Genomic DNA, 115,343 nt, shown 5'->3' with positions numbered 1-115,343 from the left:
TGTTTGAGCAAGTGGGCGCTCCGGTTGGCATTATGCAGAATATGCCTATGGATAATGCCGCCATAGAGTCGGTGATTCGTGATCCGCGTGTACAGGCAGTGTCGCTTACCGGGTCTGAAAAAGCCGGTGGTGCCGTGGCGGCGATTGCCGGTTCGGAAATTAAGCCGGTGGTACTGGAATTGGGTGGATCTGATCCTTGTATCGTACTGGCTGATGCTGATCTGGAAAAAGCCGCCGATACCATTACCCTGTCGCGGATCATCAATGCGGGCCAGTCCTGTATCGCCGCAAAACGGATCATTGTCGAAGCCTCTATCTATGATCAGTTGCTGGAGATGTTGAAAGAGCGTCTTGCACGCCTGAAGCTGGGTGATCCTGCGGAGGACGCTACCGATGTCGGCCCTATGGCACGTGATGATCTGCGCCAGAATCTGCATCGTCAGGTGACTGAAACGGTGGCGGCGGGAGCCCGTTGTTTGTTGGGTGGAGAGGTGCCCGAGGGGGCCGGATTCTTCTATCCAGTCACCTTGTTGGCTGATGTTAAGCCGGGTATGACCGCCGCTGTAGAAGAAACCTTCGGACCGGTTGCCGTGGTGATGAAAGCGGCTGATGCCGATGAAGCCATTGCTCTGGCCAACGATAGCCGTTACGGCCTGGCTGCGGGGGTGTGGACAGAGCGCAGTCGTGGTGAGCAGTTGGCTCGCCGTCTGGAAGTGGGGCAGGTGGCGGTGAATGGCATAGTCAAAACCGATCCACGCTTACCCAGTGGCGGGATTAAACGCTCCGGGCTGGGACGGGAGCTGGGTCCTCAGGGCATCCATGAGTTCGTTAATGCGCAGCAGATCTGGCTGGGTTAATATTATTCTTTGGGCGCATGGATGCGCCGTCAGGGTAGTGTTAAACTGGCACAAGTTTAAGAATGATATCGGGAGAGATCGCTGGCCTTATTAAAAGGTTGAGCGGCGCCGAAGGAGCAACCGCCCCGGAAACTCTCAGGCAAATGGACCGGTATTGATCAAAAAACTCCGAAGAGTTGTCGCTTGCAGCGGCACACCGAAGGAGCAAGCGCTGTTGTTGGCGTGAATCTCTCAGGTACAGCGACGGAGGGGGTGGCAGGTACACATTAGAACCTGTCTAACCCTATGTTGCTTCGGAGTTTTCACGATGAAATCAATTGCAGTTATCGGCGGCGGTATTACCGGCGTCACCTCAGCTTATGCCCTGGCCAAACGTGGCTACCAGGTTACCCTGTTCGAAAAGCAGCGCTATGCCGCGATGGAAACTTCCTTTGCCAATGGTGGGCAGTTGTCTGCTTCCAATGCCGAAGTCTGGACCTACTGGGCGACCATTTTCAAAGGCATGAAATGGATGTTGAAAAAAGATGCCCCGCTGCTGGTTAACCCCAAGCCTTCCTGGCATAAACTCTCCTGGTTTGCCGAGTTTATCGCCGCTATTCCCCAGTATGAGCAAAACACCACTGAAACTGCACGGCTGGCAATCGCCGCGCGTGAGTTATTACTGGGTTGGGCCGCCGATGAGCAGATTGATTTTGATCTCAAGCAGAAGGGCATACTGCATATCTATCGTGATAAAGCTGGCTTTGAACATGCGCAAGGAGTTTCCAGACTCCTGGCAAAGGGTGGTCTGCAACGTGAAACCCTGACGGGCTGCGAAATCCACCAGGTCGAGCCCACACTTAAGGGGCAGTTCTATGGTGGCTTTCTAACTCCAAGTGACTCTACGGGTGATATCCATAAGTATACCCAGGGGCTTGCAAACGCTTGTGAGCGCATGGGCGTTAATTGTCTCTATGAACAGGACGTTGTGGATGTCATGGCGGATGGGCAGAGTGCTACTGTGGTGGTTAGTCATCAGGGTGAAAAAGTGTCACATAAATTTGATGCGTTGGTGGTTTCCGCAGGTGTCGGTAGCCGAAAACTGGCGTCGGCTTTGGGTGACAGGGTGAACATTTACCCGGTGAAAGGCTATTCGATTACCGTTAATCTACTGGATGCTGAAAGTCAGGCGGCTGCGCCTCAGGTCAGCTTGCTGGATGACGAAACCAAATTGGTGAGCAGCCGTTTGGGGCAGGACCGCTTTCGAGTGGCCGGTACCGCTGAGTTTAATGGTTACAACAAGGATATTCGTGCAGACCGTATCAAACCCCTGGTCGACTGGGTCAACCAATGCTTTCCGGGTGTCAGTACCCGCAGTGTCGTGCCCTGGGCCGGGTTAAGACCGATGATGCCGAATATGATGCCCAAAGTGGGCCGCGGGCGCCTGCCGACAGTGTTTTACAATACGGGTCATGGGCATTTGGGGTGGACGTTGAGTGCGGTTACGGCCGATATGCTGGCAACTGTTGTTGATGGCCGTGTAGCTTCAGATAAGCTGGTAACTGTCTAGCCTAGCTGGCTGAGTTCAAGAGAGTCGATCTCAGCCTGGCTTCAGTGGCTGGATCGGCTGGCTGACTACTTTGAATGCTCCAATCTCTATGGTTATGGTGAATCCATACCTGGTCCCCACGGAGCTCAATGCTAGTGACCGGCTTCAGATCCCGACGGTCCTCAGCGGTATAAATATTGAGTAATTCATAATCCATAACCCAAATTCGGTTGTCTGCCTCGACAGTCACGACTGTGTGGGGTTCAATCTCGTAGCCGCTGGGAGTGACATGCTGGGCATGGGTAATCATCATTCTTGCATCAGGAAAACGTTGGCGAACAAGATGGTATTTGGCCAGCGCTGAATGACTGTATCGTTGTCCAGTTTGCTGTTGACGCTGGTAATCCAGATTGACCTGATGGTTGATCATACGCAGTTCGCGCAAGTCAATCGCTTCGGCTACCGGACTGACTGACGTCAGTAACAACAGCATAAAGCCAAATATGGCTGTTCGCATTGTACAATCCTTACTGAGCAAACTGATGCGTGAAGCCAGGATTGTGCAGATAAACAATTGTGACCGCAAGCGCAAGCACATCAATCAATGATGTAGATCAACTCATTGCGCTTATGGTGGCCCAATGATGTCCAGTGCTCTATAGTAAAGCACTACAAAAAGGTAATTCGTCCAGATGCTAGAGCCCCAGATAACCTCGTCTACAGATAACCCGCTTTCTACCCGGCTGGTACATATACTGGTGCTGTCGCTGGGTTATGCTCTGGTAGGTGTTTTGACTATATTGTCTGCTTTTGCCGAAGGTTATGCGGCGCCCTTCTGGCCAGCGGCCGGACTGGGGTTGGCGGCCTTGCTGATTTTAGGGCGTGGGTGTTGGCCTGGTATCTGGCTGGGCAGTCTGCTGATCGATCTATGGATGGAGCAGAGTAGCGGAATTCTTTTGTCTGGTGTATTCAATGCTTCGGCATCCTCCTTGCAGGCGGTGATTGCTGCAACCCTAGTTAGATCCCTGATTCGACGACCTGATCCACTGGCAAAAGATGCGGACCTGCTGCGCTTTTTAGTATTGGCCGGACCTCTGACCTGCATGATAGCTCCGACAGTCGGGGTGCTCAATCAGTACCAATTGGGTATGTTGGTGGCCGAAAATCTGCGCACGGAATGGTTGATCTGGTGGGCTGGTGATACCTTGGGGGTTTTACTGTTTACGCCAATCCTGCTGTTACTCTGGCAAGATCGCAAGCGTTCGGGGCTGCAGGTGGGTAGCTATCGCATCATTCTGCCGCTGGTCATCACGATACTATTGCTGCTGCTTGGAAATTACGCTCTGGCCCGGCTGGAAAAAGGTCGCAGTCAATTGGCGCTGGATCGACAGTTTGAAGAGATTAGTGATCTGCGTTTTGAAACCCTGCCTAACCTGATTCAGCCGCTGGTTGGTGTGGAGCGATTCTTTGTCTCCAGTGTCAGGGTGCACCGCTCAGAGTTTGCCAGTTACACGCGCTTCATTACTGATGAGCCCGCGGTGTTGGCTATCGACTGGGCGCCGCGGGTCTTGCGTTCAGAGCTTGAAGACTTTGAACGAAACCTGTTGCAGACACAGGGGCAGGTATTTGAGCTGGTTTCGGATCAGCAAGTATCACCGCTTGCCCAGCGAGAAGAACTCTTTCCCGTTCTGTTTAGCGAACCCGCAGCAGACAATGCCATCGCTCTGGGTCTTGATCACGGTTTTGAACGACCACGGGTTGAGGCGATGCAGCAGGCACGCTCAAGCGGTCGGCCGGTTATGGCGCCGATGGTCCCTTTGCTGCGCAACGGTCGACCGGGAGTGCTGGTTTATCAAGCCGTTTATCAGAATGCCCCCCATCCTTTGCATCAGGGGATCTCTGGTGATGAGGTGCCGTTGCAGGGTTTTGTGGTTGGGCTCTATGACGTAAAAACCTGGTTGGCACCGCTGGTTCAGGTGGCTGAGGCACACGGTGTCAATCTCAGGGTCAGTGATGTCACCGAACCGCAGTCTCGTACTGTCCTGTGGAATACTCTACCCGAAGAGCAAACGCCAGGATGGGTTAGGGATATCGATATCGCATCCCGCACCTGGCGGTTGGAGATGGAGTCTGCCATGCCAGCCTGGAAGCCGGGTTCAACGCTGGAAGAACAGTTGTATATTGGTTTCTCAGTTATTGCTGCGTTCATGGCCGTGTTTGCGACATTGGGTAGTGCCGGTCGTTATGCTGCTACCCGTGCAGAAGTAGCTCGGCGCACCCATGAGCTGCGTGAAGAATTACACCATCGACGTTCCACCGAACTGGCGTTGCAAGAGAGTGAAAGCCGTTATCGAAGCCTGATTGAAACAGCTCCCTTTACTATTCTGCTGCAGTATGAGGGGGAGGTGGTCTATCTGAATCCTCAAGGCATCAACACCTTTGCCGCAGAGTCTCTGGGACAGGTGGTGGGTCATTCATTATTGGCACTGGTGCAGCCGGAACATCGTGCCACCATTGCCGAACGGATACGGCGAATTTCTGCCGGTGAAACCCTATCGGAAAGTCTGACCATGACCTGTGTGCGTCTGGATGGCACGCCGTTTTTGGCTGAGTGGTCATCGGTGCCTTATGAAATGGAGGAAGGGGTTGGCTCACTAGTGGTGTTGCAGGATGTAACTGCCCGCAAGGAAGCCGAGGAGCAGCTGGATCGTTTCTTTTCTTTGTCGCTGGATCTGCTGTGCATTGCCGATCATCAGGGCAATTTCAAACGTATCAATCCAGCCTTTACCCAGATGCTCGGCTGGACTGAAAAAGAACTGCTGAGTCAGCCATTTTTCAATCTGGTGCATCCGGATGACCGGGAAATCACTGAACAGGAAGTGGTAAAAATTAACATCGGTGAGCGTGCCAGTGAGTTCAAAAACCGTTATCTGTGTAAAAATGGCAGTTGGCGCTGGCTGGAATGGAAAGCTCTGCCGCAACCCAATGGGCTGATCTATGCCTCGGCACACGATGTCACCTTGCAGCATGAGGCCACAGAGCAACTACAACTGCTGAACGAAAAACTGCGCATCCGTGTTGAAGAGCGTGGTGAAGCGCTACGGGCATTGAATGCTAAGGAGCAGGAAATCGAAGCAGTGCTCAATAACCTGCTTGAATGCGTCATTACCATCGACGAAGGGGGGATTATTCGTCGACTGAATCCGGCAGCGACAAAAATTTTCGGCTATTCCAGCAATGAAATGCTCGGACAAAATGTATCGATGCTGATGCCTGATCCCCACCGTCATGAGCATGACGACTACTTAAATAATTACCTGCAAACAGGTATTGCCCGTGTGGTGGGTTCGAGTCGTGAAGTGGAGGGGCGCTGCAAGGATGGCACATTGGTTCCACTCGAGCTGGCTGTCAGTCGCTATGAAATACATGAGCAGATCTACTTTACCGGTACTCTCAGAGATATCAGTGAACGGCGCTCACTAATTTATCAACTGATCAATGCACGGGTTGAAGCGGAAGAAGCCAGTCATGCCAAATCGGCATTTTTGGCTACCATGAGTCACGAGATTCGTACGCCTATGAACGGCGTGCTCGGACTCATTGATGTGCTGGGTCAGGATGATATGAGTGATTATCAGCGCGGGCTGGTGCAAACCATTCAACGTTCTGCCCGCACTTTGCTGGGGATTATTGATGATATCCTCGATTTCTCCAAAATCGAGGCTGGACGTTTGGAGATCAATCCAGAAACGACTGATCTGGGTGAGCTGGTAGAGGAATTGTGCAGCTCATTGGTAGTGCTTGCTCTGGATAAGCAAGTGGACCTGTCGGTGTTTGTCAGTCCGGAATTACCATGCCATGTGCAGCTTGATCCTGTACGGGTGCGTCAGGTGCTGTATAACCTGATAGGTAATGCGATCAAATTTTCCGGTGGTCGTGAACGACGTGGTAAGGTGGCTGTGCGGGTGCTGGCCGGTATGGATCAAACCTTGCGCCTTATCATTCAAGATAATGGCATTGGCATCCAGCGTGAACGACTGAAAGAGCTGTTTGATCCCTTTACGCAGGCTGAATCAGATACCACCCGGCGCTTTGGAGGTACCGGGCTTGGCCTGGCGATCAGTAAGCGCCTGGTGGACATGATGGAAGGCGAAATCTGCGTAGAGAGTCAGCCTGATCTGGGGTCAGAGTTTACCCTGTTGCTACCTATGCAGGTGTCAGATACCAATGTCGCTCCCAGTTGGCCAGACCTGAAAGGCTTGAATTGCGTCATTTTGCCAGCAACGACTTACGTTGCCGAGGATCTGGCCGCCTATGTCATGGCAGCGGGAGCTCAAGCGGTAGTGTTGGCACAAGAGGAATCTTTGGCAGCTGTGCTGTCCTGCCAGACACCACCGGTGGTGTTAATTACCGATGGACAATCTCAAGTGCCGCGATTATCTGGTTTGCTGGCCAGTTTGCCGCATTTGCGTCACTTGCAGATTCAGCAAGGTCGCAGGCGGCGTGCGCGTATTGATGATCCGGAGCAGGTGTTACTGGATGGTGATGCGTTAAGTCGTGAGGCATTTTTGCAGGCGCTAAGCATTTGTGCCGGTTTCGCATCACCACCGACCGCATACGTTCGGCAACAAGCGGTGTCGGCTGAGGCGTTGTCAGTCAAACTCAAGCATCAAAGCCAGTCCAGTGATCAACTGATTCTTGTGGCTGAAGATGATGAGATTAATCAGATAGTGATTCTGCAGCAGCTACGCTTACTCGGTTATAGCGCTGAAATAGCCGATAATGGACAGCAGGCCTTGGAAATGTGGCGTACAGGGCGCTTTGCATTGTTACTGACCGACCTGCACATGCCAGAGATGGATGGCTATGAGTTAACCGGCCAGATACGTCATGAAGAAGCAGACGGGCAGCATTTCCCTATCCTGGCCCTAACGGCCAATGCTTTACGCGGCGAATCGGATCGGGCCGCACTGGTTGGAATGGATACCTACCTGGTTAAGCCGGTGCAATTACCCAAATTACAAGCTGCACTGGAAACCTGGTTGCCCGTTTCGCAACAGCAAGAGGAAAGCAGCATGATACAGGATGTGGAGCACGCGGCAGATAGTACTGATGTTTTGCTGAATCCGATGGTACTGAGTGAGCTGGTAGGCGGTGATGAGCAGGTTATAAACGAGCTCTTGGGTGATTATCTGGAATCGGTGCGAGGACATGCACACGCGGTTGTCCAGGCCTGGCAAGCGCATGATCTGAATCAGATCGCAAGTGTTGCACATAAGCTCAAATCATCGTCTCGCTCGGTGGGAGCGCTACGTCTGGGTGAGCTCTGTGCCAAACTAGAACAAGCAGTCAAGTCAAACCGACATGATGATGTTGAAGCCTGTCTACAAGTCTTTGAAGAACAAGTAGACGCAACGCTGCAAGCGATAGAGAAGCATATTGGCTCAACGGAGAGCGACTAATGCGAATGCTGGTCGTTGATGATGAGCCGTTTATGTGTCATTTGCTGGTCAAGCAGTTGGCAAAGCTGGGCTATGATGATGTGTTGGCGCAGCATTCGGCCAAGGATGCGCTGCAAGTGCTCAGTAAGCAACTGCATGGCATAGATCTGGTATTCTGTGATTTGCAGATGCCGGGTATGGACGGTATAGAATTTGTCCGTCAGTTGGTGCACCTTGGCTATCGTGGTGGTTTGGTCCTGGTCAGCGGTGAGGATTGGCGTATTATCGCCACGGCCGAAAATCTGGCACTGCATCATCGTCTCAAAGTGCTGGGTGGCATGCAGAAACCTGTTTCCCAGGCTGCATTGAAAGCTATTATGGTTCGGGCTCTTGCCCACCAATCAGCCCTGCAGCAATCTGGCCCGTTGCTGTCCGCAAGTCCTCGGCGGCCAAGTTATGATGTGGCTGCCTTACGGCAGGCCCTGGATTCTGGCGAGTTGGTTAATTATTATCAGCCCAAGGTCAGTCTGCGCGATGGTCAGTTGCTGGGTGTTGAGACCCTGGTGCGCTGGCAGCATCCGGATGATGGTCTGGTGCTACCGGATCAGTTTATTCAGGTCGCCGAAGAAGCCGGGCTGATCGATCAACTGACACAACAGGTGCTCAGGGCTGCATTGCAGCAAGTCCGGAGTTGGAATGATGAAGGTATGGCGCTGCAGGTGGCTGTAAATATATCCATGGATAATCTGGCCAGCCTGGACTTCCCGGATCGTATTGAAAGTTTGTTGCACGAGTTAGGTGTGCCGGCATCGGCGCTGATGCTTGAAGTGACTGAGAGCCGTGTGATGAGTGATCCTCTGGCATCCCTGGATATATTGACTCGCCTGAGAATCAAAAAAATCAGCCTGTCGATAGATGATTTTGGTACCGGGCATTCATCCTTGCGTCAGTTGCACGATATTCCCTTCAATGAGCTGAAGATAGATGGCAGCTTTGTACGTGGCGTTAGTCATGATAGTTATGCTAGAACTATTGTTGAAGCCAGTCTGAATCTGGCACAGCAATTGGGTCTGAAAACTGTAGCCGAAGGGGTGGAGCAGCCTGAAGACTGGTGCTTCTTGCGAGAGGCTGGGTGCGATGTCGCTCAGGGGTGGCTGATTGCTCGTGCGATGCCAGCCGAACACTTGTCAGGCTGGGTTGAGACGTGGCAGGGTCGTCGAGCTGAACTCAATGCTATCGGCCAGCAATCAGAGGAGGGTTGACGTCATGTTGACAGGTAGTCTGTTAATGAATAAACACTCGGTGGTGTTTATTGCCGGTAGTAATAAAAGCATCGTAGAAGTTGTTTATGCGCAATTACGCGATGAATTTGAAAAACTGATCATGCAAGTGTCTAGCTCCGTCACGGACCTGCAACACGAGTTCAGTCTCTCTTATGCCGACGTGCTGATATTGGCATTTGAAGACCTCGGTGTTGCCGCACACCTGTCAGAGTCACTGTTTAACGCTTCCCTTAAAACCCCCTTAAAGCCCTATCGGGTGTTGGCTCTGTGCAGCAAGTCCGATGTAAAGCGTGCTTATACGCTCTATGGTGAGCGCCTGATCAATGATTATGTGGTCTATTGGCCATTAACCTATGATCCCTACCGCTTGGTCCTGTCTGTGCGTCAGGCCATAGATGATTTGAAATATAATGATGATGCCAAGCAGTTGTTGCGGGAAGTGGCTGCGTTGAAAAAAACTGTGGCAGAGCAAACCAGCTGGATTGAGCGTGTTCGAAGCACACCAGGTTTCGAAGAACCCGATATGGCTCAATTGCTGTCGGCTTACGAAGAAGAGGTACTGATTGATGGTAAGTCGATTGCATCGCAAATCCCTAAGGGACCACAAAAGCAAGTGTTGGTGGTCGATGATGATCAGTTTCAACGTAGCGTACTACGCAAACTGCTGATGGCAGAGCATTATGAGATACGCTTTGCAGAAAATGGCAGTGATGGGCTGGATATGATGCGTCGACGGCAGTTTGATTTGGTTTTGCTTGACCTGATGATGCCGGGGATGTCTGGCCTGGATGTGATGAAATACCTGCGCCGCCATCCGGATACAGTTACAGCACCTGTGATTATCATCAGCGGTGAACATGAAAAGGAAGTGGTCGTGGAGTGTCTGAAGCTTGGTGCATCAGGCTATGTAGTTAAGCCTTACACCCGTAAAACGCTGCTGGAAAAGATCGATAAGGCGCTTTCCGGAGACTCATGACTAGGACTGTATCGGTTTAACTGTTTATTTTTGCTGGTAGCGGTGGGCGGACTCGAACCGCCACGCCCGTTAAGGCAACGGATTTTGAATCCGTCGTGTCTACCAATTTCACCACACCGCCAACATGATCGTGTTACACAGGCATTACATACCTTTGCAACAGAGCGGCTATTATAAGCACTTTATTGCATGGGTCAATCCGCACTGAAAAAATCTTTTGCTTGGGGTAAAATACCGCACCTTGATTTTTGATGATGATTGACGATGCGTGTAAGTGATTTCACCTTTGAACTACCTGATGAATTAATTGCCCGGTTTCCACTGGAAACACGCAGTGCCAGCCGATTATTGTGTGTGGATGGCAACACTGGGGAGCGGCAGCACCGCCAGTTCAGTGAACTGACCGAACTGCTTAGACCGGGTGATCTACTGGTATTTAATGATACCCGGGTTATACCCGCGCGCCTGTTTGGCCAAAAAGCCTCGGGGGGTAAAATCGAAGTGCTGATTGAGCGTCTCCAGGGCGAGCAGCGGGCATTGGCGCATATACGCTCAAGCAGGGCGCCCAAACCGGGTAGTCGGTTGCTGCTTGAAGGTGGGGTTGAAGCCGAGGTGTTGGGACGGCAGGAAAATCTGTTTGTTTTGCAGTTTGATCTGGGCGGTGATCTGCTGACGGCTTTGGAGGCACATGGCCATATGCCTTTACCCCCCTATATGCAACGAGATGATCAACAGTCAGATCGCGAACGCTATCAGACGGTATATAACCGTAAACCGGGAGCCGTCGCGGCGCCGACAGCCGGATTACATTTCGATCAGCCGCTGCTGGATAAGTTGCAGGCATTGGGCGTGGAAACGGCTTATGTCACCTTGCATGTTGGCGCGGGTACCTTTCAGCCGGTGAAAGTGGATCGGGTTGAAGATCATCACATGCATTCAGAGTATATTGATGTACCTGAAGCTGTGTGTGACGCTGTGCGGGCTGCCCGTGCCAGAGGGGGGCGTGTGGTCGCCGTCGGAACCACCAGTGTGCGTTCATTGGAAAGTGCCAGCCAGAGTGGAGAAATTCAGGCCTTTTGCGGTGATAGTAATATTTTTATCTATCCTGGTTATCAGTTTCGCAGTGTCGATGCGCTGATCACTAATTTTCATTTGCCGGAGTCGACCTTGCTGATGTTGGTGTCAGCCTTTGCCGGATCTGACCATATTAAAGCGGCCTATGCTGAAGCGATTCAGCAGACATACCGATTTTTCAGTTATGGTGATGCCATGTTTATGACCCGCCAGGATTTAAATGCCGAGGAGCAAGCGTGAGTAGAGAATGTTTTATGCAGTTTGAGTGCCTGACGACTGAGGGCAAAGCCCGTCGGGGGCGCTTGACCTTCCCGCGGGGTGAGGTTGAAACACCCGCGTTTATGCCGGTGGGCACCTATGGCACGGTTAAAGGCATGTTGCCACGCGACGTAAAAGCGCTGGGTGCACAGATCGTTCTGGGCAATACCTTTCACCTGATGTTGCGTCCGGGCACCGAGATCATCAATCTGCACGGTGATCTGCATGATTTTATGCAGTGGCAGGGTCCCATTCTGACCGACTCAGGTGGTTTCCAGGTGTTCAGTTTGGGCAAAATGCGCAAAATTACCGAAGAAGGCGTTTCTTTTCGCTCTCCCGTGGATGGCAGTAAGGTGTTTTTAAGCCCTGAGGTATCCATGCAGGTGCAGCAGGCGCTGGGCTCGGATATTGTGATGATTTTCGATGAGTGCACCCCCTATCCAGCCACGGAAACCGAAGCCGCTGAGTCCATGCGCATGTCGTTGCGCTGGGCCAAGCGCTCAAAAGAGGCGCATGGTGATAGCCCCTCAGCGCTGTTCGGCATAGTTCAGGGTGGCATGTACCCACACTTGCGTGACGAGTCGCTGGCTGGGCTGGTAGAGACAGGTTTTGATGGTTATGCCATTGGCGGGCTTTCTGTAGGTGAGCCTAAGGATGAAATGATCAGTGTATTGGATCATCTGGCGCACCGGATGCCTGAAGATAAACCGCGGTATCTAATGGGAGTTGGCAAGCCTGAAGATATTGTTGAAGCGGTGCGTCGCGGGGTGGATATGTTTGACTGCGTTATCCCGACCCGCAACGCACGCAATGGCTTTTTATTTACCTCCAACGGTGTGGTGAAAATCCGTAACTCGGTAAATAAAACCGATACCCGTCCATTAGATGAAAATTGTGACTGCTACACTTGTAAAAACTTCAGTCGGGCTTATCTACATCACTTAGATAAGTGTGGTGAGATGCTTGGGGCGCAGTTAAGTACTCTGCATAACCTGCATTACTATCAAACACTGATGACTGGTTTGCGCAATGCGCTTGAACAGGGTAAATTGTCCGCCTTTGTGGACGATTTCTATCGTGCTCGGGGGATGGAAACGCCACCACTGATAGATACGAATACGTTTTAATACAATTGAGTTTTAAATAACCTGGGGAATGTCTTAATGAGCTTCTTTATCTCTCCTGCATATGCAGAAGTTGGTGCTGGCGGTATGGAATCCGGCATGTTTAATATGTTGTTTTTGGTTGGTTTTGCACTGATTTTCTATTTTTTCTTATGGCGTCCTCAAGCAAAACGTGCCAAAGAACATAAAGCACTGATCGGTGGTCTGAGCAAGGGTGATGAAGTCATCACTGCAGGCGGTATTATTGGTAAAGTGGTCCGTCTTACTGATGACTATCTGGTACTTGAAGTCAGCAATGGTGTGGAACTCAAGTTTCAGAAAGCACATGTGGCGGCCGAGCTGCCCAAAGGTACTATCAAGGATATCTGAAGGCTGAATCCAGCGTGAGCGCCACTTGTTGAAGTGGCGCTTTTGTTTACCGAGGATGGAGCAATATGCTCAACCGCTACCCTTTGTGGAAAAATCTGCTGATTGTCATAGTGCTGGTGTTTGCCGGTATTTATGCAGCGCCCAATCTCTACCCTGAAGACTATGCCGTACAGATTTCCGGATCGCGCGCCATACATCAGGTGGATGACCGTGTAATCGAGCAGGCTGTTAGCTTGCTGGAACAGGAAGGCATTGAATTTAAAAGTGCAGAACTGGAAAATGAAACCGGTATGCTGCGCTTTAAAGATGGTGATGCCCAGTTGCTAGCCAGAGCAGCGCTGGCGCGTTCACTCGGGGATGATTATGTGGTGGCTATGAACCTTGCCGCTACAACCCCTGACTGGTTAACATCATTAGGCGCCGGTCCCATGACGTTGGGGCTCGATCTGCGCGGCGGTGTACACTTTCTGATGGAAGTGGATACAGTTCAAGCCGTGACACAGCGTCTTGAAGTCTATGCCAGTGATATCAGAACCACTCTACGTGAACAGCGTATACGTTATCGTTCAGTCGAGTTGAATGATGATGGTTTACTGGCAGCGCGCTTTGCTGATGCGGAAGCACTGGATCTGGCGCAAAGCAAACTACGCCGTGATTTTCCGGAATTCACTTTTGAAACGGCTCAGGAAGACGATGCCTGGTTTTTGTTGATCACATTAAATGAGCAAACTGTAGGTGAAATAGAAGATTATGCTATCCATCAGAACCTGACGACCTTGCGTAACCGGGTTAATGAGTTGGGTGTAGCTGAGCCTTTGGTTCAGCGTCAGGGTAGCAATCGTATCGTTGTGCAGTTGCCTGGTATTCAGGATGCGGCGGCAGCCAAACGCGTGATCGGGCAAACGGCTAACCTGGAATTCCGACTGGAAGCCATGGGGGATGCCAGTCGTGCAGCGACTGAAGTATTTCAGTTCCGCAATAACCCGGATCGTCGGGCGACCCTGGAGCGGGATATCATTATCACCGGTTCCAGCGTTGCCAATGCCAACTCCACCTTTGATGAAAACGGTATGCCGCAGGTATCTATCACACTGGATGCACGTGGTGGCCAGATGATGAGCCGGATTACCCGTAATGCTCTGCAGCGAAGTATGGCGGTGGTATTTGTTGAACATAAGACCCGCTTTGTTACTGAACAGGTTGATGGCGAAGCAGTAGAGCGCCGTGTGCCCTATACGGAAAAACGCTTGATTTCACTGGCCACTATTCAGAGTGTGCTGGGCAATCAGTTCCGTATTACTGGTCTGGATAGTCCTCAAGAGTCGTCTGAGCTGGCCCTGCTGTTACGCGCCGGTGCTCTGGCTGCACCCATTTACTTTGTTGAAGAGCGCACCATTGGGCCAAGTCTTGGAGCCGCTAATATTGAAATGGGGGTGACCTCAGTCAAGATAGGCTTTGCCTTGGTGCTGCTGTTTATGGCGGTGTTTTACCGGGTATTTGGTCTTTTGGCCAATATTGCCTTGACGCTCAACCTGATGATGTTGGTTGCGGTGATGTCCATGTTGGGCGCTACGCTGACGCTACCGGGTATTGCCGGTATTGTGCTGACCGTCGGTATGGCAGTAGATGCCAATGTATTGATTTTTGAACGTATTAAAGAAGAGCTGCGAGCGGGGTCACCGGTGCAGTCAGCTATACATGCGGGATTTGAGCGGGCTTTCAGTACTATTCTGGACGCCAATGTGACCACATTGATTGCGGCCATCATCCTCTTTGCCATGGGCACGGGGCCGGTTAAAGGCTTTGCTGTCACGCTGTCGGTGGGGATCATAACTTCGATGTTTGCTGCTCTGGTAATCACACGTGCGCTGGTCAATTTGACTTATGGTGGCCGTAAACTGCAAAAGCTGGGTCTCTGAGGTGCATTGATGATACAACTAAAGCGTGATTTTAACTTTATGGGAGCTCGCCGCATTGCGGCGATCTTCTCTATCCTTTTGCTGTTGCTTTCCATAGGCTCTCTGGCAATCAATGGATTGAAGCTGGGGTTGGATTTTACCGGAGGCAGTCTGGTTGAGGTCACCTATGAGCAACCCGTTGAACTGGAAACTATTCGCAACGCCTTGCGTGCCAATGATTATGGTGATGCGGTAGTACAAACCTTTGGTTCAGCCAACGATATACTCATTCGTCTGGGCCAGGCGCATGATCCGCAACTGGGTCAGAAAATACTGGAGATATTACAGCAAGATGCCGACTCTACCGTCACCCTGCGCCGTAACGAATTTGTTGGTTCACAGGTAGGTGAAGAGTTACGTGAGCAAGGGGGGCTGGGGTTGCTGGTCGCACTGATCATGGTAATGATTTACCTGGCATTCCGCTTTCAATACAAGTTTTCAGTGGGCGCTGTGTTGGCGCTGGCCCATGATGTGATTATCGTGCTGGGCTTTTTCTCGCTGCTACAAATTGAGTTTGATTTGACCGTATTGGCAGCACTGTTGGCCGTCATAGGCTATTCTTTGAACGATACCATCGTGGTATATGACCGCATTCGTGAAAACTTCCGCATACTTCGCGTCAGTGAGTCGCTGGGGGTGCTGAATGCATCTTTGAATGAAACGTTGAGCCGAACCCTCGTCACCTCCCTGACGACCATGCTGGTGCTGGTGGTGTTGGCGTTTTTTGGTGGTGAAATGATCTACGGTTTCTCGATTGCGCTGCTGACGGGTGTGGTAATCGGTACCTATTCATCGGTTTATGTGGCGGGGAATATTCTTCTGTTACTCAATGTCAGTCGTGAAGATCTGATTCCGCCACCGCCCAAAGAAGATGAAGAAGAGGAACTCGTTCCCTGATCAGAAACAATCTAAAGCAGACCTTTATGTCGGCAACGCAGGAGCGGCGCATGTGTCTGATAAAGGACACGCTTGTTAATTAATGGATACACTATGAATAAAAAATGGGTTGAAAAAGATCCGAACGCCGTACAGGAAGCACAGAAATATGAAAATCCTGTACCGAGCCGTGATTTTATACTCGATTTTCTACAAAAATGGGGTGCACCTATATCGCACCTGGATCTTTGTGATGAACTGCACCTGCAGCATGAAGACGATATTGAAGCGATTCGTCGCCGTTTGATTGCTATGTGCCGTGATGGCCAGCTGATTTCCAATCGGCGCAACGAATTTGGTCTGATTGAAAAAATGAATCTGATCAGTGGGCGAGTTATCGGTCACCGTGATGGTTTTGGCTTTCTCAAGCCGGATGATGGTAAGGATGACCTGTTTCTGAGCCCGAGAAATATGCGTGAAGTGTTTGATGGTGACAGGGTATTGGTTCAGGAAGTGGGTCTTGACGCCAGAGGCCGTCGTGAAGCCAAAATCGTTGAAGTGCTGGAGCGCGGTGTTCGTAAGGTAGTTGGTCGTTTTGATGGTCATAATGGTTTTGGCTCGCTGATTCCGGAAAATCAGCGTATCACCAACCAGGTGATGATTATTCCGGATGAGCAGTCTGATCTGCATTACGATGAAGGCCAGTTGGTGGTGGCAGAAATCCTGCAATACCCAAATCGCCGTCAGCCTGCGCGTGCGCGGGTTATCGAGGTGTTGGGCGAGCATCTGTCTGCTGGAATGGAAATTAAGGTGGCTATTCACAGTCATGATATTCCCAATGAATGGCCAGTAGAAGTTGAACAGCAGACCGCTGAGCTGACACCGGAAGTTGCAGAAAAGGATAAAAAGAATCGGGTTGATCTGCGTAATCTGCCGTTGGTCACTATCGATGGTGAAGATGCAAGAGATTTTGATGATGCCGTGTATGCCGAAAAGAAACGTTTCGGTGGCTGGCGTCTGTGGGTTGCTATTGCCGATGTTTCTTATTACGTTCAACCAGGTACAGCGCTGGATAATGAAGCGATCAAACGCGGTAATTCGGTGTACTTTCCCGAATATGTTGTGCCGATGTTACCCGAGCTGCTGTCTAATGGTCTTTGCTCGTTGAATCCTAAAGTTGATCGCCTGGCCATGGTTTGTGAAATGAATATTACCCGGGCCGGTAAATTATCTGATTACAGTTTTTATGAAGCGGTGATCAATTCCAAGGCACGTCTGACCTATAACAAAGTAGCCACGATCCTGGGGCTGTTGGGTGAAGCCGAAGATCAACAAGCGTTGCGTTCCGAGTTCGGCCCGGTTGTGCCTCATTTGGAAGTGTTGCACGGACTATATAAAAAGCTGCGTATGGCGCGGGAAGAACGTGGTGCGATAGACTTTGATACCGTTGAGACGCGTATCGAATTTGGGCCTGAACGTAAAATTGAACGCATCGTGCCGGTACATCGCAATGACGCGCACAAGATGATCGAAGAGTGCATGCTTTGTGCTAATGTTGCCACTGCACGTTTTCTGGAAAAATATAAACAGCCTGCACTTTATCGTATCCATGAAGGGCCTAAAGATCAGAAATTGCAAAATCTGCGCGGCTTTCTTGGTGAGCTTGGCTTGAATCTGCCCGGTGGTGATAAACCGGAACCCAAAGATTATCTGCGTCTGGCTGAGACAATAGAAGCGCGTCCGGATCAGCATATTATTCAAACTATGATGCTGCGTTCTATGCAACAGGCAGTGTACAGCCCGGAAAATAAAGGCCATTTCGGTCTGGCATATGAAGCCTATGCACATTTTACTTCACCGATTCGTCGTTACCCGGATTTGCTGGTGCATCGTAATATTCGTGCTGCAATTCATTCCGGAAAGCGTGTAAAAGGTATTCATCGACCGTCAGGTTTTGTGGCGAATCCGGCTTTTATAAAAAGCTATGTGATGGAAGAGATGTTGGCGTTGGGTGAGCAATGCTCAATGACCGAACGCCGCGCGGATGATGCGACCCGTGATGTGGTGTCCTGGTTGAAGTGTGAATACATGCTCAGCCAGATAGGCAATAGCTTCGAGGGTGTTGTGGCCGCTGTAACCGGCTTTGGCCTGTTTGTCGAAATCCGTGATCTGTATGTCGAAGGGCTGGTGCATATTACTGGTTTGCCAAGTGATTACTACCATTTTGATGCTGGTAAACAGCGTTTAGTGGGTGATAGAACCAAGCGTGTGTTTAAGCTGGGTGATCCGCTGAAAGTCCGCGTTGTTCGTGTTGATCTGGATGAGCGTAAAATCGACTTTGATATGGCTGATTCAACCGGCCAGAAGGCTGGTGCTGCGCCTAAAAAACCGACTAAGCGGGATCAGGTGCGTGCCGGAAAAATTGATGAAGCCAGTGGTAAAGGGCGTGGTCAGCAGCGCCGTTCTGCCAAACCCTCCGCGCGAAAAAAACGAGACAGATGAACGAAATTATACTCATGACTATCTCCGGCAAGGACAGGCCGGGGGTTACGGCGGCAATGACTGCTATTCTGGCTAACTTCAGTGTCAATATTCTCGATATTGGTCAGGCGGTCATTCATAACACTCTGTCCTTGGGTATCCTGATCCAAGTTCCGACTGAGGCTGGCGCATCTAATTTACTCCGCGATCTGTTGTTTCGGGCACATGAGCTGGATATGCACGTGCGGTTCGAACCGGTCAATCCGGAAGATTACGAACAGTGGGTAACGGGCCAGGGGAAGTCGCGTCATATCATTACCCTGTTAGGTCGCCGTATCAGCGCTTTGCACATTTCCAGAGTGGCAGACATTGCTGCACGTCACGGTTTGAATATCGATAATATCAATCGTTTATCCGGACGGGTCTCGCTGCAGGAATCCCAGGCCGAATCAGTGCGTACCAAGGCATGCGTAGAGTTTTCAGTGCGTGGTATTCCACCTGATGCGTCAGCGTTGCGACAGGCGTTTTTGCAGGCCGCGTCAGATTACGATGTCGATATTGCCTTTCAACAGGACGATATCTACCGGCGTAATCGACGTCTGGTGGTATTTGATATGGATTCGACCCTGATTGAAGCTGAAGTCATTGATGAATTGGCTAAGGAAGCGGGCGTCGGTGAACAGGTCGCTGAAATAACCGAAGCGGCGATGCGTGGTGAGCTGGATTTCAATGCCAGCTTCCGTAAGCGTGTGGCGTTGCTTAAAGGGCTGGACGTCGCGGTTCTGGATACTGTTGCAGCCCGTTTGAAGCTGACTGAGGGCGCTGAAACCTTGGTGTCTCAGTTGAAGCAACTGGGCTTTAAAACGGCGATACTGTCGGGTGGTTTTAGTTATTTTGCCAAGGGGTTGCAGCAGCGTCTCGGATTTGATTATGTCTATGCCAATGATTTAGACATTATCGATGGTAAGGTTACTGGTGAGGTTACCGGAGAAATCGTCAATGGTGAACGCAAAGCGCAGTTGCTTAGAGAAATCGCAGAGCGTGAAGGGTTGAAGCTAGAGCAAACCATTGCGGTAGGTGATGGTGCGAATGACCTGCCGATGCTATCAATCGCTGGCCTGGGGATTGCTTTCAGAGCCAAACCCTTGGTCAGAGAAAGTGCCAAACAGGCGATTTCAACACTGGGGCTGGACGGCATCCTCTACCTGATAGGCTTTAGGGATAGAGACGGTATCATTTCCTGAGAAGCTGTTTCACTCGTCAAAAAAAGCATAATCCATTTTATGACGTGGGGGCTGTAAATAGTGCCCCTGAACCATCTGTATACCTAGCCGGAAGAGGGTGCCCATTTGGCTGGTGTCCTCTACCATTGGAGCAATCAACGTGATGTTTTTTTTCTTGAGGGGTCTTATGACACTCTCAAGTTGCCGGGTAGACAGGCTGTTTCGGTTCAGGTCTCTGAGATAGCTACCGTCGAGTTTAATATAGTCGACGGGTATATCAGCTAAAATGTAGTCTGACTCCGATGTGCTGCCGTAGTGCTTCAAACAAATTTTACAGTGTAGTTTATGCAGGGCCTTGCAGAAGGCTTTGTAATAGGCTGGAGATGCCAGAGCATCAGCTTCGCTGATCTGGAAAACTAAATGATCAGCTGGTAAGCGCATACTGCGCAACTGTTCAGCGAACCAGGGGAGCAGTGATTTGTTGCGTAACGTTCGTCCGGTTATATTGATGAAAAGCCGGTTGCGTTTTCCTTGATCCATCGATTGACGCATCAGCATTACACACTCTTCGAGCACCCACATATCCATACGTGCAAGCACATTATCATCGCAAATGCTGTTCATGAAGATGTTAGGAGAAATCTCTTTATCATCTTCAGTAATGAGTCGCAGCAGCACTTCGTAGTTTGAAACGCAAATATCTGAATCCAATGGAACAATAGGTTGAAACAGTAAACGGAAGCGATTATGGGTAATGGCATCGACCACCCGTTGGACTGCCTTGGCATCAGTGGTAACAACAGGAGTACTTTGATCTAATTGAAAAAAGCTGTAACCGTTACCGTGACGTTCATTTTGAGTCAGGCTTTTAGCCGCTGCTTCGGCACGGCTGAGTAGTTCTGTCGCACGAGGTGCACTTTCGCTGATCATGGTGATACCGATAGAGCTGCTGGTCTGTATCTGGTACTCCCCCAGAACCAGGTTGAGACCTGAAACGCCTAGACAGATCTCACGAGCCAGTCCCTTCGCTGTTTCTACGTGTGGATCTGATAACAGCAGGGTGTAGATATTGTCGTCAATTCTGGCGAGCGTATGGGCTTCATTCACCAGGCTTTTGAGGAGTTTTCCAATAGCACCAGCTAATAGATCTGTACCTTCCTGGCCGATATTCTGATGTAAAGTCTGGTAGCCGTCCATGGTGATATAAAATAGAAAGCCATCGTTGCCACCCTGCCGCGCTAGCGCAATCTTCTGTTCCAGTTGGCGGGCAAAGCCCTGCTGATTCAGTAAACCACTGATGGGGTCCATCTCATTGAAAATCTCGGTATCAGCCAGGTGTTGCGTTATATCAATCTGTATGGCATCGGTTTCGGAATAGACTGCAGCGTAGAGTGATAATGTGGCATTAAAACGGGTTGAGTCGGCGCGTAAAATTTCTGCACTAATGGCTGCCATCTGTTTTTCACCCGACATTACACTGTTTATGCTGTCAGACAACGTCTCCCGATGAGTGGGAGAAACGAGCTTGTCGAGGCTGAGTTCGGGCAGATCGTTTTGCTGACTGTAACCTAATAGTTCACAGAAACGCTCATTAGCATAACAGAGCTTATTGTCTATGCTGAAGCAGATGGCTGTGCGTGAGTCGTCTATCAGGGCTTGAATGCGACGTTCAGCTTTTTCCAACAAGGATTCGCAGTGCCGGTAGCTCTGGCGTTGTTGCAGCGCCATGTAAGCTTGATAGATATACGTTAGGGTCAGTTTGGCGTTGTCCTCACTACAGGCGAAATTGATGCCTTGCTCGAGTAGTTCCAGATGCGAATCAGCGTCGGGTAACTCTCGGCATAGAAGTAGCAGTGGAATATCTTTATCGAGGTTTTTAATCACTGCAGCGCTGCGAGCAAAGCTAAGATCCTGGGGTTGGTCGTTGCTGAGCAAAATCAGATCCCAGCTACGTTCAGATAGAGAGCCGGTGAGTTCTTTTTCGTTTGCAATGAGGCGGCAACGGGGAGCCATGCGCGCGTTTTGAAGAGCGGCTTGTATAGTTGCAGCTTTTTCACGCATGAAGCCTATAAACAAGATGGATATATTCTTGCGCTGCTCACATTCAGAATTGTTATTGTTGTTTAACTGGCTGCTAGGTATGTCAGCATTCATAGGACTGTCGCTGCCTGGAAGGGCCAAATATCAGTTTAATACATAATAGTATAGCGGTCAGTTTCAGGTTCGTGAACTGATTGATTAAAAAATACACAAAAAGGATGAGTTAGATCAAAATGGCTGGGGTAGTAGGACTCGAACCTACGCATGCTGGAATCAGAATCCAGTGCCTTACCAACTTGGCGATACCCCAGTAAACTGGTGGCAATGGCGGGATTTGAACCTGCGACCCACGCATTATGAATGCGTTGCTCTAACCAACTGAGCTACATTGCCGGTAAATCTGAAAATGGCAGGGGTAGGAGGATTCGAACCTCCGCATGACGGGATCAAAACCCGTTGCCTTACCGCTTGGCGATACCCCTAAAACTGAATGCTGAAAACTGGTGGCAATAGCGGGATTCGAACCTGCGACCCACGCATTATGAATGCGTTGCTCTAACCAACTGAGCTATATTGCCACGTGCTTTCAAGGCCGCAAATTATTCGCTTTTTGGCCCTTGTTGTCAACAGTCTGAAGCTAAAAAACCCTGATTCTTGGGGCTTTTTAGCAGAGATCAGACATTAAAGCGAAAGTGGACGACATCGCCGTCTTTGACGATATATTCCTTGCCTTCCAAGCGCCACTTGCCCGCTTCTTTAGCGCCCTGTTCGCCCTTGCCTTTAACGAAGTCCTCGTAGCCGATTACTTCAGCGCGAATAAAGCCTTTTTCAAAATCGGTATGGATGACGCCAGCGGCTTTAGGCGCTGTGTCGCCAATACGGATGGTCCAGGCGCGGACTTCTTTAACACCGGCGGTGAAGTAGGTTTGCAGGCCTAGCAGGCTGTAGCCAGCGCGGATAACGCGATCAAGACCTGCTTCTTCCATGCCCATCTCTTGCAGGAACTCCAGCTTTTCTTCATCTTCCAGTTCGGCAATCTCGGATTCCAGCTTGTTGCAGATAGCCACCAGTTCGGCACCTTCTGTGGCGGCGAGCTCACGTACCTTGTCCAGGTGTGGGTTATTTTCAAAGCCATCTTCTGCCACGTTGGCAATATACATAGTCGGCTTGGTGGTCAGCAGGTGAAAGGTCTGGATCAAACGCTGTTCATCATCGTTCAGTGACAGGCCGCGTGCTGGATAGCCTTCGCTCAGGTGTGGCAGTAGCTTCTCCAGCAGTGCCTTGGCAGCAATAGCGTCCTTGTCGCCCCCTTTGGCATTGCGCGTGACGCGCTGTAGCTGTTTTTCTACTGAATCCAGATCCGCCAGTGCCAGTTCCAGATTGATTGTTTCTATATCGACCAAGGGGTCGATCTGATTGGCAACGTGAATCACATTGTCATCTTCGAAGCAGCGCACCACATGGGCAATCGCATCTGTCTCGCGAATGTTGGCGAGAAATTTATTGCCCAGCCCTTCACCTTTGGATGCGCCCGCAACCAGGCCAGCAATATCAACGAATTCCATCGTAGTTGGAAGTACCCGTTCAGGCTTGACGATATCAGCCAGAACTTTCAGGCGGGCATCAGGCATGGGGACAACGCCGGCATTGGGTTCTATGGTGCAGAAAGGAAAGTTCTGCGCCTCGATGCCTGCTTTGGTAAGTGCGTTGAAAAGAGTCGATTTGCCGACATTAGGCAGTCCGACGATGCCACATTTAAAGCCCATGATCTGTTCCTGTTAATTGTCAGCCTGAAAAGCTGTGCAGTTGATTCATTGCGCGTTGCCATTCACCTGCCACCGTCAGCGGTAGCTGCCGTAGGGCTTCCTCAATGGCTGCTTGTGTTTGTGTGCGTTCAGTTTCTGGTGCGCGGGTTAGTACAAATCCGGAAACCTGACTGGCATGGCCTGGGTGGCCAATACCGATGCGCAAACGATAGAAATCCTTGTTATTACCCAGTCGGGTGATAATGTCTCTGAGCCCATTGTGTCCGCCGTGACCGCCGCCTTTTTTCAGGCGAGCCGTGCCAGGTTGCAGATCCAGTTCATCATGCACCACTAGGATATTTTCCGGGGGAATTTTGTAAAAATTCGCCAGCGACGCAACTGCTTTGCCGCTAAGGTTCATGAAGGTAGCAGGGATTAGCAAGTGTACCGGATGGCCATTAAGCAGCACTTTGGCATAGTGGCCATGAAAGCGTGCTTCGGGTCTCAGAGGGGTGTTCTGGTGGGCAGCAAGCTGCTCCACCAGAATGGCACCGGCATTGTGACGCGTTCCTGAATATTCCGCACCGGGGTTACCCAGGCCTACAATCAGTTGAATGGTGTCAGTCATGCCAGTATTGATCAGCCATCAGGCTGATTATTTTTTAGCGCCGCGAGGTGCGTAGCAGTAACCGATGCCCTGGTCGTGATCTTCACCACGGCGCAGTGCAACGATTTCAACACCTTCTGGCAGAATAACATCGGACAGGTGGGCAATCTGACCCATCTCAATATTAGTCAGGTCAACATCCAGTGCTTCCGGCAGGTCTTTTGGCAGACACAGTACTTCAGCGGTAGAAGCTTCGGGTGCAAACTTGGCAGCGGCTTTGGAGGCAGCTGATTTTTCGAAGTTTACAAAGTTCAGTGGTACCTGGATTTTGATTTTCTGTTTGTCATCAATACGCTGGAAATCCGCATGCAGAACCAGCGGTTTAGCTGGGTGACGTTGCAGATCTTTGATAATAACAGGCGTGTCATTACCATCCAGACGAATAGTCAGGATAGATGAGTAGAAACCATCTTCCAGCAGCATGCGGTAGAGATCTTTACCCACTACAGAAACGGCTACCGGAGTGTCGGTACCATAAACAATACCCGGTACCATGCCCTGATGACGCAGGCGGCGGCTCGCACCCTTCCCCTGATCTTCACGGCTTACGGCGTTAATTACGAATTTTGACATGTGTATTACCTATAAAATTAAAAAACTGCAATTCCCGCGACCAGAAATTTGCAGCATTCAGTTACCCTGTCATTCAGGGAAAAGTCGGTGCTCGGTGAGTACCGGTTGTTCCAGACCCATATGGATCTGGATCAGCGCGTTATGCCTTAGCGGAACATCGCGCTGATGGATTCTTCATTACATACACGTCTGACGGCTTCAGCCAGCATTGGCCCCAGTGTCAGTTGACGTATTTTTGAACACTTCTCTGCCGCTGGTGACAGCGGGATGGTGTCGGTGACGACCAGTTCATCCAATTGAGAGGCGTTGATATTGGCAATGGCCGCGCCGGAGAGGACTGGGTGAGTGACATAAGCGACTACACGCTCAGCGCCCTTGTCTTTCAGTGCCTGAGCAGCTTTGCAAAGGGTCCCGGCTGTATCGCACATGTCATCAACCAGGATGCAGGTGCGGTCAGCTACATCACCAATGATGTTCATTACCTGGGATTCGTTAGCTTTTTCACGACGCTTATCAATAATGGCTAGATCACAGTTGAGCTGTTTTGCGACAGCGCGGGCGCGGACTACGCCGCCTACATCAGGTGAAACCACCATTAAGCTATTGTAATGCTGATCAACAATGTCATCCAGCAGCACGGGTGAACCATAAACGTTATCAACAGGGATATCGAAGAACCCCTGGATCTGGTCGGCATGCAAATCAACTGTCAGTACGCGATCAACACCGGCGCTGGTCATCATGCTGGCTACAACTTTAGCGCTGATGGGTACGCGGGTGGAGCGTGGGCGGCGATCTTGGCGGGCATAGCCGAAATAGGGCACGACAGCGGTGATGCGCATGGCTGAAGCACGTCGCATGGCATCCGCAAACACGATCAACTCCATGAGATTGTCGTTGGTCGGTGCACAGGTTGACTGGATAATGAAAACATCCTTGCCGCGGACATTTTCCTGAATTTCAACACTGACTTCACCGTCACTGAATCGACCTACGTCAGCTTTTCCCAGTGGGATGTCTAAGCGTTCTACCACCTTTTTTGCCAGTTCAGGATTGGCATTACCGGTGAAGATCATCAGGCTGGACATGCGCTTTACCTTCTCGATAGCGTCAGTGTGGAATTTGGGTGCTGAAAATTTATCAGTCATCATAATATATGGCTGGGGTAGTAGGACTCGAACCTACGCATGCTGGAATCAGAATCCAGTGCCTTACCAACTTGGCGATACCCCATTAACTCCTCCGGCAGAAAAAGCAGCCTTGAAAGGAAGGCGCGTATTCTGTGCAAAATCAGATCAAAAATCAACCCTCTTCTTCGATAAGACTGAGGAACCTGTTGGACTTTGCTATTAATCAGTCGTCGTTTAGCTGCCAGCGACTGATGACCAGATTAACTGTCAGGTCATTATGCATCATTCGCAGACGGGAAGGTAGGCGGGTGCCAGGCTCGATTTCCTGGTAACGTAGGATTTTAATGTCCCAGCCCGCTTGTAGAAAGTGTTGCTGAGTATCTGCTGTCAGCGACTCGTGAGGCTGGCCAGGATCAGGCAAGCCGCGCACCCACCAGACGGCATGACTTACTGGCAGATTCCAGCCCAGTATCGCCTGCATGAGGGCTTCGGGGGTGCGGGCAACATAGCGGTCATCCTCACCGGCTACCTGGATTTCTACCTGACCAGGACGCCCTTGCATCAGGGCAACCGACTGATTGAATGGGCCCGCTGTCAGGCTGATGCGATAATCGTCTTGCTTCTGTTTCCAATTGAGTCTGGCATTATCGCTGCGTTCTTCGCGGTTAATGCTGATACGTGCATCCATGGACCAGTTATTCATCTGGTAGATGAACGCCTGTTCCTGCGTATCTGGTGCCGGTAGTCGTGGCGAAACGCTGCAGGCAGAAAGTAGTAGCAGGCTAATACCGAGCAGTAGTCGCCTCATCACCCTAGAAGGCTCCGATCTGTTCAGCTGCATTGAGCAAGTGCTGATTATCTGGTGCGGTTTGCAGATGTTTTTCGAGTAGTTGCAGGGCTTCTTCTCTGTGTTCAAGTTTATGCAATACGCGTATCAGGTGAGCAGCGACTTCGGAGTCCGGGTAAGCTGAATAAGCGCGCCGCAGAAAAGACAGGGCTTCCTCAGTGCGCTCCAGTTTGAACAGTACCCAGCCCATAGAGTCCAGTGTGGCCGGATCATTGGGTTGTTGCTCCAGTGCTTGCGCAATAAGGCTGTGAGCTTCTTCATAGCGTTGAGTGTACTGTGTCAGCGTATAGCCTAGCGCGTTCTGGTACATGGGGTTGGTTGGCTCTAGTTCCAGTGCTCTACGCAGATCCAGGAGTGCCTGCTGGGGCTGGTCTGACTCATGAAAGAGGGCGCGGGTATAAAGCAGGCGCGTGTCATTAGGTGTTTTTTGCAGTTCGCTGTTCAGGCGTTGCAGAGCCACCTGAGTAAAATTGTGGGCCTTGTACCATTCTGCCAGCATGATGACCAGCCCGGTTCTCAGACCGGGCTGACGACTGATGGCTTGGCTGATAGTGTTCTCCGCCAGCTCGCGGTCATTTGCGCTGTTAAGTAACTCAAGCGAGTTTGCTTGAGCCTGCAGAAATGTGCTGCCTTCGTTAACGGCGCTATAGTGGAATAGAGCGGTGTCACGTTCACCTAGTTGTTGTGCCAAATGCCCAAGGTAGAAATCAACTTCACTATTCTGTGGGTCTTTTTCTTTAAGTGCTTCCAGTAGTTCGCGGCTGCTTTCATAGTGTTCATGATCAAGCAGCAGTAAGGCAAAATAGAGGTGCAACTGGGTATCTTGCGGTCTAAGCTCAAGCAGTTCAGCCATCATTCGCTCGGCCCGGCGAAAATTGCCCGACAGTATCAGTAACTGTGCCTGTTGTATCTGTAGTTGGTTGTTGTTTTGATGACGCAGAGCCGCCCGGCTGACGAGTTGTAATGCGGGGGCGATCTGGTCTTGCTGTCGCAGCAATTCTACTTTTTGCATGACCAACTGGGGTTGGTAAGGTTCTATCGCAAGCCCTCGGTCAAACGAGCGCATGGCTGAGCTAGGATCGTCCAGGCGCAGGTATAGTAGCCCTGAGGCCAGGTGAAGGTCAGTTCGGTCGGGTTGGTCCTGGAGAATTTTATTGAGTAGCTCCAGGTAATGACTGGCAATATCCGGATCAATGGACTCGGTTTGTGAACTGATTAGTAAGGCGGCATCCGAGTCGGAATCGCTTAATACAGATTCAAGCCAGGGAAGCGCTTCATCAAAGCGACCTTCATGAAGCAGAATGCCTGCGAGCAGCTCTCTGGGTTCACTATTATCCGGTGCGGCTTCAGCCCAGATGCTGGCGCTGCTGACAACCGCTTCGCTGTCACGCATGAATTGGGCAATGCGTGTGGCGCGTTCGGCTATGCCTGCATCGCCGGTCAAGCGTGCCTGTTTGAGATAGCTGGCTAAAGCTTGGTCGTAGCGGCCATGATGACCACCCATTTCGGCGCTTAGCAAATCAAACAGTATTTCACGGTTGAGTTCACCCGGCTGATAGCTGACCTCGGGTAGTGGCAAGTCAACCACTTCATGGGTGGTTGTTGTCGAGTTTTCATTCGGCAAACCTGTACATCCGGTAAGCAATGTACCGGCTAGAAGCCCTAGCAGCGTTTTGTTCATATCAACTATCCTTCAGCGATCGAGACGCCACTGCACTATAGAGGAATTTTAGTCTGTTTGTCGATTGCACATCATTGTGTTTGCTTACGTGCCAGAGGCTTCGGTGGTTTTATCGCCACAGTCTTTGAAGGGTGGCTTAATCAGCGCAGCGTAAAGGTGTATGATAGGCGGCTTATTTTAAGGTAGTTGGTTGCGTATCCATTTCTATGACACTGCTGGCATTAGGTATTAATCACAAGACGGCACCGGTTGAGGTGCGTGAGCGGGTGGCGTTTGCGCCGGAAAACCTTGCTCAGGCCATGCAAGATGCCTGTAAACTGGCGGGTTTGAAGGAAGTCGCTATTTTGTCGACCTGTAACCGAACTGAGGTTTACAGTAGTGCAGAAGGTGATGCTTGCGCTCAGAAGCTACTGCAATGGCTGGCGCATTATCATGATCTTGATGTGGTCAGGCTGAGTGAGTGCAGCTATTGTTTTGAAGGTGATGACGCGGCACGGCACATGATGCGAGTGGCTTCCGGGCTGGATTCGCTGGTGTTGGGTGAACCTCAGATTTTGGGTCAGCTTAAATCGGCTTACAGTGTTTCTCAGGAAGAAGGCTTTATTGGTTCTGAATTGGGGCGTTTATTCCGCCATGCTTTTAATGTTGCTAAACAAGTCAGAACGCATACGGCGATTGGTCAGAACCCCGTATCTGTAGCTTATGCCGCTGTCAGTATGGCACAGCATATTTTTGCTGATCTGAGTGAATCTCGGGCGCTGTTGATCGGTGCGGGTGAAACCATTGAGCTGGTCGCCAGGCACCTGTATCGTGCCGGCGTCCGCAATCTGACAGTTGCTAACCGTACACTGGGTCGAGCACTGGATCTGGCGGCCTTGTTTGATGGTAAAGCGATCGCCTTGGGTGATATCCCTTCGGTATTGCCGGATATTGATATCATCATCTCTTCTACTGCCAGTCAATTGCCTATTCTGGGTAAGGGTGCTGTAGAGAGTGCGTTAAAGAAACGTCGGCACAAACCCGTGTTCATGGTAGACATTGCTGTACCTCGTGATATTGAGCCCCAGGTTGGACAGTTGGATGATGTCTATCTGTATACGGTTGATGATCTGACCGAAGTGATCGAAGAGAATCAGCGCGGGCGAGAATCCGCTGCACGCGAAGCCGAGCAGATCATTGAAGCCGGCGCACACGAATTTATGCGTCAGTTGCGTGAGCTGGATGTGGTGGACACCGTTACCTCCCTGCGCCTGCATGCGCATAGTCTCTGTGAGGTTGCGCTGGAAAAAGCTCAGCGTCAGCTGCAGGCTGGCAAGCCCCCAGAGCAGGTGTTAGATATGCTGGCGCGTGGCCTGACGAATAAATTACTGCATCAGCCGACTGTCAGCCTCAGAGATGCTTCGGCTGAAGGGCGGGATGATCTGCAAAAATCCGTGAAAGAACTTTTTCAACTTCCTGGCATCGATCTGCCGAAGCAACAGGACTGAGACCGCCATTGATGAAAACATCGATACAGAACCGTCTGGAGACCCTGGCCGATCGCTTTGAAGAACTGTCAGCCTTGCTGAGTGATGCGGGTGTGATCAGTGACCAGAATAGCTTTCGTCGCTATTCTATGGAGTATGCTGAGCTGGAGCCGGTGGTTGAACATTATAAGGCTTGGCTTCAGGCGGGTGAGGATCTGCGTGAAGCGCAACTGATGGCTCAGGATCCAGATGCTGAAATGCGCGCCATGGCTGAAGAAGAAATCTCCGCCGCAATAGAGTCGCGCACGAGTCTTGAACACGCATTGCAACTATTGCTCTTGCCGAAAGACCCAAATGACAACCGCAATGCGTTCATCGAAATTCGTGCCGGCACAGGGGGCGATGAAGCGGCTATTTTTGCGGGTGATCTCTACCGTATGTATCTTCGTTATGCGGAGTTGCAGGGTTGGCGTGTAGAGATGATCAGCGCCAGCGAGGGTGAACATGGTGGCTTTAAAGAGGTGGTGAGCCTCATCAGTGGTCAGCAGGTGTATGCCCGGTTGAAGTTCGAATCCGGAGCTCATCGGGTACAGCGGGTGCCTGACACTGAGTCCCAGGGACGCATCCATACTTCAGCTTGTACCGTTGCAGTCATGCCGGAGCTGGATGAAGCGGCAGCGATTGAAATCAATAAAGCCGATCTGCGCATAGATACTTTCCGGGCATCGGGAGCTGGTGGCCAGCATATTAACAAAACCGACTCAGCCATCCGCATTACCCATCTGCCTACCGGAGTGGTGGTGGAATGTCAGGATGAGCGCTCTCAACATAAGAACCGGGCCAAGGCTATGGCATTGCTGGCTTCGCGTCTGCAACAGGCTGAGACTGACCGGCAGCAGGCTGCTCAGGCCTCAACACGCAAAAGTCTGGTGGGAAGTGGTGACCGTTCAGAACGTATTCGTACCTATAATTTTCCTCAGGGGCGGGTCACCGATCACCGTATTAATCTGACACTCTACAAGCTCAATGAAGTGATGAGCGGTGATCTGGCAGCGGTGATTGAGCCCTTGCGCAACGAGTATCAGGCAGAACAATTAGGTAGCCTGAGTGATGAGGGTTGATCAGGCGCTTGCGCTCAGTGAACAACTGAGCGGCTTGAGTGAAACGCCGCGACTGGATTGTGAGTTATTGCTGTGCCATCTACTTAACAAACCGCGTAGCTACCTATATGCCTGGCCAGACGCCGAGCTGAGTCAGTCACAACAGCAGACCTATGCGCAGTTGTTTGAGCGTCGTGTCGCCGGAGAGCCGGTTGCGCATCTGACTGGACGCCAGGGGTTTTGGACTTTGGATCTGGAGGTAAGCCCTGAGACCCTGATTCCCCGCCCTGAAACCGAGTTGTTGATTGAGTGGACGTTGCAGCAGTTTTCAGATCAGCCTGTTCGCGTGGCTGATCTGGGTACAGGCACTGGTGCGATTGCGTTAGCGCTGGCCAGTGAGCGTCCTGACTGGAACATAGATGCCACAGAATTGCAGTCGGGTGCGGTATTGTTAGCGCAGCGCAATGCACACCGCTTAGGTATCAATAATGTTCAGATTCTGGCGGGTAGTTGGTGTTCACCCCTTTCGGGGCGTTATGATCTGATCCTTAGTAACCCTCCTTATATAGACTCTGCACATACCTGTCTGACACAGGGTGATGTACGTTATGAGCCCCGTTCAGCACTGGTCGCTGAACAGCAAGGCATGGCTGATATCATCGATATTATCGCTCAAGTGCCTAACTACCTGGTTGCTGGCGGATGGTTGGTGTTTGAGCATGGCTATGATCAGGGCGCGGCGGTACGTGCGCAATTGGATGCCGCCGGTTTTCAGTTAAGCTTTACTCAGCGAGATCTGAACGGCCATGAACGTATAAGTGGAGGGTGTTATGCTCCTGAGTGATGAGCAGTTGTTGCGCTACAGTCGGCAAATTATGTTGCCGGATATCGATATCGATGGGCAACAACGACTGCTAAACAGTCGGGTGTTAATTGTCGGGCTGGGTGGATTAGGCAGCCCGGTCAGTCTCTACCTGGCAGCAGCTGGAGTGGGAGAGCTATGGCTGGTTGATGACGATCTGGTCGATCTTTCCAATCTGCAGCGCCAGATTGTACATACTACCGAGCGGATCGGCGAATCAAAAGTCGACTCCGCTAAACTGGCCCTCCAGGCTGTGAATCCGGATGTTCAAGTGCATGCGCTGTGTCAGCGCCTGGATGCCGACAGCATGGCTGATGTAGTCGCGAAGGTCGATCTGGTGCTGGACTGCAGTGATAATTTCACTACCCGCTTTGCCCTTAATGCGGCTTGTTTTGCTGCAGGCAAACCACTGGTATCTGGCGCGGCCATACGTTTTGATGGGCAGGTCAGTGTATTTGATCCACGTAACCCGGAATCACCCTGTTATCAGTGTCTTTATCCTCAGGGAGATGATCAGGCTCTGAGTTGTTCAGAATCCGGCGTATTGGCCCCGCTAGTGGGTATTATCGGCTCTGTACAGGCGATGGAAGCCATTAAGCTGCTTGCAGGTGCTGGCAAATCCTTAACCGGGCGTTTGCTGCTTCTGGATGGGCGGCGCATGGAGTGGCGAGAAATGCGTCTGTCAGCGGAGCCACAATGCCCAGTCTGTGGGGCGGGTTAAACCCAGCCCAGTAGACTGGCCAGATAGATGGCAATACTCAGTGTGATTACCGAACCGAGCGTAGTGGTCAGAATAATGTTGGCTGAGAGTTCGGCATTGGCGCCCATCGTCTTGGCCATTACAAAGCTTGCTGCAGCTGTTGGACAGGCAAACAATACCATCATAATGGTTAACTCCTGGGCCCTGAAACCGACCAGCCAGGCGCCTGTGGTCAGTACCAGTGGTAGAAACACCAATTTGGTGCTGGTTGCCCAGAAGGCTTGTACTGAGCTGTCGCGCAGGCTTTTCAGATTCAGCGTACCGCCAATGGCCAGCAGGGCCAGGGGTAAGGTCAGATTGGCAAAATAGCGCCCAGTAGTGGCAACTACATCAGGTAACTGGATACCCATATATGAAATCGGCAGGGCGAAGACGACCGCCAGAATCAATGGGTTTTTGGCGATCTCAAACAATGTGGATAGCAGACTGACCGATTGACTGCGGCGCATGGGCAGTGTCAGACAGAGAATCGCCAGCACGTTATACATCGGGATAACCAGTGCCAACAGCAGCGAGGCTTGGGCCAGACCGGATTCACCAAACAGGTTGAAGCAGACAGCCAGCCCGATAATGCCATAATTACTGCGAAAGGCACCTTGGATAAACGCACCCAGGTCAGCAGGGTTTGTGATCCAGCGGGCGGCCAGCCACCAGATCAGCACAAAGGTGCTCAGGGTGCCGAGGATAACATAGGTCAACTGACCGGGATTAAATACCGCGTGGAAGTCCATCTGTGCAATCGACATAAATACCAGCGCCGGCAGGGTGATGGTAAACACCAGCTTGGAACTGACGCTGACAAAATTGGCGTCGATCAGTCCCGTGCGCCGCAGAATAAAGCCCAGAAATACAATAAAAAATATCGGGGTCACAATGCTGGCAGTGAAACCCAATGACGTCAGGTAAAGATCCACAATGTTATCCATTAATTAGAAAAGTTAATATTCACTGCGCGTGTAGCCCAGGATAATCCAGTAGCTGGCAGGTGGCAGTAGCAGGGCCTGCCTCTTGCCAATGATCAATGTGCAGTGCCAGATGCAGGACGGCGCTGGTTGGTAAGTGGGGTACTGCTTCCCCGCTGAGCAAGTCGCCGAGATCCTGAAGCCCCGGATTGTGACCTACCAGCATCAGATGGTCTGTGTTATCTGCTTCTGATCTGATCAGATTGAGTAGCTCGGTTGCCGTGGCTTCATACACTGAGGCACAGGGTAAAACCATGTCAGCCGCGATAGACAGCTTATGTATGATACCTTCTGCTGTGGTTTGAGTGCGTCTGGCCGGGCTATAGATCAGCCTGTCAGGTAGAAGTTTAAAGCCTGCCAGGCGTTCACACAATGCCGGCAGGTCGCGAAGCCCTCGTTTGTTCAGGGGGCGTTGGTAATCACTTAGGCTAGGATCTTTCCAGCTTGATTTCGCATGGCGTACCAATGTCAGATATTTCATTAGATCACCTTGAATGTAACAGTTACAGATCAGGAAATTTTCAGACCGACTCTGATAACAGTATCACCCTGCATGGCCTTGACGACTAGTGTCACGGGGCCAATACGCACTCTGTCACCCACAACCGGATGGTTCGGCAAATGAGTTGCAACATAATCGGCCAGTGATTGCTCAGGGTTGCCATCGTTCACCTGAATGCCAAAACTGGCCTGCAGGTCTTTGATTAGAATGTCTCCATTCAGCTCAAACAGACCAAAGAACACATTTTCGCGCAACGCCGGGATGGATTCTGCTGAACTAAATAACTTGGCCAGTGCCAGCTCTGTTTCTTCTGGCCCGATCACGGCCAATCGATCCCCACCCGCCAGTTTTACGTCACTGTGCCAGGGTATGAGTTGGTTCTCCCGTAACAATGCACAGATGACAATGCCTTCAGGCAGACGAATGCCACTCAGGGTGCGCGGTGGTGTCCAGTGCTCACCATCCAGTTCAAACAGCATCAGCTGGTGTTCCGTGCCATCGCTCCACTCCAGTTGACTGTGTTGCATCGCTTTAGGTTGTGCAGGCAGTTCCAGTTTCAGCCAGCGGGCTGAAGCGGCCAGCGTGGTGCCCTGTACCAGCAGTGACATGATGACAACAATAAAGGCTATCGTTGGGAAAATGGTGGCATCTGGTATGCCTGCCATTAGCGGAAATAGCGCCAGTACAATGGGGACTGCACCGCGCAGGCCCACCCAGGAGATAAAAACCTGTTCCTTGAGGCGAAAGCCAAATGGCCAGAGAGTCAGTGCTACTGCCAGCGGACGGGCTATCAGGATCAATACACCACCGAGCAAAACCCCCTCAGTGATATGGCTCATTTTTTCTTCCGGTGCCAGCAGCAGGCCCAGCATTAGAAACAGACAGAGTTGTGCCAGCCAGGCGAGCCCGTCATGTACCTGAAGAATATCTTCCATTTTTTTGACCTGTCGGTTTCCGACAATAACCCCCATCAGATAGATAGCCAGAAAGCCACTGCCATCTAACAGATAAGTGGCTGAGAATACGCTCAGTCCGGTGGCTGTGACCAAGAGCGGATAAAAAGCTGCAATCAGATTAAAGCGCTTGAGCAGCCAGGCCAGCATAAAACCACCCAGTAGACCTCCGATGCCACCCAACGACAGCTGTTTCAGCAGCAGCCATACAGAATCCAATACACTGGGAGGGGTTTCCTGCACAATCAGTTCCAGTAGGACAATGGTTAAAAATATCGCCATGGGGTCGTTACTGCCGGACTCAATTTCCAGGGTAGCGCTGACACGTTGGTTCAGACGTAACCCGCGGTTTTGCAGCAGAGCGAATACAGCGGCCGCATCTGTGGAGGAGATGATGGTGCCTATGAGTAGGCCGTAGATCAGTGGCAGGTCCAGAATCCAGACGGCGGCAAGACCGGTAATACCCGCGGTGATCACCACGCCAAGCGTTGCCAGGGTTAAGGCTGGCTTCAGACCCACTCGGAAAGTTTCTGCACGGGTGCGCATGCCGCCGTCCAGTAGAATGATCGCCAGGGCAAGATGCCCGACCATAAAGGTGGTTTCAGTATCCGCAGGTAACAGATGACCGAAGCCGTTCTGCCCGGCCAGCATGCCGACACCCAGAAACAGCAGCAGCACCGGAAGACCTATCCGGTTAGACAGGGGGCTCAGCAGGATGCTGATCATCAGCATCACCGCGACAAAGAACAGCGTTAAGATCATCGTACAGTCGGTCCGTTAGTTATGTCTGGGTAATTATTACATATTCTGAGCTTGCTTTTGTTTTTCATCAGGCTTTCTTTTTAGTGATGAAAGGTGAATAGTTATGCCGAGTTGCTCGTTAGGCTGAACTATATTGTCAGGCAGGCTGGCGGCTTGTGTTATTGAAGCAGATGGCCGCATGCGCGATGCTGTCAGTCATCTAAGTCCGATAAGTAGCGATAATAAAGGGTCTTACCATGAATAATCGGGATGTTTACGTGGTTGCCGCCGTCAGAACGGCGATAGGCGGTTTTGGTGGCTCACTCAAGGATCACCCCCCTGCTGATTTGGCAGGCAAAGTTGTTGCAGAAGCCCTGAGTCGTAGTGGCGTTCCAGCTGCACATATTGGCCATTGCGTGTTTGGCAATGTCGTACCGACCGAACGACGTGATCTGTATATCTCCCGGGTGGCCGCTATATCGGGTGGCTTGGCAGATACAACCCCTGCTCTGACAGTTAACCGCCTCTGTGGTAGTGGCTTACAGGCGATAATCTCGGCGGCTCAGCAGATTGAGCTGGGTGTGTGCCATGCAGCCGTAGCTGGCGGTGCTGAGTCCATGAGTCGGACTAATTACTGGCTGCCGTCAGGGCGCTGGGGGCAGCGCATGGGCGATGCGCAAGTGCTGGACTCGATGGTGGGTGCTCTGACTTGTCCTATTGAAAACGTACACATGGGCGTAACCGCTGAAAATATTGCCGAAAAGTGGGATGTCAGCCGTGAAGATCAGGATCTACTTGCGGTACAAAGTCATCAACGTGCCCAGGCAGCCATAGAGCAGGGCCGCTTTAAAGAGCAAATCCTACCAGTCACTATTAAAACCCGTAAAGGTGAGCAGGTGTTCGATACCGATGAACACTTGCGTTACAACTGTACCCTCGATGATATGCATAAGTTGCGTCCGGCCTTTAAAAAGGATGGCTCCGTAACGCCAGGTAATGCATCTGGTTTAAATGATGCTGCCGCGGCGGTGGTATTGGTCAGTGGTGAAGAGCTACAAGCCTCCGGACTGAAGCCGATGGCGCGTCTGGTCGGTTATGCCTTTGCGGGCGTGGAGCCTAAGTATATGGGAATTGGTCCGGTGCCTGCGGTTAAGCGGTTATTGGAGCAGGCCGTGTTACAGGTTGGTGAAATCGATGTCTGGGAGATCAACGAAGCCTTTGCTTCTCAAGCGTTGGCTGTTGTCCGGGATCTGGATTTGCCGAATGAACGGGTGAATCCTAATGGTAGCGGTATTTCCCTTGGGCACCCTATAGGTGCAACCGGTGCGGTCATTACGGTTAAAGCGCTTTATGAGCTTGAGCGTATTCAGGGGCGTTATGCTGTGGTGACCATGTGCATAGGTGGTGGCCAGGGCATTGCCGCTCTTTTCGAGCGTGTCTGACACGCAATTTTATACTGACTGACATTACAGCGATATAACAACAATCATGCTGAATACTTTAAAACCTCTGATAAGACTGGGCCTTTTGGGTATTAGTCTCACAGTATTGCCACTTGCCGCCGGTCTGCCTGACCGGCTGCAGCAACCCTCACCTCAGTCAGACGCGGCTTTTTCGGTGATGCTGACCGATATTGTCCGTGCTGGTGATCGTTTGGTCGCGGTCGGTGACATGGGGGTGGTTATCTATTCTGATGATCAGGGCCAGCAATGGCAGCAGGCCAGTGTGCCCGTGACGACCCTGCTGACCTCAGTAGATTTTACCTCTGCAGAGCGTGGCTGGGCGACCGGCCATGACGGCGTGCTGCTGCAGACCGATGATGCAGGGGCAAACTGGACCTTGAAACTCGATGGCTATCAGCTTAATGAGTTAAAAGTGACGAGCCTGCAAGCTCAATTGGATAGCCTGGCAGAAACGCCCTCGGATGATCCTCTGCTGGAAGAAGATCTAATGTTCGCACTTGAGGATGCAGAATTCGCCTTGGAAGAAGGGCCAGCGAACCCTCTGTTGCGTGTCTGGTTCAGGGATGCTGAAACTGGATTTTTACTGGGCGCATACGGGACTGCACTGAAAACGACTGATGCAGGTGAAACCTGGCAGTTAATCAGTGAGCGATTGCCAAATCCTGATCAGATGCATCTTAATGCGATAACGATGCTGGATGGTGCGCTGATTATTGCCGGAGAGGCTGGACTGTTGATGCGCTCAGATGATCAGGGAGACAGCTGGTATGCGCTACCTTCTCCTTATCAGGGGTCATTTTTTGATCTGGTTGCACATAAGGGTAAGTTATTTGCGCTGGGACTGCGTGGCCATCTATTCGTCAGTGCCGATGGCGGTTTTGATTGGGGCGCCGTACCGGTGGATACCACGGTCAGTTTCATGGGGGGCTACAGTGATAATCAACAACTGGCTATTGCCGGATTGGGTGGTACCCTGCTCAGTGGAGGACAGTACCAGGATTTGACAGAGCTTAATACCGGAGTTAGGCGTCACTTTAATGCCGTTGTGCCCATAGCGGCTGGATGGGTGCTCGCTGGTGAGCAAGGTATTTATACTTATCAATTGCTGGGAGCTGATCAATGAAGCGTTTGGCACAAAGTTTATTGTTACCGATTCAACGCTCCGAGCAATGGATTGAAACCTTGTTGTTCCATCATCGGCCATGGGTGTTGTCGTTATTTGTGCTGGTAACACTGGTGCTGGGCTGGCAGGCGGTACAGATACGTCCGGATGCCAGTTTTGTGAAAATGATTCCGGCTAGCCATCCCTATGTTGAAAATTACCTGACCTATCAGAATGATTTGTCCGGGTTAGGGAACAGTGTTCGCGTGGCAGTGGCAACTCAGGGTGAGGATATTTTTAATACTGAGTATCAGGATGTGCTGCGCCAGGTGACTGATGAGTTGTTCTTTATTCCGGGTGTTGATCGTTCTGCCTTACAGTCTATCTGGACGCCGAACGTGCGCTGGACTGAAGTGACTGAGCGAGGCTTTGTTGGCGGTCCGGTGATACCACCGGATTACGATGGCAGTGCAGAGAGCCTGGAGCAGTTGCGCATTAATGTGTTGCGCTCCGGTCAGGTTGGTAGGCTGGTGGCAAATGACTTCCGTTCAGCCATTATTGAAGTGCCGTTGTTGGATTTTGATCCGGAAACTGGTGAGCGGCTTGATTACAATGCATTTTCTGAACGGCTGGAAACCCTGGTCAGGGACGCCTATCAGAGCGATGATATCAGTATTCATATTACCGGATTTGCCAAGATTATTGGTGATCTGATCGATGGAGCCAAACAGGTAGCACTGTTCTTTGCACTGGCCATATTGATTACGCTAGTGCTGCTGTATCTCTATTCGCGCAGTATTAACGGTACCTTGATTCCACTGGCATGCTCGTTGATTGCCGTTATCTGGCAGTTGGGTCTGTTGAATGCGCTGGGTTATGGCATAGATCCCTATTCCATGCTGGTACCTTTCCTGGTGTTTGCTATTGCGGTGAGTCACGGGGTACAAATCGTCAACAGTATCCGGCTTGAGAGCCTTCATGATCCGGATAAATGGCATGCTGCACGTAGTGCGTTTCGCTTGCTCTATATTCCCGGATTGACGGCACTGGTCTCTGATGGCATAGGCTTTTTTACCCTGATGGTGATCGATATTCAGGTGATTCAGGAGCTGGCTGTGGCCGCTTCTCTGGGTGTTGCGGTGATCATTCTGACCAATTTGCTTTTGCTGCCGTTGCTAATGTCCTATCTCGGGGTGGGTGAGCGGGCAATACGTCATGCCCAGATGCAGTCAGATCAAGGTGGTGAACACTGGCGTGCACTAACCTGGTTTGCGACTCGTAAGGGTGCATCCACCGCGCTGATTGTTGCACTGATGCTCGTAGTTGTTGGGGCATATGCGGCGCGTGATTTGCAGATAGGTGATCTGGATAAGGGTGCACCAGAGCTGCGTGCCGATTCACGTTACAATCTTGATAATAACTTTGTTACCACCAACTACTCCACGTCGAGTGATGTGTTTGTGGTGATGGCTGTGACGGAACCTGAGCAGTGCAGCCATTTTAATACCCTGTCATCAGTCGAACGCTTCCAGCACCATATGCAATCAGTGCCAGGGGTTCAGTCCAGTATTTCCCTGGCCGACCTGTCCAAGCGTATTACCGCCGGATTGAATGAGGGTAACCCTAAATGGCGTGCACTGAGCCGAAATCAGTTTGTTATCAATGCATCATTAGCCTATGTGCCTGGTGGGCTGATGAATGCCAACTGTTCTTTGCTGCCCGTTATTTTGTTTCTGGATGACCATAAAGCGGATACCTTGAACCGTGTCAGCCAAGAGGTGGAGCTTTTTGCCACAAACTATAACTCAGAAACACTGCGTTTTGAGTTGGCGGCTGGCAACAGTGGGTTTGAAGCGGCCACCAATCAGGTGATTGCGCGTGCACAGTATGAGATGCTGGCTTGGGTTTATGGCGTAGTTAGTTTGCTCTGTCTGCTGACCTTCCGTTCATTCAAAACCGTGTTGTGTATTATCCTGCCGCTAGCGCTGACCTCCTTGTTGTGTCAGGCATTGATGGCGGTGATGGGTATCGGTGTAAAAGTGGCCACCTTACCGGTGATCGCGCTGGGTGTGGGTATCGGCGTGGATTACGGTATTTATATCTATTCACGTCTGAGTAACTACCTGAGCCAGGGCATGAAACTTACGGATGCCTACTTCGAAACCCTCAGGACGACAGGTAAACCGGTAGCCTTTACCGGGTTAACCCTGGCTATCGGTGTGGTACTCTGGGTTTTTTCGCCGATCAAATTTCAGGCCGATATGGGGATTTTGCTGACCTTCATGTTCCTTTGGAACATGCTGGGTGCGTTAATTCTGCTGCCTGCGCTGACGGCTTTCCTGAAGCCGCATCCAGAGCTGACGTCTTCGCCGGATTTATTTGATGAAGAGGGTAAATAGCCCGCTTTACCGTTTCACTGCTAAAATCCTGTTAAGCACCTTTGATTACAGGATTAATTATGTCAGCGAAACGTGTTTGGGTTGTGTTGTTGCTACTGTTGATAGCGCTGCCCCTCAAGGCCGAGTCTGTGCGCATGGAAGCTACAGCTATTGAGGCCTATATCAGCAGTTTACCGGATGTAGAAGCTCTGGGGGCGCGGCTGGAAGCATCGGGCCGGGTGAGTGGCTGGTTTGAAGAGATGACGCCCTTGCCTGGATTGCCGTTTAATCCGCATCAACAAGCGGTGGCACGCCTAGTCGAACAGGAGCCAGCATTTCATTATGAGCTGAATAAAACTGTCATTAGTCATGGCTTTACCAGTGCGTAACGCTGGGCTGAGATCGGTGATCGGGTAATTTTGGCTTATGGCGCTCTGAAGGCTGAGCGTGAAAATCCAGCATTATGGCAATTGGCAACCCGGTACCAACAGCTACCGCCAGAGATGCTCTCCGGTTGGTCTGCAGAGACTAGAGATCAAGTGATTCAGGCTCTGGCTATTGTGCGTGCTTTTGCTACCTCACCTGCACAGGATAAGCTTTCGGTCGTACCTTATGTCTCTCGTCTGGATAGCGCATTGAGATAGTGCCTTAAATCACCAGAGCGCTTTTGTCAGTAATATTGGTAGCTTTTGTTATTGGTAGATTGCCGTGCTTCGTCCATTCTGTAGGTAACAGTAAGTACAATAACGATAAGATGAGGTTTGCGTTATGGCCGAATATAAAGCTCCCCTGCGTGATATGCAGTTCATGCTCAATGACGTGCTGGAGTTGGAAAAGCATTACCAGAGCCTCCCCGGCTGTGAAGAGGCTACCCCGGATATGGTTTCTGCCATTCTCGAAGAGGGGGCGAAATTTGCTGAACGAGTGTTATCACCGCTTAACCAGGTGGGTGACCAGCAGGGCTGTCAGTTTAACGAGGGCGAGGTTACAACGCCGGATGGATTCGCTGAAGCCTATCAGGCCTTTGTTGAGGGCGGCTGGCCGTCACTGGCTCATGATCCTGAGTGGGGTGGCCAGGGATTGCCGGAGTCGTTGGGGATTTTTATCAATGAGATGGTCGGCAGTGCTAACTGGTCCTGGAGCATGTATCCAGGGCTGAGTCATGGAGCGATGAACACCCTTGAAGCCCACGGTACCCAGGAGCAGAAGCAGACCTATCTGACCAAACTGGTCTCAGGTGAGTGGACCGGTACCATGTGTTTGACCGAAGCACACTGCGGTACTGACCTGGGCATGCTGCGCACCAAAGCGGAACCTGCCGACGATGGCAGCTATCGTATTAGCGGCACCAAAATATTCATCTCCGCAGGTGAGCATGATCTTGCCGGTAATATTGTTCATATCGTGCTGGCACGCCTGCCGGATGCACCCGCCGGTACCAAAGGCATTTCGCTGTTCATTGTGCCCAAGTTCCTGCCTGATGCCGAGGGTAATGTCGGTGAGCGCAATGCGGTCAGTTGCGGTTCCATCGAGCACAAGATGGGTATCCACGGCAATGCTACCTGTGTAATGAATTTTGATAATGCTACCGGTTATCTTATTGGCCCGGCTAACAAAGGCCTTAACTGCATGTTCACCTTTATGAACACGGCACGTATTGGTACAGCGTTGCAGGGCTTGTCACATACAGAGTGGGGCTTTCAGAATTCGCTTGCTTACGCACGTGACCGTTTACAGATGCGTGCCTTGAGCGGCCCCAAAAATCCGGATAAAGCAGCGGACCCTATTATTGTTCATCCAGCCGTACGCAGCATGCTGCTGACTCAGAAAGCCTTTGCGGAGGGCGGTCGTGCTCTCATTTATTTCGCTGCTCAGCAGGTAGACCGTTCCAAATTAGCAGAAACACCGGAAGAGAAACAGGAAGCCGAAGATCTACTGTCGTTATTGACGCCTATTGCCAAAGCGTTTCTGACCGAAACCGGTCTGGAATCAGCCAGTCACGGGGTGCAAGTGTTTGGTGGGCATGGCTACATTGCCGAGTGGGGTATGGAGCAGAACCTGCGTGACGCCCGTATTGCCACCATTTATGAAGGTACTACGCAGGTCCAGGCACTGGATCTTTTAGGTCGTAAAGTGTTGATGTCTCAGGGTGAGCTACTCAAGCGCTTCACAAAAATTATCCATAAATTCTGTCAGTCTCAAGCAGATAATGAGCCGATGCAGCCGTTTGTCAGTGCCTTGTCGCGCTTAAATAAAGAGTGGGGCGATTTGACACTGCAGATCGGTATGAAAGCGATGAAAAACCGTGAAGAGGTCGGGGCTGCATCTGTCGAATATCTGATGTATTCCGGTTATATCACCCTCGCCTGGCTATGGGCGCGTCAAGCGGAAGTGGCAATGCGCAAATTGGCAGAAAACCCCAGTGATGCCGATTTCTATCACGCCAAACTGAAAACGGCGCGTTTCTACTTTGAGCGCTTACTACCGCGCACACGAACACTGGCCGAAGTGATGTTGTCCGGTGCCGACAATCTGATGGAACTGGATTCAGAGCACTTTGCTTTCTGATGCCTGGGCAAAAAAATGAAAGCATTATTGCGAACCAAAACCGGACAGCGTGTACTGTCCGCGGCGCTGAGCTTGAATGCCAGGCGTTATAAAACCAAATCCTCAACAGGAGAGGCCCCGACTATGGCAGATTTACATGCAGTATTTTCAGCAATGGAGCAACGTTTTAACAGTAGTGCAGCGGGGGATCTAAGTGCTGTATTTCAATATCAGATTACTGATGGTGAGGCCTGGAATGTTAGTGTAGACAATGGCAGCTGTAAGGTGGCACAGGGTGAGCATGATGACCCGAGCGTTACACTGACAATGGATGCTCAAACACTGGAAGAGGTGATGAGTGGTGAAACAGATGGTATGCAGGCTTTTATGACCGGTCGCATTCAGGCAGATGGTGACATTATGCTGGCTACACGGTTGACCTCAATTTTTCCGCCAAGTTGATGTCTACAGGATGCGTTTGCGCAAATGGCAAGCGCATCCAGCTGCTATAATGTAGCTATATATATTTGAATTTATAAAAATAAAATCAGGATCCTGATATGGATAACCAACGTGGAAGTCATATTCCTGAATCCCTCAATCGCTATGGTTACAGCAATATAATTGATGTCTTTGAGCGTGCCTGCAAAGACTATGCACTCAAACCGGCTTTCACCAGCTTTGGGCGTACGCTGAACTATGCCGAACTACACGAACTTGTGAATGCGTTTGCCGTATATCTGCAGCGCGAAACTGATCTGAAGCCGGGCGACAGAATTGCGATTCAGTTACCTAACCTGATTCAATATCCGGTGGTGCTGTTTGGTGCATTAAAAGCGGGTCTGGTGATTGTGAATACTAATCCGCTGTATAGCCCGCGTGAAATGCAACATCAGTTTGCTGACTCGGGTGCCCGGGCGTTAGTGATCCATAAAAGTATGGCGCACAATGCCGAAAAAATTCTGGCTAATACCAATATAGAGAAAGTATTTCTGACTCAAGTAGGTGATTTGCATGGGTTCGTGAAGCGCCACCTTCTGAATGCAGCGGTTAAATATCTGAAAAAGATGGAGCCGGAGTTTTATCTCCCAGGTGCACTGCATCTGCGTCAAGTGTTGCTCAAATATATCGGGCAGCAGCCTGAACCTGTTAGCATCAAACCCTCAGACACGGCTGTATTGCAGTATACCGGAGGCACTACCGGGCTTTCCAAAGGCGCCGTGCTCAGTCACGCTAATCTGATTTCAAATATGCTCCAGGGCGTGGATGTGCTTGACGAGGCGCCTGTGGGTTGTGTTGAGACCACCATTGCACCTTTGCCGCTGTATCATATTTATGCCTTTACCATTTCGTTGGTAGTCATGGGTTATGGCGGACATAGTGTATTGATCCCTAATCCCCGTGATATTGATGGCTTTGTCAAAGAACTGAAAAAATGGCAAATGACCGCATTTATGGGGTTGAACACCCTGTTTATTGGGATGTGCAATCATCCGAGTTTCCGCACTATCGATTTCAGTCAGTTTACCCTGACCATTTCGGGCGGCTGTGCCTTAACCCATAAAGCGGCAGACTTATGGAAAGAGGTAACTGGCTGCGAAATTATGGAAGGTTATGGACTGACAGAAACCTCTCCGGTGGTGTCGATTAACCGTCCTGGTGCGATTCAGCTAGGTACCATTGGTGTACCTGTCGCCGCTACTGAAGTCGCTATTCTTGATCCTGAAGGTGAGCCGGTTCTGGAAGGTACGCCGGGTGAGCTTTGCGTTAAAGGGCCACAGGTGATGGTGGGGTATTGGCAGCGTGAACGCGAAACTCAAGCCTGTTTTACCGATGACGGCTATTTTATGACCGGCGATGTGGCCGTCCGTGAGCCAGGCGGCTATCTGCGTATAGTGGATCGGGCCAAAGATATGATTCTGGTATCAGGTTTTAATGTCTACCCGAATGAGGTGGAAGACGTGTTCTGTTCACATCCTGCAATTCTTGAATGCGCCGCTATAGGTGTGGCTGATGAACATAGTGGTGAGGCGGTCAAGCTGATAGCTGTCGCCAGAGATGAAATACCCGATATCAAAGAACTGAAAGACTGGAGCAAAGAGCGTCTGACTCGGTATAAAATACCCAAATATATCGAATTCGTTGCCGACCTGCCTAAAACCAATGTGGGTAAGGTACTCAGGCGTAAGCTTAAAGAGCAGCAGGCCGCTGACAAGGTGGCCTGATTTCTGCTCTACAGATCTCAGGAGAAATTGCATGCCGTTACCCAAACCCGTTCGCCGTAAGCTTCACCATCGTCGTCAGATCGTGTGTGAAGGCTATGAGCGGGAGGATGGTCTCTGGGATATTGAAGCCCGGATGACCGATAAAAAGACCCAGACACTGGACAACCCTGAACGTGGCGGTTTTGTCGCCGCCGGTGAGTATTTTCATGATATCCGTATGCGCCTGACACTGGACCGCAGTCTGAAAATTCATCAGGTTGAGGCCAGTATGGATGCCACACCCTTCCAGATGTGCCCTGGTATCGTAGCTGTCTATAAGCGTTTGGAAGGAACACGGATAGGTTCAGGCTGGCACCGCAAAGCGCTGGAGCTGACCGGGGGGACTCAAGGCTGCACCCATCTGAATGAATTGCTGAAACCACTCACAACCACCGCTATTCAGACGCTGTGGCCCAGTGGTGATGAGGATATGGTTAAACTGGGTGCCAAGGGATTGCTGAATACCTGCCATACCTGGGCACAAAATTCACCGGCAGTGCAGCAATACCTGCCGGAACTCTACCTGGCTGAGCCGCCAAACGGCTAGTGCTCAGCATTTAACACGGAGAATAACAACATGAGTATCCCCGAATCGTTTCAGGGCAGATTACGCTTGCCTTTAATTTCGGCACCAATGTTTTTGGTGTCAGGTCCGGAGCTGGTGATTGAGGCCTGTAAAGCTGGCATCGTCGGGACATTTCCGGCACTGAACGAGCGTAGCAGTGAGGGTTTTGAGTCCTGGCTGGTGCAGATACGTGAAGCTCTGGATAGTTTTGAGGCAGAAACGGGTAAACAAGCCGCGCCCTTTGGGGTTAACCTGATCGTGCATCACACCAATCCGCGGGTGCAGGCTGATCTGGAGCTTTGTATCAAGCATAAAGTGCCGCTGATTATTACCTCCCTGGGGGCGGTCAAGGATCTTGTCGATGCGGTGCACGGTTATGGCGGGCTGGTGTTCCATGATGTGATCAATGTACGTCATGCCAAAAAGGCCGCCGCTGCGGGGGTTGATGGCTTGATTGCCGTGTGTAACGGTGCCGGTGGCCATGCTGGTACTCTGAACCCCTTTGCCTTGCTGGCTGAAATTCGTCAGTTTTATCAAGGTACTCTAATCCTGTCAGGCTCCATGTCGACGGGTCAGGATGTCGCAACTGCGCAGATGATGGGTGCTGACCTGGCCTACATGGGTACACGCTTTATCAATACTCAGGAAAGCCGCGCCAACCCTGAATACAAACAGATGATTGTTGAATCCAGTGCTGCTGATATTACTTATACACCGAAAATATCCGGTATCTGGGCCAACTTCCTCAAGCCGAGCCTGGCAAAAGCTGGATTGGACCCGGACAGCGGTGAGAAGAAAAAAGTAGATCTGGGGGAAGAGTTACAGGCACCGGAAGGTGGCGCCAGCGCCTGGAAAAGCATCTGGTCAGCCGGGCAGGGCGTGGGTTCGATTGCCGATGCACCGCCAGTGGCTGAGTTGGTGGAACGTCTGCAGGATGAGTATCGGGATGCCACAGAGCATTTTGCCAAGCTCTCGGGCGCCTATCGGGAGCAAACGAAATGACGGATGCCGTAATAGTAACAGTGCAGCAGCAGGGTATTTTACATCTGACGCTGAATCGACCCGGTAAAAAAAATGCACTTACTGGCGCGATGTATCAGGCCCTGACTGACGCACTGAATGCTGCTGCCAAAGATGCTGGCGTGCGTGTGGTGGTGCTGAGTGGCAGTGGCAGTGATTTTTCCGCCGGTAACGACATTAATGACTTTGTCGCGGCGATCAGTGATCCTGAGAAAATTCGTATTCCGCTGGGCTTTTTGCAGTGCATTTCGACTTTCCCAAAACCGATAATAGCCGCTGTTTCCGGCGTGGCTATCGGGATAGGTACCTCCATGCTGCTGCATTGTGATCTGGTTTATGCCGATAGCAGTGCGCGCTTTCAACTACCCTTCACCCGCATGGGACTGGTGCCGGAAGGTGGCACCAGTCTGTTGTTGCCATCCAGCCTGGGGCATCGCAAAGCCTTTGAGTTACTGGTGCTGGGTGAGGTGTTTGGCACTGAACAAGCGGTTGACGTCGGGCTGGTGAATCAGTGTGTAGATCAAGGTTCGGTGATCGATTTTGCTATGGATAAAGCATGTGCACTGGCCAGTATGGGGATCGAGGCGGTACAGCAGAGCAAGGCGATGTTGAAGCAGCATGATGATAACCGTTTACAGTCGGTGCTGGTCTCTGAAGTGGATGCCTTTGCGGCCCGCTTAAACTCAGACGAGGCACGTGCGGCGTTTATGGCATTTATGCAAAAACCAAAAAAATAAACCTGGCTTTTCAGAGTGATCGCTTTTGTCATATAACAGGGTGGATTTTGTTATTGTTAAAAGCGGCGCTCTGACGCATATTGTTACCCTTGAGAAAAATAACAATCAGAGGAGTAATAATGAAAATACTCGTCGCCGTAAAGCGCGTGATCGACTACAACGTCAAGGTGCGTGTTAAAGCAGACCGCAGTGATGTCGATCTCGCCAATGTCAAAATGGCGTTAAACCCCTTCTGTGAAATTGCGGTTGAACAAGCCGTACGCCTTAAAGAACAAGGGATTGCCACGGAAATTCTGGTGGTATCCATCGGTAACAAGTCCTGTGAAGAACAGCTTAGAACCGCCCTGGCGTTGGGGGCTGATCGTGCCTTGCGTATTGATACCGAGGCGGCTCCTGATGCCCTGTCAGTGGCACGTTTGCTGGCTAAGGTGGCAGAAGCTGAACAGCCTGATCTGATTTTACTGGGCAAGCAAGCTATCGATTCGGATAACAACCAGACCGGCCAGATGTTGGCCGCCCTGCTTGATCGTCCTCAGGCTACCTTCGCCTCAGAAGTGAAGATTGACGGGAAAACACTACAGGTCACGCGTGAAGTAGATGGGGGCTTACAAACCCTCAACGTCACCTTGCCAGCCGTTGTCACCACCGATTTACGCCTGAATGAACCGCGCTATGCCTCCCTGCCAAACATTATGAAAGCCAAGAAAAAACCGCTGGAAGTCAAAACCGCCGAAGCACTGGGGGTTACAGTTGCGTCCAATATCACCCTGGTATCGGTGGAACCACCGGCACAGCGCAGTGCGGGTATTAAAGTGGGTTCTGTTGCTGAACTGGTTGAAAAACTGCGTAATGAAGCCAAGGTGATTGCATGAGTATTTTAATTCTGGCCGAGCATGATAATCAGGCACTCAAGCCTGTGACGCTAAATGTGTTGGCCGCCGCTCAGGCGATAGGCAAAGAGATCACCCTGCTGGTGGCGGGCCACAACTGCGGTTCAGTTGCTGAGCAAGCCGCCCAAGTGGCAGGCGTCACTCAGGTACTCTGTGCCGATGCTCCGGCCTATGCACATCAGTTGGCTGAAAATGTCAGCAAGTTGTTGCTGGATCAGGCCGAGGGTTGTAGCCATATTCTGGCGGCCTCGACCACCACAGGTAAAAATATCCTGCCGCGGGTTGCCGCGCTACTGGGCGTCAACCAGTTAACCGATGTGATGGCCGTTGAGTCACCACAACGCTTTAAGCGGGCCATTTATGCCGGTAATGCCATCGCCACGGTTGAAACCAGTGATCCCGTTGTGGTGATGACGGTACGCGGCACAGCCTTTGATCCGGTCACGTCAGAAGGAGGGAATGCCTCTGTACAGATACTGGACAAGGTGTTTGAAAGTACCGATGTCAGCTTTAGTCACGAAGCGCTGGCAGAATCTGACCGTCCGGAGCTTACCGCGGCAAGCATTGTGGTGTCGGGTGGTCGTGGCCTGGGTAAGGGTGAGAACTTTGATCTTCTCTACCGGGTGGCTGACAAGCTGGGTGCTGCAGTAGGTGCATCCCGTGCCGCCGTGGATGCGGGTTATGTGCCGAATGATATGCAGGTAGGGCAGACCGGCAAGATGGTGGCACCGGATCTGTATATCGCCGTGGGTATTTCCGGTGCGATTCAGCATCTGGCGGGTATGAAAGATTCCAAAGTGATCGTTGCGATCAATAAAGATGAAGAGGCACCGATTTTTCAGGTGGCTGATTATGGACTGGTCGCCGATCTGTTCGACGCGGTTCCCGAACTGGAAGCAAGCCTCTAATACAGGAGAGCAGGAATGATTTATCAAGGTAAAGCGATTACGGCGCGCCAGATTGATGGCGGCTTCGTTGAGGTCGTGTTTGATTTGCAGGGCGATAGTGTCAATAAGTTCAATCAATTGACACTGAATGAGCTGCGTGAGGCTGTTGATGCCATTCGCGCCTTAACCGACGTAAAAGGGGTTATGTTCAGCAGTGCCAAAGACTGCTTTATCGTCGGTGCGGACATCACTGAATTCAGCCAGATGTTTGATCAGTCGGAAGAGAGCATTGTTGAGCATCTGCTGTCATTACATGAAATTTTCAATGCCATTGAAGACCTGCCCTGCCCGACAGTAACGGCCATCAATGGTATTGCACTGGGCGGTGGTTTTGAGCTTTGCCTGTCTACCGATTTCCGGGTGATGGGTGACAAGGCTAAGGTCGGCTTGCCGGAAGTGAAGCTGGGCATCTACCCGGGTTGGGGTGGCACCGTACGCTTGCCACGTCTGATCGGTGTGGATAATGCCAATGAGTGGATCTGTGGTGGTGCGGAAAAGCGCGCTGCAGAAGCACTGAAAGACGGTGCTGTTGATGCGGTTGTAGCCACAGAGGCTGTGCGTGACGCTGCATTGGATCTGCTGACTAAAGCGGCAGATGGTGTATTTGACTATCAGGCGCGGCGTACCGAAAAGACCACGGCGATCAAGCTGAATCAGATTGAGCAGATGATGGCGTTCGAGTCAGCCAAGGGCTTTATCGGTGCCAAAGCCGGTCCACATTATCCGGCGCCTATGGCGGCACTGAGCTCGATTCAGAAAAGCGCCAATATGACCCGCGATAAAGCCATTCAGGTGGAAGCCAAAGGCTTTGCCAAGCTGGCTACTAATAGCGTGACCAAAGCCTTGGTGGGTCTGTTCCTCAAAGATCAATACGTTAAAAAAGTCAGCAAAGCCTTTGAAAAAGACACCACTCCGGTGAAACTGGCCGCGGTGCTGGGTGCCGGGATTATGGGCGGCGGTGTCGCCTACCAGTCGGCCTCCAAGGGTGTACCGATCCTGATGAAGGATATCAATGACAAAGCCCTGCAGTTGGGTCTTGATGAAGCCACCAAACTGCTGAATGGTCAGGTTAAACGTGGCCGCATGGATGCACAGAAGATGGCCAAAGTGCTGACACAGATTACCCCGACCCTGAGTTATGGTGACTTTGGTCGTGTCGATCTGGTGGTTGAGGCTGTTGTGGAAAATGCCAAAATCAAAGCGTCGGTTCTGGCTGAAGTGGAGCAGCAGGTCAGTGATGACACGATTATCACTTCCAATACCTCGACCATCTCAATCACTGCACTGGCGAAATCACTGCAGCGCCCGGAAAACTTCTGTGGCATGCATTTTTTCAACCCGGTGCACCGCATGCCGCTGGTCGAAGTCATTCGTGGTGAGCAAAGCTCTGAAGCGGCGATCGCCCGTACCGTGGCCTATGCCAAATCCATGGGTAAAACCCCGATCGTGGTGAATGACTGCCCGGGATTCCTGGTTAACCGGGTACTCTTCCCTTACTTTGCCGGTTTCAGTCTGCTGTTGCGTGATGGCGCCGATTTTACCCGCGTAGATAAAGTGATGGAAAAATTCGGTTGGCCTATGGGGCCAGCGTATCTGCTGGACGTAGTGGGTATCGATACCGGTCATCATGCCGATGCGGTTATGGCCGAAGGCTTCCCGGATCGCATGGGGCATGACGGTGAAAATGCCATAGATCGCATGTATCAACTGGAGCGCTATGGTCAGAAAAATGACAAGGGCTTTTACCGCTACGAGCTGGACCGTCGCGGCAAGCAGGTCAAGCTGATTGATGAATCGGTTCCGGCGCTGCTGGAAGGGATTGTTGGTACAGCGCGTGACTTTAGCGATGAAGAGATTATCGCCCGGATGATGATTCCTCTGTGTATCGAAACAGTTCGCTGTCTTGAAGATGGCATAGTGGCCACCCCGGCTGAGGCCGATATGGGTCTGATTTATGGCATCGGCTTCCCGCCGTTCCGTGGCGGTGCCTTGCACTACCTGGATCAGATGGGCTTGCAGGCTTTCCTGGAGATGGCCGCGCCTTTTGCGGACTTGGGCCCGCTGTACCAGCCAACCGCACGTATGCAGCAGATGGCTGCGAACGGCGAAACCTATTTCGGCGAATAACGGAGGAATTCTGATGACTTTACAACCTAATGACGCGGTAATCGTGGATGCCATACGTACCCCGATGGGCCGATCCAAAGGTGGCTCCTTCCGTAATGTTCGTGCTGAAGCGCTGTCTGCGGCGGTAATGCAGGGTATTCTGAAACGCAATCCGGCGCTGAACCCGGCTGATATAGATGACATTATCTGGGGCTGCGTAAACCAGACCCTGGAACAGGGCTTTAACATTGGCCGTAACGCTGCGGTGATTGCCGGTTTACCACATACGGTTGCGGCGCAAACGGTCAACCGCTTATGTGGTTCTTCCATGTCGGCGATGCACACGGCGGCGGCATCGATCCTGTCTGGTCAGGGTGATATTTACCTGGTCGGCGGTGTGGAACACATGGGGCATGTCGATATGGCACATGGTGTGGATATCAATCCGCAAGCATCCAAATATGCCGCCAAAGCCGCCATGCTGATGGGGGTGACGGCCGAGATGCTCGGTAAAATGAACGGCATCACCCGTGAAATGCAGGATGAGATGGGCGCCCGTTCACATCGCCTGGCCTATGAAGCCCGCTTGCAAGGCCGCTTTGATAACGAAATCCTGCCGGTCGAAGGGCATGATGAAAAGGGCTTTAAATCCCTGTTAACCTATGACGAAGTCATCCGTCCGGAAACGACGGTGGAAACCCTGGGCCAGCTCAAGCCGGTATTCGTACCGAAAGTGGGTACGGTCACCGCAGGGACCTCATCAGCCTATTCCGACGGTGCTTCAGCAATGCTGATCATGTCAGCGGCAAAAGCCCAGGAGTTAGGTCTGAAACCACGTGCACGCATTATCAGCATGGGTGTCGCTGGCTGCGATCCATCGATCATGGGCTTTGGTCCGGTGCCTGCCACCCAGAAAGCGCTGAAAAAGGCTGGTCTGAAAATCGAAGATATCGATTATGTAGAGCTGAACGAAGCCTTTGCCGCACAGGGCTTGTCGGTACTGAAAAACCTGAAACTGCTGGATCAGATGGATGACAAGGTGAACCTGAATGGTGGCGCGATTGCACTGGGTCACCCGCTGGGCTGTTCCGGTACCCGTATCAGCACCACCTTGTTGAACATCCTCGAAGACAAGGGCGGCAGACTGGGTCTGGCAACCATGTGTATCGGCATGGGGCAGGGTATTTCAACCATTATCGAGCGGTTGGATTAAATCTTGATGTAGGAGCCCGCTCCGCGGGCGATAATAAGATGCGGCGCAAATCGCTCACAGAGTGAGCTCCTACAGGGTTTTTGTAGGAGCCCGCTCCGCGGGCGAAAAATTGCGTCGTAGAGCATCCCCCAATGTAGGAGCCCGCTCCGCGGGCGATATGATCATCTATCTGGCCTATCAATAATCCGCATCTTCCGACCAGAGCTCTTTATGGAAACGTACCACCTGGTTGCGCCCACCCTCTTTGGCTGCATAAAGTGACACATCCGCAAACTTAAGTACCTGCCAGAACGCCTGAGCATCATTAGGATAGTCTGCCACGCCTGCCGAGATGGTTTTACTGAGGCTGGTGCCGCCCACTTTGAATTTATGACTTTCCACTGCCCCCCGGATCTTTTCAGCAACAGGCATGGCCTGTTCGGCATTGGTTTCAAGCAACACGATAAGAAATTCCTCACCTCCGTAACGCACGACCAGATCTGATTCCCTGACATTGGCTTGCAGAATTACAGCAAGTTCACGCAGCACCTGATCACCGGCATCGTGTCCATAGGTGTCGTTGACGGGTTTGAAGTAGTCCAGATCCATCATCAGCAGGGTCATGGGAACTGAGCGGCGTTTGCATTGGCTGATCAGAGTCTCGGCATACTCTTCAAGGAAGCGGCGATTACGCAGACCTGTCATGGCATCTTTCAGGCTGGACTCACGCAGGCTGGCCATGAGACGTTTAGCCTGGAGTACCGGCGCGGCTTCACGTAGATAAGCTTCCAGCAGAGGGCGTTGATTACGTACTTTGTGGGCTTCCGCTACATCGAATACCAGCTGTACCACACTCCCTACGCTACCACTCTCGATCACCGGCAGGCAGATATAATGTTTATTGGTGGCCGCGGCATCAATGCTGAACGAGCGACAAATTTGAGTGTTTTCTGATCCATCAATCAGATGGCCGGTGCGGACTGCACGGCAACCAACACAGTGGTCATGGATAGCCGGGTCACACCAGTGTATCGGCGCTTCTGGTACACCGTCTATCATTACCGGATGAATCATTTTTTTATTTTGTTCCACCTCATAAAGAGAGAAGGTGTGGATATTGAATTCCTGCTCCAGTACCTCGCTGATACGTAGAAAAACTTCACCGGCAGTTTCGTCTTCTTCGATGGCCTGCTTGAAGCGTGAAACACGTACCAGACCGGAAACGGTTTCCGCGGTTTCTGTCAGTAGGTTGCCACCATGATAGTCAGGCTTTGATTGCACTAGCTGGACAACATTTTCACGAATCAGACTGAGCTTGTTGGTAATGCCTTCAGACAGCGCATTAAACTGAGTAGCAATCTTACCGATCTCATCATTAGTGCGGCTTTCAATACGATGGCTGAAGTCACCAGCAATGGCACTTTCTACGGCTGTCTCAATTTCGTTTGCGGTGGTCACCAGGGGGTGTAGCATTCGTCGCAGATAAAGAATGGAGATAAAAGCAAAAAGTCCGACGGCAATGACCAAAAATGCGACCGTCATAATGGCGGCTGACTTCATGTGTTCAATCGAGGCTGTCAGTGTCACGGCACCCAATACCGTATTTTCTGGCACGTTATGGCAAAGCAAGCAGTTTACGTCTCCATCAGATGTGGCTATATAAGGAATAGTTGCACGAAACTCGGGGCTGAGAATACCGCCGTTCAGGGTAAAAACTGATTCGCCACTGCTGAGTACATTGAGATCGGTAGTATCGGCTGTCATCTCCCCCAGTAGTCCATCTCCGAACTGCTGTTTGACCTGTGGGCCACGAATGACACGGGCCTCATCCAGCCCATTCACGTTGGCAATGCGCCCTAATAATGAGTCACGTTTGTCAATAGTGCCATTCAGCATCGCTTCAGTGAGTGCAACCCTGATCACTTCAGCGGCTGTTCGAGTATGCTCAGTAGCGGCACGAATGGAAAAGTCACGGAATGACGCTAGACTTGCCACCGTGATCACCAAGGTTAACAGTAGCATCACACTGGACAGGGCAAAGATGATTTTGGTTTGAAGCTTATGCATGTGTAGGTAACCAACATCTCAGGTTAAAAGTAAGTTATTGGGCAAAAGCTAATTCGGGTGCTTTTGGAATTACTACTGATTTGTAAGACTATGGACCAACTGCTCTGGATATATCAATAGTAAATATAGGTAATTGTTTTGAAACTATCACTAAAGTTGATTTTTATCAGTAATTTATTTGTTGCTTGTATTTTGAGGGCTATGTTTTTTACTAGTCTACTGTTACCCGTTCATGCTTTGGCTGAAGTTTTCCCACCCTCAGCGGTAACTAAAATACAGCTACCACCGCACTATCTAACATCTTTCCCTCAGCCGCTGGACATACTCATCGGGCACTGGCTGGCACACGAAAACAGCCGTCACCATCAAGGGTATATGCGTATAGAATATGGCTGTGCGCTGGAAGTATCGTAATCAAAAACGGCCTCATTTTGAGGCCGTTAGTTGGTGACTTTATTTTAGAACTATGCCTTGCGGTTACGCAGATAGCAGATCGGATGGAGAACCAGCCAGGCATAGATACCCAGTCCAATCGACGCGCTAATCAAGTTCATCCAGTCAACCCAGGTATTCACATAGCTGATGGTTGATTGAGTATGGATTGGCAGCAAATACAAAGAGGCAATTGCAACGATAGGTGGCAATACTTTAGACCCTATGCCACCTTTTGCACCAAAGTGGTAGCCTTTAATGCGTGCAAGGATCTGCGGTGCTAAAAACGCTACAAGCATCAGCGCAATCAGCCACAACCAAGGCAAAGCGGAGTACCACAAAACAGTTAAAATACCAGTCAGTGTCATGAGTGTTCTCCTTAAATTTTGCCTTCAAGCATGGCGTAGTATGCGGGGCGTAACATGCGCTCTTTCATTACCCAAACGGTCCAGGATTCTTCTTTTGGATCAATGAAGGAGAAAGTTGGGAGCAGTTTGCTGTCCCAGCCAAATTCAACCAGCATGGCTTTGCCGATACTGGTGATCAGTGGGCAAGAGGTATAACCATTATGGCGAGCAGGCAAGGGGCGGTCCTGCAGGTAGGCGAGGAAGTTCTGTTCCAGTATGTTAGCTTGCATTTTTACGCTAGCAGCTGTTTTGTTACTCGGCATGCCCATGACATCACCAATACCCCAGACATTGGGATAGTTGGGATTCTGCAGGGTTTCACGATCCACTTCCATCCAGTCACTGAAAGGTGAGTCGTCAGCAAACTTCAGCGGGCTGTTTAGCAATGAATCTGGCGCGGTCATGGGCGGGACGACATGAATAAACTCATAATCTTTGCTTTGGTCTTCGGCGTCACGCACTGTGTAAGTGGCTTTTTTCGCATCGGCATCGATTGATTTTAATGTCCAGAAATCATGACGAGTTACGTCTTGCTCAGTAAAGCGTTGTTTGACAAAGTCATTGTAGAAAGGAACGCTAAATAAACTGCCAGACGGCGTCATGAACTCAACATTAAAATTATCACGTTGCCCTGAGTCTTCCAGTCTGGACAGTGTCGTAAATGTCATTTTTAACGGAGCACCGGCACATTTCAACGCTGTAGGTGGTAGGTTAAATAGTCCAGTGCCGCCACCCTTGGCAATCCACTGGTTAATTTCATCCCGGGTACCTTCAGCTTCATCAACTCCTGCATAAACACTGCCGATGCCTTTTCCCTGACCTATCAGGCCAGTATCCATGCCTTCGATACGCTCATAGCGCAGTTGTAAGCCACAGGCAACGATTAAATAATCATAGCTGATGGTTTCACCATTACTGACACTCACCTCATTACTGTCCGGGTTGTATTCAGTGACCATCCCACGTACCCAGTTAACACTGGATGGTAGCCATTCTGCGGTTTTTGTCAGGGCTTTATTTTTATCCCATACCCCTGAAGCGATTAACGTCCATCCTGGCTGATAGTGGTGCGCTTCGCGTGAGTCTATAATGGTAATGCGTGCGCCCTGCAAGCTGCGGGCAAGTCGGTTCGCAATCGAAATGCCTCCGGCACCAGCACCACTGATAACAATATGAGCATTGCTGCGAACTGAGTCTGCGCTGGCATGACCCGCGACACTCAAGACGGGGGCTGCAATAGTTGCACCAAGACCCAGCTTTATCAGGTCGCGGCGGCGTTCATCAGCCGTAGATAGTTTCTTCTTATGGGACATACTGAGCTCCGAATTCATTCTTCTAGTAATCGGTGTGGGCGCGTGCAACTGGTCAGAATTACTGATCAAATTTCATTATAGTTAATGAATCACTAAAGTAAATATAACTAATGTATAATGTGCTTATGCTTTATATGAATAAGAGGGGGCGATTACTATTCAAACCTGGCTTTTCACACATTACTGGTCATGAATTGAAAACTATCGTTATACTAGTGGTATCATCAGGCTGGCGGCGAACTGGACTCAAGCACGCGTGAACCCAAGAAGAATCACTTATTCAGACAAGCATGTTTTACTCATCGAAAGTAGTGGCAATATGCGTGCCACGATCGTTCAGATGTTACGGCAGCTGGGTGTCGTCAACATTAAACCCATCACTGTCAGTCAACGAGTGCTGGAGCTGATACAGCAAGAAAATTTCGACATTATCCTGTTGGGACATAATGCCAGTGATAAAATCACCGGCATTCAGTTGCTTGAAGAAGCACGCTATCGTAATTTTATGCGCCCGACCAGTGGTTGGATCTTCATGACCAGTGATTCTTCTCAACAGGTTATTTTGCATGCCATTGATAGTAATCCGGATTACTTACTGACCAAACCTTTTACAGTAGAAGAGCTTAAGACCCGTATCGATGCTCTGATCGTGCGTAAGCAGGTGCTGCATGATGTCGACCAGGCTGTTGAACAGGGTGATCTTGAGGCAGCCGTACATGCCTGTGACACCATTTCAGTAACCGATCTCAGCTACGACTTTGCCCAGCGCTATAAAGGTCGCTTGCTGTTGTCGTTAAATAAGCCGACTGAGGCTTTGGCCTTGTTGCAGGAACGTTTTTGGCAGACAGCAGATAAAGATACTGGGTTGTTGGTTGCTCAGGCATTGCTGGCACTGAAGCAGCCGGAAGAGGCGATTCAGCAGTTGCATGAGCTAATTGAAAACCATCCCTTGCTGGTGCCAGCGTTAGATTTGCTTGCACAAGCCTACGAGATGCATGGCGACATGGAACAAGCACGGGATGTGTTACATGAGGCCAGCCGTAAGTCACCTTTGGGTATTCCAAGGCAGATGGAGCTCGGACGCATTGCTACTCAGACCAAAGCTTTGGGGCTGGCCGAAGGAGCTTATAAGCGCTCTATCGTTCTCGGGCGTTCCAGTTGCTACCGTTCACCAGAACCTTATCTGCGTCTGGCGAATATTCGCCGATTAGAGATGCAGGATGCCAGTGAAGATCGTCAGATTGAGCTGCATAATGATCTGGATGCTATCTTGAATCATGCTGAATTTTCCTTTCCAAAAGATGAGCAGCTGAAAGTTAAATCCTTACTGGTTAAATCGCTGGTTTATGGTGATCTTGGTAAGCGGGTTAAATCAGATGGCCTCAGACGAGAAGCTGAAAAGCGCAACGCCCAGTTGTCGGATCCCATCGATATCGGGCGTGAGACCCTGGTATTGTCTGGTGATCCGGTGCCAATGCTCGACGAAAGGCCTGAACAGACACAGGTCAGAGCACGTTTGCCCTATGATGAAGCCTTGAGTGACAAGATGAACCGTATGGCAATACGTCACTATATGGCGGGTAAATATGGACAGGCGATGCGCTGCCTGAACATGGCAATTGAATACAACCCGACAAGCGGTTCGGCAATCCTGAATCAGGCCCAGCTTTATCTGGAAGTCGCGCGAGATCAATCTGATCGGCGTGATGAACGTTTGACTATGGTAAGACGCTTTATAAAACTGAGTATTCGTGCTCAGTTAAGTGAGATAGCAAAAATTCGTCAGCATGAACTTTTTTCGTATCTCAAACTGTCGCTTGATCAGCTTCCCAGAGGCTCATTGGGGGTTTTATTGCGTTAACGTTCAAACCTCTCCACAATGCGGATATTACTTAAAGGATATAAAGATACTATGGTTGTGAGTAATATCAGCCGATTTCGTGCAGAAAAAGTAGCCCTCGCGTATTTTCTATTTGCAATGCTTTGGATTTTGACCTCAGACTATTTATTGGGGTTGCTGGTTTCTGATACGACCTCTCTGGTTTCCCTGAGCACCTATAAAGGGATTCTATTTGTTACAACTACATCGATCCTGCTCTACTTGGTGCTCCGAATCTGGGTTCGCAACCCGGTTGAAAAAGAGGAAAAGAGGCAGGATTCAAAAGGCCTGGTATTTGTATTCTGCGGCATGGCTTTGCTGGTGCCGCTGATTGCCTTGAGTCTGCTGCGTATTGCAGTACCTCAGGCGTTGGATAGAGCCGCCGTCAATGTACAAATGATTGCAGCGATGAAATCAGAACAGCTTAACGAGTGGCTAGCCAAGCAGGCAGCACAAGCCGATAGGGTAGGTGATGACCAGGCGCTGGCCAACTGGGTAGAAGCCTGGCTGGAAAACGAAGACCCTGGTGCTGTTGAATACCTGTCAGACTATTTGCAGTACCTGCATAGATATGATCAGTTTGATGGCGCTTATCTACAATCCTTGCAGGGCTCATCAACGCTTTACAGCGGCGAATTCCAATCGATCTCTGAGCTTGATTCCTTTAAACAACAGGCCATTAACCAGGCGCAACCTGTATTTACCGGGTTAGTTGAGTTAGATGATGGCTTAAGCCTGTCCTGGATAGTGCCGATTATTAAGCCAGGTGATTCTACTCAGGTAGTTGCTTTGCTGGAGATGAGAGTTGATCCTGAAACACGCTTGTTTCCACAGATTTCCAACTGGCCAATAGCGAGCCATACGGCAGAATTATTTCTACTGCAGCCATTGCAGAATACCAATGCACGCCTGCTAAGCCCTGTACGCCATGCTGACTTGCCGGTTTTGTCTGTGCTTGATGACTATAAAGCGGCGCCTGCAAACCAGGGTGGAGGTTTTGAAACACATAGCTATCATAAACAAGCGGTCATCGCTGCGCACAGGCCTGTTCAATATGGCTGGATACTGGTTGCGCAACAGCATCGCCAGGAAGTGTTGTCACCCGTGTATATGATGGCTGCCTGGCTCGGGCTGTTGGCGTTGGCAACCATGATTAGCGTAGCGTTTGCTTTACGTCTGGTGTGGCAGCAGAATCGCCGACTTCAACAGACCGCCTATGAAATGCAGGCGGCAGAAAAAGATAAATTACTACTCAAGTTCTTTGAATTACCTTTTGTCGGCATGGCCATCACTGATCCGGAAACTGGACGGTGGATGCGTTTTAATCCTGAGCTTTGTCGTTTATTGGGTTATAAAGAGCAGGAACTAAAAGAGCTGACCTGGCAAGCCGTGACGCATCCAGATGATTTACAGGCAGATCAGCAGGCCTTCGAGCGCATGCTATCGGGTGTGATTGACAGCTACACTTTGGAAAAACAGTTTGTTCGAAAATCGGGTGTGGTCTTTACCGCTTTGATGAATGTTTGTTCTGTAAGAACTGAGGATGGAAAATTACAGCATTCAATTGCCACTATTCAGGATGTTTCCGATCAAAAACGTTATGAAGCCGACATACTTCATCAACGTGACCTTTACAATACGCTATCAGAAACCAATCAGGCCATCATTCGCTGCACACACTTGTCTGAGCTTTTTGCAGAAGTCTGTCGGATAGCCGTTGTGAATGGGAAAATGAATTATGCCTGGATTGGAGAGATTGGTGCTAAGGGCGTTAGATTACTGGAAGCGTTTGGTCAGCAGTCGGATGATCTGCAACCCTTGCTGAATGGTGAAGTTCAGCCTATGCCTGAAACAGGTCCGCTGCGACAGGTTTTTGAAACTGCACAACCGGTTATTCTTAATCATGCCCCTGATCAATCCGCGTATGCTTGTTTTCCTGTGCAAGGAGATGGCAAGGTGATTGCCTTGCTCAATTTATATGCTGATGATGCGGGGTTTTTTAGCCATGATATTATGGAAACCCTGTCAGAAATGGCGGGTGATATAGGTTATGCCATCCGCTTTATTGAACAGGAAGAGGCACTGAAGGCGGCTGTGCAGGTAGTTGAAGCAAGCCCCGTTGTGTTGTTTCGCTGGGAAAATAAACCTGGCTGGCCAGTGACCTATGTGTCTCAGAATGTTAGCCGTTGGGGTTATAGCGCTAACGAGTTTCTGCAAGGCACTATTGATTACAAGGACATAGTACATCCTGATGATCACCTGTGGCTGGATGATGAAGTCACCCGCTACCTTTCCCAGCAGCGTGAAGAGTATGTTCAAGAGTATCGTATTGTTAAGGCAGACGCTCAGGTGTTATGGGTTGAAGATCATACGACAGTATTTTATAACGCTGAGGGTGACGTGCAGGTAATTGAAGGTGTGGTGACCGATATTACGTCGCGTAAAACGATCCAGCAGCGCATTGAGTTCCTTGCGCGTCATGATTCACTTACCAGTTTGCCAAATCGTGTTGATATCCTGACCAGTATCGAAACACGGGGTAACGTACACACTGCCTTGTTAATGCTGGATCTTGATCGCTTTAAAGATGTGAATGATAGCTTTGGCCACCGAACCGGTGACCAGTTGCTCTGCCAAGTGGCGGAGCTATTACGTAAGGTGTGTCCGAAAGATGGCTTGCTGGCACGATTTGGTGGTGATGAGTTTGGTCTGTTGATCGAACGTGATCGTCCCGGCTTGGAAGCCTTGGCTGAAACGTTGATCGAAGCCTTGCGTACACCGATTCAGTTGCCTCAGGGGATGGAAATACGTATTGGAGCCTGTGTTGGAATAGCGCGCCTGACAGAAGCGGATGACAATGCAGAAGAGTTGATGCGACAGGCCGATGCCGCTTTGTATAAAGCTAAAGAAGCCGGACGTGAGCAACTGCGTTTCTATTCCAATGAATTGACGCGAGCGGCATTGGCCCGGCTAAACATTGAAGCGCGGTTACGATCCGCGATCACAGAAGGTCAACTGGAAGTTTTTTATCAGCCACAAATTAATATACAGACAGGCCAACTGATGGGGGCGGAAGCGTTGCTGCGTTGGAAAGACCCACTGCAAGGCTATGTATCTCCGATGGATTTTATCCCTGTAGCTGAGCAGAGTGGTTTGATCCATCCTATAGGTGAATGGGTAATGGAAGAGGTCTGTAAAGTGGGCAGGACTTGGTTGGACAAGGGCTACCCGTCACTGATGCTGGCCGTCAATCTGTCGTCTTATCAGTTACGCCATGGCGATGTTGTATGTATGATCAAAAAACTATTGGATAAGTATGACTTTCCAGCCAGTGGCCTTGAAGTAGAGCTGACGGAAAGTGCACTGATGCGCCGTGAAGATGAAGCTGAGCAGGTTTTTGAAGCCTTGCAATCCATGGGTGTTTCACTGGCGATAGATGACTTTGGTACGGGTTATTCTTCGCTGGCTTATCTGAAAACCTTCCCTCTGGATGTGCTGAAAATAGATAAAAGTTTTATCGAAGATCTTGAGAATAGTGCCGATGATCGGGAGATCGCTGCGGCGGTAATTGTTATGGGCCATACACTGGGTTTGAAAGTGCTGGCCGAAGGGGTTGAAACTACAGCCCAACTGGCATTGCTGCGGGATCTGGGCTGTGATTATTATCAGGGCTATCTGAAAAGTCCCGCAGTTCCAGCGTCTGAGTTTGAAGCTTTGTTCCTGGCGAGTTAACGCTGGCTGTTGCGCGATGCTGCAGCCAGGTAAGTAGTTCACAGTGAGTTCACAAATAGCGCTTAGCTGACGGCAAGATTGGCAAGATGATTGTCCCAATGAACTGAAAAATGTGTGGATTCACTGATTAGCTGTCGTTGCAGGGTTTGCGCATTCAGCCGGTATAAGCGTCCTAATCCATTACTGACCAGAAACTCAGCTGCTTGATGAGTTTTGGCCAGTCCACAACCGTCCTGCACTGGTAGTGCTTTTATAAATTGACCTGTCTGCATATCCCACAGGGTAATCAGGTTGCCCCTCGGTGCCGAAACGGCTGCATAGTTTCCTGATGCGTCAAAGCAGGCACTACCACCATATTGTTGTAACTGACTGTGCACTTCATCTGGAAGCGCTAGCGGCTGTATTGGTTGTCCTCGTCGATGACTGGCAAACAACGGGACACGGTCAGCCGGATGTCCTTCATATTGCATTGCCATGATAACCTGACCGGATGCGGATAGATCGATATGTCGAATACCGGATTGATGAAACTTGCTGGCTAAGCGTACTTGCTCCAGGCATTCGCCGGTGTGCATGTCAACATAGGCGAGCGAAGGGTCCATACTGTCAATGTTCAGCTTGACCCGCCCATCTGTTTGAATGCCACCATTGGCGATAATCAGAGTTTGTTGATCTGTGCCGATACGTAGCTCATGTGGACCTATACCGTAGGTGGATAGACGTGCAACGATGTTAAAATCCTGGTCAATGGCACGAACCACTATTTCACCGAATTCACTGTGCATGGATTGCTCAGTGGTGAGTAACCATTGTCCATCTGTGCTGATCTGGGCATGACCACAAAGCTGTGAGTCGGCGTCGCAGCGGATTTGTTTGACCCGTTTTTGTTGCTGGTAGTCAATAACGTCCAGGAATTGGCCTGGGCGCCTGGCAACAGCAAATAGCCAGGGATACTCAGGGTGTGTAGCGATCTGGTGCGCTCGCTCCGGCAAGGGGTGGCGCATCAGTTCACCAGCCTGCAAATTGAATAGATGCAAGTAGTATTGGCCATCCTGTCCTTGGCTGGCAGAGGCGTATAGTGGTTCAGCGGCGGCGGAGGCCTGACTTGCAAAGTTCGCCAGTATAACCGGTGTGGCGGTAAGCCAGCCTAAAAAATGTCGTCTGTTAATCGCCATCTCTACTGTTAAACCCCAGTTGAATATTGAGTGTATACATGGCTGTATTTAGATCTGTGTGCAATTGTTTTAATCCATCAGCTACATCTGATAACTGTTGATATTGCCTCTCAGATACGTTGTTTTGCTTAACTTCATCCAGACTATCCAGTTGTGCTTTTAGCGCGATGAATTGTTGCTCCAGTGTATCTGCAAGTGCGGGCTCATCGGCCTTAACCAACAGCTCTTTGACACTGATGGGTTGTGAGCCACTGTAGAGTGCATGCAGTGCGTCCAGGTTGGCACGTAAATTACCGATGGATTGTTCGCTGCGCCAGGACTCACTGCGCTGCCAGCGCACACGGTCATAACTGTCACCCAAAGGCGCTAAAATTTTATTATCACGCAGGGCTTCAGGGGATTCGGCCAGTGACTTCATTAGTAAGGTGGCCGCATCAGCATGCAGGTCAAAATAGTTATTGTCGCCGGCACCGAGCATGCGCTCGCGCATAGTGGACCATTCAGAATGAATTTCAACAGCCATTTGATGCACGTGGCTGGCAATACCTTGCGCCAAGCGGCATTCAGCACTCATGCCTGACAACGTCTCTATGCCGGTGTCATTAAATAATATGCGCTCGAGAGCCGGGAAACCTTTAACACTGATGCTGGCATGGCTGAAGAATTCAGCATTATAGTCAGTTGAAGGGTCGGCCAAGGCCTCTCTCAGTTGTGAACTACCCGTGTTACGCTTGTCGGGCCAGTACTGCAGAGCAAAGTTACGCATGAGCAGTGTCACTGGGCCAAAGTTAATGTGTTTGATGCTTTGCCAGTCATGCATCGCCTGGCGGTAACTGGCTTGAGTGGTTTGTAATTGCTGATCATCGGGCTGCAGGCATAACTGTTCAGTATCTGCAGCAAGTCGAGCCGTGCTGTTTGCTAACTGCTGGTAACCGGGTATGACCTGTTGGTCAATAATCGCGCTGTTCAGCTGCTGCCAATCCTGCTCAGTTGGAGCATCTGCCAGTGCCAGGTTGGCGATGAGTAAGCAACTGATCGCCAGTACCCAGCGGAAGCGTTGACTTGATCCTAGTGTATCGACTGCATTCATAGCGGGTGCTCTTCAATTATGTTCTTAGACTGTAAAGCTACAAAGATTCCAGAAAGGCGATCAATGCATCTCGCTGAAGCTTGTTCAGTTGGGTAAAGCTATTACGTGCCGCTAGAGCTTCGCCTCCATGCCAGAGGATGGCTTCAGTCAAGCTGCGAGCCCGGCCGTCATGTAGAAAGTGCGTGTGGCCACTGGTCGCTTGTGTCAGGCCAATGCCCCACAAGGGTGGTGTACGCCACTCGCGTCCATCGGCATTAAATTCAGGCCGATGATCAGCCAGTCCTTCACCCATATCATGCAACAACAGGTCGGTGTATGGCCAGATTTTTTGCTTGGCACGCCCTTCGGGTGCATCGGCTGCAGTGATGTAGGAGGGGCGGTGGCAGGCATTGCATCCCAGCGCATAAAACTGCTCACGCCCCTCTGTCACGGCAGGCTCCAGGTTATTTGAGCGAGCGGGGACGGCGAGGTGTTGAATGTAAAGCTCCAATGCAGAAACGACTGCATCAGACGCTTCAACATTATCCAGGTGAGGACTGTTGCCATCCGGTGCCTCTCTGCAGAGGGTTTGTTGTTCGGTGCAGCCACCAGATCCCGCTGGATACATACGGGTGGATATACCTATGTCCTCGTGAAAGGCGGAATTGTTTTGCTGTTTAATCGTTGGGTGTCCAGCTTTCCAGCCAAACCGGCCGATAGTGGTCACTTGTCTGTCAATATCCCATACCCGATTAGCCTTGCCCGAAATGCCATCATTGTTAAGGTCATCAGGATCTTCTCCGGTTAGGATATCCTCGTCACTGATTGCTTCCAGCAGGCCCAGGCCAATCATCTGCGGTGCGATGCGTGCAGAAAAAAGGGTGTCAGGGTGTAGCGGGCCATAGTTTAAATCTGTGATGCTATAGCTGGGATTTCGTAGCGTCAGGGTTTCCCCATCAGCAAAACTAAAAGGAATTTCATCATAGCTCAGGTTTAAGCGGCCTTCTGCCGGAATTCCCTGAATGGAAAAATCCTGGAGTTGAGTTCCATAGGTGGGCTCTGGAATAACCCCTGACTGCCCTGAATTCAATGCTTGGCTGTGTTGATCAGTTGCAGCTGGAATACTCAGGCGCAATAACATCGACACAGCATTATAGTCCGCTTGACGGGTGTCGGGTGCATGGCCACGCCCATTGTTGGTGTGACAGCGCAGACAGGAACGTGAATTGAACAGTGGTCCCAGGCCATCACTGGCTTTAGTTGAAGCCGGAGCAGAGACCCAGATTTTTTTGAACAGGCTCCTGCCCAAGGTGAACATCATCTGTTCATTATCGGATAGCAGGGCTGAAGGATGAGAAAAGGCCTTGGCGTTACGCGGCACTTGCACCGTCGTTTCACCGCCTGGTTGCAACTCGGATGCCGGGTAGGCAGGCGTGCTGTTGGCTGCCGTAGAGGCAACCAACAGCAGACTGAATCCCAGTGCATTCAATCTGAATTGATACATGCGTGATTCTTAGCCGTTAATAACCATATCAGGGTTGTCCAGACTGTCGGAACCTTCCAGTTCGATCGCGTCCAGCTCAAGTGCACTGATAGCTTTCTCAATAGAGCGGGTCTGTGTTGTCAGCGAGTCAACCAGCTGTTGTACCAGCGCATTACCTTCGGTATTTCCGGCACCAATCAGCACATCAAAAGTGTTGCCTTGTGCAGCCGCATCGACAATCGCTTGGGCAGCAGCCTGCGTTTCGGAAAGTTCGGTTGACAGCTGTTGTTCAACTTCAGGTGCGCTTGATCTCAGCATATCAGCCAGAGATGCGCCTTGAACAACTGAGCCGTCGACACGGGTATATTGCCCCTGAAATACGTTGTTGATCCCCAGTACGTCGTAGAAGTGAGAGTTGTGAGTGTTGTCAGAAAAACAATCATGCTCTTCTTCCGGGTCATGCAGCATCAGACCGAGTTTGGTACGTTCACCAGCCAGTTCGCCATAGGACAAGCTGCCCATACCGGTCAGAATTGTTGCCAGTGCACCTTTTTCGCCTTTTTCAACTAGCTCTACACGGGCTTCGCCACCCTCTTTCCAGTTATCGGCCATCTCTTCCAGGTCAGAAATCAACAGGTCTGTCGCCACTGTCAGGTACTCTCGGCGGCGGTCACAGTTGCCACCGGTGCAGTTTTCCAGACTGAAGTCGGTAGCAGGTCGTTCACCGGCTCCGGTTTCAGTACCATACAGATCCTGCCCCCAGAGCAGAAACTCGATGGCGTGATAGCCGGTTGCAACGTTGGCTTCAATCTCATCGATTTCGTGCAGGGTTTCTGACAGGAGTTCGGCGGTAATTTCTGTTGTATCAACTGTTTCATTACCCAGTTGAATGGAGGTGTTAGCAATCACGTTGGCGGTGTAGAGTGCATTTTCATCAGACATATCGCCATAGCTGCTACCGTCAACATAATCAATCAAGCCTTCGTCGAGAGGCCAGGCATTAACGCGGCCTTCCCAGTCATCAACTATAGCGTTGCCAAAACGAAATACTTCGGTCTGCTGATAAGGGACGCGGGATGCAATCCAGGCTTCGCGGGCTTCCTGAAGCGTTTCTTCGGTGGGGTTAGCTAGCAGACTATCGATTTTGTTCTTGAGCGCTTGTGCGGTGGTGACAGAGTCGCTGTAGCCAGCTTCTGCTATGTCGGCATAGGTTTTTAATACAGCGGCAGGATCCGCGGCCATGGCCTGGTGTGTGGCACCTGCTAAAGCGAGCCCTACGTAGAGCAGACTGAGTGTACGTTTCATAATGATCTCCCGTGTTGGATTAGATAAATATCCTATATGATAATCATTACTGTTACAATTAACTATGTTGTTAAGTTTTGTTGATGCATGATCTGTATCATGTTTTGCTGCCAATTACCGGTATATAGTGCTTTTCTTGGCAAGTGTTTTACGGCGCTGTAGAAGTGAGTGGGGAATGAAATGAAAAAAGTAAACGTAGTAAATCTGTGTGGGTTAGCTTTATTGCTGGCAGCATATAGTGTGCTTATGCTGCCCGCCTTGGCTGAGGATTCCGTGGTTACCGGTGCATTATCCAAAAAAGAGCAGTTAGGACAGTCTTTATTCTTTGATCCTGGTTTGTCACAAACTCGCAGTCAGTCCTGCGCAACCTGCCATGCGCCGGATAAGGGGTTTTCAGATCACCGAGGAGAAGGCGTTGCGGCGGCTGTTTCTCTGGGTGATGATGGCAAATCTCTGGGAGACCGGAATGCTCCTGCTATTGGCTATGCAGCTTTCATCCCCCCGTTTCACCGCAATGCAGATGGGGTGTATGTGGGAGGGCAGTTTTGGGATGGTCGCGCATCTACGTTGACAGATCAGGCAGAAGGACCTCCGCTTAATCCTATTGAGATGGCACTGCCAGATAAACAGACCCTGGTGGCTCGATTAGAACAAAATCCCGTCTATCAACAGCTATTTACTGAGGTCTATGGTAACGATATTTTTAACAATGCCGACTCTGCCTATAGAGCAGCGGCTGATGCGATTGCCAGCTTTGAGCAGACCTCAATGTTCGCCCCTTTTGATTCAAAATATGACCGTTATCTGCGAGGCGAGGTTAGCCTGACACCCGAAGAAGATTTGGGGATGACCCTGTTCTTTTCGCAGCAGTTTACTAATTGCAATCTATGTCATCAGTTGCAGTCTTTGCCGGGTAGCGAGCAGGAAACCTTCAGTAATTATGAGTTCCATAATATTGGCGTTCCTGAAAATACGGCTTTGCGAGCATTAAATGCGGTGCAAACACCGGATGAAGGGCTTTTGGCGCATCCGGAGGTGACAGATCCACAGCAGCGGGGTAAGTTCAAAACACCAACATTGCGTAATGTGGCAGTAACAGCACCCTATATGCACAATGGGGTTTTCAAAGATCTGCGTACGGTGGTGTTGTTCTATAACAAGCACAACAGCCGTAAGGTGTCCATGCAGATTAATCCGGAAACCGGTGAGCCTTGGCAAGAGCCTGAAATAGCTGAAAATATCTCTCTGGAAGAGCTGGAAACGGGCCCCGGACTGGATGATCGGCGTATAGATGCTTTAGTGGCGTTTCTGGAAACCCTGACGGATCAGCGTTATGAACATTTATTGGCCTCCCCGCAGGGACTCGAACCCCGATCTGACCCTTAGGAGGGGTCCGTTCTATCCGGTTGAACTACAGGGAGAAGGCGCGGCGGGTATTGTACTGAGAATCGGGGTGGCTGACCAGTGTGTGAGGGGTTAGGCTTTACCTATACTACGTTGCGCTGCGTAATTGCCTTTGCTGCCAGCCGGATCATAAAGCACATTGGAGCCTTGCTGTCCTTGTAATAGGGCCAGTAGCTGGTCAACGTTTTGCTTGCTGCGGGATAGAATCTGTTCGTTACGTTTGCTGGTTGCGCGAACGTTATGGAGCTGTTGCTTTAGTTGCAGCCAATCAGCTAAAACAGCTTCACGCAGGGAGGCAGGAAACTCAGCGGAAAAGCTCTCAAAACCGGCCTCAGAAGGCGAGAAGCCTGCCAGTGTTAATGTCTGATTGCGTTCGCGAATATTGTTTTCAATCTTGAGCAGTATGTCATGCTTATTGCGGGTAGTTTGCTTTAGTCCTTCAAGATCACGCTGTTCCAGTACCGCGTGCTCTTGCTCAAGAATTTCTTGGAGCGAACTGAAAAGCAAACAACCCTGATGAGTCAGGGTTGCAAACTGTTCATAGAGATTTGTAGGCATAGAGTTGATCAACTAAAAAGTTTTTCGAACTGTAATAGTTTATCGGCAACGCGTTCATTGCTGATATTGTAGCTACCATCTGCAATAGCGGCTTTTATCTCAGCCACTTTTTCGGCATTAAAATCCGAGCTGTCATCAGCCTGTAATCTGGCGGACTGCAGAGCCTGTGCTGCATCACTAAGACGAACAGTATCCGCTTTAGATGCGTGTGTATTGTCAGCATTACCCTTGTTTTCGGGCTTGGCAGATGTTTGTTCTGCCTGTTTGCCGCGGGCGGCTGTCGTCTGGTTTGAGGACAGGCCGTTCAGTTCAATAGCCATCCTGAATCACCTCGTAATCTGGTTATGCTGTAGTTATCGGTCAGCCGTTTATTTTCTTTAATGTTTCTTTAATGTTTTTTTAATATTTTTGCGGCTGCACAGCATGAATTCACACAGTATAGCAAAAACAGGCTATTAAGGTACCTGAACAACACCTGGGGCAGTGATGACTGCACGTATCTCTATGCCGGTTTGTTCGTTTTTGACGCGTATTTGCTCGCCTGTCAGGCCATCCTCCAGCGCTATGCCTGAGGTTCTGATAACCAGCGATCCGCGCCTGGACTCAAGTGATACCTGATCGCCCCGGGATACAGCCAGTGCACGTTCAATCATGCGCGACGAGATAACCTCGTCGCTGCCCATTGGGCGCCTGACCTGCTTACCGACAACATCCTGCTCGCGAGTGAAATAATCACCATTCATGCGTATCACATTCTGCTCGACTAAGCGTATGTCAGAAGGTGCTATGCGGCTGTTGCGAGATAAGGGGCGACTTGTCACAATGACATCAACGAGTTGGCTTACTTGGGCGGTAACAAACAAGCTCCAGAAAGAGGGAGTGTGGCAGGTTACTTTCGCTGTAACCCGCTGACCACTGTTAAACGGTAGGCTGATTTCGAGTGGTGCCTGGCAGCGGGGCAGGTCCAGAGCAGGATTTACAGGATTAATTGTTGCTTCAATCCGGCTTTCTGGTAATCGTGTGTTAAACTCATGAATGAGGGTGTCATGAACCTGTTGTTCGATATCTTCAGGCAGCATTCTAGCGTTAGCCGCAGTTGCAGCCAAAAAATTAACCAAAAACAATGCAACTAGTGTTAAATTAACAGTATTCACGCGTTTCCTGTTCCATCGGGGAGATGCAACTCTGTTTAAGTAGGCTTGAGGTTTATTGAATCATGTCAGGTATATTGGATAGTGTAAACCTTCGGACACAGATGGTCGGTCAGAACCGTCTTGAGCTTCTGTTATTTGGTCTTGAAACCTCGCAGCGTTATGGCATTAACGTGTTCAAAGTGCGTGAGGTTTTACAGTGTCCGGAACTCACCGAAGTGCCCCGAAAAACCTCGGTTATCAAAGGTATGGCACACATACGTGGCGAGACCATACCCGTACTCGATTTGTCTGAAGCTATCGGTCGACCGCCAGTGCCAGCGGAAGAGGAGCGTAGCTGCTTTTTGATTGTTGCTGAGTACAACAAGCGCACTCTGGCCTTTCTGGTTCGAAAGGTCGACCGCATTCTGAATACCAACTGGGATCAGATTATGGCTCCCCCTGCTGAAATTGGGTCAGATAATTACCTGACAGCGGTGTTTGAATTTGAAGGAAAACTCATCGAAATTATTGATGTTGAGCAAATTTTGGCTGATATCTACCCCGCCTCAACCGATGTCAGTGGTGATATTGCCACTAAAGAAATGAAAACCAAGGCCGAGCAGTACCGGGTTATGATTTGTGATGACTCTCAGGTTGCCCGTAATCAAATGATTCGAAGTCTTGAAGGTTTGGGACTTAAGGTTACTGTAGCTAACAATGGTCGTCAGGCTTGGCAGATACTCAAAGACATGGCCGATCGGGACGTTGATGTCCCTGACTACTTTTTGATGTTGATTTCTGATATCGAAATGCCGGAAATGGATGGTTATACCCTGACCTCAATGGTTCGCGGTGATACCCGTATGGATAAGTTGCATGTCATTCTGCATACCTCTCTGAGTGGTGGCTTTAATGTCTCGATGGTAAAAAAGGTTGGAGCCGATGGTTTTCTGGCTAAATTTAACCCGGATGACTTGGCTTCAGTAGTCGTCAAGCGCATCAATGCTGTTAATAAGCACTGACACCTGATAGGTAGAATTGAGTGAAAAGCGGATTCAGCATTACTTCTGAAGAGTTCAGAGGATTCAGTCAGTTTCTGGAAAAAAGCTGTGGTATTTTGCTGGCAGAGCACAAGCAGTATTTGGTACAGAGCCGCCTCAGTCGAATCATGCAGAAAGAGGGCTATGGCAGTCTTTCTGAGCTGATTCGCCGACTCAATCAACCAGGTAATTCAACTATTAAAGAGCAGGTCATTGATGCTATGACCACCAACGAAACCCTGTGGTTTCGTGATATTCACCCCTATGAAATATTAAAAAACAAACTCCTGCCTGAATTGAGTGATGGCAAAAGTTTTCAGAAGCTACGTATCTGGTCGGCAGCTTGTTCAACCGGCCAGGAGCCTTACTCTATCAGTATGGTGATTGAAGAGTTTCGCCAGACTAAATCCAGTGCATTTTCCAGTGGCCAGGAAATTGTCGCCACCGACATCGCCTCCACAGTGCTCGATCAGGCCCGCAAGGGTGAGTATGAGATGCTGGCGCTGGGACGAGGGCTATCACAGGATCGCTTGACGCGTTTCTTTACTAAATCCTCCGAAGGGAGTTGGCAGATCAAGACTGAAATACGCAATCGTGTGCGTTTTCAAAGCTTGAATTTGCTCGGACAGTACTCGACGTTAGGGCAGTTTGATATTGTCTTTTGTCGCAATGTATTGATCTATTTCTCGTCAGATGTAAAGAACGACATATTGCGTAAAATTCATAAGCAGCTCAAACCCGGTGGCTATTTAATTCTGGGGGCTTCCGAGTCTCTATCCGGGCTGCCTGAGCTGTATAAAATGATTCATTGCCGCCCTGGCATTATCTATCAGGCGGTTTGAGTTGCCGCTCGGGTGGCAGCCCTTTGCCGCTTTTGATCTGATCATCATCACCTGTAGTTCTCGAAGCCCGCAATAGCGGGTTTTTTGATTTTTGGCACAGTGTTTGCTTTATTTGGTTCAAAGCAGTTTTTTGAGTTAGGTGGCAAACATGGCAATAAGTTTTGATTCAGCACTGGGAATACACGCAGACGCATTAACGTTGCGTGCGCGGCGTGCTGAGGTGATAGCGAATAACATTGCCAATGCTGATACCCCTAATTTTAAAGCCAGAGATATCGATTTTCGTGCGGCGTTGAGTGGCGCAATGGGAGATCAGCAATCGCCATTGAAAATGGCAGTGACTCAGAATGGGCATAAACAGCAGTTGGCTGACCCTGATTTTGCGGCTGATTTGATGTTCCGTAACCCATTGCAGCCTGCCGTCGATGGCAATACGGTTGAAGTGCAGGAAGAAATGGCACGATATACTGATAATGCTTTGCGTTATCAGGCTAGTTTTGAATTTTTGAACAGCAAGTTTTCCGGTCTACGTAAAGCCGTTAAGGGTGAGTAAGTATGTCACTGTCTAATGTATTCAGTATTTCCGGCTCAGCCATGAGTGCTCAGAGCATTCGTTTGAATACCACGGCTAGTAATATGGCCAATGCACAGAGTGTCAGCTCCAGTGAGGGAGAAACTTACCGAGCCCGGCATCCGGTTTTTTCACTGAAAGCACCGGATGCCGGTGAGCTGCGCTCAGCAGATTCTGGATTGGTGCCTGGGCAGGGTGTGCAAGTATTAGGCATAGTTGAAAGCCAGGCTCAGCCGCGCATGGCCTATGAGCCAGACCACCCGCTGTCAGATGAGCAAGGATATGTGTACTACCCGAATGTAAATGTGGTGGAGGAGATGGCCGATATGATATCAGCATCACGCTCCTTCCAGATCAATACTGATGTAATGAATACGGCAAAGCAGATGCTGCAGAAAACCCTGACACTGGGTCAGTAAGCTTGAATTAGAGGATATCGTCATGAGTACGATTAATACCACCCCCAACATCTTTGAACAGATCAATCAAGCCAATCAGCAGAGCTCAACCAAGAAAGCTGAAGGGAATGACGATAGTCAAATGTTCATGAAGCTGATGATTGCGCAATTACAAAATCAGGATCCGACCAGTCCGGCCGATTCTGGTGAATTTATGCAGCAGATTTCCAGTATGACCATGGTTGAATCGATGGCAGAAATGTCAAGCACCTTTCAAACCATGAGTAATAGTTTGTTGAGTAGTCAAAGTGCTTTACAGGCCTCGTCGATGGTTGGTCAGCGGGTATTTATTAATACGGATATAGCCCAGATGACTCAACAGGGCGGGGCGTTGCCAGGCACGGTTAATCTGGAAAGCAACACTACGGATCTGCGCGTGTCTATCTACGATCAGGGGGGAGCCTTGGTAGATCAGGTGAATATGGGACAGACCCAGGCGGGTGAGCGCAGCTTTGTCTGGAATGCTTCTGAAGAAGTGCCTCCGGGAAATTATCAGATGATAGCTGAGGCCTACGACGGAGAAAAATATACACAGGTTGATACCTGGTTACCCTTTACCGTGAACAGTGTGTCACTGGGTCAAAATGGTATCGGTATGAAAGTGAATACAGCAATTGGTAGCATCGATTTCAGCGATGTTAAACAGCTAGGGTAAGTGAGGATAACGTCATGTCATTCAATACAGCGATTACTGGTTTAAAAGCAGCCTCCACCATGTTGGATGTGACCGGTAACAATATAGCTAACGTCAGTACCACTGGCTTTAAATCCTCACGTACTGAGTTTGCTGATATTTACGCCACAGCAGTTGTGGGTGCGGGTTCAAGTAATAGCCCGGGTTCCGGTGTTACTGTCGCAGGCATTTCGCAGGACTTTAGTGCTGGCACCATCGAGTTCACTAACAATAACCTTGATTTGGCCATCAATGGATCAGGCTTTTTTCAGTTGAGTGATGGACAAGGCAGTACAACTTACAGTCGTGCTGGGGCGTTTGAGCTGAATAAGGAAGGTCAGATCGTTTCCAAAACGGGTAAGTTTTTGCAGGGTTATGGTCTGGATGCTGATGGCAATCGCTTGCCAATTGGTAATTTGGAAGTGTCGCAAAAAGAAAGTCCACCTAAAGCCACAGAGTCGATCGATCTATCGTTTAATATCGATGACAGGGCGGATTCATCAACCTTATTGCCTGAATATAATAAGGATGAGCCGGGTTCCTTTACTTATACCACTACCGTCAGAAGTTTTGACAGCTTAGGTAATGAGCAAACCGTTAAGTTTAACTTTGCTGAGCAGCGTCCTGTGCGACAGCAGTACGCATATGATGTAACTGGCCTGACAAACTTTACCATATCGGGTGTTACCTTAGACAGTGTTACGGATTTTGTCGCTGGGGAGTTGGTTGATAATCCCCCAGATAATAAACGTTCAGCATTGGCAGCAGTTGATCCACGAATTGATCTAAACAGTATTCGGTATGATGGAACAGAGCTTTCTTTTGAGTTGAAAGCAGCAGAAACTGATACTGGAGGGATGCGTGTTACTGATACATCCGCTCCCTTAATCCCGACGGTGGAGCAAAAACGTGATGCAAATGAGGTCCGTACCTATGATCTGGCGTTTACAGGGAGCCCCGCGGGAACAATTGAGATAGGCGGTGTTACGGTCCCTATAACGGCGGGGCAGACACACACAGAGATAGCTCAGGCAATCAAAACCCGTGAACCACAGATTTTAGATCGTAATCCTGATATTGAAGCCATTTTTATTAATGATGATGGTGTTAATCCACCGCAAGTCGAAATTCGCTTCAAGGCTGACGTTGGTGAAGTGGCTGCAAATCGCTATCAACCGATAATCTCCAATACCGTCGCCGCTGCTCAAATTGATTTTGGTACAGCGACTGCTAGCGGTGTTGCATCGGCTATCGCTGATCCGGATGAGCATGTTGTTGGTGATAATAGTTATCAGGGTAAATACCGCTTGTATGGTTACCTGAATAATGAAGAGTTGCTTGATCTTGGTAAGCTTCAGGATCCTGGTGCAGGTTCTGAAACCGAGCCTGGCCCTATTCTCATTTCATTCAATCCGCGTAGTGGTTTGCTGGATGGTATTAATGTGTTTGGCAGCGATGGTTCCTTTACCCCAGGTACGCAAGTACCTGCAATTACCATCAGTGGTGCAGATCCAGCCAACCCTCTGACAGAAATTCGTCTGGATCTAACCAACTCTACACAATTTGCATCGGCTTCAATTGTTAAGAATCAGCAGCAGGACGGTTATACTAAAGGGGATTTGATTGGGGTGACGTTTGCGCCAACAGGGGAAATGGTGGCTTCATTCAGCAATGGACAGAACCAGTCTCTGGGTGTGGTGGCCTTCGCTACCTTTGAAAATCAGGATGGGTTACGTCCAGCGGGTGATACGGAATGGATAGCAACTCTTGAATCCGGTAATGCTATTCTTAACCCCCCGGGTACAGGCTTAAATGGTACGCTGCGTTCAGCGGCATTGGAGCAGGCAAACGTAGACCTGTCGACTGAGTTGGTTAACCTGATTCAGGCGCAGCGTAACTTCCAGGCTAGCTCTAAAACGCTGGAAACAGCTAACAATATCACTCAGAATATTCTGAATATTTAATAGTAGAGCAGGCACCTGAATTTGTAGGAGCTCACCCTGTGAGCGAAGATATAAATCGTCCAGAGACTGGGCTCCTACACATGGTTCCATATACCTGTAGGAGCCCAGTCTCTGGGCGATTTTTCGCTACATCATATTGTCGCCCGGAGACCGGGCTCCTACAACACCTTTTCCCTTCTCAGCTACTCCGTTAAATACACACCTGGCACACGAATTGCAATATATCCTGTAGTCCCGATAAAAGCGGCAAGCGTCTACCGCCGTACAGAGGAGAGGTAATGGATAAAGTATTGTATGTAGCCATGACCGGTGCGCGCGAAAATATGAATGCGCAGCAGATCCGGGCCAACAATCTGGCTAATGTCACTACCACCGGCTTTAAACAGGATTTTGAGCAGGCACGTTCTATGAGGGTAATGGGTGACGGTTATGCATCACGCGTCTATTCAATGGCCGAGTCCCCCGGGACCAATCGAGCATCTGGAACGTTGCAGCAAACCGGGCGGGATCTGGATATTGCCGTAGTGGGAGGGGCTTGGCTTGCTGTGCAGGCACCGGATGGTACAGAAGGTTACACGCGTGCGGGTGAGCTGCAAATCAATGCCGCGAACCAGCTGGTTACTGGCAGTGGTTTGCCGGTTATGGGTGTAGGTGGTGCTCCGATTGTCATTCCGCCCGCTGAAAAAATTGAAATTGCTAATGATGGTGCTATCAGTATTCGGCCGGTTGGTGATGATGCCGTAGGGTTAGTGCTAGTCGATGCAATTAAAGTAGTTGAACTGGATCCGGCTACCTCTTTTAAAGGAACCGAAGGATTAATGCGCACTAATGACTTGCAGCCGTTGCCACCGGCACAGAATGCGCAAATTCGATCAGGCTACTTGGAAAGCAGTAATGTCAATGCCGTTGAAGAGTTAACTGCGATCATCACCCTGTCACGTCAGTATGAGATTCAGGTCAAGATGATGAAAACTGCTGAAGAGAATTCCAGTGCTGCAGCCAGTGTGCTGCAGATGAGCTGATAACAGGAGAATAAGATTATGCATGGTGCATTACATGTCGCAAAAACAGGTCTCAGCGCACAGGATACCAACTTACGGGTAATCTCCAATAACCTGGCTAACGTCAGTACCGTTGGGTTCAAGAAAGATCGTGCTGTGTTCGAAGATCTGCTCTATCAGATTCGTCGTCAGCCTGGCGCTCAAAATGCTGCAGATGCGCAATTGCCTTCAGGTCTGCAGTTGGGTCACGGTGTTCGTACCGTTAGTACTCAGAAAATGTTTGATACGGGCGACTTGCAGATTACTGATCGTACCTTTGATGTGGCGATTAATGGCCGAGGTTTTTTTCAGGTATTGCAGCCGAATGGTGATACTGCCTACACCCGTAATGGCCAGTTCCATCTTAATGGTGATGGACAGATTGTAACCGCCGAAGGCTACCAGTTAGAGCCAGAGATAGCATTGCCTGGTGAAGTGGTGAACTTCAGTGTGGGTGTTGATGGTACGGTGACCGCCGTCATCGCAGGTGATCCTAATCCGCAGGTATTGGGACAGATCGAACTGGCTGACTTCGTTAATCCGGAAGGTTTGCAGGCTGTAGGTCAGAATCTGTTTATTGAAACTGCCGCCAGTGGTCCAGCAAACGTGCTGAACCCGGGTGAACAGGGTGTGGGTATTCTAAAACAGGGTATGTTGGAAGGATCCAACGTCAATGCGGTAGAAGAGTTGGTGAATATGATCACCACTCAGCGTGCTTATGAAATCAATTCCAAAGTCATATCTACAGCCGATCAGATGCTGTCCTTTGCCACACAGCAGCTTTAATGAGTCGGGCATAAGAGGTTAGGGTGATGAAACGTGTAATAAGACTTTCCTTGGTAACAGCTGGTTTGTTGGTGTTGGCTGGCTGCGTGAACAAAGCCCCCAAGCCAGACAATCCTTACTATGCACCCGTACAAATGCCCAGCTTCGAAACGCCCAAACCGATCAATGGCGCTATTTACCATGCGTCAACCAGCCGCGACATTTACAGCGATGGTCGGGCACATCGGGTAGGCGATATTATCACTATTAATCTGTCAGAAACCACGCAGTCTTCCAAGCAGTCGAGTACCAGTATTGATAAGAGCACGGATATCAATTTGCCAGTCCCCAATGTTATGGGGCAGCCGCTAACTATTGGCGGACGTGAGTTGTCAGCAGGTGTGAGCGGTGAAACCGAATTTGAAGGAGATTCTAGCTCCAAAATGAGTAATCAGTTGAGTGGCAATATTACTGTCACCGTGCAGGAAATTTATCCCAACGGTGTGATGCTGGTGCGTGGAGAGAAATGGCTGACCTTGAATCAGGGTGATGAGTATATTCGAATCAGCGGGTTGGTTCGGCCTCAAGACATTACGGCTGATAATTCGCTCGATTCAACACGTCTGGCGGATGCACGTATTACCTACAGTGGCACGGGAGCTACGGCTGATGCCAATGTGATGGGTTGGCTGGGTCGTTTCTTTATCAGCGCACTGATGCCCTTTTAAGAGGATAAGAATATGAAAAAAATCATCTTGTTGGCGATTATCCTTCTGTTCAGCATCGAATCAGCGTTGGGAAACACCTATACCTCTCGGTTGAAAGATCTGGTCGATGTGTCCGGCGTACGAAACAACCAGCTGGTAGGTTATGGTCTGGTTGTGGGGTTGGATGGAACCGGGGATAGCCGCGCAAATTTCACCTCACAGACGTTTCGGAATTTGTTGAATAACATGGGGGTCGTTATGCCGGCCAACGTTAACCCACAGTCAAAAAATATAGCCGCTGTAGCGATTCATGCCGACCTGCCACCCTTTGCCAAGCCGGGACAGACTATCGATATCACCGTATCCACCATCGGCGATGCAGGCAGTCTGCGCGGTGGTTCATTATTAATGGCTCCGATGAAAGGTGCTGATGGTCAGGTCTATGCGATGGCACAAGGAAGTCTGATCGTAGCGGGTTTTGGTGCCGAAGGTCGTGATGGCTCACGTATCTCAGTGAACGTGCCCAGTGTTGGGCGTATCCCCAATGGGGCTACCGTAGAGCGTGAGGTAGTGAGTGGTTTTAGCCAGGGCGATAGCCTGACACTGAACCTGAAAACACCAGATTTCACTACAGCACGTACCATTTCCGATCAGATTAATGGTTTGCTTGGGCCGCAAGTGGCTGCAGCAATGGATTCAACCTCCATACGTGTACGTGCGCCGCGTGATCCGTCGCAACGTGTTACTTTTTTGTCAGTGCTGGAAAATCTGCAGATTCAGACAGCGGAAGAAACCGCTAAAGTGATTATTAACTCGCGCACCGGCACCATCGTTATCGGTCAGCATGTGCGTGTATCGCCCGTGGCGATTACCCATGGTGGCCTGACTGTATCGATTACAGAAGAGTTCGATGTGGACCAGCCGGATGCGTTGGCGGGCGGCCGTACAGTGGTGACACCACGTACCGGTATCGAAATAGATGAAGGTTCCGGGCGAATGTTTGAGTTTGCTCCAGGTGCCTCCTTGCAGGACATCGTGGAAGCAGTCAATAATGTCGGCGCAGCCCCCGGTGATTTAATGGCCATACTGGAAGCTCTGAAGCAGGCCGGTGCGCTCAGAGCTGAGTTAGTGGTAATCTGACATGGTTAATAACAAGCCCGCCGTGGCGACACAAAATCCGCAGTTTTATACCGAGCTGAATCAACTCAGTGAGCTGCGTCGCCGTGCGGGTGATGATGAACAGGGTGCACTGCGTGAAGTCGCGCAGCAGTTTGAACAGATATTCATGAACATGATGCTGAAAAGCATGCGTGATGCCAATGCCGCCTTTGGTGAAGATAACCCCTTCAACAGTAACAGTACCCGTTTCTTCCAGGATATGTATGACCAGCAGATGACGTTGGATCTGGCGCAAAGTAGTACGCTGGGGCTAGCCGATGTTATGGTGCGTCAGCTCAGCCAGCATTCTGGCATTCCCGCAAATCAGGATAGGGATGATCTGAACCAATCACTAAGCGAAGCCGAAATGCTGCTGAATCGTGCCATGAATACGACGGCAGGTATGGCGGCTTCAGCCGTGTTAGGACAGGCGCAGACGCCGTCGTCTCGGTCAGGTTCTGAGCAGGATGATGCTACCCCGTCTGATCAAAGCCATGCTCAGGGAGTGGATGCCGCCGAAAACCTGCCCGCTCGCTTTGATTCCCCTCGCGAATTTGTCGATGCTTTATTGCCGATGGCCGAAGAGATGGCCGCTGAATTGGGTGTTGACCCTAAGGTACTTCTGGCTCAGGCCGCATTAGAAACTGGCTGGGGACGCTTTGTCATTGACGGAAGCAATAATCTTTTCAATATCAAAGCCGATAGTGGTTGGGGAGGCGAGCGAGTCAATGTCTCTACTTTGGAATACCGCGATGGTGTAGCCGCAAAAGAGATGGCGGCATTCCGTTCTTACGATTCTTATGCTGATAGTTTCCGCGATTATGTGAGTTTTCTGCGTACCAATCCACGTTATCAGCAGGCATTAGAAAATACCGCGAATCCGGCAGACTACTTACGTGAACTGCAAGCGGCGGGTTATGCAACTGATCCAGCTTACGCACAGAAAATTGAACAGATTTTCAGTGGAAATATTCTTGCGCAAGCGGGACGAAATACTCAAGAAGGCTGAGTTTCAGCCGATAAGATAAAAGAATATTTGAGCAATTAATGCTCACGGGAGTGTGATATGTCCAGCTTTAACTTACTCGGACTCGGCGTTCAGAGTCTGACCGCTAATCAGACCGCCTTGTCTGTTGTTGGTCAGAACATATCCAATGTCAATACGCCGGGTTACAGCAGGCAGGTCGCAAATTTTAATTCCCGTGAACAGCAGTACGGTGTTCAGGTTGAAAGTATACAACGCATTACCGATCAATTTTTGGTGCGACAGTACTGGAGCGATAACTCCACATATAATCAGGCCCAAGTAACCACGTCTCTGTCTAATCAACTGGATGATATGCTGGCATCGTCATCTACCAGTGTATCAGTTGCACTGGATAACTATTTTTTGGCGCTACAAAACGCTGTAGATGATCCCTCCTCTTTACCAAACAGAGAACTGTTCGTGTCAGAAATGGACTCAATGACACGTCGATTTAATGAATTAGCTAATGGCCTGGATCGTCAAAACACGACCATCAATGATCAGTTTAGTAATTTTGCTGATGAGGCAACATCTATTGCGATCAATGTAGCTGACCTAAATGACAAAATTCGTTTGGCAACTGCCGCGGGTAAGCCGGCTAACGAACTTGAGGATCAGCGCGACCAACTGCTGAAATCTCTGTCTGGGTTCATGGATATTACCGTTGTTGAGCAAGATAATAACCAGAAGGGTGTGTTTGTCGGCAATGGGCAGCCTTTGGTAATTGGCAATACCGCCAGTCGTCTGGTTGCGGTTCAGGGTGACCCTGATGCATCACAGCCTGGGTTGGCGCTTATGATTTCCGGTCGGGAGAGCAATATCACTTCTCAGGTGACGGGCGGAAAGCTCGGCGGGTTGCTGACCTATCGTGAACAAATGCTTAATCCTGCGATTAATGAACTGGGCAGAATTGCGCTAGTGCTAGCCGACTCCATGAATGAGCAGCACCAAAAAGGGATGGACCTGGATGGTAATCTGGGTGGCAGGCTGTTTGAAGACATTAACAAGCTGACGGCTATGCAGGATCGTATTTCTGCCGGTAGCAAAAATCAGGCTGTACTCGATCAGGCGCAAGTACGGATTACCGATAGCTCCAAAATACAGGCATCCGACTATCAGTTGAAATTTACGGGTACCAATCAGTTCGTAATACAACGAGAAAGTAATGGCAGACAGGTGGACATGTCAGACCTGACCCAGGTAGCGAGCCCCGATGACGTAGAGGACGGCAGTTATTATGCTGACTTCACTTCTGGCACACTTGTTGTTGGCATTGATGGTATGAAAATCAGCTTGGAAAGCCGTAGCGGGTTTGGGGACAATGATCAGTTTCTGGTACAGCCAACCCGGTATGCGGCAACGGAACTGCGTGCAGAAGTTACCAGTGGGCGATCGCTGGCGCTGGCATCACCTATCAGCACCAATACTGAATTAGACAATTTGGGTACCGGTGTTGCTAAAGTGAATGTGACGGACATAACCGCTGTTGGTTTTGCCACGCCAGGTCAGTTAACACCGCCCGTGGAAATTCGCTTTGAAAACACTGATCCGCTAAGTTATAGCGTGTTAGATATCAGTGATCCGGCTAATCCACAGGTGCTGGATTTGGGGTTTGGCCCGTTGCAAAACCAACCTTATGAAGCCGGTAAACCTATTCAGCTTGATGGTTATGAGGTCACTATTACTAATCGACCAGAACCAGGCGATAAGTTCAGTTTTGACTACAATACCGGGGGTGTTTCCGACAACCGTAACGCATTGGCCTTGTCAAACCTGCAGCAAAATCAACTGATCGAAGGTGGAACCTATCAGGATACCTATGGACGTTTAGTGGCGGGTGTTGGGACACGCACCGCCATTTCAAAAAATAATATGGAAGCCAGTCGAGCGGTACTGTCCGCCAGCGAAAACGCCTTGAGTAGTGTTTCAGGGGTTAATATGGATGAAGAGGCCGCCAAGCTGGTGCAGTTTCAGCAGGCCTATCAGGCCTCCGCTCAGTTGATTCGTGCCTCACAAACTATTTTTGATAGCTTGCTGAGCGTCATATAACAGGAGTTCGCCATGCGTATTGCAACTCAACAACAGTTTATTAACGCTGTTAATAATATGCAGCGAAGCCAGAGTGAAATGGCTCGATTGCAGGAGCAAGCTTCATCAGGTAAACGTATACAGCGTCCTTCCGATGATCCGGTGGCCTCTGCACAGATTGTCAAACTTGAAAGAGAGTTAGCGCAGTTTGAGAAGTTTGAGCTTAATATTGATGTTACTCAGCGTCGTCTTGAGCTGCAGGAGACGATTCTTACTGATATCAATACCGCTGTTGACCGGATGCGAGAGCTGACTCTGAAGGCGTCTTCAACTGGCACCTTGAACGATTCTGATCGCAAAGCTATTGCCACCGAAATTCGGCAGATGAGTGACTATGCGGCCAGCCTGATGAATACCAAAGATTCTCAGGGTGAATATATCTTCGCTGGCAGCAAGGGGTTTACCCAGCCTTATCAGCAAACTGGAGATGGGCGATATACCTATGAAGGTGATGGCGGACAACGCTCCATTCAAGTGTCGTCGGAGCTTTATCTGCCATCTAATGATCCCGGTGAATATTTGTTCGAAGCGGTGAGCCGCGAGACACAGGTGCAGCGGCTTAATGTAGAAAACGACACGGTAGAACTGCTGCCTTTTGCATCACGTGAAGCCGAAACCCGCTTTGCCGATGCGGTGAAGAATCGTGGTGATTTATCCTTTGAGGTTTATCTGGAGCCCAATACGCCTGAGAGTTATGGTGTGCGTCTGCGCGATAGTGGTGGCGAAATACTGGTGGATCAATCGATTGGAGAAACCACTGAGTTTCCTTACAGCTTTAGTTATGAAGGACTAAATGCCGAAATCAATGTGCCACAAACACAGGATTTGACGTTCAACGCCCAGCCTGAAGTCATGGGTATTAGTGAAATTAATTTAGTAGATCAGCAGGTTGCTAAGACTTTTGCTGAGTTGTATGGTGATATCACCTTGGCCTTCTCCAAGGATCCGCTACCTGCAACCACAACCGGTAGCTATACCTTGACCGATAGTGATGGTGATCCGATCAGTTTGGGTGGGCAGACGAGCTTTCCGTATACTGATGGGCAGCCGATTACGGTCGGTGGCTATGAGTTACAACTGGATACACCCGCAACGGGTCAGGCATATACGCTGCAGCCCTCATTGGCAGGTTCACCGTTACCGCCGCTGTCAAATGTCAGTGCTGTGAGTCTGGCGGATAGTGCTCAAGTACTTACTCTGATGAATAACGGCAGTGTTACTGACGTGGAGGTAGAGTTTGATCCTGCTTCAGGCGAAGTGCTGGTGGATGGTGTGGCCTACACACCCGCTGGTTTGAATTTTGCCGATAACACAGAGTTTGTTCTTAATCTGGAGGCGCCCGTTGGCACGCCCAGTGGAATTAGCTTAACCTTTATACCCAGTGAGATCACTCAGGGTGAACGCTTGACGATTGATCTTTCGAATCAGCCACAAGCCGCTACGGAAATACGGGTTACGGATCAGCAGAAAAACCTGCTGGATATAGCCATGGATCTTGCCGATTTGCTGGAGCAGCCGCTTACGCCGACTACCCAGTCAGAATTCAGCGAAAATATTGCGCGTGCTTTGGAGGATTTTGAGGCAGCGGCCAGTCGTAATATCGAATCACGAACCCTGTTGGGATCGCGTTTAAATGCGCTGGACAGTGTGGCTGAGTCCAATGGCGACTTTAAGTTGTTTACCAAGAGTGCCTTATCGTCTATCCAGGATCTGGATTACGCTGAAGCGCTCAGTCAGTTCAAGCTGACTGAGTTGGGGCTGCAGGCGGCACAGGCCACTTTTTCACGGGTGCAGAACCTGAGCCTCTTCGATTATTTACGCTAACACTCAATCATTCTGTTGATACACGCGGCTGGCCTTGCGTGTTTTCAGCAGATCAGAGTTTTCATCCAGCAGGATCTGGCGTACCTGCTTAACCCGCGCCTGAATCATTTGATCCGCTGCACGGGTAGATAGCATAGCCTCTTGGAATTCTGCCGCAGTTTGCTCATCCAGACGGGGTTGTTGTTCAACCAGCTCTCTTAGTTGCTGCAGAACAACGGCGCGTTGTTCCTGATACAGCTCCAGCTTTTGCCAGTCTTCGTTTTTACAGCAGTTCACGGCGGCATCAGTGAGTTGGCAGAGTTCTTGGGCTAATTGCGCTAAAGGCTTCATAAATTTTGGCTCAATTAAAAACTTGTTAAAAAAATACTAAAGAACAGTCAGAGTCGGGCGATAACACTATCAGACGCTGCAAAGGCATAAAGCTGAAGCGGAACGTTTATAGAATCAGTGGCATGTTACCACTGCTCTTAACTCAGGAGATACAGTCATGTCTATGGTAATTAATTCAAACATTATGTCGCTGAATGCGCAGAATCAACTGTCTAAATCACAGAGTGCTCAGCAATCAGCGATGGAACGCTTGACCAGTGGTAAACGCATCAACGGTGCTAAAGATGATGCGGCCGGTCTGGCAATTTCTAACCGCATGAGTTCACAGATCCGAGGCCTGGACCAGGCTGTTCGTAACGCCAATGATGGTATCTCCATGATCCAGACCGCTGAAGGCGCACTGGAAGAGTCTACCAACATTCTGCAGCGTATGCGTGAACTGTCCATCCAGTCTGCCAACGGAACCTACTCTGAAGGTAACCGTTCTACATTGAATGCCGAGGTTAAACAGCTGGTCTCCGAGTTGGATCGTATCGCTGAAACCACCTCTTTCAATGGTCAGAATATTCTGGATGGATCTTTGGGTAAAACTGCTCTACAGGTGGGTTCTGAAGCGAACCAGACTATTGAGTTCAGCATAGGTAAAATGGATGCTAAAACTCTCGGTATGGGGTCTACCAGTGCTGATGTAATGGGTGCAGCAACAACCTTGGTTGCCGATACCACCGCACTCACTAAAGACTCTATCAATATCAACGGACAATCTATTCTGGCTACTGGTGAGACCTGGACTGGTGGTACAGATGAATTCGGGGATTTGATTGAAAAAATCAACACCAATGTACGCGGTGTTACAGCCAGCACCTACGCTGAAACAACTGCCACCTCTGCGGGCACAGGTGTGCTGGTTGAAGGTACAGATACACTGACTATCACGCTGAACAAGCTGGATGGTACTACCGCTGCAGTTAGTGTAACCGGCACAGAAGATATGGAAGGCCTGGTTGCTAAGATAAACGAAGAAGGCGGTGGTCTCCTGGCGGCATCTGTTGGCGACGATGGTAAACTTACCATTAGTGCTGAGAATGTTGCTGGCATCACTATGACCGATGTCGTTGGAGCCACGGGTACTTTGGCTGATGCAACCGCATCAATTACCTTGACCTCTGATGATGGCGAAGCGGTTATTGTAGAGCGAGGCTCTGTGGGTGATACCGCGACCTTGGCTGCATTCGGTTACCGTGAGAATAATGATCCGGGTGTCATTGAAGGTGCTGCAGCCGGCGCTGGTACGCTGGCATCTGGTGATGTCACCATCAATGGTGTCAAAGTGGGTGCCGGTGATGGCGCTACGCTTCAGGATACTGTTAATGCTATCAATGCAGTTAGCAGTGAAACCGCTGTTAAAGCGACCGCCTTTAGTTCAGTTGAAATCGATGTGAGTGCCAAAACCGGTGCGCATGCTGCAGCTGATTTTCACCTTAATGGTGAAATTATCAACTCAGGTGCAGATATTGATGCGCTGGTTACCAACATTAACGCGGTATCTAGTGATACTGGTGTGACTGCAACTCTCGAAGGCAATTACTTACGCTTGGAAGGTGATGTTTCGCAGATTAAATTTGGTGATGCTACTGGTGTGTCTGATAGTGGTGCGGCTCTAGCTGCTGCAATCGATGCAGGCGGTTCAGTAACCGTTGCTGATGCAGCTGGCGGTGTTAAATTGACCTCCGATTCAGGTAGCCCAATTAGTGTTGATGTCAATGCTAACGGTGCAACTGTGACAGGTTTGCTTGATGCCAATACAACAGCCAATGGTAAATTCGGTGCCGCTGTAAACAGTATCGATATTTCCACTGCAGCGGGTGCTCAGAAAGCTATCGGTATTATCGATAATGCGCTGGATACCGTAAACAACCTGCGTGGTGACCTGGGTGCGGTGAATAACCGTCTGGAGTTCACCATGAACAACCTGTCCAGTATCTCCCAGAACGTGTCTGCGGCACGTTCACGGATCGAAGATGCTGACTTTGCGGTAGAGTCTGCTAACCTGTCCCGTTCACAGGTTCTGCAGCAGGCCGGTACAGCGATGCTGGCCCAGGCCAATGCTCAGCCGCAGCAGGTGCTGTCACTGCTTCAGTAAGCTATACTGAATAAGTGAACCCGGAAAAATGCCGCCCGCTTCACCGGGCGGCATTTTACTTTAAAGGCGCGGAAACAGCGCTTAATTATTTGGAGGTGTACCATGTCAGTGGAAAGTCTTGGAGTAGCATCGACTCTGGCGCCGGATGCCGCGGTAAAACGCGCAGAACCTCAAGCGCCAGACCAATCGCGTAAGGCCGAGGTGGTGGCGGTACGTCCAGTAGAGGCAACTGAATTGTCTCCAGAAATGATCGATGCAACCGTCGAAAAACTGGAAGATGCCATTGATCAGCTCAACAGTTTGATGCGTGATGGTCAGCGTACGTTGAATTTCAGTGTTGAGAAAGACCTGAACAAGGTTGTTGTTAAAGTAATGGATGTGGAAACCGAGGAGATTATTCGTCAGTTTCCTGATGAGCAAGCGCTCAAGTTTGCCAAGCATCTTGAGGGTATGATGGGTTTGTTGTTTAACGATAAAGCCTGAAATGAGTTTTGGTGTGTTTTTTATGAGGTGCTGTTATGAATAATATTATCTCGTCGCTCGGTGCCGGTTCCGGTATTGATACGCAAAAGCTGGTCAACGACCTGGTTGAGATAGAGCGTCAGCCCGTTGAGCAGCGCCTCGATAAAAAACAGGCAAACCTGGAAGCACAAATATCCGGTTATGGTGCGCTGAAAGGTGGGCTAAGTGATTTTCAAGCGCTGTTGACACCCCTGACCAATCCGGAAACTTTTTCTGCACGCAATGTGTCTTTTACCGAGAGTACGGCGGTCACCCCGACCAAGGTTGATGCGAATGCTGTCACCGGTAACTATCAGGTCGAGGTGATGCAACTGGCGCGAGTTCAGTCTTTATCGACGGCCACCATTGCTGATCCTAACGCTGAAGTGGCCACGGGCACGTTGAATATTCGTTTCGGTAGCTGGGATGCGGGTTTATCGGCTTTTAGTCCTAATGCACAAAAAGATGGCCTGCAAATCGACATCGACAGCAATAATAATACCCTGGAAGGGATTCGTGATGCGATCAATGCAACGGCTTCCGGCATTCAGGCCTCTATTATTCCTGATGGTGGTGAATATCGTTTAATGCTTTCTTCACCTACGGGTGAAACACAGGCATTGGAAATTACCGTAGAAGAAGATGCCGGTGCAACAGGTATGAGTCTGTCAACACTGGAGTTTAACGCATCCACACAGAACCTGTTACAAAATCAGGCCGCTCAAGATGCTAAAGTCAGAATCAATGGCTTGGAGGTACGTCGTCCAACTAATGAAGTGTCTGATGTGATTCCAGGGTTGGAGTTTAGCCTGAATCGGGCCAGCCCAGATGAGATTATCAATTTTTCCATTACCGAAGATAAGGCCACTGGTGAACAGGCCGTCAGAGACTTTGTTGACGGGTTTAATGACTTTTTTAAATTTGCTTCAACACTCACCGGCTACTCACGTGATGAAGACAATCAACTAGTGCGTGGTGATCTGGCAACTGATTCAATAGCCAAAAGTATGGTTACCCGTATGCGTGATATTTTGGTTTCCGCGGTGCCGGGTGTTCAGGGTGACCAGGCCTCTTTGGCTATGCTGGGAATTCAAACTGAGAGGGATGGCACTTTATCGATTGATGAGGAGGTTTTCTCGAAAGCATTGAGTGATAATTTTGAATTGCTTGGCAGTATTTTTGCGACTGAGGTAAGTAGCTCATCTGCACTGGTAGAAGCCAAATTAGGCAGTTACGGAGGCTCAGCCCAGCCGGGTCAGTATGATATTCAGATTACCACTCAGCCTGCCAAAGGCTCGCTGATGGCGGGCGGGTTGGATGCCGGTCTGGTCTTTCCGCTGGATACCGGCACGGGTGACTTTAGCTTTAAAATGCGTATTAATGGTGTGGAATCTGGCTTGATTAGTTTGCCTCAAAATCAACAATACGATTCTGCTGATGCGTTGGCTATAGAGTTACAAACGCTGATTAATGCTGATGCGAGTATACAGCAAGGGCGTGCCCAGGTGGATGTGAGCTACAATACCACTGATAATCGTTTTGAGTTTGTGTCACGTGAATATGGTGCTGTTTCTAACGTCGGTATCACTGAAGCCAGCACGGCGATGGATGCGTTAGGCATGGGGCAGCAAAATGGTGTGGCTGGCCGAGATGTGGCGGGTACTATTAACGGTGTTGCCGGTTTTGGCGCAGGTAATATATTGCTGCCAGACCTGAATTCCCCAGCCTATGGTTTGAACTTTAGCGTTGCACCCGGAGTGACCGAGGCGACTGTCGATTATTCCCGCGGTCTTTCCGGTGAATTAAATCGCCTGGCTCAGGATTTTCTGGCCAAAGATGGTGCAGTGAGCACCCGTGAGACCACTTTAAACAAGCAGATTGAAGGGATTGCAAGTGATCGTGAGCGTTTGGATGATCGTATGGAGAAGCGTTTCTTGCAGCTGCAGTCGCAGTTCCAGGCAATGGAGCGGATTATTTCCAGTTTCCAAGCGACAGGAGATCAGTTGGATGGTATTTTGGATCGCTTGCCATTCACCGCTCAAAACTGATCAGATAACAGGGCACGACCCAGAGGTTTACTATGATGTTAAATGCGCTAAAACAATATAAATCTGTGGATCTGCAGGCAACAGTCCAGTCTGCTTCTCCGCATAAACTGATTTCGATGTTGCTCTCTGGTGCAATGGAAGCCTTCGCTAAAGGAAAAGGTGCTGCTGAACGCAAGGATATAGAGGCGCGTGCCAAGCACCTTAATAAAGCCATGGAGATTGTTATAGGTTTGAAAAGCTCTCTGGATATGGATCAGGGCGGGGAAGTGTCAGAAAATCTGGATCGTCTGTATGACTATATTTTAGTTCATACTCTGACTGCCAGTCGTGATAATGATCCGGAACAGATCCAGGAGTTGATCAACCTGTTGTTGGAAGTGAAGCAAGGCTGGGATGAGATGCCGCTAGACTATCGAGACTGATTGAATCAAGTTATTATTAGTTACCACATAAAAAGGGGATGTTGCATCCCCTTTTTATGTGGTCAGGATGACCCTACTGGACAGAACGGATTACAGTAATCCGTTCTGTTTTTGGCAGTACCGCCTGCAAGGCTTTGCGGCTACGCACATTGATAACCACAGGAGCCACCAGATTCGCTCGTATAGCTTGATATGCTGGCACCTGTTCACCAGGTTGTGCCAGATCTCCCTCTTGCTTGTAGAGCATCACTACCACGGCAAAATCATCACCTTCCTGCAGATCGATCAATTGGCACTGAGTGTCATCCAGAATAAATTCATAACCCAGTTTCAGCAGTTGCGGCTCCATAACTGAGAAAGACAGCTCAGGATCTTCTACCGACTGCAGCCAATGTACCGTGGGCTTGCCTTCTTCATGAAAAACTTTGAATTGTGTGTTGTTTTCAAACCCGGGGATACCTTGGGGGAAGGTGATAACGTCGTTATCGTTGATTTCCTGAGTACCGAACAGGGCGGTATTGATTTGCATAAATTGATCCTTGTTGTTGAACTTCATGGGGTCAGGCAGCTTGATCGGGACTCGATCACTGACTAGCTTTAGTACGTAGTTGCGCAATGGTTTCAACCGGCAGCTCGGCGATATCAGCGATGGTTTGATCATCCATTTCAGTGCGAGCAATCAAATTGGTTGCTACCTGGTGCTTGGCTTTTAGCTCACCTTCATGAATGCCTTCCAGTTTACCCTCAAGTTTACCCTCAAGTTTACCTTGGATCATCCCTTCGATTTTGCCTTCACGTATGGCTTCTGAGCGCTCTTTTTGAACCCAGCTCTGTAAATTTTCAGCTAACATGCTTTGATTCTCCGTTAAGCTGTTAATGGAGCTTAAACCAAGTTCTGCACCCAGTCTAAACAAGTGCCGTTTTAACCAGCGCGTAATGACTTTATCGAGCCGTGCTTTGTTAGGGGTTTGCTCAATAATCGCTACGATACGATTGACAGCTGCCTGTAAATCATCACGACTGCTCGCTTGCTCGATTCCAAATACAGCACTTAGAGCCGTGTGACGCTTAATCAGTTCCACGTTACTGAATGCACCTTCATCTACCAAATAATAGCGCAAATGGGGCTGAAAGGGGCGCAAAAATTCTGGAGGCTCGGGTGTGACCATGTCGTAGATATCCTGCTTGGCCGTCCAGCGATTTTTCCCATTATAGAGCACTATGGGAAAAACTGGCGGCAAGCCTTTGCCTGCTGTGGTCGCTTTCTCTTTAATCAAATGATCATAGAAGCAGGCTACATAATGCATCAGCCGGATGGGCATGGCGTTATCCACCGTCGATTGGAACTCTAGCAGCAAGTAGAGGTAAATCTCGTGATGTGATCCATCCCATTGCACTTCGACTGACCAAACCAGGTCTTCGAATTTTTCTTCAAACAAGGGGGTGATGTAATTGCCACTGTGCAGCGTCAGTGTGCTGAAATCCATTAGCTGCGCAATTTCGGTAGGTGCAAAGCCTTCGATTAGTTGCTGCACAAACTCCGGATGGCTAAATAATTCTTTATAGCCGGTGTCATGGTGATTGTTGGCCATGTGAAATCCTTTTCAAAATGTCCATTTGTTTCAGTGTAAGTATTGCAGTCCTTTAACGAGTTTTTGACGTGTCAGACAGACCTGATGGCATTGACCCGATCTAACAGCTTTAGGTATATGATGATACGAATCTAGCCACAACTATTCTGACGATCACTTCCAGGCAATAGAGCAATACGGTCGGCTTCATAAAACTCAACCATGCCATCCATATAGATCAACTCCACACCTTCAATTTCGAAACAGTGCAGATTGTGATTTTGCCAGAGTTGTTCCCAGTAACGACTGCCGCTAGCCTGACCTGGAGCGAAGGGACCGGCAACACGCAGCCAAGCATTGGGATCGCCTGAGCGCTTGGACGGCACAATGCTGCCGTTATGATCGTAGGCTGTGGTTTTGAACATCACATATTCTATGGTGAGATCAGTGCCATTAATAAAATCGATGTAAGCACCTACGTCACCTCTGGCTTTGGGCTCTTCGGGGATCATCTGACTGATGAGCAGTGCAGGTTTGAGTGGTGGGGGTGGGGGGGGTACTTCAGCAACTTCGGGTTCGGGGGTCGTATTAAAACTGCCACAGGCGGTAAGAAACAAGGCCGTTGTCAGTAATATGCATGTACGTAGCAATAACAACTGAATGGGGCGGTTGCGAAAGACAATAGCGGCTTTCATCGGTTTACTCCGGGTGGTTTCTTGTGTCGTATGTTGGTATCAATAGCGTTTTTGACGCTCTGCCAGGAATCTCTACAGCCAGTCTGGGCATCAGATAGCCTGGAAGCTCGGCCTGAAGTTTTGCGGCCAGATTTTTAGCCTGATCTATCGGCAGGTCAAAATGCGCGGCGCCCGCCACAGGGTCAAATAAAAACAGATAATAAGGCAATATGCCAGCGGCGAAAAGGGTTTTGCTGAGTGTTTTTTGAACAGAGACACTGTCATTGATCCCTTTTAGCAGAACACTCTGGTTTAGCAGGGGAATATTCTGCTGTGTAATCAACAGGGTGGCCTGCCTGACACTGGCATCAATCTCATTCGGATGGTTAATGTGTAACACCACAAGACTTTGCAGGCGTGTGCTTGAAAGGGTATTGAGTAAAGCGGGTGTGATGCGCGAAGGGATGACAACCGGTAGCCGTGTGTGGATACGTAAACGCTCCAGGTGTGGAATCTGCTCCAGGTCATGGATCATACGTTGCAGTCGTGTGTCTGGCGTGGCCAATGGGTCGCCACCGGAGAAAATCACTTCGTCGACTTCTGGGTGCTGGTACAAATAGTCGAGTATTTGCTGCCACTGTTGTTTCCCCAACTGGTTTTCCTGATAGGCAAAGTGGCGGCGAAAGCAATAGCGACAGTTGATGGCGCAGGCACCGCTGAGCACCAATAACACTCTATGCGTATACTTGTGGATTAAACCAGGTAACGGGTTGGCCTGCTGCTCAGCCAATGGGTCCTGAGTGTAGCCGGGCTGAGGCTGCGTTTCCTGGTATTGTGGCAACACCTGAAGCAGTAGCGGATCCAGCGGATTGCCTTTTTCGATACGTGCCAGATAAGGGCGCGGGACTTTTAGCGCAAACAGTGCGTCCGCTTGTATAGCGGCGTCAAGCAGGTCGGTTGGCAGCTGCAAAAGTGACAGCAGTTCGGCCGGATCGGTAATGGCGTTACGCAGTTCATCTTGCCAACTGCTAACCTGTGTAAAGGGAATCTGAGTCATGCGTCTCCGGTGGTGATTATTTGCGCTGCAAAATTGGCCTGCATTCTCGTTTGAAGTAGAATGCCTGTCAATTTAATCAATACAGCTTCTTTCAAGGAAACTTCAATGGCTAACTATTCTGCGAATCAGTTCAAAAACGGTCTTAAAGTGATGCTGGATGGCGATCCTTGTAACATGCTGGATGTCGAATTTGTTAAACCGGGTAAAGGTCAGGCGTTTACCCGGGTGAAGTTACGTAACCTGATCACCGGCCGGGTGTGGGAACGTACCTTTAAATCTAATGAATCGATTGAAGGCGCGGATGTCATGGATACGGATATGGAGTATCTCTATGGTGACGGTGAAATGTGGCACTTCATGGATCAGAACACCTTTGAACAGGTGGCGGCTGATAAAAATGCGGTGGGTGATGCGGCCAAGTGGCTGAAAGAGCAAGATAAGATTACTGTGACTCTGTGGAACGATAATCCTATCGCCGTTAGCCCGCCCAATTTTGTAGAGCTGGAAGTGATCGAAACAGACCCAGGTGTTAAAGGCGATACCGCACAGGGTGGTTCAAAGCCCGCTACGCTAAGCACGGGTGCGGTCGTGCGTGTGCCTTTGTTCATTGAGATAGGCGAAGTGCTGCGTATCGATACCCGTTCCGGCGAATATGTCAGCCGTGCCTGATGTCTGTATCTGACTGGCAGCCCTCGGCACCGCTGGAAAATCTACGTCAACGCGCAGAGCTCCTGGCACAGCTGAGGGGCTTTTTTGCTCAGCGCGATGTAATGGAGGTGGATACACAGATCCTGTCACATTGCGCCGTGAGTGATCCCTTCATCGATTCCATGGCGGCGCAGTATCAGGTAGTGCCGGGCGGCCCCTCGCAGTCAGTGTATCTGCAAACCTCGCCGGAATATGCGATGAAGCGTTTGCTGGCAGCGGGATCGGGTGCGATCTATCAGCTAGGTAAAGTGTTTCGAAATGGTGAGTCGGGTAAACGTCATAACCCGGAATTTACCCTGCTGGAGTGGTATCGGCCAGGCTTTGATCTGTCGCAATTGATGGACGAAGTTGAAGCGTTGGTGACCGCGGTGCTACCGCATAAAACCTGGCGACGTATTTCCTATCGGGATGTATTTTTGCAAACCCTGGGATTGGACCCGTTTGTAGCCGATGTGGCCAGTTTGCGTGATTATTGTCACCAGCATATTGAGGCGGCGTTTGAAGATGATGATCGTGATACCTGGCTTAATCTGCTCATGTCACACCTGATTGAACCACAACTGCAGGGCGCTGTGTTTGTGTATGGCTATCCGCCCACGCAGGCGGCGCTGGCAAAACTTTCTCAGGGGTCTGAGGGTAGAGTCGTGGCTGAGCGTTTTGAGCTATATGTCGATGGTTTGGAACTGGCAAACGGCTACCATGAACTGGCTGATGCCCAGGAACAGGCCGCACGTCTGCAGGCAGATCAACAGCAGCGTCAGCGTCTGGCTTTACCTGAACGTCCATTGGAAACACGCTTGATTCAGGCGCTTGAGCAGGGGTTGCCGGATTGCAGTGGCGTAGCGCTGGGTGTAGACCGTTTGCTGATGTGCCAATTGGCTGCGAGCAGTATTACCGAGGTCTTACCCTTTAGCTTTGACCGCGCTTAGCTCCGGGTATACCGGCTTCTGCCAGCTCAGGCTGGCAGATGATTCAGCAGGCTGCGTCGAATCCGCTTAACCGCTTCTTCCAGCAGTGCTCGCGGACAACCAAAATTCAAGCGCATAAAGCGCTCATCACCAAAATCGCGTCCCGGTGACATGCCCACGCCCGCTTGTTCAAAAAAGTGCATCGGGTTGTCCAGGTGGGCGTTGCTGACATCTATCCAGGCCAGATAGGTGGCTTCTATCGGCTCCAGGCTCAAGCCGGGGATGGCATTGATCGCCTCCACCAAGTAATCGCGGTTAGCGCGTAAATAGTTAAGCTGAGCCAGGTTCCAGGCGTCACCCTCGCGAAATGCCGCCAGCGCCGCGGTATAGCCGAGTAGATTGACGTCTGGGACGATACCTTTGCGTGCCCGCTGAAAGTAGCGTCTGAGTTGCGGGTTTTGAATTACGGCAAAAGAGCAGCCCAGCCCGGCAATATTAAAGGTTTTGCTTGGTGCCATCAGGGTGATGGTACGCTCGGCAATCTCAGCGCCGAGACTGGCCAGTGGAATGTGCTGCAGCCCAGGTTCCAGCACCAGATCACAGTGAATTTCGTCTGAGCAGATGATCAGTTGGTGACGCAATACGATGTCAGCCAGTTGCAGCAACTCTTCGCGCCGGTAAACCGTGCCACCCGGATTATGTGGGTTACAAAACAACAGCAGGTGCGTATCCGGGGTGATCGACGCTTCAAGTGCCTCGAAATCGATTAGATAGCGTTTGTCTTCAAGGCGCATCGGCACCTTGATGAGTTGCCGATCAGACAGGTGTGGCGAGGTCATAAAGGGTGGATAGATAGGGCAAGGAGAAATTACAGCACTACCCGATTCACCGGTTGCACGGCAGGCCAGGTGCAGACCAGTGACCAGTCCCGGCAGCCATTCCAGGTCATCCGCGCCCACCTTCCAGTGATACAAACGCTGCAGACGCCCCTGCACCTGTTCAACCAGTTCGGCGGGGGTGTTGGTGTAGCCGAAAATGCCGTGGTCTATGCGTTGGTGCAAGGCGTTAAGGACTGCCGGTGGTGCCATAAAGTCAGTATCTGCGACCCACATAGGCAGCACGCTGGTGTCACGATAGCGCTCCCACTTCTGGCTGGCTGTGTGGCGGCGGTCGATCAGGCGATCAAAATCAGTGGGGCTCATGGCGTTATCCTTGTCCTTTATCATTCGTTGCTCCAGCAAGCATTCCGCGCTCAGTTAAGTCATTTAGCAAGTTGCGGGAAAAGCTCAAACGCTCCTGCAGTTCGCGAGTCATAGCAGCGCTCCTTGCTGTTTAGCGATTTCATGAATGGGTAATGAGGGTAAATTAGGCGCTAATAATATGACATCGACTTTACGTCCATTACACAGCCGCATTATTTTCACACTCAGCTTAGCTGATAGTTCGGCAGGTGCATGGATCGGTTCATCGATTTCAACAAGGATGTCGATATCACCGCCTTTGGCGTGATCGTCAAGACGAGAGCCAAACAGTCGCACGCGCGCTGAGGGTCCGCACATATCAGTAACGGCTTTATGGATGGTTTTTTGCTGCTGTTGGCTTAGCCTCATGCGTTCCTCATAAAATATGTGTACTCAAATATCTGCAGTGAGTGAGCTTTCATATGTATTTAAAGAGTGTAGCCCTGTCATTATGGTCAATCAATGCTAATGAGTTTCCCGAATGATTAGCCGTTCAAGCCTATTAGGGTTTAAAATACTTGCATATGCTAACGCGCACTAATTGTGCTGCGAGCCTTGAATAGTGTTGGAGTTTTTGAATGAGCCAGAATAACGTAATTATTTTTGATACCACCCTGCGCGATGGCGAACAAAGTCCCGGCGCCTCCATGACTCGTGACGAGAAATTGCGAATAGCTCGGCAACTGGAAAAGATGCGTGTTGACGTGATTGAGGCCGGTTTCGCTATTGCCAGTCAGGGTGATTTCGAGGCGGTTAAAGCCATTGCCGATACGATCAAGGACAGCACTGTCTGCTCCTTGTCGCGCGCACTGAATGCCGATATTGACCGCGCAGGTGAAGCGCTGGCGAATGCTAATTCTGGCCGTATTCATACATTTATCGCCACCTCGCCGATCCACATGAAATACAAATTGCAGATGCAGCCTGATCAGGTGGTCGAACATGCGGTGCGTGCGGTCCAGCGTGCCCGTAATCTGGTCGCTGATGTGGAGTTTTCACTCGAAGATGCCAGCCGCTCTGAGCTGGATTTTATGTGCCGCATTATCGAAGCGGTGATAGATGCCGGTGCACGTACCATTAATATTCCGGATACCGTGGGTTATGCGGTACCCCAGGAGTTCGGCCATACCATCGGTCAGTTGCTGGCGCGTATCCCTAATGCCGATAAAGCCATTTTCTCGGTACATTGCCATAACGACCTGGGTCTGGCGGTGGCTAACTCGCTAGCGGCTGTGGCGGCAGGCGCACGCCAGGTCGAGTGTACCGTAAATGGGCTGGGCGAACGGGCTGGAAACGCTTCACTTGAAGAGATCGTTATGGCACTGCGGACCCGTAAAGATATTATGGGGTTGGAAACGCGCATTGATACCACACAAATTGTGCCCGCTTCACGCCTGGTGTCGAGCATTACCGGTTTTCCGGTACAGCCGAACAAAGCTATCGTGGGAGCTAATGCCTTCGCACATGAATCCGGTATTCATCAGGATGGTGTACTCAAACACCGTGAAACCTACGAGATCATGACGGCTGAAAGTGTCGGCTGGAATACCAATCGTATGGTGCTGGGCAAGCTGTCCGGCCGCAATGCCTTCCGTACCCGTATGGAAGAGTTGGGTACCAGCTTTATTTCCGATGCCGAGCTGAATGATGCCTTTGCACGCTTTAAGGATCTGGCGGATAAGAAAAGCGACATTTTTGATGATGATTTGATAGCGTTGGTGAGTGATGCGCGTGCCAGTGCAGGGCATGAGAAGTTTCGTCTCAGCAGTCTGAATGTCACCTCGCAAACCGGGGAAATTCCTGTTGCTGAAGTGGTGCTGTCGGTCGAAGGTACCGAACACCGTGCGCAGTCTGAGGGCAGTGGACCGGTTGATGCGGCGCTGAAGGCGATTGAAAGCATCGTCAATATCGGTGCTAATCTGCAGCTCTATTCGGTTAATGCCATTACCAGCGGCACTGATTCTCAGGGCGAGGTGACCGTACGTCTGGAAAAAGGTGGGCGTATCGTCAATGGGTTAGGGGCTGATACAGACATTATCACCGCCTCGGCCAAGGCTTATATTCATGCATTGAATATGCTGGATGCGAATCTGCAAAAAGCGCATCCGCAGGTTTGATGATGCAGCCGTCGACTGATCTGCAAGCAATAAACCGGCAACAAGACTACCTGCATGCCATGGGGATCTGTCGCTGGTTGCCGCGTGAGCCCTTGGCTCATGCACCGGTGTCGGCTGAGTGGGTCAGTGATTTTGTCTGGCCTCAGCCGGGTCTGTCCAGTTCCCCTGCATCGGCAGCGACTGACACTGCCGCATCTGTAGTGTCCTCCATGGCACCCTCTTCGGCGCCACCACAACAACGCTCAGCGGACAGTACGGCGTCACGTCGGCATGCCTTGGCAGCATTACAGTTGGATGATGCCAAGCCTGGAGTTACTGCTGTTGCTAAGGCGAGTGTTGAGCCATCTTCACCCGTTGAGGTTGCGGAAGTCCCGCTGTCCGAGCGGATGAAGCAGCCGCAGTTCTCTTTATCTTTCACACCAGCTGGCGATCTATTAGTGGTGGATAGCTTACCACCCCATGCCCGGGAAACTGTCGGACCTGAGTATCAGCGTTTGTTGGCAGCACTATGCCGTGCGATGGACTGTGAAGTGCAACCCGATGCCATGCGCCTGCATCACTGGCCGATGTTTGCCTCCTCTTCGCTGAACCAGGGTGGCGATGAGGCACAGCGGGCGGTTCGCAGGCAACTGGATCTGATGCTGAAAAAACACTCTGCTCGACGGGTATTACTGCTTGGTGAGCCAGCGGCGCAGTGGTTGCTTGAGCAGGATCATTCATTAGAAGCTATGCGAGGTTTGACCTTTACGCTTCGAGCCGGTGTAGCTGCTGTGACCAGTTACAGTCTGACGCATATGCTTAAATTGCCGGAATTTAAAGCCGATTGCTGGCGTGATCTGCAGCCGCTGTTATGACGTTGCAGCCACTTACGCAAGCCTGGTTGGATCAGGCTAGGGCACTGGAACTACGTTGTTTCGACGATAGCTGGTCAGAGTCGCTGTGGCAGCTGTATCTGCCACATGCCTGTAGTTATCTGCTCAGTGATGATGACTCTCTACTGGGCTTTGCCTTGTGTCAGCGGGTACTGGATGAGGCGGAACTGCTGCGTATTGCGGTTATGCCTGAGTGTCGCCAGCAAGGTCTGGGGCGAATATTGTTACAACAGACGCTGGAAAGGCTGTCCGGTCAGGGTGTGACGCGACTGTTACTGGAGGTGCGTGCCTCTAATGTCGCTGCGATTGCGCTATATCAATGTTGTGGGTTGCAGCAGGATGCTATACGTAAGGGCTATTATGAAACAGCCATTGCGGGTGTTCGTGAAGATGCTTATCTTTTCAGCCGCAGGTTAGGGTCACATGAATCTTGAATTCAAGCGAGACCGCTGATGAACGTATCCGAAGGTGTATTAAGTACCTACTGGCTCTGGGGTAGTGGGATAATCTATGCCCTGTTGCTATTGTGGATAATCAAGCGTTTGCCCTGGGAGGTCATCTGGCGTGAGCGCGGAATTCAACACCTGTTTTTTGGCTCGATCGTAGTGCTGGTGTTGCTGTGGCAACTGCGTGCCGGGGTTTCGGTTTACCTGACGATCCATTTTCTTGGTCTGACCACACTGACACTGATGTTTGGTTGGGATCTGGCTGTTATCGCTGGCTCTGTGGTGCTGTTGGTGATGACGCTGCTAGGGATTGAGTCCTGGTCGATGCTACCAGTGAATCTGGTTTGCAGCGTGGTGATACCGTCGCTGGTAAGCTATGGCATATTGCGTTGGGTTGAAGCAAAACTGCCAAAGAATTTTTTTGTATATATGTTTCTGTGTGCCTTTGCCGGAGGGGCTGTGGCTGCCGGTGTCTCTGGCATGTCGATGGCGCTGGTGTTGTGGCTGGATGGCATCTACCCCTGGTCGAAAATTTACCATGATTATGCCATGTACTTACCGCTGATCATGATGCCTGAAGGTTTGCTCAACGGTATTATTATGACCGGTATGATGGTATTCCACCCCGATTGGATTCGCACCTTTGATGCCAAAGCCTATATTGATGATCAGTAGGGTTTAATAACAGCGTTAACGCTTAACCGGGTATTTTGCCAGTTTACGCTGCAGCGTGCGTCGATGCATGTTGAGTGCTCTGGCTGTGGCCGAGATATTGCCTTCGTTTGCTTGCAATACTTTCTGAATATGTTCCCACTCGAGTCGATTCACCGACATAGGTTCAGCGACAACCGGCTGTGCCGGGTCTGGCAAACTGGCTTGCAGCGCAGCTAGGATCTGATCGGTATCAGCGGGCTTTGGCAGGTAGTGGTCGGCTCCCAGTTTGATCGCATCCACTGCCGTGGCAATGCTGGCATAACCGGTCAGTACTAACAGACGTATTTCGGGATTCGTCTCGCGTAGACGGCTGATCAGGGTGAGTCCGGAAGCCCCCTGCATTTTCAGATCCAGTGTCGCGAAGCTGAACTGCTGCTGTTGCAGTAATGCCAGCGCCGCTTCGGCCGAATGAGCGGTGCTGACAGTGAAACCGCGACGGCTCAGTGAGCGCGACAATACTCGGGTGAAGGTTGTATCGTCATCCACAATCAGAAAACTTGGGTCAGTCATTCTCAGTGTCCTGCAGGTCAGAGCCGCTGGTTTTTAGTGTGACTTCCGTCAGGGTTCCGCCACCTGGGTGATTATACAGATAAACTTCACCATCCTGGGTCGCCAGCGAGGTGGTTGTTAAGAATAATCCGATACCCAGACCCCCTTTAGTGGTGAAAAACGGCTTACCCATACTGGCCAGTTGCTCGGGGCTTAGTCCCGGTCCATGATCACGTATCCGCAGCGTCACCCTGTCTGCTTCAGGATAGTGAACGCTGATTGTAATCGCATCAGGACAGGCATCAGCGGCATTATTAAGCAGGTTCAGCAACGCCTGCTGTAGGATAACACTGGTATTGATAATCGGAACTGGTTCCTGCAAGGGCTGTAGGGTATAGCTGACCTGCGGACGCATCACTATCCAGGATTCCAGCACCTGGGCCAGAAAAGCATCTAGCCGGATAGGGGCGGGTTTGCCCGAGGCCACCTCTTCGGTCATGTTTCTGAGCTTATCAGTACAACAGTCGACCTGTTGCAGCATCAGTGATAGGTCTTCATCCAGTTCCGGGTGGTCGGACTGCATATCCTTGAGTATCACCCGCAGCGTTGATAAGGGCGTGCGTAGCTCATGCGCGGTACCTGCAGCCAGCGTGGCCAGTGCCAGTAATTGCTGATCATGGATACGTTGCTCACGCACTGCACTCAGGTCATGATCACGCTCGGCGAGGGTCTGGCGCATTTGCACTACGTAAATGCTGATGACACCGACTGTCAGAATAAAACTGATCCACAGCCCGGTGATGTGCTGATTAAACAGCTGGACCACTGTGTGCTGGTGAGCGTCAGTAAAATCCAGTAATGGCAAATGGTTGAACAATAATGATGTATACAGCCCGGCGACGAGCAGTGCTATTAATAATGTCAGGCGTCGAGGCAGGGTGGTGGCGCTAATGATGAGAGGGATCAGTAATACGAATACAAAGGGATTAGTTGCTCCACCAAACTGATAGAGTAGTGCAGCATAAATCACCACATCAGCGCACAGCTGGGCAAACAGCTCGGCATCAAACACGGGCCAGGCTGAATGCAGCCGCATGTAGGTAGTCAGATTGAGTGCAATCAACGCTACCAGACTGGTGCCGGTCATAAGTAAGTCCGGCTGTAATCGCAGCAGTTTGACGCCGGCATACAATGCCAGGCAGATGACAAACAGTATCAGAGTGCGGATATATGTCAGGTGCAATAGGTGTTGCTGATGTCGGTTCAAACAGACCTCCGTCGTTAATCAGCTGATTATAACGGTTTTGCAGGAACCTGTGGCGTGTCACAATGTCGCATCTATGGGTTTAGGTAGTTAATTGCAGGAGTCAGAATGAAAAAATATGTAGGCTGTGCGGGATTAGTGTTGGCGCTCATCTCTGGCTGGGTCAGCAGTGATACCATGAAGCCTGAAGACAGTGTTGAGTATCGTCAATCCGCCTTCCGGTTGATGAGCTATCAATTGAATGTACTCAACCCCTTGCATCGTAGTAAGGCTTACTCAGATGAACAATTTGTCTATAGATCGGAAATGCTTAACCGCTTAGCGGCGCTGGCGCTGGAGGGATTTACGGAAGAAAGTAAATCGATCACAAGTCGCTCAGCCCCCGCGGTCTGGGATAATCATGCTGAATTTACCGAGCGCATGCAGGATTTTATTGCTACTACAGCCGAGTTGACTGAGTCAGCCAGAGCCGGTCAGGACGAGCAAACCCGTGATCTGTTTCGTCAGACTCTGCAAAGCTGCCGAGCCTGCCATGATCGTTATCGGTTGGAATGATCGTTGATTGTTTATAAAGTCAATATCAGCGAAAATAGCCACTATAGCTTTTCAATTTTGCGGATTTTCCGCTTAAAGCCTCCAGCCAAGAGCGCTTTAGCAAATGTGCATGTGTCCGCGTACCAACTAGAAGATGTTAACTAATGCCCAACAGCTCAATCTCGCAAGAAGTCTCGCAGCGCCGTACTTTCGCCATTATCTCTCACCCGGATGCGGGTAAAACCACCATTACCGAAAAGCTGCTGCTGATCGGTCAGCTGATTCAGGTGGCTGGTACAGTCAAGGGGCGTGGCAGCGACCGGCATGCGACATCCGACTGGATGACCATGGAGCAGGAGCGTGGTATTTCCATTACCTCCTCGGTGATGCAGTTCCCCTTTAACGGACGCACCGTCAATCTGCTGGATACCCCGGGGCACGAAGACTTTTCCGAAGATACCTACCGTACTCTGACCGCCGTGGATTCGGCGCTGATGGTTGTAGATGGTGCCAAAGGGGTTGAAGAACGCACCATCAAATTGATGGATGTGTGTCGTTTGCGGGATACGCCAATCTTCTCCTTTATTAATAAAATGGACCGGGATATACGCGATCCGATTGAGCTGCTGGACGAGATCGAAGCGGTACTGAAAATTGAAGCGGCTCCGATCAACTGGCCTATCGGCTCAGGAAAGTGGTTTAAAGGGGTGTACAACCTTTACACCGATACCCTGCATGTCTTCACGCCGGGCATGGGGCATACGCTTGCGGAAGAAAAGCTTATTCAGGGGCTGGATAATGACGAAGCGCGTGCCTTGTTGGAGGATGACTACGAGGCCTATGTCGATGAGATTGAGCTGGTAAAAGGTGCGACTCATGTCTGGGATCAGCAGGCTTACCTGGACGGGCGGCTGACACCGGTGTTTTTCGGTACGGCTTTAGGGAACTTTGGGGTGCGCGAAATGCTGACAGATTTCGTGGAGTGGGCACCGGCGCCACCGCCGCGACCAACTGAATCACGTGCTGTAGCAGCAGATGAAGATGCCTTTAGTGGTTTTATCTTCAAGATCCAGGCGAATATGGATCCCCGTCACCGTGACCGTATTGCCTTTATGCGCATCTGCTCAGGAAGTTATACCCGCGGCATGAAAATGCGCCATGTGCGCATCGGTAAGGATGTGCGTATAGCTGACGCAGTCACCTTTATTGCCGGTGACCGTGAAAATGTCGAGGAAGCCTGGTCGGGTGATATTATCGGTTTGCACAACCATGGCACGATACAGATAGGTGATACCTTTACTGACGGTGAGTCACTTAAATTTACCGGTATACCGCACTTTGCGCCGGAAATGTTTCGCCGCGTCAGGCCGAAAGATCCATTAAGAATGAAACAGCTACAAAAAGGCCTGCAGCAACTCTCTGAAGAGGGGGCGGTGCAGCTGTTCATGCCGTTAAAAAATAACGACCTGATCCTGGGTGCAGTGGGGCAGTTGCAGTTTGAGGTGGTGGTCTACCGCCTTAGAGATGAGTATAAGGTGGAGTGCCTATACGAACCCATCACTGTGCAGACGGCACGCTGGGTTGAGTGTGATGATGCTAAAATGCTGGACGAATTCCGTCGTAAAGGGCACGACAACCTGGCGCTGGATGGCTCAGGCCTGCTGACCTATCTGGCACCGACACGAGTGAACCTGTCACTGACTGAAGAGCGCTGGCCGGATGTGCGCTTCAGAGCAACCCGGGAACATTAATGCCGCTGTTTGATAGCCACTGCCATCTGGACTTTCCAGTCTTTGATGCGCAGCGGCAAGCGCTGATGCAGCAGGCTAAGGTGGCGGGTATCAGTCAGATACTGGTGCCGGGTGTAACGGCAGATAATTTTGAGCGGGTGTTGTCCTTGCGTCAGCGTTGGCCTGAACAGCTGACCGTAGCGCTGGGGCTGCACCCTTGTTTTATTGAGCAGCATACTAAACACTGTGTGGAGCGCTTGGCTGATGCTTTGCAGCGTGAAGCAGACATTGTTGCTGTAGGTGAAATCGGCCTGGATTTTCGTGCGGATATGGCGGCGGCAGAGGTGCAGGTGATGCTGTTGAAGCAGCAGCTGGACCTGGCGCGACAGCATGATTTACCCGTCATTCTGCATGTGGTCAAAGCGCATGAGCGCATGCTGAGCTTGCTGAAACGCTATCGACTGGCTGGCGGAGGCGTGGTGCACGCCTATTCCGGGAGCATTGAGCAAGCGCGTGAGTACGCCAAGCTGGGGTTTCGTTTAGGTATCGGCGGTACGATTACCTATCCAAAGGCACGGCGTCAGCAGCAATTAGCGGCTGAGCTGCCGTTGGAATGGATGCTGTTAGAAACAGATGCTCCGGATATGCCACTGTACGGGTTTACTGATCAACCTAACTCGCCACTGCAAGTGCTCAGAGTAGCGCAGCAATTGGCCTCACTCAGAGGTATCTCTGTCGATCAGGTTGCTGAGCAAACTCTGGCCAATGCCATGACATTGTTTCGTTTGCATTAATTGGTTCAGTTGTCGTAGAACGCACTGAAAACGTCCTCAATTGAACGCCATGCCGTATCGGTATAGTCATTTACTGGCAGACGATAGAAACGCCCACCTTCCAGTTGTTCTACACTATAGCTACCGGCTGGCGGATTGATCAGCATACGTGCAAAGTTGACTGGATAGTTGGGTCCGTTAACTCGCTGGCCATATTTGACCTCCATTGGGCGCAATTGAATCCTGGCTGAAGCAACAGGGGTCAGATCGTAGCAGTCACTGGTTTCTCCACGACAAAGTCGCAGGTCACGCGAATCCAGTATGTAATACTGGTCAGCCGTTGGGTCGCGCTGTAGCAGTGTATCCGTTTTGATGCAGCCACTAAGCAGGCTACCCAGCATCAGTGTCATGCTCAGTGTAATGGCGATCTTGTAGGGCATTCCGATGACCTCCTGTTTGTTAGTTGAAAACGCTTAGCTATTGAAATCTTTATACGGGTTTTCTACATCGATCGACACCGGATTCGGGTAGCCGGGTAGATGGATTTCAGTATCACTGATTGTTAAATCCTCACCGGTCATTACATGGTGGTCATACAAATACAGAGGACGACTGATGCCGCGTGTGGCTGAAAGATCATAAGCCTGAGCGGTTTCTTCAACTGTCTCTCGTCGTACACGCCAGCGCTGCATCTGTTCGCTGCTATAGCGCTTACTCAGCAGGCTCTCGGTTATCTGTGGTGAGAGCAACACCGCGCTGGCATTGTTTCCGCCAAAGCCCTTGGCATTGATCAGTGCGCTATCCATGTGGCCTGGCTCTCCAGCCTGATGGCTGAGCGGCAGGTTTAAATTAGATTGATACACATCGCTGGCAATTTCAGGTGAGGTCGTAAGCCCGGGGATGATACCGTGTTGCCACACACCCAGTGAAGACATGATTTGATCGCCGCCCGCACAACCCTGTGAGTGTCCGACATAGGCTTTGACAGCTGACACAGTCCAGCTTTGAATGCCAAATGCTTTGGCTGTTTCATTAATAACATGCGATTCAGTCACCCGGTTTTGCGGAGTACTGGTGCCGTGCGCCTGAACATAACTACGCTGGCGCAAGGAGGTTTCACCGAGTAGATTGCGTACCAGTGAAGCCGCTTTGCCCAGTGTCATGTAATTGCCGATTCCGGGTGCGGAAATGGATTTTTTATGGCCATCTGCATGCACAAACACATCACCGACAGCACCGAAAATCTGCGCCCCTGTGTCTATTGCCAGATCGTCACTCATCAGTACCAGATATTGGCTGGATTCGCCGATGGTGAAACCGCAGTTGTTACCAAAGGGGCGGCAGGCACGACGGTAATCGGGAGCCTGAAGTTCAGAGAGGTTATCCAGAGCCTGCAGGTATTTATCTTCCGCCAGTGCGCCCATAGCGCGGAAACCTTCAATAATTTCTGGCGTGACCGGCGCATCACTGCCGCCGACCATAACCAGTTTGCGTCGTCCTGAACGTATTTCTTCAACGCCGCTACGCAGGTTGTATAAAAAGGTGGCACAGGCTCCGAGTGCTCCACCGGTCAAACCGACATTGCCGAGCAGGTATGCATTGATAAAGTCGGCAGGCATCTGCGCATAGCCCAGTGGCATTTGTTTTGACGTAGTGCGCTTGCCCAGCGCTGGAAACTGAGTGAGGCCGCCAAAGCCACTGTCATCCAGTTGGCCGATGGAGTTGCTGGCAAATACGGCAATTTGATCCGGGGACAGCTTGGCGGCAATTTCCAGAAAGTCGATTCCGACTGACATGATGGCATCGGAGGCCGCATAAACACTCATTTGTAGCCCGCGCGGATGATTACGGGATTGATAGAGTGATCCTGGATCAAATCCGGTGGGTAGCATGCCGGCACTTTGTACCGCTGCTTGGCGATAATCTGGAAATATCACATCACAGCTACCATTGACCTCTACTTCCGATTCGCCACCGGGCAGCGGGCGGATCAGCCAGTTTGACGGTGGGTTTTGTGGTAGGTGTCGGTTTCGCACACGAAAGGTAAGTGGCGTATTACCTGCTCGCAGTGTTGCGGCTTTGTTCAGCATAACCTTATTTACATCAAACCAGTCTGGATGGATGCGGCGAATTAACGTATTGGACAGGAGTTCAGCTTCAAGTGATTGGGTGAGGTCTTGTTGTGTCAGTCTCTGCCCATCGGGAGTGATGAACCCCCCTTCGCTGTAACTGGCTCGTTGCATCAGGGTTGCCAACGAGGTCAATGTTTCGGTTCGCTGGGAGCTGTCAAGATGATCCAGTATCAAGCGGCGGTAACCGTGGTGAAAAGATGATCTTCCGGCTGGGCTGATGCCGCCGAAACCGACAATGACAGGAAGCTGTGACAAGAGGGTGGCTCCTTGAAGCTGAAATGCTGAATTAACGCTGCAATCTGCACTATTTTAGCGGTTAGGTGAGTACTGTACCAGCACCCTGAGCGCTTTGCTGTGTATTGCTTCATGCGTTGTTCAGTTTTCTGCGCGTATAACTTGGGTTTATGTTGATTACTGGAGAGCCTATTCATGAAAAATAAAATTGCCCTGGCTGCAGCCTCTGTTGTGTTACTGGCGGGTTGCAACACTATGAACCCCTATGATACCTCGAATACCGTCAAAGGGACGGCGGGAGGTGCTGTTGGAGGTGCCGCACTGGGTGCAGCCGTAGCCGGTTCCGGTAAGCGTAATGAAGGCGCGCTGGTCGGGGCGCTGGTGGGTGCTGCCGTCGGTGGCGGTGTGGGGTATTATATGGACCAGCAGGAAGCGCATCTGCGCCAGCAGTTGCAGGGTACTGGTGTTGATGTAAACCGGGTAGGTGACGAAATTCAGTTGGTGATGCCTGGTAGCATCACCTTTGCCACCAATGAAGACCGCATAGAGCCTGCCTTCTATGAAACCTTGGACTCGGTTGCCAACGTGCTGCGTCAATATGATCAGACCTTGATCGATGTCGAAGGCCATACCGACAGTACCGGTAGTCTGCAGTATAACCAGCAGCTGTCTGAACGCCGGGCGCAGAGTGTAGCGCAGCGACTGATCAGTGCTGGGATCAGCCCTATGCGGGTATCAACCCTTGGTTATGGGCCGAACCAACCGGTGGCTGACAATTCGACCGTGCATGGTCGTGCGCTGAATCGCCGGGTAGAAATTAATATTCGTGGGCAGCAGTAGTAATACCGTTTCTACTGGCTCTTGACGATATCGTCGCGCTGGATGTTAATCTCTCCAGCGCCACTGTTGAGTGTGCCGCTGGCAAAGTTCGGTTGAACTGAGTCGATAGTCAGTGTTCTCTGGGTGTTGGTGAACTCCGGATAGGCTATTTGCATGGCATCATAATGGGTATAGCGGCGGTAGACTGAGAGCCTGTCTCCTGGATTGATACCGCTTAGTTCGCCAGCATTGATCCAGACCCGGTTCTGCTCTGTACGAGTGATGCGGGCACTGAAGGGCTCGCATCGCAGTGCATCATTAATATCCGCAACGACCTGGCGCATAGTTCTGCGCACTTTCTGACCATAATCCTGTTGCCAGAACGCGTCGGTGGCAAATCCGGTGCGTTGTTGGCCTGCATTCCAGAGGCCTGCTGTCATATAGCGGTTTTGCCAGATCAGACCACCGCTGAATGCGTCGTGGATATATACATCCATGATGAATGCACGCAGGTTGCGATCATTATTAGGGTCGACGCGGTGGTACAAATCTACCAGAATGTTGGGCTCGCGTGCGCCCTGTGGGTTGCGCTGGCTGATATCACGAATGACGCCGGAGACAATATACTGCATGTTGGTCTGTTCAGTGTGACGCTGCAGATTGGTCAGAGTGCCATCATCGAGCATTTGTGTCGGTGCGTTTTGCAGGTTGGGGTGTAATGTCAGATGGGTAGCTGTGTGGCTGTTGAAGCCCGGACTTTGCTTTAGCTCGCGTGCCATTAACTCGGGTAGCTGTGTAGCTATCTGATGCAGGCCACCGGCGTTGGCTTGTGAGGGTTGTGTCATAGGAAAAGCAGTGAAGCCGATATTACGCTGATAAGCACTTTCTTCCATGCCGCCGGGACAGCCCTGAGCGCCACTTACCTGCGCCCGGATTCTGACGGTGAGTTCATTGCCGTTCAGGTGTTCTTCAATAACATGAATGTCATGTAGTAGCCCATTGCTGGTGATGCGGGTGTTGTCGCTGACCAGTGCGCCATCCCTTACTTCTGAGCTTGAAGAGACAAATGTTGAAGCTCGCCTTGTAGCCATTTCCGCAGCCTGGTTAACGGCTGTGCGTCTGGCTGTAATCAGATCACCATTTGTGATTGTTGCTGTTCCCTCCGCTTCAATAGTGCGCGGTACTTCGGCCTGTAGAGGTGAAGCAATGATCAGGCTGAGTAGTAGCAGACATATAATCCGGCGCATGAGGGGTCACTCTATGGGGTCGTTGACGGCAGGTACACGGTTAGCCTGAAGAATCTGCGCATAACTTTGTTGCTCAAAGGTTTGCAAAATCATCAGCACACCGCCGGGAAGTGTTGCATGGCCCGGATAACGTTTGCTGTAACGCAGCAAGTGGCCGGGCAGAACCTGATGTTGCTTGCCCAGATTGACCAGTGCAAACAGGCTTTCGGGTTCATTCCAGAAAATTTGCTGAATCTGTCCGTGCGTTCCGGCCGGGGGGTAATCAAATATAAAACTGTCAGGAAGCGCTTCCAGGCTAGACCCTTGCTGTTGCAATAGGAAGCGCTTGTGGTTGCCTGCGCGGATTTCAGTGCGGGCCAGTGCGGCCAGCTCATTACTGATGCGCTCAACACTTGCCTGCGACTGTACGGGCTGTTGTGGCCCAGGCGGGAGGTTCTGGGCAGAAGCCTGCCAGGGTAGCAGGCAAAGTAGACTGACGATCCAGTATTTAGTTGACATGAATCACCCTTTCACTAAAACCAATGGAGTCGCGCGACTGGATCTGTTTCTGTCAAAAGGTATAGCCTGGATCACGAACCGTTCCACCAGGAACTAACCCGGCTCCCCGGCGGACCGGATTGCTGTTTTCCTTTTCCAGCATCCTGATCAGTTGGTTACGGCTGACTTGCAGAGACATGTGAGTCAACGCAACGCCATCATCCAGCATCTCCTGGTGAGTAATTGAGGCGCCCTGAATGAAAGTGTTAATTTGAGTTCTCAGGCGATCATCACCGGCCATGAAGTTGTTCAGATCACTGTCGCCGCTGATATAAATTCCGGAAACCTGCTCAGCTACTTTGCGATACGCATCGATCTCAGATGCTCGCATAGTCATCAGGCGGCGCTGTGCGGCATTAGCAAAGGTGTTTTTCGGTGCTCCATAGCCTGTGACCTTAACGATGATAATATCCGAGTCATCATTGAAAGCGTCACTGCGGGTATTGTATTGGGAGGAGCAGCCACTGATCAGGATCAAGGCGGCAAGGGCGATCATTAATGAAGTCAGTCTGTTCATGGTCAAGGTCTCTTATTGCTTTGCTCGGAATGCTAACACTGAATGTAGTGGTTATCGGACGATTTCGGAAAAACTTTAAAATCCGATGATAACCTGCTGTTTTTATCATGCTTCAATTACTGTGTTGTATATGCTCATCCAGTTTTTGGCAGATGTCCGTCTGCAATTGTTGGCAAAGTTCTGGATCACTGATGGGATTGCCTTCTGCATTAGTGATAAAGAAAAAATCCTCTACCCGTTCGCCAATGTTAGAAATTTTGGCTTTACGTACCGAAATATCAAACTCTACAAAGATACGTCCCAGTCGAGCCAGTAGCCCGGGTCGGTCGGAGGTCATCACTTCCAATACAGTCTGTTGACTGCTGGGGTCGTTGCTCAGATTGACGCTGGTTGGGATGGTAAAAAGTTTGAGAACGCGTGGTACCCGTCGCTGAATAATCTCGGGGAAGTCATCTGGATCGTCCAGCTCTTCGGTCAGATGCTGCTGAATGCTCTGCAGGTAAGCCGGGTCATCTGACAGGGGTTGGTTATCTTCGGTCAGCACGGTATAGGTGTTCAGGGTACGGCCGTTGTCAGTGGGAATGATACGGGCATCAACAACGTTAAGGTGCAGTTGATCTAGGGCCGCCACGGTTGCTGGAAACAGGTAGGGCAGATCATCGGCATAGATGAAAATTTCGGTAGCACCTTCATAAAGTCGATAGGAGGTTTTATGCACCTGAATCAGTGGCAGTGGTTGATCGGCATGCTCAAGGATGATCTGCGTATGCCAGGCGATATTGGCAGAATCTTCACGCATAAAATACTCATCACCTAGTAGGCGCCAGAAGCCTCGCACTTCCTCTTCGGTTTTACTCATTCGATGTAATAGCTGCAGGGCTTCAATTTGCAGCTGCTCGATGCGGTCTTCCTTGTTCATCGGGTTTTCAAGGCCGCGTCGCAGCGCCCGTTTGGTTTCGGTATAGAGTTGCCGCAGCAGTGTGCCGCGCCAGCTGTTCCAAAGGGTGTGGTTGGTGGCATTGATGTCGGCCACTGTCATCACATATAAATAGTTCAGATGTACTATATCCCGGACTTCCAGTGCGAATTTATGAATCACTTCCGGGTCGGAGATATCCCGGCGCTGTGCAGTCATCGACATAAACAGGTGGCGCCGTACCAGCCAGGCGATCAGTTGCGTGTCCCACTTGCCAATGTGATGGCGACGGCAGAAGCCAATGACATCCTCGGCACCCAGTTCAGAGTGGTCACCCCCCCGGCCTTTGGCAATGTCATGGTAGAGGCCAGCGATGTAGAGCAGCTCAATTTTCGGCAGTTGGTTAATAATGCGGTGGGCCAGAGGGAAGCTCTGCTGCATGTTTTCGTGACGAAACTGGCGCATCATCTGAATCACTTTGAGCGTATGTGCATCCACGGTATAAATATGAAACAGGTCATGTTGCATCTGACCGACAATTTTACCAAACTCAGGTAGATAACGACCAAGGATACCATAGCGGTTCATGCGCTTAAGTTGTGTAGAAACCCCCTCCTCAGAGCGCAACAGCTCCATGAATAGAGATGTGTTACGCAGGTCGTTGCGAAAATCCTTATCGATAAGATGGCGATGCTCTCGAATCAGCCGGATGGTAGCGGCTCTGACACCCTTGATTTGCGGATTTTGTGCCAGGAGTACAAAAAGCTCCATCATGGCAAACGGATGATGCTCGAATACCTTGTCATAGGTGGCTTCTAAATAGTCATTGTGAATGCGAAAGCGGTTATTTAGAGGTTCGGTATGATGTTGATCTTCACCACGCAATATAACTTCATCAAAATACTGTAGCAGCATGTCATTAAATTCGGACATGGCTTTAGCAACGCGGTAATAGTTGCTCATGAACTGCTCAACAGCCAGCGCGCCTTCCTGGTCCTCATAGCCGAAGAATGAAGCCAGGGTGCGTTGATGGTCAAACAGTAATCGGTCTTCGCGGCGCTTACTCAACATGTGCAATGCATAGCGAACTGTCCAGAGGTAAAGCTCACCTTTATTCAGTGACTCAAGTTCACTTTCGGTCAGAAAGCCGTGATCGACTAGGTCGCGTAAGTAGGTGGCACCGAAGTGACGTTTGGATACCCAGCCGATCGTTTGCAGGTCACGCAAGCCACCGGGTGAGTTCTTCAGATTGGGTTCCAGGTTGTACTCAGTGTTGTTGGTGCGGATGTGGCGTTCTGACTGTTCCTGGAGTTTGGCTTTGAAAAACTCTTTGTCAGACCAGGCTTGTTCAGAGGTGACTCGGGCATACATACGTTGCTGCAAGTCCGGGTTGCCACACAGGGTTCTGGATTCAATCAGATTGGTAGCGATGGTGATATCGTTCCTGGACTCATCATAGCATTCGTTGATGCTGCGTACGCTGGAGCCTATGTCTAGCTTGAGGTCCCAGAGCAGGGTCAGGAAGGCGCTGATACTGTCAGCAAAATCGCTGGCGTCGATTTCGTCTGTCAGCAGCAGGATGTCGATATCTGAATAAGGATGCAGTTCGCCACGCCCATAGCCACCCACGGCCAATAATGAAATTTTGGATTCATCGGGCCAGTTGAATAGCTGCCAGGCAAGTGTTAATACCTGATCCAGTACCCAGGCACGCCCATAAATCAGTCTGCGAATATCACCGCCTTGGCGAAAATCCTGATCCATCAGTGTTTCAGCATTCCGTAAGGCTTGACGCAGCAGGTTGAGGGGTTTATCGCTGCGTTGCTCAAGGCTGATACGCAAAGCATCAGGATTGAGATATTCAGGTACAGGCTGGGTGTAAACGGGCGTAGTGGGCATGTCAGAAAGACTCTTCGTTGCGACGGGTTAGCACTTCGACGCCATCGGCTGTGACCAGTAAAGTGTGCTCCCACTGTGCCGACAGGCGTCGGTCTGCTGTTTCTACAGTCCAGCCATCCCGCTTGGATAGCTTGACCTGGCGTTTGCCGGCATTAATCATTGGTTCGATGGTGAAACACATACCTTCCAGCAGCACATCACCGGTACCGGCTTTGCCATAATGCAGTACTTGTGGATCTTCATGGAATTCACTGCCGATGCCATGACCACAATACTCGCGAACCACACTATAGTGGTTGCTCTCGGCGTAACGCTGTATCACCTCACCTATGTCACCCAGGCGTGCACCAGGCTTAACCAGTGCAATACCTTTATATAGGCACTCTTGCGTGATTTCGCACAGGCGCTGCGCGTGGGCGGGGACGTTACCAACATAAAACATCTGGCTGGTATCGCCGTGGTAACCGTTTTTAATAACGGTAATATCTATATTGACGATATCCCCTTCTTTAAGTTTTTTGTTGTTAGGAATGCCGTGACAGACAACATGGTTCACTGAGGTGCAAATAGACTTAGGGAAGCCATGATAGTTCAGCGGTGCGGGAATCGCCTTTTGTACATGGATGATGTGGTCATGACAGAGGGTGTCCAGCTCGTCAGTGGTCACCCCCGGCTTGACGTAAGGCGCAATCATTTCCAGTACTTCCGCCGCCAGTCGGCCAGCGATACGCATTTTTTCGATTTCTTCCGGAGTTTTAATGCTGATGCTCATGGGCGCAATTTATTCCTGATTAATCTGTAAACTAACAGACATTGTAGCGAATAACTGAGCAGAGTGATAAGGGTTAGCAGCAAGGGAAGTGGACTTACTGATAGAATTCTGCAAGCTTGTTGCTATGGCTGCTAAAAGTTGCTTTTAAAAAAATGCGGCTTATGGTATAAAATGCGCTCCAAAAAAACCGTGCTTAGGCACTTTTTAACACACACACTTACCGGCACAGGCTTTCTGGGTGCTGCCTCGGCAGTGGAAAGATGGGGTAGGTGGAGGTTAAACCCACTACAGGAAATTTAAAATGGCTAGAGTTTCAATGCGTGATCTGCTGAAAGCAGGCGTACATTTCGGTCACCAGACCCGTTACTGGAACCCCAAGATGACCAAGTTCATCTTTGGTGCACGTAACAAAATCCATATTATTAACCTTGAACACACCCTGCCAGCGCTGAATAATGCTCTGGATGTCGTGCACAACATGGCTTCAAACAAAAATAAAATTTTGTTTGTTGGCACCAAGCGTGCTGCCAGCAAGGTGATCAAGGAAGAAGCTGTTCGTTCCGGTATGCCTTACGTTAACCACCGCTGGTTAGGTGGTATGCTGACCAACTACAAAACCATTCGTCAGTCTATTCGTCGTCTGCGTGAGCTTGAGACTATGTCTCAGGACGGTACGTTTGACAAGCTGACCAAAAAAGAAGCGCTGATGCGTGCCCGTGAAATGGAGAAGCTAGAGCGCTCCATCGGTGGTATCAAAGAAATGGGCGGTCTGCCTGATGCGCTATTTGTTATCGACGTGGATCATGAGCGTATTGCGATCAATGAAGCCAACAAGCTGGGTATTCCGGTTATTGGTGTGGTTGATACCAACAGCAACCCGGATGGCGTCGATTATGTCATTCCTGGTAATGATGATGCGCTGCGCG

100 protein-coding genes, 7 tRNA genes and 1 riboswitch (2 of these 108 cut by a window edge) are annotated in these 115,343 nt (G+C 50.4%); of the genes, 63 read left to right on the top strand and 44 right to left on the bottom strand.

Features of this window, described 5'->3' with window-relative positions:
- Nucleotides 1–857, top strand: the 3' portion of a protein-coding gene (locus F5I99_RS15640; protein ID WP_151057594.1) for an NAD-dependent succinate-semialdehyde dehydrogenase. Its footprint begins 505 nt before the window's first position; 857 of the gene's 1,362 nt are visible here — the last part of the coding sequence; its start codon lies off the left edge, out of view; the stop codon is at nt 855–857.
- 59 nt (nt 858–916) lie between these two features.
- Nucleotides 917–1,018: riboswitch (glycine riboswitch) on the top strand.
- 146 nt (nt 1,019–1,164) lie between these two features.
- Entirely contained in the window at nt 1,165–2,406 is a 1,242-nt protein-coding gene (locus F5I99_RS15635; RefSeq protein ID WP_151057591.1) for a D-amino acid dehydrogenase, read from the top strand.
- Nucleotide 2,407: 1 nt separating this feature from the next.
- Here the strand turns inward: F5I99_RS15635 and F5I99_RS15630 are convergent, their stop codons facing one another.
- On the bottom strand, nt 2,408–2,902 hold the full coding sequence (locus F5I99_RS15630) for a hypothetical protein (protein WP_151057589.1): 495 nt from the start codon (nt 2,900–2,902) through the stop codon (nt 2,408–2,410).
- Between the two features lie 175 nt (nt 2,903–3,077).
- On the opposite strand from F5I99_RS15630, the gene F5I99_RS15625 reads away from it, so the two are divergent.
- Genes F5I99_RS15625 through F5I99_RS15615 form a run of 3 tightly spaced genes read left to right on the top strand, consistent with a single transcriptional unit; the run spans nt 3,078 to nt 10,085 of the window.
- Nucleotides 3,078–7,847 carry a PAS domain S-box protein gene (locus F5I99_RS15625; protein ID WP_151057587.1) on the top strand — a complete coding sequence of 1,590 codons (4,770 nt, stop codon included), beginning with the start codon at nt 3,078–3,080 and terminating at the stop codon, nt 7,845–7,847.
- Nucleotides 7,847–9,088, top strand: coding sequence for an EAL domain-containing response regulator (locus F5I99_RS15620; RefSeq protein ID WP_151057585.1), 1,242 nt, complete (start codon nt 7,847–7,849; stop codon nt 9,086–9,088). Before F5I99_RS15625 ends, F5I99_RS15620 begins: the two co-directional genes overlap by 1 nt.
- 4 nt (nt 9,089–9,092) lie before the next feature.
- Nucleotides 9,093–10,085, top strand: a complete 993-nt coding sequence (locus F5I99_RS15615; protein ID WP_191905872.1) for a response regulator — start codon at nt 9,093–9,095, stop codon at nt 10,083–10,085.
- A 34-nt stretch (nt 10,086–10,119) separates the two neighbouring features.
- Here the strand turns inward: F5I99_RS15615 and F5I99_RS15610 are convergent.
- Nucleotides 10,120–10,206: transfer RNA gene (locus F5I99_RS15610), tRNA-Leu, on the bottom strand.
- A 143-nt stretch (nt 10,207–10,349) separates the two neighbouring features.
- On the opposite strand from F5I99_RS15610, the gene queA reads away from it, so the two are divergent.
- The 7 genes from queA to serB all read left to right on the top strand — a co-directional run bounded on the left by queA (nt 10,350) and on the right by serB (nt 19,469).
- Nucleotides 10,350–11,399 carry a tRNA preQ1(34) S-adenosylmethionine ribosyltransferase-isomerase QueA gene (gene queA / locus F5I99_RS15605; RefSeq protein ID WP_151057581.1) on the top strand — a complete coding sequence of 350 codons (1,050 nt, stop codon included), beginning with the start codon at nt 10,350–10,352 and terminating at the stop codon, nt 11,397–11,399.
- A 14-nt stretch (nt 11,400–11,413) separates the two neighbouring features.
- Nucleotides 11,414–12,544 (top strand): tRNA guanosine(34) transglycosylase Tgt, encoded by a 1,131-nt coding sequence (gene tgt / locus F5I99_RS15600; RefSeq protein WP_151059260.1) that lies wholly within the window; start codon nt 11,414–11,416, stop codon nt 12,542–12,544.
- A gap of 36 nt (nt 12,545–12,580) precedes the next feature.
- Nucleotides 12,581–12,910: a preprotein translocase subunit YajC gene (yajC, locus tag F5I99_RS15595; RefSeq protein WP_151057579.1), complete on the top strand. Its 330-nt coding sequence runs from the start codon at nt 12,581–12,583 to the stop codon at nt 12,908–12,910.
- Between the two features lie 65 nt (nt 12,911–12,975).
- Nucleotides 12,976–14,829: a protein translocase subunit SecD gene (gene secD, locus F5I99_RS15590; protein ID WP_151057577.1), complete on the top strand. Its 1,854-nt coding sequence runs from the start codon at nt 12,976–12,978 to the stop codon at nt 14,827–14,829.
- Nucleotides 14,830–14,838: 9 nt separating this feature from the next.
- Nucleotides 14,839–15,765 carry a protein translocase subunit SecF gene (gene secF, locus F5I99_RS15585; protein WP_151057575.1) on the top strand — a complete coding sequence of 309 codons (927 nt, stop codon included), beginning with the start codon at nt 14,839–14,841 and terminating at the stop codon, nt 15,763–15,765.
- A 93-nt stretch (nt 15,766–15,858) separates the two neighbouring features.
- Nucleotides 15,859–18,246: a ribonuclease R gene (gene rnr, locus F5I99_RS15580; RefSeq protein ID WP_151057572.1), complete on the top strand. Its 2,388-nt coding sequence runs from the start codon at nt 15,859–15,861 to the stop codon at nt 18,244–18,246.
- A complete protein-coding gene (gene serB, locus F5I99_RS15575) occupies nt 18,243–19,469 on the top strand; it encodes a phosphoserine phosphatase SerB (protein ID WP_151057570.1) in 1,227 nt (408 codons plus the stop codon). Before rnr ends, serB begins: the two co-directional genes overlap by 4 nt.
- A gap of 9 nt (nt 19,470–19,478) precedes the next feature.
- Here serB and F5I99_RS15570 read toward each other — a convergent pair whose 3' ends face one another.
- The 12 genes from F5I99_RS15570 to F5I99_RS15515 all read right to left on the bottom strand — a co-directional run bounded on the left by F5I99_RS15570 (nt 19,479) and on the right by F5I99_RS15515 (nt 28,131).
- The gene (locus F5I99_RS15570; RefSeq protein ID WP_151057568.1) at nt 19,479–21,602 is read right to left on the bottom strand and encodes a sensor domain-containing phosphodiesterase; all 2,124 of its coding nucleotides are present in this window, start codon (nt 21,600–21,602) and stop codon (nt 19,479–19,481) included.
- A gap of 120 nt (nt 21,603–21,722) precedes the next feature.
- Nucleotides 21,723–21,798: transfer RNA gene (locus tag F5I99_RS15565), tRNA-Gln, on the bottom strand.
- 6 nt (nt 21,799–21,804) lie between these two features.
- A tRNA-Met gene (locus F5I99_RS15560) sits at nt 21,805–21,881 on the bottom strand.
- 14 nt (nt 21,882–21,895) lie between these two features.
- Nucleotides 21,896–21,970, bottom strand: a tRNA-Gln gene (locus F5I99_RS15555).
- Nucleotides 21,971–21,989: 19 nt separating this feature from the next.
- Nucleotides 21,990–22,066, bottom strand: a tRNA-Met gene (locus F5I99_RS15550).
- A 96-nt stretch (nt 22,067–22,162) separates the two neighbouring features.
- On the bottom strand, nt 22,163–23,254 hold the full coding sequence (gene ychF / locus F5I99_RS15545) for a redox-regulated ATPase YchF (RefSeq protein WP_151057566.1): 1,092 nt from the start codon (nt 23,252–23,254) through the stop codon (nt 22,163–22,165).
- A gap of 19 nt (nt 23,255–23,273) precedes the next feature.
- Nucleotides 23,274–23,861, bottom strand: coding sequence for an aminoacyl-tRNA hydrolase (gene pth / locus F5I99_RS15540; protein WP_151057564.1), 588 nt, complete (start codon nt 23,859–23,861; stop codon nt 23,274–23,276).
- Nucleotides 23,862–23,888: 27 nt separating this feature from the next.
- Complete coding sequence (locus F5I99_RS15535) at nt 23,889–24,473, bottom strand: 50S ribosomal protein L25/general stress protein Ctc (RefSeq protein WP_151057562.1); 585 nt, start codon at nt 24,471–24,473, stop codon at nt 23,889–23,891.
- Nucleotides 24,474–24,619: 146 nt separating this feature from the next.
- The gene (locus F5I99_RS15530; RefSeq protein WP_151057560.1) at nt 24,620–25,561 is read right to left on the bottom strand and encodes a ribose-phosphate pyrophosphokinase; all 942 of its coding nucleotides are present in this window, start codon (nt 25,559–25,561) and stop codon (nt 24,620–24,622) included.
- Between the two features lie 69 nt (nt 25,562–25,630).
- A tRNA-Gln gene (locus F5I99_RS15525) sits at nt 25,631–25,706 on the bottom strand.
- 120 nt (nt 25,707–25,826) lie between these two features.
- On the bottom strand, nt 25,827–26,411 hold the full coding sequence (lolB, locus tag F5I99_RS15520) for a lipoprotein insertase outer membrane protein LolB (protein ID WP_191905871.1): 585 nt from the start codon (nt 26,409–26,411) through the stop codon (nt 25,827–25,829).
- Between the two features lie 4 nt (nt 26,412–26,415).
- Nucleotides 26,416–28,131, bottom strand: coding sequence for a tetratricopeptide repeat protein (locus F5I99_RS15515; RefSeq protein ID WP_151057556.1), 1,716 nt, complete (start codon nt 28,129–28,131; stop codon nt 26,416–26,418).
- A gap of 206 nt (nt 28,132–28,337) precedes the next feature.
- On the opposite strand from F5I99_RS15515, the gene hemA reads away from it, so the two are divergent.
- The 4 genes from hemA to F5I99_RS15495 are packed head-to-tail and all read left to right on the top strand — an operon-like array spanning nt 28,338 to nt 32,280.
- Nucleotides 28,338–29,618: a glutamyl-tRNA reductase gene (hemA, locus tag F5I99_RS15510; protein WP_151057554.1), complete on the top strand. Its 1,281-nt coding sequence runs from the start codon at nt 28,338–28,340 to the stop codon at nt 29,616–29,618.
- Nucleotides 29,619–29,629: 11 nt separating this feature from the next.
- Complete coding sequence (prfA, locus tag F5I99_RS15505; RefSeq protein ID WP_151057552.1) at nt 29,630–30,718, top strand: peptide chain release factor 1; 1,089 nt, start codon at nt 29,630–29,632, stop codon at nt 30,716–30,718.
- Entirely contained in the window at nt 30,708–31,541 is an 834-nt protein-coding gene (prmC, locus tag F5I99_RS15500; protein WP_151057550.1) for a peptide chain release factor N(5)-glutamine methyltransferase, read from the top strand. Before prfA ends, prmC begins: the two co-directional genes overlap by 11 nt.
- Nucleotides 31,528–32,280, top strand: coding sequence for a molybdopterin-synthase adenylyltransferase MoeB (locus F5I99_RS15495; RefSeq protein ID WP_151057548.1), 753 nt, complete (start codon nt 31,528–31,530; stop codon nt 32,278–32,280). The genes prmC and F5I99_RS15495 overlap by 14 nt, the downstream gene beginning before the upstream one ends.
- Here the strand turns inward: F5I99_RS15495 and F5I99_RS15490 are convergent.
- From F5I99_RS15490 to F5I99_RS15480, 3 genes are read right to left on the bottom strand one after another with little or no spacing between them, the layout of a single operon-like run.
- Complete coding sequence (locus F5I99_RS15490) at nt 32,277–33,233, bottom strand: AEC family transporter (RefSeq protein ID WP_151057546.1); 957 nt, start codon at nt 33,231–33,233, stop codon at nt 32,277–32,279. The genes F5I99_RS15495 and F5I99_RS15490 overlap by 4 nt on opposite strands.
- 31 nt (nt 33,234–33,264) lie before the next feature.
- On the bottom strand, nt 33,265–33,762 hold the full coding sequence (locus F5I99_RS15485) for a SixA phosphatase family protein (RefSeq protein WP_151057544.1): 498 nt from the start codon (nt 33,760–33,762) through the stop codon (nt 33,265–33,267).
- Nucleotides 33,763–33,791: 29 nt separating this feature from the next.
- The gene (locus tag F5I99_RS15480) at nt 33,792–35,498 is read right to left on the bottom strand and encodes a potassium/proton antiporter (RefSeq protein WP_151057542.1); all 1,707 of its coding nucleotides are present in this window, start codon (nt 35,496–35,498) and stop codon (nt 33,792–33,794) included.
- Between the two features lie 236 nt (nt 35,499–35,734).
- Between F5I99_RS15480 and F5I99_RS15475 the strand changes: the two genes are divergently transcribed.
- From F5I99_RS15475 to fadA, 15 genes are all read left to right on the top strand, one after another.
- Complete coding sequence (locus tag F5I99_RS15475) at nt 35,735–36,919, top strand: acetyl-CoA C-acyltransferase family protein (protein ID WP_151057540.1); 1,185 nt, start codon at nt 35,735–35,737, stop codon at nt 36,917–36,919.
- 85 nt (nt 36,920–37,004) lie between these two features.
- Nucleotides 37,005–38,063 (top strand): YCF48-related protein, encoded by a 1,059-nt coding sequence (locus F5I99_RS15470; protein WP_191905870.1) that lies wholly within the window; start codon nt 37,005–37,007, stop codon nt 38,061–38,063.
- Nucleotides 38,060–40,441, top strand: a complete 2,382-nt coding sequence (locus F5I99_RS15465; protein ID WP_151057536.1) for an efflux RND transporter permease subunit — start codon at nt 38,060–38,062, stop codon at nt 40,439–40,441. The genes F5I99_RS15470 and F5I99_RS15465 overlap by 4 nt, the downstream gene beginning before the upstream one ends.
- Nucleotides 40,442–40,500: 59 nt before the next feature.
- Nucleotides 40,501–40,809: a hypothetical protein gene (locus tag F5I99_RS15460; protein ID WP_151057534.1), complete on the top strand. Its 309-nt coding sequence runs from the start codon at nt 40,501–40,503 to the stop codon at nt 40,807–40,809.
- Nucleotides 40,810–40,839: 30 nt separating this feature from the next.
- The gene (locus F5I99_RS15455; RefSeq protein ID WP_151057532.1) at nt 40,840–41,064 is read left to right on the top strand and encodes a hypothetical protein; all 225 of its coding nucleotides are present in this window, start codon (nt 40,840–40,842) and stop codon (nt 41,062–41,064) included.
- A gap of 124 nt (nt 41,065–41,188) precedes the next feature.
- The gene (locus F5I99_RS15450) at nt 41,189–42,988 is read left to right on the top strand and encodes an acyl-CoA dehydrogenase C-terminal domain-containing protein (protein WP_151057531.1); all 1,800 of its coding nucleotides are present in this window, start codon (nt 41,189–41,191) and stop codon (nt 42,986–42,988) included.
- Between the two features lie 15 nt (nt 42,989–43,003).
- Nucleotides 43,004–43,429 (top strand): SCP2 sterol-binding domain-containing protein, encoded by a 426-nt coding sequence (locus tag F5I99_RS15445; RefSeq protein WP_225307436.1) that lies wholly within the window; start codon nt 43,004–43,006, stop codon nt 43,427–43,429.
- Between the two features lie 98 nt (nt 43,430–43,527).
- Complete coding sequence (locus F5I99_RS15440; protein ID WP_151057529.1) at nt 43,528–45,192, top strand: AMP-binding protein; 1,665 nt, start codon at nt 43,528–43,530, stop codon at nt 45,190–45,192.
- 31 nt (nt 45,193–45,223) lie between these two features.
- Nucleotides 45,224–45,778 (top strand): DUF2889 domain-containing protein, encoded by a 555-nt coding sequence (locus tag F5I99_RS15435; RefSeq protein ID WP_151057527.1) that lies wholly within the window; start codon nt 45,224–45,226, stop codon nt 45,776–45,778.
- A 30-nt stretch (nt 45,779–45,808) separates the two neighbouring features.
- The gene (locus F5I99_RS15430; RefSeq protein ID WP_151057525.1) at nt 45,809–46,798 is read left to right on the top strand and encodes an NAD(P)H-dependent flavin oxidoreductase; all 990 of its coding nucleotides are present in this window, start codon (nt 45,809–45,811) and stop codon (nt 46,796–46,798) included.
- Nucleotides 46,795–47,553, top strand: a complete 759-nt coding sequence (locus tag F5I99_RS15425; protein WP_151057523.1) for an enoyl-CoA hydratase-related protein — start codon at nt 46,795–46,797, stop codon at nt 47,551–47,553. The genes F5I99_RS15430 and F5I99_RS15425 overlap by 4 nt, the downstream gene beginning before the upstream one ends.
- A gap of 119 nt (nt 47,554–47,672) precedes the next feature.
- Entirely contained in the window at nt 47,673–48,425 is a 753-nt protein-coding gene (locus tag F5I99_RS15420) for an electron transfer flavoprotein subunit beta/FixA family protein (protein ID WP_151057521.1), read from the top strand.
- Nucleotides 48,422–49,351 carry an electron transfer flavoprotein subunit alpha/FixB family protein gene (locus F5I99_RS15415; RefSeq protein ID WP_151057519.1) on the top strand — a complete coding sequence of 310 codons (930 nt, stop codon included), beginning with the start codon at nt 48,422–48,424 and terminating at the stop codon, nt 49,349–49,351. Before F5I99_RS15420 ends, F5I99_RS15415 begins: the two co-directional genes overlap by 4 nt.
- A 15-nt stretch (nt 49,352–49,366) precedes the next feature.
- Nucleotides 49,367–51,517, top strand: a complete 2,151-nt coding sequence (gene fadB / locus F5I99_RS15410; RefSeq protein WP_151057517.1) for a fatty acid oxidation complex subunit alpha FadB — start codon at nt 49,367–49,369, stop codon at nt 51,515–51,517.
- A 13-nt stretch (nt 51,518–51,530) separates the two neighbouring features.
- Nucleotides 51,531–52,709, top strand: a complete 1,179-nt coding sequence (gene fadA, locus F5I99_RS15405; protein ID WP_151057515.1) for an acetyl-CoA C-acyltransferase FadA — start codon at nt 51,531–51,533, stop codon at nt 52,707–52,709.
- Nucleotides 52,710–52,886: 177 nt separating this feature from the next.
- Here the strand turns inward: fadA and F5I99_RS15400 are convergent, their stop codons facing one another.
- On the bottom strand, nt 52,887–54,755 hold the full coding sequence (locus F5I99_RS15400) for a diguanylate cyclase (RefSeq protein ID WP_151057513.1): 1,869 nt from the start codon (nt 54,753–54,755) through the stop codon (nt 52,887–52,889).
- A gap of 201 nt (nt 54,756–54,956) precedes the next feature.
- Here F5I99_RS15400 and F5I99_RS15395 point away from each other — a divergent pair, with 201 nt between their 5' ends.
- Nucleotides 54,957–55,169 (top strand): hypothetical protein, encoded by a 213-nt coding sequence (locus tag F5I99_RS15395; RefSeq protein WP_151057511.1) that lies wholly within the window; start codon nt 54,957–54,959, stop codon nt 55,167–55,169.
- A 50-nt stretch (nt 55,170–55,219) separates the two neighbouring features.
- On the opposite strand, the gene F5I99_RS15390 is transcribed toward F5I99_RS15395, so the two are convergent.
- Complete coding sequence (locus F5I99_RS15390) at nt 55,220–55,555, bottom strand: hypothetical protein (protein ID WP_151057509.1); 336 nt, start codon at nt 55,553–55,555, stop codon at nt 55,220–55,222.
- 11 nt (nt 55,556–55,566) lie between these two features.
- Nucleotides 55,567–56,907: an NAD(P)/FAD-dependent oxidoreductase gene (locus tag F5I99_RS15385; protein ID WP_151057507.1), complete on the bottom strand. Its 1,341-nt coding sequence runs from the start codon at nt 56,905–56,907 to the stop codon at nt 55,567–55,569.
- 256 nt (nt 56,908–57,163) lie between these two features.
- On the opposite strand from F5I99_RS15385, the gene F5I99_RS15380 reads away from it, so the two are divergent.
- Together F5I99_RS15380 and F5I99_RS15375 are read left to right on the top strand one after the other, a co-directional pair.
- Complete coding sequence (locus F5I99_RS15380; RefSeq protein ID WP_225307435.1) at nt 57,164–58,768, top strand: response regulator; 1,605 nt, start codon at nt 57,164–57,166, stop codon at nt 58,766–58,768.
- A gap of 51 nt (nt 58,769–58,819) precedes the next feature.
- The gene (locus F5I99_RS15375) at nt 58,820–62,518 is read left to right on the top strand and encodes a sensor domain-containing protein (protein WP_191905869.1); all 3,699 of its coding nucleotides are present in this window, start codon (nt 58,820–58,822) and stop codon (nt 62,516–62,518) included.
- 62 nt (nt 62,519–62,580) lie between these two features.
- On the opposite strand, the gene F5I99_RS15370 is transcribed toward F5I99_RS15375, so the two are convergent.
- From F5I99_RS15370 to F5I99_RS15355, 4 genes are read right to left on the bottom strand one after another with little or no spacing between them, the layout of a single operon-like run.
- Complete coding sequence (locus F5I99_RS15370; protein ID WP_151057503.1) at nt 62,581–63,693, bottom strand: DUF1513 domain-containing protein; 1,113 nt, start codon at nt 63,691–63,693, stop codon at nt 62,581–62,583.
- Nucleotides 63,683–64,783, bottom strand: coding sequence for an imelysin family protein (locus F5I99_RS15365; protein ID WP_151057501.1), 1,101 nt, complete (start codon nt 64,781–64,783; stop codon nt 63,683–63,685). The genes F5I99_RS15370 and F5I99_RS15365 overlap by 11 nt, the downstream gene beginning before the upstream one ends.
- Nucleotides 64,784–64,820: 37 nt before the next feature.
- Nucleotides 64,821–66,266 (bottom strand): di-heme oxidoreductase family protein, encoded by a 1,446-nt coding sequence (locus F5I99_RS15360; RefSeq protein WP_151057499.1) that lies wholly within the window; start codon nt 66,264–66,266, stop codon nt 64,821–64,823.
- Nucleotides 66,267–66,275: 9 nt separating this feature from the next.
- Nucleotides 66,276–67,550, bottom strand: coding sequence for an imelysin family protein (locus F5I99_RS15355; protein ID WP_151057498.1), 1,275 nt, complete (start codon nt 67,548–67,550; stop codon nt 66,276–66,278).
- A 180-nt stretch (nt 67,551–67,730) separates the two neighbouring features.
- On the opposite strand from F5I99_RS15355, the gene F5I99_RS15350 reads away from it, so the two are divergent.
- A complete protein-coding gene (locus tag F5I99_RS15350; RefSeq protein ID WP_151059254.1) occupies nt 67,731–68,936 on the top strand; it encodes a cytochrome-c peroxidase in 1,206 nt (401 codons plus the stop codon).
- Here the strand turns inward: F5I99_RS15350 and F5I99_RS15345 are convergent.
- The 4 genes from F5I99_RS15345 to flgA form a co-directional block, all read right to left on the bottom strand.
- Nucleotides 68,896–68,971 (bottom strand) — tRNA-Arg (locus F5I99_RS15345). The genes F5I99_RS15350 and F5I99_RS15345 overlap by 41 nt on opposite strands.
- A 55-nt stretch (nt 68,972–69,026) precedes the next feature.
- Nucleotides 69,027–69,512: a flagellar protein FlgN gene (gene flgN, locus F5I99_RS15340; protein ID WP_151057496.1), complete on the bottom strand. Its 486-nt coding sequence runs from the start codon at nt 69,510–69,512 to the stop codon at nt 69,027–69,029.
- 8 nt (nt 69,513–69,520) lie between these two features.
- Nucleotides 69,521–69,832 (bottom strand): flagellar biosynthesis anti-sigma factor FlgM, encoded by a 312-nt coding sequence (flgM, locus tag F5I99_RS15335; RefSeq protein WP_151057494.1) that lies wholly within the window; start codon nt 69,830–69,832, stop codon nt 69,521–69,523.
- Between the two features lie 135 nt (nt 69,833–69,967).
- Nucleotides 69,968–70,666, bottom strand: coding sequence for a flagellar basal body P-ring formation chaperone FlgA (gene flgA / locus F5I99_RS15330; RefSeq protein ID WP_151057492.1), 699 nt, complete (start codon nt 70,664–70,666; stop codon nt 69,968–69,970).
- Between the two features lie 62 nt (nt 70,667–70,728).
- Between flgA and F5I99_RS15325 the strand changes: the two genes are divergently transcribed.
- The 13 genes from F5I99_RS15325 to flgL all read left to right on the top strand — a co-directional run bounded on the left by F5I99_RS15325 (nt 70,729) and on the right by flgL (nt 84,802).
- On the top strand, nt 70,729–71,667 hold the full coding sequence (locus tag F5I99_RS15325; protein ID WP_151057490.1) for a chemotaxis protein CheV: 939 nt from the start codon (nt 70,729–70,731) through the stop codon (nt 71,665–71,667).
- A 20-nt stretch (nt 71,668–71,687) separates the two neighbouring features.
- Nucleotides 71,688–72,527 (top strand): CheR family methyltransferase, encoded by an 840-nt coding sequence (locus F5I99_RS15320; RefSeq protein WP_151057488.1) that lies wholly within the window; start codon nt 71,688–71,690, stop codon nt 72,525–72,527.
- 148 nt (nt 72,528–72,675) lie between these two features.
- Entirely contained in the window at nt 72,676–73,080 is a 405-nt protein-coding gene (gene flgB / locus F5I99_RS15315; RefSeq protein WP_151057486.1) for a flagellar basal body rod protein FlgB, read from the top strand.
- Between the two features lie 2 nt (nt 73,081–73,082).
- Nucleotides 73,083–73,517 (top strand): flagellar basal body rod protein FlgC, encoded by a 435-nt coding sequence (gene flgC, locus F5I99_RS15310; protein WP_151057483.1) that lies wholly within the window; start codon nt 73,083–73,085, stop codon nt 73,515–73,517.
- A 22-nt stretch (nt 73,518–73,539) separates the two neighbouring features.
- Nucleotides 73,540–74,211, top strand: a complete 672-nt coding sequence (locus F5I99_RS15305) for a flagellar hook assembly protein FlgD (protein ID WP_151057482.1) — start codon at nt 73,540–73,542, stop codon at nt 74,209–74,211.
- Between the two features lie 14 nt (nt 74,212–74,225).
- Entirely contained in the window at nt 74,226–76,193 is a 1,968-nt protein-coding gene (locus F5I99_RS15300; RefSeq protein ID WP_151057480.1) for a flagellar hook-basal body complex protein, read from the top strand.
- Between the two features lie 278 nt (nt 76,194–76,471).
- On the top strand, nt 76,472–77,215 hold the full coding sequence (gene flgF, locus F5I99_RS15295) for a flagellar basal-body rod protein FlgF (protein WP_151057478.1): 744 nt from the start codon (nt 76,472–76,474) through the stop codon (nt 77,213–77,215).
- 18 nt (nt 77,216–77,233) lie between these two features.
- On the top strand, nt 77,234–78,019 hold the full coding sequence (gene flgG / locus F5I99_RS15290; RefSeq protein WP_151057476.1) for a flagellar basal-body rod protein FlgG: 786 nt from the start codon (nt 77,234–77,236) through the stop codon (nt 78,017–78,019).
- Nucleotides 78,020–78,045: 26 nt separating this feature from the next.
- Nucleotides 78,046–78,726 carry a flagellar basal body L-ring protein FlgH gene (gene flgH / locus F5I99_RS15285; protein ID WP_151057474.1) on the top strand — a complete coding sequence of 227 codons (681 nt, stop codon included), beginning with the start codon at nt 78,046–78,048 and terminating at the stop codon, nt 78,724–78,726.
- 12 nt (nt 78,727–78,738) lie between these two features.
- Nucleotides 78,739–79,845 (top strand): flagellar basal body P-ring protein FlgI, encoded by a 1,107-nt coding sequence (locus F5I99_RS15280; protein WP_151057472.1) that lies wholly within the window; start codon nt 78,739–78,741, stop codon nt 79,843–79,845.
- A gap of 1 nt (nt 79,846) precedes the next feature.
- A complete protein-coding gene (flgJ, locus tag F5I99_RS15275; RefSeq protein WP_151057470.1) occupies nt 79,847–80,872 on the top strand; it encodes a flagellar assembly peptidoglycan hydrolase FlgJ in 1,026 nt (341 codons plus the stop codon).
- Nucleotides 80,873–80,929: 57 nt separating this feature from the next.
- Nucleotides 80,930–82,939 carry a flagellar hook-associated protein FlgK gene (flgK, locus tag F5I99_RS15270; protein WP_151057468.1) on the top strand — a complete coding sequence of 670 codons (2,010 nt, stop codon included), beginning with the start codon at nt 80,930–80,932 and terminating at the stop codon, nt 82,937–82,939.
- A gap of 12 nt (nt 82,940–82,951) precedes the next feature.
- Complete coding sequence (gene flgL, locus F5I99_RS15265; RefSeq protein ID WP_151057466.1) at nt 82,952–84,802, top strand: flagellar hook-associated protein FlgL; 1,851 nt, start codon at nt 82,952–82,954, stop codon at nt 84,800–84,802.
- A 3-nt stretch (nt 84,803–84,805) separates the two neighbouring features.
- On the opposite strand, the gene F5I99_RS15260 is transcribed toward flgL, so the two are convergent.
- The gene (locus F5I99_RS15260; protein ID WP_151057464.1) at nt 84,806–85,132 is read right to left on the bottom strand and encodes a hypothetical protein; all 327 of its coding nucleotides are present in this window, start codon (nt 85,130–85,132) and stop codon (nt 84,806–84,808) included.
- Nucleotides 85,133–85,289: 157 nt separating this feature from the next.
- Between F5I99_RS15260 and F5I99_RS15255 the strand changes: the two genes are divergently transcribed.
- The 4 genes from F5I99_RS15255 (at nt 85,290) to fliS (ending at nt 90,246) form a co-directional block, all read left to right on the top strand.
- Nucleotides 85,290–87,275 (top strand): flagellin N-terminal helical domain-containing protein, encoded by a 1,986-nt coding sequence (locus F5I99_RS15255; RefSeq protein ID WP_151057462.1) that lies wholly within the window; start codon nt 85,290–85,292, stop codon nt 87,273–87,275.
- 102 nt (nt 87,276–87,377) lie between these two features.
- Nucleotides 87,378–87,758, top strand: coding sequence for a flagellar protein FlaG (locus F5I99_RS15250; RefSeq protein WP_151057460.1), 381 nt, complete (start codon nt 87,378–87,380; stop codon nt 87,756–87,758).
- Nucleotides 87,759–87,793: 35 nt separating this feature from the next.
- A complete protein-coding gene (gene fliD, locus F5I99_RS15245; RefSeq protein ID WP_151057458.1) occupies nt 87,794–89,824 on the top strand; it encodes a flagellar filament capping protein FliD in 2,031 nt (676 codons plus the stop codon).
- Nucleotides 89,825–89,856: 32 nt separating this feature from the next.
- Nucleotides 89,857–90,246 (top strand): flagellar export chaperone FliS, encoded by a 390-nt coding sequence (gene fliS, locus F5I99_RS15240; protein ID WP_151057456.1) that lies wholly within the window; start codon nt 89,857–89,859, stop codon nt 90,244–90,246.
- Between the two features lie 73 nt (nt 90,247–90,319).
- Here the strand turns inward: fliS and fliW are convergent, their stop codons facing one another.
- The 4 genes from fliW to epmB form a co-directional block, all read right to left on the bottom strand.
- A complete protein-coding gene (fliW, locus tag F5I99_RS15235) occupies nt 90,320–90,775 on the bottom strand; it encodes a flagellar assembly protein FliW (protein WP_191905868.1) in 456 nt (151 codons plus the stop codon).
- A 55-nt stretch (nt 90,776–90,830) separates the two neighbouring features.
- Nucleotides 90,831–91,838 carry an Rpn family recombination-promoting nuclease/putative transposase gene (locus tag F5I99_RS15230; protein WP_151057452.1) on the bottom strand — a complete coding sequence of 336 codons (1,008 nt, stop codon included), beginning with the start codon at nt 91,836–91,838 and terminating at the stop codon, nt 90,831–90,833.
- Between the two features lie 131 nt (nt 91,839–91,969).
- On the bottom strand, nt 91,970–92,512 hold the full coding sequence (locus tag F5I99_RS15225) for a hypothetical protein (protein ID WP_151057450.1): 543 nt from the start codon (nt 92,510–92,512) through the stop codon (nt 91,970–91,972).
- 4 nt (nt 92,513–92,516) lie between these two features.
- Nucleotides 92,517–93,548, bottom strand: coding sequence for an EF-P beta-lysylation protein EpmB (gene epmB, locus F5I99_RS15220; protein WP_151057448.1), 1,032 nt, complete (start codon nt 93,546–93,548; stop codon nt 92,517–92,519).
- 105 nt (nt 93,549–93,653) lie between these two features.
- Between epmB and efp the strand changes: the two genes are divergently transcribed.
- Together efp and epmA are read left to right on the top strand one after the other, a co-directional pair.
- Nucleotides 93,654–94,217, top strand: a complete 564-nt coding sequence (gene efp, locus F5I99_RS15215; RefSeq protein WP_151057446.1) for an elongation factor P — start codon at nt 93,654–93,656, stop codon at nt 94,215–94,217.
- Nucleotides 94,217–95,185 (top strand): EF-P lysine aminoacylase EpmA, encoded by a 969-nt coding sequence (gene epmA / locus F5I99_RS15210; protein WP_151057444.1) that lies wholly within the window; start codon nt 94,217–94,219, stop codon nt 95,183–95,185. The genes efp and epmA overlap by 1 nt, the downstream gene beginning before the upstream one ends.
- Before the next feature lie 26 nt (nt 95,186–95,211).
- Here the strand turns inward: epmA and F5I99_RS15205 are convergent, their stop codons facing one another.
- Nucleotides 95,212–96,366 carry a MalY/PatB family protein gene (locus F5I99_RS15205; protein WP_151057442.1) on the bottom strand — a complete coding sequence of 385 codons (1,155 nt, stop codon included), beginning with the start codon at nt 96,364–96,366 and terminating at the stop codon, nt 95,212–95,214.
- A gap of 108 nt (nt 96,367–96,474) precedes the next feature.
- On the bottom strand, nt 96,475–96,774 hold the full coding sequence (locus F5I99_RS15200) for a nucleotidyltransferase domain-containing protein (protein ID WP_151057440.1): 300 nt from the start codon (nt 96,772–96,774) through the stop codon (nt 96,475–96,477).
- 209 nt (nt 96,775–96,983) lie between these two features.
- On the opposite strand from F5I99_RS15200, the gene F5I99_RS15195 reads away from it, so the two are divergent.
- The 4 genes from F5I99_RS15195 to F5I99_RS15180 are packed head-to-tail and all read left to right on the top strand — an operon-like array spanning nt 96,984 to nt 100,515.
- Nucleotides 96,984–98,522: a 2-isopropylmalate synthase gene (locus F5I99_RS15195; RefSeq protein WP_151057438.1), complete on the top strand. Its 1,539-nt coding sequence runs from the start codon at nt 96,984–96,986 to the stop codon at nt 98,520–98,522.
- The gene (locus F5I99_RS15190; RefSeq protein WP_151057436.1) at nt 98,522–99,376 is read left to right on the top strand and encodes a uracil-DNA glycosylase family protein; all 855 of its coding nucleotides are present in this window, start codon (nt 98,522–98,524) and stop codon (nt 99,374–99,376) included. Before F5I99_RS15195 ends, F5I99_RS15190 begins: the two co-directional genes overlap by 1 nt.
- Nucleotides 99,373–99,828 (top strand): ribosomal protein S18-alanine N-acetyltransferase, encoded by a 456-nt coding sequence (rimI, locus tag F5I99_RS15185; RefSeq protein ID WP_151057434.1) that lies wholly within the window; start codon nt 99,373–99,375, stop codon nt 99,826–99,828. Before F5I99_RS15190 ends, rimI begins: the two co-directional genes overlap by 4 nt.
- A gap of 18 nt (nt 99,829–99,846) precedes the next feature.
- Nucleotides 99,847–100,515 carry an energy-coupling factor ABC transporter permease gene (locus F5I99_RS15180; RefSeq protein ID WP_151057432.1) on the top strand — a complete coding sequence of 223 codons (669 nt, stop codon included), beginning with the start codon at nt 99,847–99,849 and terminating at the stop codon, nt 100,513–100,515.
- 15 nt (nt 100,516–100,530) lie between these two features.
- On the opposite strand, the gene F5I99_RS15175 is transcribed toward F5I99_RS15180, so the two are convergent.
- Together F5I99_RS15175 and F5I99_RS15170 are read right to left on the bottom strand one after the other, a co-directional pair.
- Nucleotides 100,531–101,070 (bottom strand): response regulator transcription factor, encoded by a 540-nt coding sequence (locus F5I99_RS15175; RefSeq protein WP_456093920.1) that lies wholly within the window; start codon nt 101,068–101,070, stop codon nt 100,531–100,533.
- Complete coding sequence (locus tag F5I99_RS15170) at nt 101,057–102,310, bottom strand: ATP-binding protein (RefSeq protein ID WP_151057428.1); 1,254 nt, start codon at nt 102,308–102,310, stop codon at nt 101,057–101,059. Before F5I99_RS15170 ends, F5I99_RS15175 begins: the two co-directional genes overlap by 14 nt.
- Nucleotides 102,311–102,415: 105 nt before the next feature.
- Between F5I99_RS15170 and F5I99_RS15165 the strand changes: the two genes are divergently transcribed.
- From F5I99_RS15165 to F5I99_RS15155, 3 genes are all read left to right on the top strand, one after another.
- Nucleotides 102,416–102,862, top strand: a complete 447-nt coding sequence (locus F5I99_RS15165) for a c-type cytochrome (protein WP_151057426.1) — start codon at nt 102,416–102,418, stop codon at nt 102,860–102,862.
- Between the two features lie 143 nt (nt 102,863–103,005).
- Nucleotides 103,006–104,592: a peptide chain release factor 3 gene (locus F5I99_RS15160; RefSeq protein WP_151057424.1), complete on the top strand. Its 1,587-nt coding sequence runs from the start codon at nt 103,006–103,008 to the stop codon at nt 104,590–104,592.
- Nucleotides 104,592–105,365 (top strand): TatD family hydrolase, encoded by a 774-nt coding sequence (locus tag F5I99_RS15155; protein WP_151057422.1) that lies wholly within the window; start codon nt 104,592–104,594, stop codon nt 105,363–105,365. Before F5I99_RS15160 ends, F5I99_RS15155 begins: the two co-directional genes overlap by 1 nt.
- A gap of 5 nt (nt 105,366–105,370) precedes the next feature.
- Here F5I99_RS15155 and F5I99_RS15150 read toward each other — a convergent pair whose 3' ends face one another.
- Nucleotides 105,371–105,784, bottom strand: a complete 414-nt coding sequence (locus tag F5I99_RS15150) for a hypothetical protein (RefSeq protein ID WP_151057420.1) — start codon at nt 105,782–105,784, stop codon at nt 105,371–105,373.
- Between the two features lie 33 nt (nt 105,785–105,817).
- On the bottom strand, nt 105,818–107,731 hold the full coding sequence (locus tag F5I99_RS15145; protein ID WP_151057419.1) for a beta-ketoacyl synthase: 1,914 nt from the start codon (nt 107,729–107,731) through the stop codon (nt 105,818–105,820).
- A gap of 174 nt (nt 107,732–107,905) precedes the next feature.
- On the opposite strand from F5I99_RS15145, the gene F5I99_RS15140 reads away from it, so the two are divergent.
- Nucleotides 107,906–108,550 carry an OmpA family protein gene (locus F5I99_RS15140; RefSeq protein ID WP_151057418.1) on the top strand — a complete coding sequence of 215 codons (645 nt, stop codon included), beginning with the start codon at nt 107,906–107,908 and terminating at the stop codon, nt 108,548–108,550.
- A gap of 11 nt (nt 108,551–108,561) precedes the next feature.
- Here F5I99_RS15140 and F5I99_RS15135 read toward each other — a convergent pair whose 3' ends face one another.
- The 5 genes from F5I99_RS15135 to map form a co-directional block, all read right to left on the bottom strand.
- Entirely contained in the window at nt 108,562–109,776 is a 1,215-nt protein-coding gene (locus tag F5I99_RS15135; RefSeq protein WP_151057417.1) for a flagellar assembly protein T N-terminal domain-containing protein, read from the bottom strand.
- A 6-nt stretch (nt 109,777–109,782) separates the two neighbouring features.
- Nucleotides 109,783–110,274: a hypothetical protein gene (locus F5I99_RS15130; protein WP_151057416.1), complete on the bottom strand. Its 492-nt coding sequence runs from the start codon at nt 110,272–110,274 to the stop codon at nt 109,783–109,785.
- Nucleotides 110,275–110,326: 52 nt separating this feature from the next.
- Nucleotides 110,327–110,830 (bottom strand): LPP20 family lipoprotein, encoded by a 504-nt coding sequence (locus F5I99_RS15125; RefSeq protein WP_151057415.1) that lies wholly within the window; start codon nt 110,828–110,830, stop codon nt 110,327–110,329.
- 112 nt (nt 110,831–110,942) lie between these two features.
- Nucleotides 110,943–113,645, bottom strand: a complete 2,703-nt coding sequence (locus F5I99_RS15120) for a [protein-PII] uridylyltransferase (protein ID WP_151057414.1) — start codon at nt 113,643–113,645, stop codon at nt 110,943–110,945.
- Nucleotide 113,646: 1 nt separating this feature from the next.
- Nucleotides 113,647–114,417, bottom strand: coding sequence for a type I methionyl aminopeptidase (gene map, locus F5I99_RS15115; RefSeq protein WP_151057412.1), 771 nt, complete (start codon nt 114,415–114,417; stop codon nt 113,647–113,649).
- Nucleotides 114,418–114,718: 301 nt separating this feature from the next.
- Between map and rpsB the strand changes: the two genes are divergently transcribed.
- Nucleotides 114,719–115,343 carry the 5' portion of a 30S ribosomal protein S2 gene (rpsB, locus tag F5I99_RS15110; RefSeq protein WP_151057410.1) on the top strand. It continues 110 nt past the right edge of the window, so the window shows 625 of its 735 coding nt (coding positions 1–625); it begins with the start codon at nt 114,719–114,721; its stop codon lies off the right edge, out of view.

It is taken from the genome of Nitrincola iocasae, assembly GCF_008727795.1.
Classification (GTDB): Bacteria; Pseudomonadota; Gammaproteobacteria; order Pseudomonadales; family Balneatricaceae; genus Nitrincola; species Nitrincola iocasae.
Note: the sequence above shows the minus strand (reverse complement) of the source record. Positions and strands in the feature narration are given on the sequence as shown.

Bases quoted from the DNA above. Each gene is read 5' to 3' on its own strand.
- lolB (WP_191905871.1), bottom strand. From the start codon at position 26,411: ATGAGGCGACTACTGCTCGGTATTAGCCTGCTACTACTTTCTGCCTGC.
- tgt (WP_151059260.1), top strand. From the start codon at position 11,414: ATGCAGTTTGAGTGCCTGACGACTGAGGGCAAAGCCCGTCGGGGGCGC.
- F5I99_RS15305 (WP_151057482.1), top strand. From the start codon at position 73,540: ATGAGTACGATTAATACCACCCCCAACATCTTTGAACAGATCAATCAA.
- rnr (WP_151057572.1), top strand. From the start codon at position 15,859: ATGAATAAAAAATGGGTTGAAAAAGATCCGAACGCCGTACAGGAAGCA.
- F5I99_RS15280 (WP_151057472.1), top strand. From the start codon at position 78,739: ATGAAAAAAATCATCTTGTTGGCGATTATCCTTCTGTTCAGCATCGAA.
- F5I99_RS15160 (WP_151057424.1), top strand. From the start codon at position 103,006: ATGCCCAACAGCTCAATCTCGCAAGAAGTCTCGCAGCGCCGTACTTTC.
- F5I99_RS15445 (WP_225307436.1), top strand. From the start codon at position 43,004: ATGAAAGCATTATTGCGAACCAAAACCGGACAGCGTGTACTGTCCGCG.
- F5I99_RS15630 (WP_151057589.1), bottom strand. From the start codon at position 2,902: ATGCGAACAGCCATATTTGGCTTTATGCTGTTGTTACTGACGTCAGTC.
- F5I99_RS15140 (WP_151057418.1), top strand. From the start codon at position 107,906: ATGAAAAATAAAATTGCCCTGGCTGCAGCCTCTGTTGTGTTACTGGCG.
- F5I99_RS15135 (WP_151057417.1), bottom strand. From the start codon at position 109,776: ATGCGCCGGATTATATGTCTGCTACTACTCAGCCTGATCATTGCTTCA.
- flgK (WP_151057468.1), top strand. From the start codon at position 80,930: ATGTCCAGCTTTAACTTACTCGGACTCGGCGTTCAGAGTCTGACCGCT.
- F5I99_RS15360 (WP_151057499.1), bottom strand. From the start codon at position 66,266: ATGTATCAATTCAGATTGAATGCACTGGGATTCAGTCTGCTGTTGGTT.
- F5I99_RS15385 (WP_151057507.1), bottom strand. From the start codon at position 56,907: ATGTCCCATAAGAAGAAACTATCTACGGCTGATGAACGCCGCCGCGAC.
- flgB (WP_151057486.1), top strand. From the start codon at position 72,676: ATGGCAATAAGTTTTGATTCAGCACTGGGAATACACGCAGACGCATTA.
- F5I99_RS15415 (WP_151057519.1), top strand. From the start codon at position 48,422: ATGAGTATTTTAATTCTGGCCGAGCATGATAATCAGGCACTCAAGCCT.
- F5I99_RS15130 (WP_151057416.1), bottom strand. From the start codon at position 110,274: ATGTCAACTAAATACTGGATCGTCAGTCTACTTTGCCTGCTACCCTGG.
- F5I99_RS15570 (WP_151057568.1), bottom strand. From the start codon at position 21,602: ATGAATGCTGACATACCTAGCAGCCAGTTAAACAACAATAACAATTCT.
- queA (WP_151057581.1), top strand. From the start codon at position 10,350: ATGCGTGTAAGTGATTTCACCTTTGAACTACCTGATGAATTAATTGCC.
- pth (WP_151057564.1), bottom strand. From the start codon at position 23,861: ATGACTGACACCATTCAACTGATTGTAGGCCTGGGTAACCCCGGTGCG.
- F5I99_RS15125 (WP_151057415.1), bottom strand. From the start codon at position 110,830: ATGAACAGACTGACTTCATTAATGATCGCCCTTGCCGCCTTGATCCTG.
- flgJ (WP_151057470.1), top strand. From the start codon at position 79,847: ATGGTTAATAACAAGCCCGCCGTGGCGACACAAAATCCGCAGTTTTAT.
- F5I99_RS15390 (WP_151057509.1), bottom strand. From the start codon at position 55,555: ATGACACTGACTGGTATTTTAACTGTTTTGTGGTACTCCGCTTTGCCT.
- fadB (WP_151057517.1), top strand. From the start codon at position 49,367: ATGATTTATCAAGGTAAAGCGATTACGGCGCGCCAGATTGATGGCGGC.
- prmC (WP_151057550.1), top strand. From the start codon at position 30,708: ATGAGGGTTGATCAGGCGCTTGCGCTCAGTGAACAACTGAGCGGCTTG.
- F5I99_RS15180 (WP_151057432.1), top strand. From the start codon at position 99,847: ATGAACGTATCCGAAGGTGTATTAAGTACCTACTGGCTCTGGGGTAGT.
- F5I99_RS15475 (WP_151057540.1), top strand. From the start codon at position 35,735: ATGAATAATCGGGATGTTTACGTGGTTGCCGCCGTCAGAACGGCGATA.
- F5I99_RS15615 (WP_191905872.1), top strand. From the start codon at position 9,093: ATGTTGACAGGTAGTCTGTTAATGAATAAACACTCGGTGGTGTTTATT.
- F5I99_RS15495 (WP_151057548.1), top strand. From the start codon at position 31,528: ATGCTCCTGAGTGATGAGCAGTTGTTGCGCTACAGTCGGCAAATTATG.
- F5I99_RS15465 (WP_151057536.1), top strand. From the start codon at position 38,060: ATGAAGCGTTTGGCACAAAGTTTATTGTTACCGATTCAACGCTCCGAG.
- epmA (WP_151057444.1), top strand. From the start codon at position 94,217: ATGTCTGTATCTGACTGGCAGCCCTCGGCACCGCTGGAAAATCTACGT.
- flgG (WP_151057476.1), top strand. From the start codon at position 77,234: ATGCATGGTGCATTACATGTCGCAAAAACAGGTCTCAGCGCACAGGAT.
- F5I99_RS15435 (WP_151057527.1), top strand. From the start codon at position 45,224: ATGCCGTTACCCAAACCCGTTCGCCGTAAGCTTCACCATCGTCGTCAG.
- F5I99_RS15420 (WP_151057521.1), top strand. From the start codon at position 47,673: ATGAAAATACTCGTCGCCGTAAAGCGCGTGATCGACTACAACGTCAAG.
- F5I99_RS15355 (WP_151057498.1), bottom strand. From the start codon at position 67,550: ATGAAACGTACACTCAGTCTGCTCTACGTAGGGCTCGCTTTAGCAGGT.
- F5I99_RS15480 (WP_151057542.1), bottom strand. From the start codon at position 35,498: ATGATCTTAACGCTGTTCTTTGTCGCGGTGATGCTGATGATCAGCATC.
- F5I99_RS15225 (WP_151057450.1), bottom strand. From the start codon at position 92,512: ATGAAAGCCGCTATTGTCTTTCGCAACCGCCCCATTCAGTTGTTATTG.
- F5I99_RS15635 (WP_151057591.1), top strand. From the start codon at position 1,165: ATGAAATCAATTGCAGTTATCGGCGGCGGTATTACCGGCGTCACCTCA.
- rimI (WP_151057434.1), top strand. From the start codon at position 99,373: ATGACGTTGCAGCCACTTACGCAAGCCTGGTTGGATCAGGCTAGGGCA.
- flgN (WP_151057496.1), bottom strand. From the start codon at position 69,512: ATGCCTACAAATCTCTATGAACAGTTTGCAACCCTGACTCATCAGGGT.
- F5I99_RS15300 (WP_151057480.1), top strand. From the start codon at position 74,226: ATGTCATTCAATACAGCGATTACTGGTTTAAAAGCAGCCTCCACCATG.
- F5I99_RS15425 (WP_151057523.1), top strand. From the start codon at position 46,795: ATGACGGATGCCGTAATAGTAACAGTGCAGCAGCAGGGTATTTTACAT.
- fliD (WP_151057458.1), top strand. From the start codon at position 87,794: ATGAATAATATTATCTCGTCGCTCGGTGCCGGTTCCGGTATTGATACG.
- map (WP_151057412.1), bottom strand. From the start codon at position 114,417: ATGAGCATCAGCATTAAAACTCCGGAAGAAATCGAAAAAATGCGTATC.
- F5I99_RS15195 (WP_151057438.1), top strand. From the start codon at position 96,984: ATGAGCCAGAATAACGTAATTATTTTTGATACCACCCTGCGCGATGGC.
- F5I99_RS15485 (WP_151057544.1), bottom strand. From the start codon at position 33,762: ATGAAATATCTGACATTGGTACGCCATGCGAAATCAAGCTGGAAAGAT.
- F5I99_RS15370 (WP_151057503.1), bottom strand. From the start codon at position 63,693: ATGGCGATTAACAGACGACATTTTTTAGGCTGGCTTACCGCCACACCG.
- F5I99_RS15440 (WP_151057529.1), top strand. From the start codon at position 43,528: ATGGATAACCAACGTGGAAGTCATATTCCTGAATCCCTCAATCGCTAT.
- F5I99_RS15190 (WP_151057436.1), top strand. From the start codon at position 98,522: ATGATGCAGCCGTCGACTGATCTGCAAGCAATAAACCGGCAACAAGAC.
- F5I99_RS15515 (WP_151057556.1), bottom strand. From the start codon at position 28,131: ATGAACAAAACGCTGCTAGGGCTTCTAGCCGGTACATTGCTTACCGGA.
- flgC (WP_151057483.1), top strand. From the start codon at position 73,083: ATGTCACTGTCTAATGTATTCAGTATTTCCGGCTCAGCCATGAGTGCT.
- yajC (WP_151057579.1), top strand. From the start codon at position 12,581: ATGAGCTTCTTTATCTCTCCTGCATATGCAGAAGTTGGTGCTGGCGGT.
- F5I99_RS15325 (WP_151057490.1), top strand. From the start codon at position 70,729: ATGTCAGGTATATTGGATAGTGTAAACCTTCGGACACAGATGGTCGGT.
- serB (WP_151057570.1), top strand. From the start codon at position 18,243: ATGAACGAAATTATACTCATGACTATCTCCGGCAAGGACAGGCCGGGG.
- flgM (WP_151057494.1), bottom strand. From the start codon at position 69,832: ATGGCTATTGAACTGAACGGCCTGTCCTCAAACCAGACGACAGCCGCC.
- F5I99_RS15620 (WP_151057585.1), top strand. From the start codon at position 7,847: ATGCGAATGCTGGTCGTTGATGATGAGCCGTTTATGTGTCATTTGCTG.
- F5I99_RS15375 (WP_191905869.1), top strand. From the start codon at position 58,820: ATGGTTGTGAGTAATATCAGCCGATTTCGTGCAGAAAAAGTAGCCCTC.
- efp (WP_151057446.1), top strand. From the start codon at position 93,654: ATGGCTAACTATTCTGCGAATCAGTTCAAAAACGGTCTTAAAGTGATG.
- flgL (WP_151057466.1), top strand. From the start codon at position 82,952: ATGCGTATTGCAACTCAACAACAGTTTATTAACGCTGTTAATAATATG.
- F5I99_RS15165 (WP_151057426.1), top strand. From the start codon at position 102,416: ATGAAAAAATATGTAGGCTGTGCGGGATTAGTGTTGGCGCTCATCTCT.
- epmB (WP_151057448.1), bottom strand. From the start codon at position 93,548: ATGACTCAGATTCCCTTTACACAGGTTAGCAGTTGGCAAGATGAACTG.
- fliS (WP_151057456.1), top strand. From the start codon at position 89,857: ATGATGTTAAATGCGCTAAAACAATATAAATCTGTGGATCTGCAGGCA.
- F5I99_RS15530 (WP_151057560.1), bottom strand. From the start codon at position 25,561: ATGTCCAGCCTGATGATCTTCACCGGTAATGCCAATCCTGAACTGGCA.
- F5I99_RS15450 (WP_151057531.1), top strand. From the start codon at position 41,189: ATGGCCGAATATAAAGCTCCCCTGCGTGATATGCAGTTCATGCTCAAT.
- F5I99_RS15365 (WP_151057501.1), bottom strand. From the start codon at position 64,783: ATGAATGCAGTCGATACACTAGGATCAAGTCAACGCTTCCGCTGGGTA.
- F5I99_RS15120 (WP_151057414.1), bottom strand. From the start codon at position 113,645: ATGCCCACTACGCCCGTTTACACCCAGCCTGTACCTGAATATCTCAAT.
- F5I99_RS15625 (WP_151057587.1), top strand. From the start codon at position 3,078: ATGCTAGAGCCCCAGATAACCTCGTCTACAGATAACCCGCTTTCTACC.
- F5I99_RS15205 (WP_151057442.1), bottom strand. From the start codon at position 96,366: ATGAGCCCCACTGATTTTGATCGCCTGATCGACCGCCGCCACACAGCC.
- F5I99_RS15460 (WP_151057534.1), top strand. From the start codon at position 40,501: ATGTCAGCGAAACGTGTTTGGGTTGTGTTGTTGCTACTGTTGATAGCG.
- F5I99_RS15260 (WP_151057464.1), bottom strand. From the start codon at position 85,132: ATGAAGCCTTTAGCGCAATTAGCCCAAGAACTCTGCCAACTCACTGAT.
- secD (WP_151057577.1), top strand. From the start codon at position 12,976: ATGCTCAACCGCTACCCTTTGTGGAAAAATCTGCTGATTGTCATAGTG.
- secF (WP_151057575.1), top strand. From the start codon at position 14,839: ATGATACAACTAAAGCGTGATTTTAACTTTATGGGAGCTCGCCGCATT.
- flgF (WP_151057478.1), top strand. From the start codon at position 76,472: ATGGATAAAGTATTGTATGTAGCCATGACCGGTGCGCGCGAAAATATG.
- F5I99_RS15250 (WP_151057460.1), top strand. From the start codon at position 87,378: ATGTCAGTGGAAAGTCTTGGAGTAGCATCGACTCTGGCGCCGGATGCC.
- F5I99_RS15395 (WP_151057511.1), top strand. From the start codon at position 54,957: ATGTTTTTTACTAGTCTACTGTTACCCGTTCATGCTTTGGCTGAAGTT.
- F5I99_RS15350 (WP_151059254.1), top strand. From the start codon at position 67,731: ATGAAAAAAGTAAACGTAGTAAATCTGTGTGGGTTAGCTTTATTGCTG.
- ychF (WP_151057566.1), bottom strand. From the start codon at position 23,254: ATGGGCTTTAAATGTGGCATCGTCGGACTGCCTAATGTCGGCAAATCG.
- F5I99_RS15150 (WP_151057420.1), bottom strand. From the start codon at position 105,784: ATGCCCTACAAGATCGCCATTACACTGAGCATGACACTGATGCTGGGT.
- F5I99_RS15230 (WP_151057452.1), bottom strand. From the start codon at position 91,838: ATGGCCAACAATCACCATGACACCGGCTATAAAGAATTATTTAGCCAT.
- fadA (WP_151057515.1), top strand. From the start codon at position 51,531: ATGACTTTACAACCTAATGACGCGGTAATCGTGGATGCCATACGTACC.
- F5I99_RS15255 (WP_151057462.1), top strand. From the start codon at position 85,290: ATGTCTATGGTAATTAATTCAAACATTATGTCGCTGAATGCGCAGAAT.
- hemA (WP_151057554.1), top strand. From the start codon at position 28,338: ATGACACTGCTGGCATTAGGTATTAATCACAAGACGGCACCGGTTGAG.
- F5I99_RS15200 (WP_151057440.1), bottom strand. From the start codon at position 96,774: ATGAGGCTAAGCCAACAGCAGCAAAAAACCATCCATAAAGCCGTTACT.
- F5I99_RS15155 (WP_151057422.1), top strand. From the start codon at position 104,592: ATGCCGCTGTTTGATAGCCACTGCCATCTGGACTTTCCAGTCTTTGAT.
- F5I99_RS15535 (WP_151057562.1), bottom strand. From the start codon at position 24,473: ATGTCAAAATTCGTAATTAACGCCGTAAGCCGTGAAGATCAGGGGAAG.
- F5I99_RS15430 (WP_151057525.1), top strand. From the start codon at position 45,809: ATGAGTATCCCCGAATCGTTTCAGGGCAGATTACGCTTGCCTTTAATT.
- prfA (WP_151057552.1), top strand. From the start codon at position 29,630: ATGAAAACATCGATACAGAACCGTCTGGAGACCCTGGCCGATCGCTTT.
- F5I99_RS15400 (WP_151057513.1), bottom strand. From the start codon at position 54,755: ATGCATAAGCTTCAAACCAAAATCATCTTTGCCCTGTCCAGTGTGATG.
- fliW (WP_191905868.1), bottom strand. From the start codon at position 90,775: ATGCAAATCAATACCGCCCTGTTCGGTACTCAGGAAATCAACGATAAC.
- flgH (WP_151057474.1), top strand. From the start codon at position 78,046: ATGAAACGTGTAATAAGACTTTCCTTGGTAACAGCTGGTTTGTTGGTG.